The organism is Paenirhizobium naphthalenivorans, from assembly GCF_007992095.1.
Classification (GTDB): Bacteria; Pseudomonadota; Alphaproteobacteria; order Rhizobiales; family Rhizobiaceae; genus Allorhizobium; species Allorhizobium naphthalenivorans.
On record NZ_BJZP01000001.1, the window covers coordinates 55475 to 170817 of the forward strand.

Below are 115343 nucleotides of genomic sequence, written 5' to 3' on the forward strand. Positions count from 1 at the left end.
GACGGCGGACACCTCATTCTCGACGCATCATTTGGCCGCATTCCTGATGCAGAGGCCTTGGCGATCGCACTGAACACCATTCCGGGTGTGGTGGAGCACGGACTATTCATCAACTTGGCTTCGCTCGCCATCATCGCCGGTCCGGCCGGTGCGCGGGTCATGAACGCTAGGAACTAGACAGGAGCAATGGATTTCATGATCAGATTTTCGGGTTTTGGACGTTTCGCGTCTGTCACCGTCATTGCCGGTAGCCTTTTTATGGGCGTTACCGCACACGCACAGGAAGTTCCGGCCGAGCATGTGCAGGCAGCTCGCGCGGCTATTGCCGCGCTCGGCGTGACCGATCGCTTCGACGCTATTTTGCCGGCGGTCTCCGATCGGTTGAGGACGCAGCTCATCCAGGCCTATCCGAACCTGGAAGACAAGATTTCCGAAACCGTTGACGCCGAGGCGCTCAAGCTTGCGGAACGCCGCGGCGATCTCGAGCGGGAAGCCGCACTGGTCTATGCCAAGGCTTTCTCGGTCGAGGAACTCAACGCCATCGCCGCATTTTATAGCAGCGATGCCGGTAAGAAGCTGTTGAAGGATGGCCCGATCGCGATGCGCGAACTCATGAAGGCCGCCGACATCTGGACCGCCGGTATCAGCCGCGACCTCGAGAAGCAGGCAAACGACGCCATGCTGAAAGAGGTCGGCGCGACACCGGCCGCAAAGCCCTGAGGTCACGGCATATTCGATAAGGCTGAGCCCGGACCTGGTCCGGGCTTTTCTTTTGGGTGCCCTGCATCCTATATCAGGACCAACGTTCGTATCGCTGATTTGCCAGGAGATTTGCCATGACCGGTTTTGACTATGATCTGTTCGTCATCGGTGGCGGCTCTGGGGGAGTGCGCAGCGCCCGGCTTGCCGCCTCGCTTGGCAAAAAGGTGGCAATCGCCGAAGAATACCGGTTCGGCGGCACTTGTGTGATCCGCGGTTGCGTGCCGAAAAAGCTCTTTGTTTATGCCTCGCAATTCCACGAGCACTTCGAGGATGCGGCCGGTTATGGTTGGACGGTCGGCGAGACAAGCTTCGACTGGTCAGCGCTGGTCGCCGCGAAGGACAAGGAGATCGCGCGTCTCGAGGGGCTTTATCGCAAGGGACTGGACAATGCAGGCGCCGAGATTATCGAGACGCGTGCAGAGCTTGCCGGGCCGAACAGCATTCGGCTCCTGAAGAGTGGTAAGGTCGTCACTGCGGAAAAGATCGTCATCGCGGTCGGAGGCGCTCCCAATCCGCATGCGGCGCTTCCTGGCCATGAGCTATGCATCTCGTCCAACGAGGCTTTCGACCTCAAGGAGTTGCCGCGCGCGATCGTCATCGCCGGCGGTGGCTATATCGCCGTTGAATTCGCCAATATTTTCCGTGGTCTCGGGGTGGAGACAACCTTGATCTACCGCGGCGCCGAAATCCTTAGCCGCTTCGACCACGACATGCGCCGCGGCTTGCATGAGGCTATGGAGGCCAAAGGCATCCGAATCCTCTGCCACGATGTCATTGAAGAGGTGAGCAAGGACTCCGATGGCCGACTGGTCGCGCGCACCAAGAGCGGCGGTGAGCTTGTCGCCGATCAGGTGATGCTGGCGCTCGGACGCGATCCTTATACCAAGGGTCTGGGTCTTGAGGCGGCCGGTGTCGAGACCAACGAGCGTGGCGCCATCATTGTGGACCGCTATTCGCGCACCAATGTGCCGGGAATCTTCGCGTTCGGTGATGTGACGGATCGGGTCCAGCTGACGCCGGTGGCGATCCATGAGGCGATGTGCTTCATCGAAACCGAATACAAGAACAACCCCACTTCACCGGATCACGACCTGATCGCGACGGCCGTCTTTTCCCAGCCGGAAATCGGGACGGTCGGCCTGTCGGAGGACGATGCCGCAAAGCGGTTTACCGATCTCGAGGTCTATCGAGCCCAGTTCCGGCCGATGAAGGCGACGCTGTCCGGCCGAGCCGAGAAGACGATCATGAAACTTATCGTCAACGCTGAAGACCGCAAGGTTCTTGGCGCGCATATTCTCGGCCATGATGCCGGCGAGATGGCCCAGATCCTCGGAATTACGCTGAAAGCCGGCTGCACCAAAGACGATTTTGACCGGACGATGGCGGTGCACCCAACGGCGGCGGAAGAGCTGGTGACTATGTACAGCCCGAGCTACCGCATCAAGAACGGTGAACGGATCTAATCGACCGCAGCGGCTGGAACACTGCCCTTGTTGCGAGAAGAAGCCCCGTCCGACGGACGGGGCAATTTAGGGCGGAGGAGCATCGGATGTGGGCTTGGGCCGGACATCCGGCTGCTTCAACGGTGGGGCGCCGTTCAGGTGTCGCCAGTGGAACGAATGAATTCAGGTGAAAGCCAGAACCGGTGCCGCAAGCACCAGAAGCCCGAGACAGGACGCGGCGAGAAACTTCAACCGACGGATACGTCTCGTCCGAACACCACTCCAATCATACGCCATAGTACTGGTCCTCATGATCTTTACTGATACGCGCGAGAACAGCCTTGCACCGTTCCCGAGCGACGGGAACTTATTTCTCGTCGGTTCCGCAGTAGCGGCCGGGACTGGAGCGAAGCTGATGCACGGATTGCGCGAGAGCCTATGGTCGCACTGGAGCCTGCGCATGGCCGCTTTCAGATCGCTGAAAGCCGCCCGTCTGGCGCCCACGGGTCGGGAACGCCTGGCCGTGCGAAGTGGTCTTGTTCAGCTGAGCTAAAAGGCAGTGAGCCAGTCAATTGCCGGTTGCCACAGGCTATCGCGGAAGGCGGGGCGAAAGAAACCGAGATGGCCGATCGGCCGGCCCGTAATTGCTGGTGAAACGCTTATCCGCTCGACCGGTGCGTTGACATAGGCCTTGAGTATCGCCTCCTGCGCCTTCGGCGTACCCCAAGCGTCATCCTCGACGCCGATCGACAGAATAGGGGTGCGCACTTCCGCGAAGCGGCGCGCGGCGTCCATTTTTCTGTCGGCGAAAAAATAGTCGGGGCTCCGGCCCCATCGGGCCCATTGCCGGAAGACCGTGCCAGGCAGCGTCTGGCCAAGGCCGGTCCAGCCCGGCACGCGGCCGGTCAACAGCGCAAGCGGCACGCCGATGAGGTTCATTGAGGCAAAGACCTTGTAGGGTTCGTTGGTGTAGGCCCAGTGGCCGGACATGACGGCGACCATGAGATAGCGCTCAAAGCGATCGGCGCGGCCGCACAACCCAAGTGCCTGTCCGCCGAAGGATTGGCCGACGCCGACCATGCGGTGCCCCGGCGCTTCGCTCGCGAGCCGGTCAATCGCCGCAGGCATGTCCCTCTCGGCCCAGTCGGCCATACGTGGCTTCTCCTTGAAGTCGCGTGGAATGCGCGACTCCGCGACGCCGCGGTAGTCATAGGTGAGGGCGGCGCGGAAGCCGCGCTCGGCGACCAGATGTTCGGCGAACCGGGCGTAGATGCCGCGCGGAACAGCGGCGGCGGAGGAAATGAGGGCGAGTGGACCTCGGCCCGTGCCCTGGAAGAGGGTGCCGGCCAAGGGAAAGCCATCCTTGGCGACAAACGTCACATCCTCGCGCGCTACACCAACCCGATCCTGCATGGTTAATGTCCCCCTCACTCTCCCTGTGAAGGAGGATTCTTACGTTTACGTACATGTAAATGCAAGTCGCGCCTGTTGCGTGATAAAGTTGCGTGCTGCGGTGTTTTCGGGACGGAAAGGTGCGATAAATTCTGTCGTGCCGATGGAAAGCCGGTTCGCGGGTCTTCAACTCTGGCTAGGCAAGGCAAATATAAGCGTTTATAAGCCCCCGGACCAAAGCGGCCGGAGGAGGCTCGCTGGAACTGAAGAGCAGGTGACGACCATGGCACAGAATTGGACCCCGAGCAGCTGGCGCGATAAACCGATCAAACAGGTTCCTGCCTATCCGGATCAGGCAGCCCTTGCAGATGCGGAAGCCCGTCTGGCGAAATTTCCGCCGCTGGTCTTTGCCGGTGAGGCCCGCCGCCTGACCAAGGCGCTCGGTAATGTCGCAGAAGGCAACGGCTTCCTGTTGCAGGGTGGCGACTGCGCCGAGAGTTTCGCCGAGCATGGCGCCGACACGATCCGCGACTTCTTCCGCGCCTTCCTTCAGATGGCTGTTGTCCTGACCTTTGGCGCGCAGTTGCCGGTGGTCAAGGTCGGACGCATCGCCGGCCAGTTCGCCAAGCCGCGCTCGTCCGACTTCGAGAAGCAGGGCAATGTCGAGCTGCCAAGCTATCGCGGCGATATCATCAACGGCATCGAGTTCACGCCGGAATCCCGTATCCCCAATCCGGATCGCCAGATCATGGCCTATCGCCAGTCTGCGGCGACGCTGAACCTGCTGCGCGCCTTTGCTATGGGTGGCTATGCCAACCTCGACAACGTGCACCAGTGGATGCTCGGTTTCGTCAAGGACAGCCCGCAGGCCGAGCGCTATCGCAAGCTCGCCGACCGGATTTCCGAGACTATGGATTTCATGAAGGCGATCGGCATCAGCTCGGAGACCAATTCGAGCCTGCGCGAAACCGATTTCTTCACCAGCCACGAGGCCCTGCTGCTGGGCTACGAGGAGGCGTTGACTCGCGTCGACTCGACGTCGGGTGATTGGTATGCGACCTCGGGCCACATGATCTGGATCGGCGACCGTACCCGCCAGGCCGACCACGCCCATGTCGAATACTGTCGTGGCATCAAGAATCCGCTCGGTCTGAAGTGTGGGCCGTCGTTGCAGGCGGACGATCTGTTGAACCTGATCGACATCCTGAATCCGAACAACGAGGCCGGTCGCCTGACGCTGATCTGCCGCTTTGGCCATGACAAGGTTGCGGAGCACCTGCCGCGCCTGATCCGCGCCGTAGAGCGGGAGGGCCGCAAGGTCGTCTGGTCGTGCGATCCGATGCACGGCAACACGATCACGCTCAACAACTACAAGACCCGTCCGTTCGAGCGCGTCCTGTCGGAAGTCGAGAGCTTCTTCCAGATCCATCGTGCGGAAGGCTCGCATCCGGGTGGCATCCACATCGAGATGACCGGCAATGACGTGACGGAATGCACCGGCGGCGCTCGTGCCGTCACCGCCGAGGCACTTCAGGACCGTTATCACACCCATTGCGATCCGCGTCTAAACGCCGACCAGGCTCTGGAACTTGCGTTCCTGCTCGCCGAGCGGATGAAGGGCGGCCGTGATGAAAAGCGTATGATGGTGGCGAACGGCTAACGTTTTCGCTTCAACCGAAAAAAACGATTGACCGGGTCGGCTTGCTCAAGTCGACCCGGTTCCGTTTTGGCGCTCAGGCGGGGTGTCTGGAGCCGGTCAGCAAAAATTGCTGCGGTTCGGTGCCCGCCGGCACGAGGTTCAGTTCGCTGAGCGCGTAATGGAATGCTTCCTCGAGTGCGGCGAATTTCGCCGACTGCCAGCTGAAATAGTCCTCGACGAACCGGCGCGACAACCACATTGCACCGCGCCGGCGTGGCAGTTGCCAGCCAAGCAGGCCTTCTGTTTCGGCCTTCTTGAACATGCGTTTCAGGTTGGTTGCCGAGATCATGTAGGCGTGGCTGAGTTCGGGCAGCGAGAGCGGTCCGACCTCGATGCGGTCCTCGTCCGTGAGGCTGCCGGGAATGCGCGCTATGAGGTCGTGCAGCACCATGCCGCCCAGATCCGACCAGAGGAAATGGCCGATGCTCTCGACCGGGTCGCGCCACAGCGGGTCCTCTACGAGATGTCGGGCGGCATAAGGTTGGGCGATACGGAAGATCCGCTGGTCGGCGCTGGCCATGGCTTCGCGACTCCCGCCGTCCAGCCGGTCGAGGCAGGCCATGTGGCCCATGAACCATGACGCCATGGCATCGTAGGCGGTCTCAGTCGTTTCCAGCACCCGCACGCGTCGGTCCGGCACATCGGGTATGTCACGAAGGAATTTGTAGGCGACCAGTTCGGCTAGGAACGCGGTCGCCGTGTTCCGGCTTGCCGCGCCAAGTTTCATGACGATCTCGACGAAGCGGGTTGCGGTCAGCCCCGACAACGGGTCATCGTCGCGGCGTTGCAGTGACAGGGCGAACAGAGAGTGGGTCATTAGCCATTTGCGATGCGAAGCCTTCAGCCGGGACAGGCGAGGCGTGCGCAAATGTATGCCGATCAGATGCTCGGCGATCTGTCTCTCGATCGCCGGAAACTGCGGATGGGCGACGATTTCGGCGCGGGTCAATGGCCGCATGGCTCGTTACGCTCTGCTTGAATGCTTGAACAAAAGATATTGTATACAGTGGATCCGGTAGTCCGGCGAGCCGGACGGCCGCAAGAAGAATGTCTTGCTTCGGGCTAGACAATTTCCATATCCGTTTTGTGTCAATGCCGCGTTTACGGCACTAATGCAAGATGAAGACTCTGGCGGCGGCCGGCGAAGGTTGGCCCGTGATGCTTCGGGGTCTTTCAGCTTGCGGGCGTGTCGACCCGCTCCAACTGTTCCGGGAAGAAGCGCTGGGTGCCGAATCCTTCGCCGAACATCTGATCGTGCTGGAGGTAGCGGTAATCTTGGATCAGGGGATCGATCGGTGCGCCGGAGGTTGCCCAGTCGGGCGACGGACGATCGTTGCGCCCGATTAGCTGGTGACGGTCTATGATGGCGTAGCGCTCGTTCAGTCGACCGAGAACGCCCGTGTAGAAGGGGTGGCGGTAGCCGGCAAGCCGGACGATATAATAGGGCAGTTGCGAAGGGCTGACCGAGCCAAGATCCTTCTGCACACCGCGCTTTGATGACCAGACAACGAGGGGCGTTTCGTGCTCCTGCTTCATGACGCTGACTGAAGCTTTGCGAGTGGCGACCACGTCCGGCATGTAGCCGGCCTCTGTGTAAACCGTTCCGAGCGGCGGCAGATGGTCACCGAAGAGCACGATGATCGTTTCGCGGCGGCGTTTCTTCGCCCAGTCCATCAGCGACTTCAGACTGTCGTCGGCTTCACGTACACCTTGGGCATAGGTAGCCAAGCTATCCCGGCTTTGGGACTTCAACGCGGCTGACCGCACGTCGATCGTGTTCTTGGCGTAGCGGTTCCTTTCATAGGGGCCATGGCCCTGCAGGGTGACGGCGAAGAAGAAGAAGGGCTCCTTGGTGCTATCGGCGTTCCGGATGATTTCCTTTGTCAGCGCCTCGTCCGAGGCGAATATGCCGCGCTTGTCCATCACCGGCATGTTCTCCTCCGACTTGAAGGACTGGAAGCCGAGGGACTGATAGACGTTCGCGCGGTTCCAGAACCAGCTCTGGAACGGATGGAAGGCGCGCGTCACGTAACCCTTGGAGGCAAAAAAGGTTGCCAGCGAAGGGAGTGGGCGGCGGACATACTGCTGATAGGGAATGCTGCCATAGGGCAGGAAAGCGTTGGAAAAGCCGGTCAAAGCCTCGAATTCGACATTGGCGGTCATGCCGCCGAATTCCGGTGAGAACATATTGCCCGAGGCATTCTTGCGTATGGTAGGCATCGGATCGGGCGAGAGCGTCGTATTGCCAAGACGTGTCGGGTCCCACAGCGATTCGCTCATGACCATGATGACATCGGCATCGCGGCCGGCAAAGAAGTTTGCCGGCAGCCGTTCGGGGGCGATGTCGGCGATGGCGTCGGCGCCGTAGCCGTGCGGTGCCTGCACATTGGCCATGGGCACGTTAAAGGCAAACGCCAGGAGAAAGCCGTTGTGGCGGTAGTTTTCCTGCTGATCCCACATCATGGGCACAATGTTCAGGCGGTCTCGGATGTAGGAGAACGAATTCGGATCCATCAGCGACAGGAAGCCGCCGATCAGTGGCAGGGCGACGACCAGGCGGACGAGCTTCGACAGCGGAGAAAGGGCCGGAAGGTGGCGACGGCCGAGCACCAAAAGGTAACCGAGCAGGACAAGGAGAGCCAGGACGCCCGCAACCAGTCCGATCGAGGCGAAAGGGCGGGCGGCGAACATGACGGGTACGAGTTCGCCGATCTGGCGGCCGAACAGCATGTCGCTCGGATAGAGGGGATCGGAAAGATACTGTTGCTTCTGCATCGACAGAAATGCCGGCAGGAGCGCCACCGGAACGAGGATCAAGGCCGACTGGTGCGCCCGGCCGAAGAGCGAGTCGGCCGCGATGAACAGCAGAAAGAGCACCAGCACGGCAACCATGCCCGGGCGCGTTGGTGAAAGAAGGTACTCGGCGATGCCGGACAGCGTGCCGCGGGCCAGCCATTCGGTGAGTATGACTGTCACAAGGGCAAGAACCAGCGTGTTGAACATCCGGCCGGCCGCGCGTAATGCTGCGGTGCGCTCCCGGGGCGCCGCCCCCTCTTGTGAAAGTACGGAATTTGCGACGGGCATTCCCGGCTCGGAGACGATCTCGGCCAATGCACTCTCCAGAAACGAACAAGAAGCTTAATAAAAGTTTCGCATAGCTGTCACATAGTCGTCATGAACGCTAGATGAACTATGCCTTGGGAACGTTTGTGCCGCTCATTTTGCTGCCGTATGTTGCGCTGCATCATCTCGTGCCAGTGCCGTCGACGTTGCGAAGGTGCGCGGCACGCGCTAAGTCAAGACCATGAGCGATAATCAGAACCGACCCGATACTCTCCGCATTGCAATTGCACAGCTCGACCCGACTGTCGGCGATGTCGCCGGCAATCTTGCCAAGGCCCGGGAGGCGCGTGCCGAAGCCGCCGCCCAAGGTGCCGATCTGCTCCTGTTGACGGAACTCTTCATCTCCGGTTATCCGCCGGAGGATCTGGTTGTTAAATCGGCCTTCCTCCGATCGTGTCTTGTGGCTGTGGAGCAACTGGCCGCCGACACGGCCGACGGCGGGCCTGGTGTCATTGTCGGTTTTCCACGCAGTGACGCGAAAGGGCGTTACAATTCCGTCGCTGTTCTCGACGGTGGCAAGATTATCGCGACCCGCGACAAGGTCGATTTGCCGAACTATGGCGAGTTTGACGAGAAGCGCGTCTTTATCGCCGGCGACATGCCGGGGCCGGTGAATTTCCGCGGCGTCCGTATCGGTGTCCCAGTCTGCGAGGATATATGGGGCGATCTCGGTGTGTGCGAGACGCTTGCTGAATCCGGTGCGGAAATCCTGCTGGTGCCGAACGGTTCGCCGTATTTCCGCGAGAAGGTTGATATTCGCCATCAGGTGGTGCTTCGTCAGGTGATCGAGACCGGACTGCCGCTGATTTATGCGAACCAGTTGGGCGGCCAGGATGAATTGGTGTTCGACGGCGCGAGCTTCGCCTTCAATGCGGATAAGACGCTCGCATTCCAGATGAGCCAGTTCGAAGCTGCGCTCTCGGTAACCATGTGGAAGCGCTCCGCCGACGGTTGGCGCTGTAGCGAGGGGCCGATGTCGCGGATTCCGGGTAAGGAAGAGGCTGACTACCGCGCCTGCATGCTGGGCTTTCGCGACTATGTGAACAAGAATGGCTTCAAGAGCGTTGTGCTGGGGCTGTCCGGCGGGATCGACTCCGCCATCTGTGCGGCAATCGCCGTCGATGCGCTGGGTGAGGAGCGGGTGCGCGCGATCATGCTGCCCTACCGATACACCTCGCAGGAATCGCTGAGCGATGCCGCGGCCTGTGCCAAGGCCCTCGGCTGCCATTACGATACCGTGCCGATTGCCGAGCCGGTCGAGGGCTTTCTCTCGGCGCTTTCGGATATGTTCGAGGGCACCGAGAGCGGCATTACGGAAGAGAACCTGCAAAGCCGTACGCGCGGCACGATCCTGATGGCTATCTCCAACAAGTTCGGCTCGATGGTGGTCACTACGGGCAATAAGTCGGAAATGTCGGTTGGTTATGCGACGCTCTACGGCGACATGAACGGTGGCTTTAATCCGATCAAGGATCTGTACAAGATGCAGGTCTATGCGCTCTCCGCTTGGCGTAACAAGAACGTGCCGCCAGGTGCGCTCGGCCCTTCGGGCGAGGTGATCCCCGCCAATATTCTTTCCAAGGCACCGTCGGCTGAGCTGCGGCCCAACCAGACCGACCAAGACTCGCTGCCGCCCTATCCGGTGCTGGACGACATTCTTGAATGTCTGGTCGAGAAGGAGATGTCGGTCGAGGAGATCGTCGCGCGCGGTCATGAGATCGCGATCGTCCATCGCGTCGAGCATCTGCTTTACCTTGCCGAATACAAGCGGCGGCAATCGGCACCGGGAGTGAAAATCACCCGCAAGAATTTCGGCCGCGACCGGCGCTATCCGATCACCAACCGTTTCAGGGACCGCTGACGGCCTTCGACCATCTCCGCAAGTCAGATGTTTGACCGCCACTGATGGGGGCGGTGTGTTTGCCTATGTCCGCTATTTTTCATTTGGGCGACCTGACAGGCCGCGAAATGCCCGCTTGCCTTGCTTGTCGCAAACTGTAGAGATCTTCAGGTCAGGTGCCTGCCCTCGCGGGTAGGAGAATCGGGAATCCGGTGCGGCGCAGTGCCCAATCCGGAACGTGCCCAACGCTGTGACGGGGACGGTCGCGTCCAGAAAGGATCGAGAATCCTTTCAGTGATTTGCCACTGGTTGTTCAACCGGGAAGGCAGGGGTGATCGGATGAACCGGAGTCAGAAGACCGGCCTGACCAGATAGGCTTTGCCCGCGCGGACGGCGGGCGGTCGGACGCATTGTTGGGGATATGACGATGCACGACGAACCGAACGACCACTTCGTCCGGGCTGGCGCCTTTTCGATTGAAGAGCGTGAAGCCGTTTATAGGGCGATCCACACCCGCCGGGACGTGCGGGACCAGTTCCTACCTGATCCATTACCGGAGGACGTCATCGCTCGAATGCTGGCGGCGGCACATGCGGCTCCGTCCGTCGGCTTCATGCAGCCATGGAATTTTCTCCTCATACGCGATGCTGCGCGCCGTGAGGCCGCCTGGCGGATATTCTCCAAGGCAAATGACGAGGCCGCCGAGATGTTCTCCAACGAACGCCGCGACAGCTATCGAAAGCTCAAGCTCGAGGGCATCCGCAAGGCGCCGCTTGGCATCTGCGTCACTTGTGATCCAACGCGGGGCGGCGCCGTGGTGCTGGGGCGGACTCACAATCTGCGGATGGACAGTTACTCGACGGTCTGCGCCATTCAGAATTTCTGGCTTGCCGCCCGAGTTGAGGGTGTGGGGGTCGGCTGGGTCAGCATTTTCCACCAGCACGACATGCGGGCGCTGCTGGGTATTCCCGAGCATGTGGAAGTGATGGGCTGGTTCTGCGTTGGTTATGTTGACCGACTTTATGATCAGCCGGAACTTGCCCTGAAGGGCTGGCTGCAAAGGCTACCGCTCGAGCAACTCATTTTTGAGGAGGTGTGGGGTAAGGTTTCTGGGGATCCTGACATCTGACCGTCGGCTACGATGCCAATTAGTTCCGTAGGCGACTGCTATATTTAATGTTCGTTAAATGTCAGGTATTAAACGTGTTTTTGCTTGGGAGTTTTCTCCACCCTTTGCATGATGCGAGTTTTGCGCGCCGGATGTCTTGGCGGGGCGATTTCAATATTTCGTCGTTCATCGGGGTTTCAATGAGTCTCCTTCATATTCGCCTAGGTAAGGCTGTTCCGGCAGCGATCGGAGCGCTTGTCTTCGTAAGCGTCTCAGTGCTCGCCATATCCGATCTCGTCGGTCAGCGGCAGCTCGAGGCTGTCATTGGCCTCTATGAAAGGGAACGTAACGCCGACGTGCTCGTACGTGAGTTGATCGCAAGCCAAAAAGAGGTGGAGCTGGCAATTGTCAGCACGCAGGAGGCTTTGACCGATATTTCCGCTACGCAGGCCAAGGACGGGCTGAATGATGGCTTTGCACTCGCCGAGCAGGAGGCCGAACGCCTGGGCAAACTTGTCGCGCGCATTGGGGAGCTTGCTGGTGCCTTGGATGCGCCCGACCTAGTGCCCGCGATGAGGCTTCTTGCCGACCGTTTTGCCGAGTTCCACACGGCGGGTATAGCGATGGCCAATGCCTATATTGCCGGCGGTCCGACGGAAGGCAACAAGCAGATGGCAGGTTTTGATGGTTTCTCCGATGCCCTGCAAAAAGAAATCGAGGCGACCAACGCCATCGTAAATGCGGTGGTCGCTCGTGAGACCAACGCGGCGATATCGGACATCACAGAGGCCCGGCGGGATTCGCATGATCTGGCTCTTGTGCTCGTCGCGCTCGGCGTAATCATGCTCGCCAGTGGAGGCAGCCTTGCGATCTTCGTCATGCGGCGTTTGCTGAACCCGCTCAACCGCGCAACCGCAGCGATGAACAGGCTCGCGGAAGGGCAGGTGGACGTTCAGCTCGCCGGCATTGAGCGCTCCGATGAAATCGGCGACCTTGCCCGCGCGTTCCAGAATTTCCGTGAGAACCTGATTGCCCGCCGCGAGGCCGAGGCCGACGAAAAGCGCAATCGTGACCGGCTGGCGGAGATCCAGTCGATGAATGATGCCGAGCGCATCGCGGAGCTTAACCGCACCAAGATGACGGTGGATGTCCTCGCTGATGCCCTCAACCGTCTTGCGCAGGGCGACCTTGCGTCGCGCATCGACACACGCTTTGAGGGCGAGTACGATCGCTTGCGGTTGAATTTCAACCAGTCTGCGGAGCGGCTGCAGGCCGCCATGTCCGGCATTACCGGCGTGTCGCATGAGATCCGCTCCAGTTCAGCCGAACTGCGCGCGGCTTCCGACGATCTTGCCCGCCGGACCGAGCAGCAGGCGGCCGCCCTGGAAGAGACTGCGGCCGCCCTCAATCAAATCACCACGACGGTTGGGAATTCGGCGGCAATTGCCGACAGCGCCAGCCATAAGGTCGGCGAAGCCAACCACCGTGCCCAGCAATCGGATGAGATTGTGCGTAATGCGATCACCGCGATGGATAATATCGAGGAAAGCTCGTCGCAGATCGGCAAGATTATCGGCGTGATCGACGAGATCGCCTTCCAGACCAATCTTCTGGCTCTTAATGCCGGTGTCGAGGCGGCGCGGGCTGGGGAGGCTGGCAAGGGCTTCGCGGTAGTCGCCCAGGAAGTGCGCGAACTGGCTCAACGCTCGGCCAATGCGGCCAAGGAGATTACCGTTCTGGTCGGACGGGCGAGCGAGGCGGTCAGTTCCGGGGTCTCTCTGGTCAATCAGTCAGGCGAGATTCTCAGTCTGATTCAGGCCAATGTCATGGAAATCAACGCGGACATTCGCGCCATCGTCAAGGGCGCGCATGAGCAGGCTATCGGGCTTCAGGAAATCAATGGTGCGATCACGCAGATGGACCAGGTGACTCAGCAGAACGCTGCCATGGTCGAGCAGAGTACCGCATCGGCCCACAAGCTTGCGCAGGAGGCCGAGGAGCTGTTTGCTCAGCTGGGACAGTTTGAGATTGGCAGCGTACGGACCTTGCCGACGCCGAGTTGGACGCGTGCTGCCTGAGGGCGGTTCGTTTCATGACCGATATAAACAATGGCCGGGCGAAAGCCCGGCCATTGTCTTGCCATAGGCTGGCAAGTCTGTGCCGTGGCAAAGTGGCAGCAAGTCGCGCAGGCCGTTCGTGGGAGCCGCCTATGAGGCGTTTGAGGTAAGCGCTTTCCCGGCCTATTGCTGCTGGAGCGGTTGGAGGCCCGGTACGGCGGGATTGCGCAGATCAATGCTGCCTGTCCCGGTGGGCAGGAAGGTCGGGCCTACCTGGCGGATCGTGCTTGCCGGATCGTAGGTGCGCTCTGCCGGCGTTGCTGGTTCGGCCGCACCGGTTTCCCGGCTGGCCGTTCCGCTGGTCGTGCCGCCGACGTGAATGACGGCTTTGTCGTTTTGGCCATCGATACCGTGCGGTGTATTCTGCCCTTGCAAGCGGCGGTAATAGCCGGCGAAATCGCAGCTGCAGGCGGGTTGTTCGCCGCTTGCACGGTTCAGATAGGCAAAAGCGGTTGGCAGCGAACGGTAGGGCCGGCCGGTCTCGGCGGAGACCATGTCGGCACTCTCGGCGGTGCGGATCGAATGGTAATAGAGCTCGGTCTCCGTGTCAGGGCACATCTGTTGGCATATAAGCGTATCTCGACGGAAGTTGAGCGGCGAGGTATTGGATGAAATCGGGAAGAAAGCCCCGTCGCAGGTTCGGACGCAAAGGGTTCGCAGGCTGCCGTGCCCGGTCGGGGCCTGAAACTGGGGCGACAAGCCGACCTGCGTGTCGGGCTCGGGCGCGGCAGGGCGTATGACACGGTCGGCGGCGGCCGAGGACGGCTCCGCAGGCTGTTCCGCATTGCAGCCATTGCTCTCGAGGGCGGCCAGTAGGTGCTGGCGGCGCGGGTTGCTGTCGCTGCCGGTATCACGCAAACCATCGCGCTTGGCCGCGAGTGCCAGCTTGTTGGCCTGCATGCGGGCGAGCGTGTTCGATAGTTCGTCGCATTGGTTCCGTCCGTCGGAGCCATAGACGACAATCGATCCGCCGCAGCCCAGGCGCCGCAGGTCGTGCTGGACTTTGCGGATTTCCATGTTTTGCCGCGCGATCGCGCTAGAATAGCGGCGCATCTCGCCCGTGTCGGCAATCACTTCCGGTTCGGAGGCCAGTTGAATGCGCAGGTTCTCGCAGACCACAGAGGCCCGTGCAGCGATAGGCTGACAGGACAAGAAGACGGCAAGCGTCAACAGCAAGCGATTTCTGCGATATTGCAAGTCGCGTCCCCGGTTGGCATCGTTCCGCGTCCGGATTGGTTCGGAGGCCCATAGGCGTTTTTACTCTAGTTTGCGAGGGCGCAAGCGGCAAACAGGAACACGATTTTGTGTTAACGCCGAAGCGCCGCGGCGAGCGCGGCGCTTCGTTCAAGAAACCAGGCGGTCAGGCTGCACGGGGCTGGTCGAGAGCAATGGGTTCGGCGAGTACCGGACCATTGATTTCGGCGACCGCCTTCATGCGCTGCAGAAGGTCTGGCGTGACTTCCCACGCGACGGCGACGGCATAGACAGAGCCGATCTTGTGCGGTTCGCCGATCCGCTCACCCGGGCACCCCATGCGTCGGAACATACGTTCGAGGAAGACGTCGGTGACCGTGACGATATGACTGAGGCCAGAGGTGAGGCCTAGCTCGCCGACGCCGCACATGAGCTCGGCTGCGGCAATGGTCACCTGATTGGAGGCCCGATCTTGCGAAATTTCCGGTTCGATGCAGAATCGGCTCGATTCCCAGATCGAGGCACTGCGAATCTCGGCGCGGTCCCCGAGCAGGATCGGGAAAGTATCGTCGAGCATGTTGGGCCCGAGCGTCGGCAGGAGACGCAGCGACCCGCGCAATTTGCCTTCCGGCGAATAGGAGAGGACATAGATGGGATTGGCGTCGTCATAGTGGTCGATCTCCATGTCGCCCTCCACCTTCACCTCCCATTTGAGCAGGTCGTGGAAGACCCGCTTGCGCAGGCGGTGCATGGCGGCGAGTTCCTCAGAATGGTCATTGCGGTTGGCCCCGTTGATGATCCGGATCATTCCAGTCTCCATTTGTTGTGTGGTAGCCGGAGAATGGCGAAGCGGGCTGAAAATGAAACTGTCGGTAGCGACAGGTCGCGAAATTGCAATTGAGGATTATGATCGCCCGCCGCGAATGTCGAACCGCGTCAATGCGTGTCCGGTTCTGAAATCAGGCCGCGCCAAGCGGCTTCGGCGACCGCTTGGGTGTTGGAAACGACGTTCAGCTTGCGACGGGCATTGGCCATGAAATAGCGGACGGTGCGTTCAGTGATGCCGAGGATTACGGCGATTTCCCAGTAACTCTTGCCGGCTGCTGACCAGTACAGGGCCTGGCGCTCTCGTTGCGTCAGTCGCAATGCCGTCTCGTTGTCGTTCCTGCCGGCGCGGTTGTGCTTCAGCAGTGCTGCATGGAACTCGATGGCGAGCGCCTGCAGATCACGGTCGTGGAGCCGACGGAACCGCCGCCAGTCGCAGGCGTCAACCCGTCGATGAACGGCCAGCAGGGCTTGGCGTCCCTCATAGGAGATCAGTGGATAGGCAACCCCGCAGGATGTGATGGCGAGTACGTCGGCGATGCGGTCGAGGCCGGCCCTGGCCGGCGAGCCGGGCTCCAGTTCGTTCCAGTCGAGGGGTTCGATCGCCGCCAAGGCTTGGCGCAGCGGAGGCTCGAAGACGCGGGGGCCGAGCGCATTGACCCGTTGAGCGGCAGACGGGCCGAAGGTGTGGTGCAGGCGGTGCGGCTTGATGCCAGCCGGAGTGCAAAGGGTGTCGATGTAAAACACATGGGCGACGTTGAAGGTGGTCTGCAGGTGCCTGAAGAACCGGAGCGGTCGCACGACCTTCTGGCCTCTCAGCCAGTCCAGCAGGTCGAAATAACCGCCCTGGTCCGTCATTCTTGAAACCCTACAAACATACGGGTCAAGAGTGTTCGCCGCAGGGCGTTAAGTCCAGCCGGTATTTTAGGCGTGCGGTCTTCGCCCACAGCCGCCTGTCCTCGGGCGAGAGGACAGGGCGACTGCGCACTCTTCTCCGCAGCCGCGTCGATGACGTGCTAGCCGGGTTGCGATGCTTCGACGACGGCCAGCGCCGCCATGTTGACGACGCCGCGTGAGGTGACTGAGGTCGACAGAACGTGCGCGGGCAGGGCGCCGCCGAGCAGAATTGGGCCAACATGAAGCGCGTCCATCATCGTGCGGACAATGCCGAGCGATATATTGGCGGCGTCGAGATTGGGGAAAACCAGGAGATTGGCCTCGCCGGTCAACGTACTGATCGGCATGGCGCGTTTACGCAAACTTTCCGAAAGCGCCGAACCGCCCTGCATTTCGCCGTCAGCCTCAAGCGTGGGCGCTTGCTCCCGGATCAGTTGCAGGGCCTCCCGCATCTTGCGAGCGCTTTCGGAATCGCGTGAGCCGAAGTTCGAGTGCGACACCAGCGCCGCGCGTGGCGTGATCCCGAAGCGGCGGATTTCCTGAGCAGCTAGGATCGTCATTTCGGCGATCTCTGCGGCGGAGGGGTTGTGAGTCACGAACGTATCGGTGAAGAAGATCGCGCCGCGCTGTGAAATCAACAGGCTGAGGCCGGAGAAGGAGTGCACTCCGGCCTTCTTGCCGATGATCTGCCCGACGTCGCGTAGGTGCCGGTCATAGCGACCTTCGACACCACAAATCAAAGCGTCTGCGTCGCCGCGCTTCACAGCCAGCGCTCCGATGACCGTATTATTGGTACGTACGATCGTGCGGGCGGCCTCCGGATTGATGCCGACACGACCGACGAGGCTGAAATATTCGTCGACATAGTCGCGATAGCGCGGATCGGCCTCGGGATTGACGAGTTCAAAGTCGACGCCCGGACGGATGCGCAGTCCGAAGCGTTCCAGCCGGCTCTCGATGATGTTCGGACGGCCGATCAGGATTGGCTTGCCGGTGCCTTCCTCAAGCAGGACCTGGGCGGCGCGCAACACGCGTTCGTCCTCGCCTTCGGCGAAGATCACGCGCTTGTCGGAGGCCTTCTTCGCTGCGGCGAAGATCGGCTTCATGACGAAGCCGGAGCGGAAAACAAAGCGGTTTAGTTGATCGAGATAGATGTCGTAGTCGGTGATCGGCCGGCTTGCTACGCCGCTTTCTTCGGCGGCCTTGGCGACGGCCGGAGCGATGCGCAGGATGAGGCGCGGGTCGAAGGGCGAGGGTATCAGGTAGTTCGGGCCGAAAACTGGGGTTTCTCCGGAATAGGCGCGTGCGGCGACTTCGGAGACTTCTTCACGGGCAAGAGCGGCGATGGCGCGCACTGCGGCCATCTTCATGTCCTCGTTGATCGTGGTTGCGCCGCAATCGAGCGCGCCGCGGAAGATATAGGGGAAGCAGAGGACGTTGTTGACCTGATTGGGGAAGTCCGAGCGACCAGTGCAGATCATCGCATCCGGACGTGCGGCACGGGCGAGGTCAGGCATGACTTCAGGCGTCGGGTTGGCAAGCGCCATGATCAGCGGCTTGTCGGCCATCTGCGCCAGCAGGTCCGGCTTCAGCACGCCGGCGGCGGACAGGCCGAGGAAGACGTCGGCGCCCTCGATCGAATCGGCCAGTGTGCGTTTGTCACTGTCCTGAGCGTAGATCGATTTCCACTGGTCCATCAGGACTTCGCGTCCGACATAGACCAGTCCTTCAATGTCGTGCACCCAGATATTCTCGCGCCGCGCGCCGAGGATTACCAGCAGGTTGAGGCAGGCGAGCGCCGCCGCACCGGCGCCGGAGGCGACGATCTTGACCTCCTCGATCTTTTTGCCGGACAGTTCAAGGCCGTTGAGGATGGCGGCGGCGACGATGATCGCCGTGCCATGCTGATCGTCATGAAAGACCGGGATATTCATCTTGTCGCGCAACTGACGTTCGACTTCGAAGCATTCCGGCGCCTTGATGTCTTCGAGATTGATACCGCCGAAGGTCGGCTCAAGTGCCGAGACTGTCGAAACCATCGAATCGACGGTCATGGCATCGATCTCTATGTCGAAGACATCGATGCCGGCGAATTTCTTGAACAGGACCGCCTTGCCTTCCATGACGGGCTTGGAGGCAAGCGGGCCGATATTGCCGAGGCCGAGAACGGCAGTTCCATTGGAAATGACCGCGACGAGATTGGCCCGCGCCGTATAGTCGGCTGCGGTTTCAGGTTCGTCCCTGATAGCAAGGCAAGGGGCGGCGACGCCAGGTGAATAGGCAAGTGCAAGGTCACGCTGGTTGCCGAGCGGCTTGGTCGCCTGGATCTCCAGCTTTCCCGGTCGCGGATAGCGATGATAGAAAAGTGCCTGCTCATCGAGGTCAGCCGTGGCGGCTGCCGGCTTGTTTTTGTCAGTGGTGTCCATGCTTTTCAGTGTCCGGTCCATTCTCTGGTATGCGTTCCTGCATACACGAAATGAACCGGGTTGGGAGTACCCTCCCACATTCCTCAGCGATTTTGTGAGGAGCAGGATGGGAAGGGGGCGTAGGCCCCCTTTACGAGATAATGAGGGCTCGCGGCGTCGGGCGTGGCCTGACCGGGAGCCAGTCCGTCAGGTCGAGGGCGAGACGACCGGCGGCAGCGAGGTTGCGTGCAGGCCGTATTTCGACTTGGCGCATTCCTCGGCCGAAAGACCAGCCTTGGCGCAGGCCACAGCCTTTTCATCCGCCGGCTTGGTCGTCTGCGAGCAGCCGGCAAGGGCGCCGAGCATCAGCGATGCAATGAGCAACTTCTTCATCGTGGTCTCCAAGGTTTGGGCATATCGGCCCGAGGGACAATCTGAATCTACATGGCATTAAATGAACAAAACTGTTCAAATGTCAACATTGTCGTTTTTCCTGTTTGCTGCTATCGATATGGGGACCGCTTTCGGCAAGCGGCGTGCGCTGTGCTGTACGCCGAGTGCCAAAGAGTGGAAGTTCAGAAAGGGAAATTGCACCGTGAAGTCTGGTGTTCAGTGTCGCATCCACGAGGCGGCGATGCGACTGTTCGCACGGGTGGGCGCGGGCCGGGTGAACGTCAGCGATCTTGCCGCGGAGGCGGGGGTGGCGCGGGGCACGATCTACAATGCCGTCCCCAATCCGGACAGTTTGTTCGAAGACGTCGCAGGAGATCTCGCAGCGGAGATGCAGGAGCGTGTACGCGTCAGCATCGCTGCGCTTGACGAGCCCGCCTATCGGATCGCCTGCGGCATCCGTCTCTTCATTCGTCGAGCCCATGAGGAGCCGGAATGGGGGCGCTTTATCGTGCATTTCGGCTTCAGCAACAAGACGTTGCGAGGTCTACTTACGGCCTCCGTCGCGGATGAGATGGCGCAGGCAATCGAAAGCGGCCGCTATGCGATTGGTGCGGACCAGGTCACCGCCATGGTCGCGGTAATCGGCGGCGCGACCTTGTCGGGAATGATGTTGGTGCAGGAAGGCTACAAGAGCTGGCGGGACGCGGGCAGCGAGGTGGCACAGTTCATTCTCGTGGCCTTGGGCGTCGAGCGCACGGAGGCGGCCGAGATCGCTCGGCGAGAATTGCCACAACTGATACAGCCCTAGAAGGGTGTCTTGGGGAGCCCGGTTCCTCTGGTCTGTCATGTTCCTGAAACAAGAGTCTGATTTGGAAAAAAGGGCAAAGGCTCGTCAAACGAGAGGCCCAAGACCGTGAATTCAGAACCGGAAATCCGTCACTTCAGAACTCTGTTCATTTCCGACGTCCACCTTGGATCCAAGGCGGCCAAGGTGGACTTTCTGCTCGATTTCCTGCGTACCCATGAGGCAGAGACCATCTTTCTTGTCGGCGACATCGTCGATGGCTGGCGCCTGAAGCGCAGCTGGTACTGGCCGCAAGATTGCAATGACGTGGTTCAGAAGTTGTTGCGCAAGGCGCGCAAGGGGACCCGCATCGTCTACATTCCCGGCAATCATGACGAATTCCTCCGTGGCTTTCCCGGCACTCATTTCGGAGGCATCGAGGTTGCCGAGCGAATGATCCATGTGACGGCGGACGGCAGGAAATACCTTGTTCTGCATGGCGACGAGTTCGACGTGGTGGTTCGCAATGCCCGGCTCGTCGCCTACCTGGGTGACTGGGCCTATGATATGGCGATCAATATCAATATCCTTTTGGCGGCGATCCGCCGTCGCCTCGGAATGCCCTATTGGTCATTCTCGGCCTGGGCCAAGCTCCAGGTGAAGCAGGCGGTCAACTTCATCGGAGAATTTCAGCACGTGGTTGCCGAGGAGGCGCGGCGCAACGACGTCGACGGTGTGATCTGCGGTCATATCCACCATGCCGTCATGGAGGACATCGACGGTATTCACTACGTCAACACCGGGGACTGGGTGGAGAGCTGCACGGCAATAGGCGAGCATTTCGACGGAAGCTTCGAGCTGATCTCGTGGGGGCACCGGATCGGTGCGCCGTCAAAGCAGGTCGCTGCTCTCGCGCCGCCTGCGGTTGCGACCGCGCTCGCCAAGGAGAAGGACGTTCAGGCGGCCTAGCTGTCCGTGGGGCGGGGCGGTGGCCATTCTGCGCCGAACTGTCTGTGGTTTCGCGGTGACGGGCGTTGATAAACGTTCCCTTAAGGATTTCATTGCTGGCTCGTCCGGCTATACTGCGACATCGAGTGATTTGCGCCGCCTAACCGAATGGGTGAGGCCCGCGTGGCGCGATGCGTGGAAGTTGTCAGGACCTTGAAGTCGGTACACCCAGAAAGCGCCGCGATTGACGTCGAAGACCTGCATGACGACGGGTATCGCGTCCGGCTGTCCGGCGCATGGCGCAACAACAGTCTCGGTGTGCTGTTGCGTGACAATGGCCAGTTGTTTCCCGCCAATGGCGCGAAGTCGCTGGAGATCGATCTCGCAGCCGTATCGGACATGGATATGGCCGGCGCCTGGCTGGTTCGGCGTTTCGTTACTGTTCGCGAGAAGGAGGGCGGCAAGGTCACATTGACCGGTGGCACGCCCGCGATGCGTGAACTGCTCCGCGTCTTGCCCGAAGATGTCAAGCGCCCCGCGCCTGCGCCGCCAAAAGGGCCACTGCTCCAGCGGCTGTTCTCGCCGATTGGCAAGATCATGGTGGACCTTTGGTTCGACATCGTCGCAATGATGTTCGTGCTGGGATCGGCCGTTCACGGCGCGCAGACCAAGCTCGGCCGCGGTAGCGGCGTCTCGCCGGCCTCGGTCGTCGCTCAGATGGACCACATGGGAGTCCGCGCGGTGCCGATCGTGGCCCTGATGTCCTTCCTCATCGGCGCAATCATTGCCCAGCAAGGCGCTTTCCAGCTGCGTTATTTCGGAGCCGAGATTTTTGTTGTCGACCTGGTTGGTATCCTGCAACTGCGCGAAATTGGCGTGTTGTTGACAGCGATCATGGTCGCCGGACGCTCGGGCAGTGCGATCACGGCCGAAATCGGTTCGATGAAGATGCGCGAGGAAATCGACGCGCTCAAGGTCATCGGGCTCAATCCCATCGGTGTGTTGGTCTTCCCGCGCCTCGTGGCCTTGACCATAGTCCTGCCCTTGCTCACCATCCTCGCCAATTTCGCCGCACTTTACGGTGCGGCACTGGTAGCCTGGAGCTATTCCGGCATCACCTTTGACGTTTTTACCACCCGCTTGCATGAGGCGATCGACTATTCGACGGTTGCGTCGGGCATGATCAAGGCGCCCTTCATGGCGTTGATTGTTGGCATCGTTTCGGCCGTTGAAGGCATGAAGGTGGGCGGGAGTGCTGAATCGCTCGGCCGGCACGTCACAGCGGCCGTTGTAAAATCAATTTTCGTGGTCATTCTCGTGGACGCGCTGTTTGCGATCTTCTATTCGGCGATCGACTTTTGAGGGGCGCGATGGACATGCAGGCGCAGGTGCCGCAGGAAAAGGAGCGCGACAAGGTTCTGTCGGTCCGGGGGCTGACGGTCGGCTTCGGCAACAAGATCGTGCTCGACAATCTTGATCTCGACATTTATCGCGGCGAGATCCTCGGCTTCGTCGGGGCCTCAGGCGCCGGCAAGTCGGTATTGATGCGAACCGTCCTGCGGCTGCTGCCGCGCCGGTCCGGCACGATCGAGATTCTCGGCTCGGACTACGACACCGTCGATGAACGCGAGCGGATGGAGCTCGATACACGGCTTGGCGTTCTTTTCCAGCAGGGAGCCCTGTTCTCGGCGCTGACCGTCAAGGAGAATATCCAACTGCCGATGCGGGAATATCTCGATTTACCGCAATGGCTGATGGACGAACTGGCTTATCTCAAGCTCGATCTGGTCGGGCTCGATGCCGATGCCGGCGACAAGTATCCTTCGGAGCTTTCGGGCGGAATGATCAAGCGCGCCGCCCTTGCGCGCGCTATCGCCCTCGACCCGGATCTGGTGTTCCTTGATGAGCCGACATCGGGCCTCGATCCGATCGGGGCTGCCGAATTCGACGAACTCATCGCCAGATTGCGCGACACGCTCGGCCTGACCGTCTATATGGTGACGCACGACCTCGACAGCCTGTTCTCCGTCTGTGACCGGATCGCGGTACTAGGCCAAAAGCGCGTCTTGGTCGAAGGAAGCTTAGAAGATATGCTGGTATGCGATGATCCTTGGGTCCGATCCTATTTCAGGGGTAAGCGAGCCCGCTCCATTCCACGGCCGGAAAGCCCGGCGACATCCGGTAAAGTGACTGACTGATGGAAACCAAAGCCAATTACGCGATCGTCGGTTTCTTTACGGTGCTGGTCATCGCGGCCGCTTTCGGTTTCGTCTACTGGATGGCGGAATATGGCCGGGGCGGTACGCTCGCTCCGCTGGCTATTCGCATACCGGGCTCGGCAAACGGGTTGAGCATCGGTTCGCCGGTGCGTTTCAACGGTATTGCCGTTGGCTCGGTGCGCAGTCTCTATATCGACAAGGAAGACCCGGAGTTCTCTGTGGCCTTCACAGAGGTGCGCGCGGATGCACCGGTGACGGCGCAAACCAAGGCGGTGCTTGAGATCCAGGGGTTGACGGGTGCTGCCTATATCGAACTCTCCGGCGGCAATGCGAGCGACGAGAATATTCTGGAAAAGGCTATCGCCACCGGCAAGCCGGCCGTTCTGCTCGCTGACCAATCGAGCGTGACCAACCTTCTGGCGACCGCCGACAAGATCCTGAAGCGCGCCGACGACGCTATTGGCCAATTGCAGGGGTTCATCACGGATGCCCGCGCTCCATTGACCAATACGGTGAAGAACGCCGAAACCTTTTCCAAGTCGCTCGCCGACAATGCCTCTGGTATCGACAAGTTCCTGCAAAGCGTGAGCTTGCTGTCCGAATCCATCTCCGGTCTGTCCGGGCGGCTGGATTCGACGCTCGGCGCGGCTGAGAGCCTTTTCAAGGCACTCAACTCTGACAAGATCGATGAGATCCTCGCGAATACTGCGGAATTCACCGGAAATTTCGCCGAGGCCTCGGACAAGATAGGCCCCGCGATCGAAAACTTCCGGGACACGGCGGCGACCTTCCAGAAGTTTGGCGAGAATGCGGACAAGACGCTTGCGCGGGTTGACGAGGTCGTCGCAGCGATCGATGCGCAGAAGATCTCCACGGTGATGAACGATGTTTCCGCCGCCTCGGCCGACGCGCGCGAGGCGGTTGCTGGCTTCAAGGACCTGAGCCAGAGTATGAACGCCCGGACCCAGGACATCGATCAGGCGATCACCGATTTCACCCAACTCGCCAACAAGCTGAACAATGCCTCGGATCAGATCGACGGTATCCTGACAAAGGTCGATTCCTTCCTTGGTTCGGGCGAGGCGAATTCGCTGAGTGTTGAGGCGCGCAAGACGCTGCAATCGATCCGCGGCGCCGCCGACAACCTCAATTCCAAGATCGGGCCGATCGCCGACAACCTGACGCGCTTTTCCAATACGGGGCTCAGGGATATTCAGTCGCTGGTCACCGACACGCGCCAGACGGTGCGTGGGCTCAACGACGCTATTACCAATTTCGATCAGAATCCGCAGCGCCTGCTGTTCGGCGGGGAAAACGTCAAGCAATACGATGGGCGGATGCGCCGATGAACGCAAGGACGGCAAAGGTTAGGGTTCACATGGAGGCAAGCGCGATAACGACACGTCGCAAGACGGGATGGAGGTCGGTGCTGGTTCTACCCCTGCTGCTCGCGGGACTTGCGGCGTGCGGATCTAAGGCCCCGAACGACACTTTCGACATTACGGCGGCTCCGGCGGTCAAGACGAACACGCCGGCGCGCAGCCGGCAGCTTCTGGTCGCCGACCCGACCGCGCTCAAGGCGCTCGACAGCGAAATGGTGCTGGTACGGGTCACGCCCTCGGAGGTTCGCTATCTGTCGAAATCGCAGTGGAGCGATAAACTGACCCGCATGGTGCAGGCAAAGCTCGTCGAGACCTTCGAGAACACTGGAAAGCTGGACGGTGTCGGCAAGCCGGGTCAGGGGCTGGCGATCGACTTTCAGTTGATCAGCGACATCCGGGCCTTCGAGGTCGACACGGTTGGCGCCGATCGCGGGGTGGTCGAGATTTCCGTCAAACTACTCAACGACCGCAATGGTTCGGTCAAGGCGCAAAAGGTTTTCAGCGCCAGTGAGCTGGCTTCCGGTACATCGAACGAGGCCTATATTCGGGCTATGGACCGGGCCTTTGCTCGGGTGAGTGCCGAGATCGTCGCCTGGACGCTGGCGCAGCTCTAGGCGCAGGGATGGGCCGCTAAGGGGCGCTACGTGTCGGTCCGCTTTGCTCCCGCCAATGAGAAACAGAGAAGCCCCGGGCCAATTCAGGCGCCGGGGCTTTTCTTTGTGTGCATGCTCGTTAGGGTCGGCGGTCGCTCGCCGGCGTCGCTTGATCAGCTGAAGCGGCCTGCCGCATGGGCCAGCATGGTATAGACCTTGCCGGTATCCGAGGTCAGGTAAGACTGGGTCACCGTCTTGTCGCGGTCGGTGCGGGCGACGTCACCCAGCAGCTTTTCGAAATCGGCGATATAACGGTCGACGGCGACGCGGAATTCCGGCTCGCGGTCATACTTGCGCTTGATTTCGTCGAAGGTCTGCTGGCCCTTCAGCGTGTAGAGGCGACGGGTGAAGACGTCGCGCTCGCCGCGCTGATAGCGCCGCCACAGATCGACCGAGGCATCGTGGTCGATGGCGCGGGCGATATCGACCGACAGTGAGTTCAGCGATTCGACCATATGACGCGGATTGCGGTTGTCGGTCTGGCGCGGCGCCGGCTGTGTCTCTGCGGCCGGACGCTGTGCCGCAGCACGCGGTGCCGGCGCGGTTGTCCGCTCTTCCTGCTCATCTCGCGAGGCGCCACGGAGAAGATCGCTGATCCAGCCACCGGATGGGGCGCCAGTTGCAGGCGCGGCGGTCGGCGTCGGGTTCAAGCTGCCGCGCAGACCGAGCGTTTCGATCGGACGTGCCGGAGCTGGAACAGGTGCGGCGACAGGGGCGGGCGCAGACGCAGGTGCCCGCGCCGGAGCCGGTGCGGGCTGTTGGGCGACCGGTGCCGCCGGTGCCTTTCTCGGTGTTTCGACGGGCTTTGCCTCTGCGAGCTTGCGAGCGACCGGCTCGGAGATTTCCAGTGCCTGGGTCGAGCGGCCGACGAGCTGCGAAATGTCCTGCAAAGCCTTGATCTGCTCGGACACGGCCCGGCGCATGGCGGACGCACTTTCCTTCGCCTCTTCCGGAAGATCGAACGCGCCGCGCTTCAGTTCGCTGCGCGTCATGTCCAGTTCCTTGCGGATGTCCTGGGCCGAGCGGCGAATCTCGTCGGTGGCGCCGGCAAAGCGGCTGACGGATTCCTCGACCGCCTGGCGCATGGCTTCGCGCAGGTGTGTCGCCGCGCCATCGGACTTGCGGCCGGCCTCGCCGAGCAGCTTGTCAACGTCGGACAGGGATGCGGTCAGGCCGCCACGCAGGCGATCGGCAAGATCGGCGGAGCGCTTCTCGGCTTCGGACAGGGTTTTCTCGATCGAGCGGTTGGCGTCTTCTCCAGCCGACATGAGCGCACCGCGCATGTTGCCGGCGGTCGAGAGCGCCTGCTTCTCGGTTTCTGACAGGATCTTGCCGATATCGGCAAACGACGTCTGGATGCTCTGGCGCAGGTTGCCGGCGACTTGTCCCGACCGCTGTTCGGCGCGCTCGAAGGCGCTGTCGACCATGTTGCCGAGGTTCTGCATCGTCGTCTCGATTTCTTCCGAGCGTTTGACCAAGCCAACAGCGAGATCGCGCAGCGCCTGTTGACGCTCTTCAAGCGTGCCGACGAGGTTCGACTGGGCGGCGGACAGAAGCTCCGAGGCCTGGCTTAGCACCTTTGAATGGTCGCCGAAACGGCCGACGATCGAGGTGACCTGTGACAGGGTTTCGCCAGACACGGCGGACAGCCGCTCGAGCTTTCCATCAAGCAGACGACCGGAGGTCTGCAAGAGGTCGGCAGCCTTCGACGTGGTTTCAGCAAAGCGTTCGGTGGTCTGGTTGAGCTGACCGTCGGCGGCGGCAATATTGGCGGCGACCTGTTCGATCATTGAGCCGAGGCCCGAATTGCTTTCGCCCAGTCGCTCAATCAGGCGGCCTGCGCTTTCGGTCAAGCTGACCTCGGCGGCACTGATCGTCTCGGCCGCCCTGTCGGCTCGGCTGCCGATCGCGTCGACGATGGCATTGTTTTCCGCACGCAGGCGTTCAGCGCTCAGTGCTGCTGCCTCGGCGATCCGCTCGGCGGCGGCGCGACCCGTTTCGGCATAGTCGGCGATGAGTGGCGCAGCCTTCTCGTCGATCAGGCGCGACAGTTCCGACGAACGCGAGGCGAGCATCGAGTTGAGTTCGCGGGTCCGCTCGTCGAGCACCGTGCGGATCGTGTTGCCGCGTGCCTCGAGAGCTTTTTCCACCGCATCCATGGTGGCGGCGATTTCTTCCGTATTGCCGGAGAGTTGCTGACGGATCGCTGCGGCCCGGGCTTCGAGCGTCGTACCGGCGTCCGACAGCGTGCCGGACAGGGCCGAGATCTGGCTACCCACCAGAGATTCGGCCTCGGCGACCTTGTTGGCGATGACCTCACCGGCTTGGGAGAATGTCTGCGCGACAGCGGCCGCCTGACCGGCGAGGCGGTTCTGGGTTTCGGAAATACGGTTGGCGAGATCTTCTGACTTTTCCTCGACCGTGCGGCTCAGTTCGGCGCTACGCTCGCCGATCCGTTCGGCAAATTGCGCGCTGGTCTGGCTGAGGAGCTCAACGGAACGCTGCGCTTCGCCGTCCAGTTCGCGGGTGGCATCCGCCACAGCGCCGCGCAGGGCGTTGGCGAGACCCGCGGCCTTGCCCTCGATCGTGCGGTTGACATTGTCGAGGCCGAGATTGAGAGCGCGGTCCATGGTCGACAGGCGTTCATCGATCTGCGCGGTGCGGCTGTCGAAGGTCTCGGACACCTTGGCTGTGCCGTCTTCGAGCACGCGGGATACCCTCTCGGCGGCCTCGCCGCCAACCCGCTCCAGATCGGTGACCTTCTCCGAAAGGCGGTTGGCGAATTTTTCACCGGCATCGCCGATACGGGTGTCGACGCCGTCGAGCCCGTTCTTGATCCGCTCCTCCAGGGTTTCGAGACTGGTTTCGATGCGGCTGCTGGTATCGTCAAGCCGAGCGGACATGCCGCCGACCGAATGTTCGATCCGACCAGAGAAGTCTTCGGCGGTCAGGGTGATCTCGTTCGCTGCTTCCCCGAGTTGGCCGGCCAGTGCGCCGGCTGTGCCGCGCAGGCGCTCATCGAGTGCCCTGCCACTTTCGTCAATGGCGCGGCGAAGCGCTTCCTCGCGCTCCTCCAGGGTCATTTCCAGCATGCCTGTGCTGGCGGCGATCGAGGCACCGACTGCTGCGGCCTGTTCGGCGAGTGTGGTGTCGAGCTGGCTGTGAGCGGCGCGCAGCGTTAGGTCGATCGCATTGCTGCGTTCTTCAAGCGTCGCGCGGATCCGTTCATGCGTGTCGGAGAGTTTGCCGTCGATGTCGGTCAGCCCGGAGGCGAGGGTCGAGCCGATACGTCCGGAACCGTCCCCAAGGGTCTTCTCCAGCTGTTCTCCAGCCTGTTCCAGCGTCGAAGCCAGATAGCTGGCGTGCCCTGCCAGCGACAGATCGAGCCGGTCCTGATTTTCGTTGTAGGCGCTGCGGATTGCCTCCGCCTTGTCGGCAAAGGTGGCCTCGATGCGTTTGTCAGCGTCGGCAACCGTGTCGATGATCGTCGCGGCGCGCCGGTCGAGGGCCTCGGCGAGGCGGCGTTCGGTGCCGCCGATGGTTTCGACAATCGTCGACGCGCGGTTCTCAAGCGTTTCGTCGAGACGCTGCTGACCTTCGGCGAGCGTCGAAGCGATGGCCTGGTTTCTGCTGTCGAGAACATCGGCGAGGCGGTTTTCGGTGCCCGATACGGCTTCGATGATGGAGGATGCTCGGCTCTCAAGCGTCTCGTCGATGCGCTTCTGACCCTCGCCGAGCGTCGAAGCGATGGCCCGGTTTCTGCTGTCGAGAACATCGGCGAGGCGGTTTTCCGTCCCCGACACGGCCTCGATGATGGACGATGCGCGGTTATCGAGCGTCTCGCTGATGCGCTTCTGGCCTTCGGCGAGTGTCGATGCAATGGCTTGGTTGCGCCCGTCGAGAACATCGGCAAGGCGGTTCTCTGTACCCGATACGGATTCGATGATGGATGAAGCACGGCCTTCGAGCGTCTCGTCGATGCGCTTCTGCCCCTCGGCGAGCGTCGAAGCGATGGCCTGGTTTCTGCTGTCGAGAATATCGGCGAGGCGGTTCTCTGTACCCGATACAGATTCGATGATGGACGAGGCTCGGCCTTCGAGCGCCTCGTCGAGGCGCCTCTGGCCATCGGCCAGAGTATCAGCGATCTCGCGGCTTTTGGTGTCTAGGGCTTCGGCAAAGCGCTCCTGATTGCCCGACAGCGCGCTGACGATGGTTTCAGCGCGTGCCGCCAGCGTTTCGTCGAAGCGCGACTGGTTGTCAGTCAGCGCCGAATAGAGCGCGCCGCCGCGCTCTTCCATGACCGCGTCGATACGCTTATGGGCGTCTTCGAGGCTCTTGCTGAGCGACTCGGCGCGTGCCGCCATCGCGTCGGCGATCTCTTGGGCACGGGTGGACAGGGAATCGTCGATCAGCTCCTGGCCCGTGCCGACCGCGGTGGCCAGGGCGAAGGTCTGGTCGGTCAGGGTCGAGCCGAGGCGCTCGATGCTGGAATTGAGGATGCCGTCGATCGCTTCCGAACCGCCGGTGACGGTCTCATTGATGCGGGAGAGGCTCTCCATGAGCTTGCTGTCGAGGGAACCGGCACGTTGGTCAAACGCGCTGGCGAACTCTGCAACGCGTTCGTCGAAGGCGGCGTTGACCTGGCCAATCGTCGCCTGCAGGCGATCCTCGAACAGACCAGAGCGCAAGTCGAGATCAACGATCGCATCGTCGGCGCTCGATTGCAGGCTCTGGCGGAAGGCCGCGCCCTTGTCATCAAGCGTGGTGTTGAGCTTGGCAAGCACGCTGTCGAGCGAGCTGGTGATGCCCTGTTCGCCGCTCGTCAGGCGATCCGCCAATTCGCGGGTGCGCTCGGCCAGCGTCTCGTTGAGCTGGCGGGCGCGTTCGCTGAGCGCGTTGTTGAGCTTTTCCGTATTGGCGTCGAGCGTCGAGGCGCGGGTCTCGAACTCGCCGAGCAGTTCTCGGCCGCGCTGCTGCATGGTACCGGTCAGTTGCTGCAGGCGCGTGTCGAACTCGCTGGCAAGCGAGATGCCGGACGCGCTCAGCGTCTGGATGAGGTTTTCGGTCTTACTCGAAAGCAGACTGCCGATTGATGTGGCGGCGGCATCCGACTTTTCCATCAGGGCGGCGGCGCGGGTGTCGATCAGCGAGGCGAAGGCTTCGCCCGACGTTGCAAGGCGAACCGCGATTTCCTCGGTCGCCAGAGACAATTCTTCCTTGAGTTGTTCATGCGCGCCAACGATGGAGCTGCGTATGCGCTCTGCATGATTGACGATCGCGTCGCGCTCCGAGCCCAGTTCATGGACGAGGCCGCGCACACGCAGTTCGTTGTCGGAATAGCTGCGCTCGAGCGCGGTCACTTCGGAATGGACCAGGGTCTCGAGTTCGGTGGCGCGTGCAATGGTGCGCTCGATGCCTTCGTTCATCGCCGAGACTTCGCGGCGCACAGCCTGGCCCACGGTCATGATGCGCTCAGAGGCGATCGTCTCTGGTTCCGCCAGCCGCAGTGCCACTTCCGCCATCGAGCGTGCCGCATTACGCAGGTCATGGGCGCGGGCCATCATGATGGCGAAGGCGAAAAACAGCATGACGGGGATGATCGTGCCGACAAAGATAGCCACGACGCCAGGCATGGCGACCACATCGGCGACACTTGGTGCCTGCCAGATCGCCGTGCCATAGAGGACCTGGCTGAGGCCCAGGGCTCCGAAGACCCAGAGCGCCGAGACGATGGCGGCGTTGCGCATGGCGCCGCGCATGGAGGCGCCTTCAAGCGTGCGCATGATCGCGGCCGGGCTGCGGCGAGAGGTGTCGTTGGCCGGGGCAAAGGCGGGAGCCTTGGGCGCCATTTCCGGTGCTAGCTCGGCGCCGCGAGCGGCGCGGCGTTCAGGCGCCTTCTTGGGCGTGGCGGGGCGCTGGTTGCTTGACTCGGACACTTTAGCCTCCGCTGCGTCTGACGCCTGCCGGCCTTTGCCGACCGGCGTCTCCTCTTCGTCGAAATCGATCCTCAGCGCCGCTTCGAGCGCCTGGAACGCGCTGTCGTCAATCGACTCGACCGTCTTGTTGTTCGCCATAGGGTTACGCCTCGTTACCAAGTCTGTTGGGCCGCCTTGACCGTTAGCCCGGTCGCTGACGACGGGGCACGCGGCAAAACAGTTTCACGGGGGAGCCATCCTGCCGCCACGCCAGATGAATCCCTTCGGGATCATAGCCGGACATGCTCCCTATAAAGAGCGCGATGAGTGTTTCCTATCATCATCCGGCCTAAGGGCAAAGGTCTCCACCCTTCACCCATATCGTCGTATCGTAGTGACACATTCAGAAAGCCTAGACAATTAAGCGGGGGCGCCATTCCTAACGCCATGCCGTGATTGTTAACAGCATTTAAACTAAATTAGCGGCTGAAAAACCATATGGTTCGGCCTTTTAGGTGGCGTTAACCATGAAGTAATATTTTGCCGGCTGGCGGCTGCGGATTTAACCGCATATCGACCTTGTTCAGCCGAAAGTGCCGGGACCAAGAAAACTCATAAGAAGGAAATCGGCCCATGGCAGCACTCAATATCGCATTCGAAGCGCCTGAAAACAACGTCGGACGTTGCCCCTCGCAGGCGCGTCCGATCGATCTGGTCCATCTGGCGACCAAGACCAAGGGTGACAAGGCTGTGGAGCTGGAGATCCTGCAGATATTCGCACGGCAGGCCCGCAATTGCCTCCAAGCTCTGGCCAGTGAGAACGATAGTGCGGCGCGGATCGTGATCGCCGGGCGTCTGAAGAATGCCGCCGATGCGGTCGGCGCCCATACGGTGCAAGCCGCTGCCGAAGCGGTCGAGCGTGAGGGGCCGGATGCCGGTCGGATCGCCATGGTGGCCGCGCGGGTAATCGAGGTCGAGAACTTCATTCTCAAGCTCTGCCGCTGATGCTCCTCGTCGCGGCGCCTTGCCGTTCAAAGGCGCTTTACGGCGGGCAATTCGGCCAATGCAATGTTGACTGCCCAGCCGTTTTGAGTGATGACTTCGCCGTTTTTGCAATCGGCGAAGTCTGGACAATACATCATGGCACAACTCACCATTATAGCTTTCGACGGCACGCATTTCGACATCGCCGCCCAAGAAGGATCCACGGTCATGGAAAATGCCGTGCGCAATTCCGTTCCGGGCATCGAAGCCGAATGCGGCGGTGCCTGTGCCTGTGCCACCTGTCATGTCTATGTCGACGAGGCTTGGACCGAGAAGGTGGGAGCGCCTGCGGCGATGGAAGAGGACATGCTCGACTTCGCCGTCGATGTGCAGCCAAATTCCCGGCTTTCCTGCCAGATCAAGATGACCGCGGCGCTCGACGGTTTGGTTGTGCGCGTTCCTGAACGCCAAGGCTGAAAGCCCTCCACGACAAAAAAAAGCCTCGCTCTTCGACGGGCGAGGAGCGAGGCAGGAGGGCGCATCGCCATAATCAGGCGAGGGAGGGAACACCTGTGGCACCTGTATGCGCCAGGGAGAACTCGGGAACCCGGTAAACTTGAACGATTGAAACTGATGAGATTCGTATTTCAGAATTCAATCAAGTACAACACCCAGAAATAGATGGTTATTCGCAAGCTTGCGCACAAGTTTTGTGCAAGTTTCGCGACATTTCTACCTCACGGCGGGGCGGAATTACGTCAATTTTTAGGGGTGTTGCGCTTAGCGCGGTATTCGAGAATGCGAATCATCCGGTTCTCGAAATTGACGGCTTCGACTCGGTCGAAATCCATCTGGGCCTTGTCGTGGGTTTCGATAACCTTTGCCGTCGCATCGGCGACTTTTGCCTGCATGGTCTCGCAGTTTTTCTGCGGCCGCAGCGCCTTCAAGGCGCTCTCGAGCTTCTTGGCATACTGGCGTGAGATTTCCGCATGCCGTTCCTCATGGCGCTTGATGTCGCCCGACAGGGCGTCCCAGATGAGTGCCAGGTCGCCTTTGGCCCTCTTGCGGTTCTTCCATGAGGGCAGGATGATCCGGGTGTTGAGCGTCACCTTGATTTCGCCGACGCGGCAACGCCCGCCGGATCGCACATAGGACAATTCCCCGCCGAACTTGATCTGGGTGGCGCCCGGGTGTCGGGACCCGGTCGCCTGGGTCGACGGTCCGCGCCGCGCGAGTTCTCGATCAAGATCCTCTGCGGTAGTGCCGCCGATCTGGAAGTAGGAAATGGATTTCCGAACGATCGTTTCAGCGCCGCCCAGACCAGGTTGGGTCAGGAAAAAAGCCGCGGTGGCTGCAAGAATGCCCAGCCGGCGTCCAGTCGTCATTCTCGGTATCCGCAATGTTGAATTCGCCGCGACCTTGGGGCATAGGCTCTGGGAGTGCAATATCAGCACTGCTAATTTTTCGCCAGAAAGGAATGCGCGGTGACCACCGAGACGAGCGGATACTGGCGCGCGGCCCACGGGCGCGGCATTGCCCTGGCGGAAAAGGGGCGGTTGATGGCGATCGTCAATGTCACGCCCGATTCCTTTTCCGACGGCGGGCAGCATTTTAGCGTCGACAAGGCGGTGGAGCATGCGCTCTCCTGTCTCGCCGAGGGGGCTGACATCCTCGATATAGGCGGTGAATCGACGCGGCCGGGTGCTCTGCCGATCAGCGCCGGCGAGGAACAGGATCGCGTCCTACCGGTGATCGAAAGGCTGGCGCGTGAGACCGATGCGCTGATGTCGATCGACACCTACCGCGCCGAAACGGCCCGAGCGGCAATCGCCGCCGGTGCCCACATCGTCAATGATGTCTACGGATTGCAGAGGGAGCCGGAGATCGCGGAGATCGCGGCAAAGACTGATGCGGGGCTGTGTGTCATGCATACAGGGCGGGAACGCGACCGATTGGCCGACGTCGTCGCGGATCAGTTCGATTACCTTGGGCGGTCGCTGGCGATCGCCACCGAGGCGCATGTGGCGCGCGAGGCGATCATGTTGGACCCGGGCTTCGGGTTTGCCAAGGAAACGGTCGGGGAGAATATGGCGCTTATGGCCCGCTTTGACGAGCTGCTGGCGCTCGGTTATCCGCTGTTGGTCGGCACGTCGCGCAAGCGCTTCCTTGGTACGTTGACCGGAAAGGCTGCCAGTGAACGGGATGCCGCCACGGCGGCCACGACCGTTCTGTTGCGAATGAAGGGCGCTTCGGTTTTTCGGGTGCACAATGTCGCGATCAACCGCGATGCGCTGGCGATCGCCGATGCTATGATGGCGGCTGAACGAGAAGCGGGCAAAGGACAGCCACGATGACTGAGGTCTACACGATCACCCTGAAGAACTGCGCGTTCTTCGCCCGGCATGGAGTCTATCCCGAGGAGGAGTTTCTCGGCCAGCGCTTTTTCATCGATGCCGAATTCGATGTGCTGGCCGGTGATACGCTCGACAACGATGACCTCGACGGCACCGTCGATTACGGCATCGCCTTCAAGGTGATCGAGGATGTGGTGACGAACAGCCGGCGTCTGCTGATCGAGGCGCTGGCCCTGGCGATCGCCAGGGAGCTTTGCCAGCGCTTCGCCCAGATCCGCCGGGCCAAGATCACCGTGCGCAAGCCGAGCGCGCCGGTTCCGGGTATCCTCGATTATGTGCAGGTGAGTGTTGAACATTTCAACTGATTGGCGTGCAGCGACCCTCGGCCTCGGTGGCAATATTGGCGATCCTGTTGCGGCGATGGCTCTCGCCTTGCGCCGGCTCGATGCGCGCGACGATTGCCGCGTGACAGCCGTATCGGCCCTCTATCGTACGCCCCCTTGGGGCAAGACCGATCAGGCCGATTTCTACAATGCCTGCGCCCTGATTGAGACAAGGCTTCAGCCGGTGCGGCTTCTGGAGACCTGCCTCGACATCGAGCGCGATATGAAGAGGGTGAGGAACGAGCGTTGGGGGCCGCGGACGATTGACATCGATGTCTTGACCTTCGACGGCTTGTCGATCGACGCAGAGACCTTGACGGTTCCGCATCCGCGCATGACAGAGCGAGCCTTCGTGCTGATGCCGCTTGCCGATATTGCCCCCGACATGAAGGTCAAGGGCAGGGCGGTCGTGGACTGGCTCGCCGAGGTCGATGCCGGCGGTATCGTCGTGGCAAACGAAAACCGCGCCTGGTGGCGCGGTTGAAGACTGTGTTGTCTGGTCTTGGGCGGGGTAGTCTGTATACGCCTGATCAGTCTTTGACGGTGGTGGCGTAGGCGTCGGCCTGGCGGTTCAGCTTCAGCCCGATCACCGGGATCAGGCGGTCTTCAACCTTGACCGAGATCGTGATGTTCATAGCGCTGTCGTTTTGCAGGCGGGCGACCATGGCGCCGTTCAGCTTGTTGCGGTTGATGCCCATCACGACGCGGTCGCCGGTTACTGCGCCGGAAACGATGTCCATACCCTTGCCGTCGGCGCCGTCGAGGAACTGCCCTTGGTATTTGCCATCGACCTCGGCGATCGTTGCCTTCATCGGCTGAGAAAAGACGCCGACGCGACAGGTGCCGTCGAGCGTCAGCCCCGCCAGCTTTCCATCGGCGGGTAGGCCCGTCAGGCTACAGCTGAACTTTGTGCCCTTGTATTTGCCAGCGACAATCTCGCCGGGGCCCTTCCAGACACCGGCGACGGATTCGAAAAAACGTTTATCACGAGACGCGGCATCGGCAACCGGTGCCAAGGCAATGATTGCGGCAACGGACAAGACGGCAGTGCGGCCGATTGACGAGAAAAAACGAGGCGACATCGACATACCTTGGTACGAGCAACCAATAAACCCACAGTCAGACTAACCCGAGAATGGTTAATGTATCCTTGCCCTAGCCGCAAACGGGGGCGCGGGCAACGGGAAATCGGCAAAGGAGCCAGACTTGGCCTTGTGTCCGGTTCAGGCGGATTTCCCGGTGATGCTCGGCGTAAGGTCGGAGACGAAATCGCCGATGCCTGGGCGCTTCACGGCCCGGAACGGCAGCGGCCGGCATAGGTCCATGGCAGCTATGCCAATGCGTGCCGTCATCAGGCCGTTGATCACGCCTTCACCCAGTCGTGCCGAGAGCCGCGAGGCCAGTCCATGTCCGAGGATCTGCTGCGCCAGGCCGTCACCGACAGCTATAGACCCAGTGACGGCGAGATGGGTGATGACGTCGCGCATCAGCCGCAGCATGCCGACCGTGCCGGGGCGGCCGCCATAAAGTTCGGCCATGCCGCGCACCAGACGGAAGACCTCAAAGAGAACGTAGGCGAGATCGACAATGGCGCGCGGGCTGACGGCCGTGACCACCGAGACGCGCTTCGATGCGCCGATGATGAGGGCGCGCGCCCTGATATCGAGAGGGGCCAGAAGTTCGCGCTCCGCCAGTTCGATCAACTGCGGCGCATCGATGATGTCCTCCTGGCTCGCCTCGAGCGTCGCCCGACCTCGGGTCGTTTCCGGACGTGCCGATACAAGCCGCGCGAGCTGTCTCACGACCGCCCGAGCTTCGGGCTTGCGGCCTTCGGCGGCTGCCTTTTCTGCTTCCGCCTTGAGGGTCTGCACAGCCTCCAGCCGGTACAGGCCGATCATTTCGCGCGCGAGCAGCGAGAACAGCGCAAGAAGGCCGACGGCAAGCAGGGTCACTGCCGTGTAGCCGAGCCAGTCAGCGCGGGTGAACAGATCGCGGATCAGCCCGTCGAGCCACAGCCCGATCGCCAGGGAGACCAGAAGGCTGAAGGCCCCAGCGGCGATCTTGCCCAGCGACAGGCCGCGACGGCGGGGTTTTGCCACGGCGACGGGGTCGAGTGACTGGAGATCCTCGCCAAGGAAGGGATCGGCCGCGTCCGGCACGATCTCGACACCGTCGTCGAAGCTCTGCGGCGCGCGCGGAGCTGCGGTCTTCTGGCGCATTGGTTCGTCGGGCTCGACGGCGAAGGCAGCGGGGCGGCGGCCCGGGGTCTGAGGTGAAAGAGGTGGTCGTTTCATGCGAGGCGGTCTCCGAACAGGAACTGCATGACCCGGTCGAGGCGGATATGCGGTACGGATAGCGTGACCCCGTCCGCTGTCTCCTCGATCAGCGGAGGCCGGAAGCGGACGATGTCGAGATCGGGAAGGTCGAGATGGTCCGAACGTTCGTCGATCGAGCGGAAGAAAGCGGCCGGGTCTTCCGGCAAGTCTCCGGGGAAGACAGCGGTCTTCCGCTTGCCATCGAACCGCTCGGCTGCGACCTTTTCTCCCTCCATCGGGGTGCCGACGATCACCGGCAGGTCGTGGCCGTCGCGCCTGACTGTCGCCTCGCGGGTCGCCCGGACGGAGGCGATGGCCATCACGTCTATGCCGGCCCCTGACATGCCGATCGTGTGGATGGCGCGATCAACCAGCCGCCGGGTGATTGCCTGCAGTCGGTCGTGGCTTTCGTGGTGCAGGTGATCGGCTTTGGTGGCGGCGACCAGGACACGATCGATGCGCCGGCGCACGAGCGACGAGAGCATGTTGCTGGAGCCGGCGCGAAAGCAGGCGAGAACGTCGGCGAGCGCCCGTTCCAGGTCCTGCACAGCCTCTGGCCCACGATTGATCGCCTGGAGTGTGTCGACCAGAACGATCTGCCGATCCAGCCGGGCGAAGTGTTCGCGGAAAAAGGGCTTCACCACGACCGTTTTGTACGCCTCGTAGCGACGCTCCATCATGGCACGCAGTGAGCCCTTGGGCGCGCGCGTCGGCGGCAGACCGACGAGCGGCGCAAAGGTCAACGCCGGCGAACCTTCGAGATCGCCGGGCATCAGGAACCGGCCGGGCGGCAGCGTTGAAAGCGAGCGTTCGTCGGCCTTGCAGGCGCGCAGATAGGTGGTAAAGGCGTTGGCCAATTGCCGCGCCACCATTTCGTCGGCCGGCGCGTTCATGTCGATTGCAGCGCAAAGATCAAGCCAGTCGGACGCGAGTTCGGCCCGGATGCCGGTCCGGGCCAGTTCGCTCGTCGCCTCGCTGAACTGGCGGAAATCCTGGCCGAGTAGGGGCAGGTCGAGCAGCCACTCGCCGGGATAGTCGACGATGTCGATTGACAGGCGACCGGGCGAGAACATGCGGTTCCAGCCGCTGGCGCTCCTGTATTCGATGGTGAGCCGTAGTTCCGAGATGGCGCGGGTCGAATCCGGCCAGACCCGCTCGCGCACGAGCGCACGGATGTGGTCTTCGTACTGGAAGCGCGGCACGGCATCGTCCGGCTGTTCCTCAAGGCGCGTGGCGGTGATGCGGCCCGAGCGCATCGGCTCGAACAGCGGCAGTCGACCGCCATGCAGGAGGTTGTGAACCAGCGAGGAGATGAACACCGTCTTGCCGGCGCGCGACAGGCCGGTGACGCCGAGGCGGATCGTCGGATTGACGAGGTTCGCAGCGCGGTCGGCGAGATTGTCGAGGGCGATTGCGGCCTCGTCGGTCAAGCTGGTCAAGGATGGCGGCAATTCATTCGTCCCTGCGTGATGTACGTCCCGACATATAGGAAATGGATGGGCAAGGAAAAAGAACCGCAAGGCTGTCGGATCGTCGCGGGTGCGCGAAAGGTGCCGCTGAGGGGGCTCAGCCGACGAGGAAGTCGCGCAGCACCCAGCCTTCGCCGTTGCCGTCCTGGTCCAGCACAGCAAGGCCGGAGGTCGGATAGCCTTCGGGAATGGTTCGATTGACGACGTCCATGCCGACGAGCGTGGTGAAAAGTTCCTCGATGGCTGGATTGTGGCCGACCAGCATGACAGAGGCGACATCTCCCGATCGTTCGAGCAGGTCGATATAGCTGTCGGCTGGTGTGTTGTAGAGTTCGTCGACGAAGCGGAACTCGGTCGCGCCATCGATCGCGCGCTTCATCGCCTCTGCCGTTTGCCGGCACCGCACGGCCGAGGATGAGAGCACGCGAGTCGGGCGGTAGCCTCGTGCGGCGGCCTCCGCGGCAACTTGATCGGCTTCGATAAGGCCGGCCTCATCCAATGTTCTGTCAAAATCACGTGCGCCGGGCGTGGCCCAGCCGGATCTGGCGTGCCTCAGGAGGTATAGACGTTCGGGAGACGAGGCGAGCTGGATCATTCGAGAAAATTCCGCAGGTGGGCTTTTCACGGTCTGAACTAGCTTTTGTCGGGGATGCCCGTCAACTACCGTTCAAACCGATTAGACCACAGTCGCATTCGATCATGAGCGGGCCGCGCTGCAATCGCACCGCAACTTTGAAAAATAGTGATGAATTTGTATGCCCTTAGCCTAAAAATATGACAGATTTAAAAATGCCTTAAAAGGCATCGAATAGGCTTGAACGCGGGTAATTGAAAGGATATACAGCCGGCCATTGAGATGTTCTTCAGGAGAATCGCGTTGAGTGAGAAGATCAATCTTAGCAATTATGTTCTCTCGGAAGACGAAGAGTTCATGAACGCGAGCCAGAAGGCTTACTTTCGCGCCAAGCTTATCGCATGGAAGAACGACATCCTCCGGGAAGCGCGTGAAACCCTTGGGCACCTCGCCGAAGAGAGTGCGAACCATCCCGATCTCGCAGACCGGGCTTCCTCCGAAACCGACCGTGCCATCGAGCTTCGTGCCCGTGACCGTCAGCGTAAGTTGATCTCCAAGATCGACGCGGCGCTGCAGCGCATTGATGAAGGTACCTACGGCTATTGCGAGGAAACCGGTGAGCCGATTGGCCTGAAACGTCTGGATGCACGTCCAATCGCGACACTGTCTATCGAGGCCCAGGAAAGGCATGAGCGGCGCGAGAAGGTCTATCGCGACGAATAGGGGTTTGTCTTCCTATTGATTTTGGCCTTGTTGCGACAAAGCCATGAGTGCCCGCTTACGCCGGCATTTTCGTCAGTGCCTGTTTAGGTCCTATTGATAATGTGGATGTCTACGTCGGCCGCGGTCTGATTCGATGTTGCACCTTGCAGGAAACAGCCGTGGGATGGTGTCCTTTGACGGACGCGGGATAGACGCGGCCGTGAAGGGTAGGGCCCCACGCGTTACATTATCTGTTGCGCGGTGCAGCCATTAGCAACTCGTCGGATGCCTTGCCATCACCGCGCTATCAGCGCGAACACGCCCCAGCCTAGGTATTCGCGTGTGTACGCGGCGTAGCGTTCGGGTTCCGATGTCAGTTGATCTCTAACCTCTTTCGCGAAATCGTCGTCGGGATTGGCATCGAGCCACCGGCGCATTGTGAGCCACTTGGCCGCCTCGTACCTGTCCCACCCGTCTTGGTTCGCCAGTACCATTTCCACAACGTCGTAGCCGAGGGTGCCGAAAGACGCGAGAAGTTCTGGAAGCAGGAGGAAGTCGGAGATCGAACCGGCAAGGCATCCCTTGGCAACGTCTTCCGTGGACGGTAAGCGCAGCCAATACGGCTCGCCGATAAGGATAATCCCCCCGGTATGAAGGCTTTGTTTTAAAAGCTCGATGGTTCCGGCGACTCCCCCGCCGATCCATGTGGCGCCGAGACAGGCTGCCACACCGACCTTTTCGCCGGCCACATAGCCGGCCGCGTCGCCGTGGATGAACTCGACTCGATCGGTCACCCCGAGTTCTTCAGCGCGTAGCTTCGCCTGCTCGGTGAATAACGGGCTCAGGTCGATACCGGTGCCGTTAATCTGGTAATCGCGTGCCCAAGTACACAACATTTCGCCTGAACCGCTGCCGAGGTCCAGCACGCGGGTTTCTGATTCCAGGCGCAAGGCTGTGCCGAGAGTGGCGAGTTTCTCGGGTGTGAACGGGTTATGGATGCGGTGAGCGCTTTCGCTGACGTTGAATATCCGGGGGATGTCCACTGCAGAAATGCCTTTCGTAGGGGAAATGGCTTCGGTGAAGTACCAATAGCATATAAAATTTACCGGCTTGGGGAGCGGTATGCAGCCGCCGTGAAATTCATGAACTGGAACAAGGGAATCTCGGACGCCATAAGCGGGCGGACTTTTCCGATAGGGTTTTCGGAGGAGGACGGGTCTGATTCCATGGATCAGCAGTTCCGCGCGAAGCAAGCGGCCGGCATACACCTTGTCGGCAAAAAGCAGTCTGGCTTGGCCGCCGGAATGGCGAGCCGAGACTGAACGGGATTGTTATTCTCGCCTCAATCGTCCTTTCGCCGGTTTGCGAACCGACTTTGTCGGCAGGGCCTAGTTCCGTTCGGCTGACATCTCGCCAAAGATCCGGGCAATCTCGTCCTGCAAATCGGGGTCTTCGCTGGAGGCGCGCGACGGACGTGCCGTGTCGCTACGGGCCGGCGCATTGATCGGCGGCACGACCGGACGGGTGGCACGGGTTTCGGGCAAAATCGGCTGGAATTGCGGTGGTGCCTTCGGCTCGGCGTCGCTCGCGGCAAGATGCAGCGCCATTTCCTCCTCCAGCACGCGCTCGAAAGCACTCAGTTCGCGCGGGGGCGCGGGCAAAGGCGATGGTGGCGAGGCCGGCTGGTCGTCGATGCGTGCAGCAGGCTGTGAGGTCGACGGCAGAACGCGCTGGCGGGCTGCTTCGAGAATGTCGGCGGCATCGCCGGAAAGCGAGTCTGGCTCGAAGGCGGGCTTGGCCGGGCCATCAATCCCTGGGTTGGTGGTGGAGGACGGTGGAATCGGTGGGGTGACTGCCGCCGAGGCGGCGACACGGGCGGAAGGCTCGATTTGGCGCTGCGTTGGCGTGGTGGGTGCCGGAGGTGGGACGACCGGAGCCTGGGTAAGCTTCATGTCTGGTGCGGCAGCAAGGGGTACGGCAACCGACGGCTGACTTGGTCGAGCGGGCTCTGCAACCGGCCTGACGGCTGCGGGCCGAAGCATGGCCTCGTAGGCAGGCTGCGATACAGGTGTTGCGACCGTGACGGTTTCACCCTTGCGCGGCTCAGCCTTGGCGGTCTCGCTCATGACGCTCTCGGTCCGGGCTGCCTCGGACGGGGCGACCGGCGCCGGTCCTGCTGCGGCCGGCGCCGCCACTTCCAGTTTGGGCGCCTCGGTTTTGCGTGGCTCCGGGCTGGCGGCTGGCTGTGACTGAGGAGCGTGGCGCGGGGCAGTTGTTGCTGCCACGGCAGCCGGCTGGATCGGCGCGGCGGTCGCCAGCGGTGTATTCGCCGCTGCCGTGACCGCTATGGCCGCGGCCGGGGAAACGACAGAGGCTGTGAGCGGCGGCTGAGGCAGAGACGTGGCCGGCACCGGGCTTTCCTCATGGCCGACCGACGTCGCTGACAGATAGGTGCGCTCGTCGCCGATGCCGCTTTCGATGACGATGTCGGTCGGTCCGCCGATCATCACCAGATGCTCCACATTGTCACGCCGGATAAGCACCAGCCGCCGGCGTGCATCGACGGCCGCCGCATCGAGAACCTGAAGGCGCGGCTGGCGATTGCGGCCGCCGCGGACAAAGGGCGACGGCGCGCGATTGCGCAGCAGCCACAGAACGATGAACAGGCACAGCAGCGCAAGGCTGACGCCGAGCGCAGCAACCAGAAAACGGTTCCCGTATGCGGCCGCCAGTTCGTCAATCATGTCGCGCTCTCCCTTTTCCTGCTTTCTCGCAGAAGACGGCCTGTTTCGCAATCCGGCAAGGCCCGCTATGCCGGTTTCGCCCGGCGCTTCGCATAAAAGACACATGATCCTTGTCGAATGCGGCAATCCTGTGGGGATAGCCGTGGGTTGCGGCGCGCTATATGGAGTGACGGAGCTTTTTGCCGGTGCTGCAAATTGCTAAAGAGGTTGAACACGCCCGATTCCCTTCCTTATGCAGGCGGCGACGCGGCATCCGGGCTTGAGCACGAGGCATACATGACAAAAGAGCCGAAGGGCGGAGACAACGAGGGTCCATTGGTGGATCGCGCGACACGTTCGGGAACGGCGTTACGCGTCATTTTGCTGGCCTTCGTGCTACTGGCCGCCTCCGTCGCCTTTGTTGTCTTCAAGAGCCAGCTCGACAACGAGATTGTGCTCGGCATCCTCGGGATACTGGCGATGATGGGGATATTTTTCATCGTCGCTGCGGCGATCGGCTTCGTGGCGGTGATGCCGCAAGCCCACCCCGATACGCTGGCGCGCGGTTTTCTCGCCAGTCAGCCGGACGGCATCCTGATTACAGACAAGGACGGCAGGGTCGTCTATGCGAACGCCGCCTACGGCCGCATGACCGGCGCCAGGAAGGCTACCGAGGTGCAGACGCTGGAGGCGCTGCTGTCACGCTATCGCGAATCGAGTGAGGCGCTTTACCGGCTGACCAATGGTTTGCGAGAGGAGCGGGAGGGCTATGAGGAGTTCCGGCTGCTGAAGCCGCTCGGCGTGCATACGGCGAGCGGCTCGGGCGCCCATTGGTACAGGCTCAAGGCCCGCCTGCTGACCGGCGAGCGCGCCGGGGGCAAGACGCTGCATGTCTGGCAGATCAGCGACATCACCTCCGAGCGCGACGATCAGGAGCGCTTCTTCAAGGAGTTGCAGCACGCCATCGACTATCTCGACCATGCGCCGGCTGGGTTCTTCTCGGCCGGTCGCAAGGGTGAAATCTATTATATCAATGCCACGCTGGCCGAGTGGCTCGGCGTCGATCTGACCCAGTTCACGCCGGGCTCGATGATGATCGCCGATTTCGTCGCGGGCGAGGGTATGGCGCTGATCGATTCCGTCCAGGCCGAGCCCGGCCAGTCGAAGACCGAAACGCTCGACCTCGATTTGAGGCGCGTCAACGGGCAGATCCTGCCGGTCAGGCTGGTGCATCGGGTCCGCTCCGCGCGCGACGGTGCTCCGGGCGAAAGCCGCTCGATTGTTCTCGCCCGCCAGGAGGGCGGCAGCGACCAGTCTGCTTCGGTCGCCTCGATGCGCTTTACCCGCTTCTTCAACAATACACCGATGGCGATCGCCTCGGTGGACGGCGAAGGACGGATCCTGCGTACCAATGCGCCGTTCGTGAAGCTGTTCTCGGACATCGTCAGCCGCGATGATGTCGATCAAGGCGGCAGGCTGGAAGCTGTAATTCACGAGAGCGAGCGTGAAAGCTTCCATCAGGCGCTTGCCGCGGCCAAGGATCGTCAGGTCGATATCGCCCCGATTGACAGCCGCCACCCGGTCGATGAGGCGCGCTATTTTCGGTTCTACGTCAATGCGGTGATCGACCAGAGCGACGAGGCGCCGGAAGAGGCGGCAATCGTCTATGCGGTAGACGTGACGGATCAGAAGGCGCTCGAGGCGCAGATGGCGCAGACCCAGAAGATGAATGCCGTGGGCACGCTCGCCGGTGGTATCGCGCACGATTTCAACAACGTTCTGACCGCGATCCTGCTTTCGTCCGATCACCTGCTCTTGCAGGCAAGGCCCTCGGATTCGAGCTTTGCCGACCTCATGGAAATCAAGCGCAATGCCAATCGGGCGGCGGTGCTGGTTCGCCAGTTGCTGGCCTTTTCGCGCAAGCAGACAATGCGTCCAAGCGTGCTCAATTTGACGGATGTGATCGGTGATCTTCGGATGCTGGTCGACCGGCTGATTTCGGGTAGCAACGTCAAGCTGAAGGTTGAGTATGGCCGTGATCTGTGGGCCGTCAAAACTGACCTGTCGCAGTTCGAGCAGGTGTTGATCAATCTCTGCGTCAATGCTCGCGACGCCATGCCTGAAGGGGGCACGATCACCGTTACGACGCGCAATATTACGCCGGACGAAGCCACCGCCTACCATTACCGAGGTCTGCCGGCGGAAGAACTTGTGCTGGTGGAAGTGGCAGATACCGGGACCGGTATTGCGCCGGAGATCATGGACAAGATCTTCGAACCTTTCTTCACCACCAAGGACGTGGGCAAGGGAACGGGCCTCGGGCTGGCCATGGTCTACGGTATCGTCAAACAGTCCGGCGGCTATATCTATCCGGAATCCGAGGTCGGGCGGGGGACGACGTTCCGCATCTTCCTGCCACGCCATATTCCGGAAGTTGTCCAGGTGAGCGCCGGCGGGGTGCAGGCCGGGGTAACGCAAGGTGGCGATGGTGGGCGAGCCCGCTTGCCAGAGGCGGGGCCTGGCGGGTCTGCGGCCGAGCCGGCGGACCTGACTGGCAAGTCGGCCGTCGTTCTCTTGGTCGAGGATGAGGAAGCGGTTCGCCGTGGCGGAAAGCGAATGCTCGAAACGCGCGGCTATACCGTGCACGAGGCGGGTTCCGGCGTCGAGGCGCTCGACATAATGGACGAGCTTAACGGCAAGATCGACATCGTTGTCTCGGATGTAGTCATGCCGGAAATGGACGGTCCGACGCTGCTTACCGAGCTGCGCAAGAAGTATCCGGATCTCAAGTTCATCTTCGTTTCGGGTTATGCCGAGGATGCCTTCGCCCGCAATCTTCCCGCCGACGCGAAATTCGGCTTTCTGCCGAAGCCGTTTTCGCTCAAGCAGCTTGCCGTCGCGGTGCGCGAAATGCTCGATGGGTCAAATTGACATTTGCCATGAACGTTGGCCTACTCGCCATGCTGTCCCTCGATCTGCCGCAATGGCAGGCTGATGAATGAGCCGGTGGGGCGACTGACGTTTCCGCGCAGCAACGACGGCGGATAGGCGAGGGGCGATGGACTGGGACAGTTTGTCGAGTAGCGGGGAGAAGGATATTCTCGTCGGCATCCATGCGGCGGAAAATCTCAGCGAGATCGGGGCGGTCATCACCCTTCTTCTGCGGCGCTTTGACTTCCGCTTTTTCAAGCTCTTCTCGTCGAGGGGGGGCGGTGACTCGTCCCTGCGCGGGCAGTTGCTGCTCTATAGCGTGCCGGAAGCCTTCCTGGACGATTTCGATGCCATTGGCGGACTTCCGCCCGCGCCACTCGGCATCATGGGGGCAGAGGAGCGGTTCGCCTATCAATGGCATGTCGACGTTCTTGCGGATGCTGCGCTCCATGATCCGGCGAAACGCCGGCTGATGGAGGTCTTGGCTGCGCACGGCATGGAGCGTGGTGCCTATGCCGTGCTGCCGACGGTCGACGGTCGCAAGCATATCTTCGGCGTTTACGGTCGCGCCGAGTCGTTGTCGCCGGCGCAAATGGACGAATTCAGCTTGCTGGCGATCCGCATGCTCGACCGCATGGAGGGGCTGGAGAAAAGCCGTGGCTGGCCGCAGAACGGCCTGTCTGGCCTAGAGTTCACATGCCTGGAACTCGCGGCGGAGGGTATGGATTCCTCCGCTATCGCCCGGCGGCTGTCGTTGTCGATTCGGACGGTTAACTATCTCACCTGTTCGCTTTGCCGCAAGCTCGGCACCGACCGCCTCGAACAGGCGCTGATCGAGGCGGTGAGGCTGGGCTATATCGACTGACGCGAGTCGGGCGCCTTTAAGGCATCAGGCGTTCATCGCCACAGCAATCTCGGCGGCGAGACGGGCGTTGTTCTCGACGAGCGCGATATTGGTTTTCAGGCTGCGTCCACCGGTCATGTGGAAGATCGTGTCGAGCAGGAAGGGCGTGACCGCCTTGCCGGTGATCTCCTCGCGTTCGGCGCTGGCGAGGGCGCGGCCAATGTAGATCTCCATTTCTTCGCGCGCGATCTCGTCCTCGAGCGGCACGGGATTGGCAATCAGCATGCCCCCATCGATGCCAAGCTGCTCGCGCATGCGCTGGAAATTGGCGATGGCTGCCGGGCTTGGCAAGGTGAGAGGGCTCTTCAGGCCGGATATGCGCGACCAGAAGGCGGGAAATTCCTCACTGTCGTAGGTAACGACCGGGACGCCGCGCGTCTCCAGCATTTCGAGTGTTTTCGGAATGTCGAGGATTGCCTTGGGGCCGGCCGAAACCACGATGACCGCCGTGCGCGCCAGTTCCTCGATGTCGGCGGAAATGTCGAAGCTCTCCTCGGCGCCGCGATGCACGCCGCCGATGCCACCGGTGGCGAAAACGGAAATACCGGCGCGGGCGGCGGCGATCATGGTTGCGGCGACCGTTGTGGCCCCGCTGCGGCGCTCAGCAAGCGCGAAGGCGATGTCGGCGCGCGACAGTTTCATTACGTCCTTCATCTGCGCCAGCGCCGCGATCTGCTCCGGCTCAAGACCGATGTGCAGCACACCTTCGATCACCGCGATGGTGGCCGGAACCGCACCTTCTAGGCGCACGATTTGCTCGACGCTGCGGGCCATTTCAAGATTGCCGGGGAAGGGCATGCCATGGGTGATGATTGTCGATTCCAGGGCAACCAGGGGAGCGCCACGGGCCTTGGCGGCGGTGACCTCGCTGGAATAGACGATCGGCAGGAGGGGCGAAATGGATTTGCTCATCGTTGGGTCCGGGACTTTCGTGCGGTTGTCATGACAAGATAGCGGGCGTCGGCACAAGGGCCAGCCCCGACTTTAGGCGATCGGTCGAAAGGTCTTGCGACACGGCGTGCGGCGAGGTGAGGGTGATTGCCGCGCAGGCCGTGCCATAGCGCACGGCTTCAGCGAGAGGCTCGCCGCCGATGCGGGCTGAAAGGAAGCCCGCGGCAAAGGCGTCGCCCGCGCCGGTCACATCGGCGATGGTGTCAAGGCGGGGGGGCACCAACAACACGGTGCCGGTCTCATCGAAGGCGACCGTCGGTCCGGCCCCCGTGGTGACTGTCCCGGCCCGGAGGCCGGCCTGTCGCAGCAGGGCAGGCCAGTCGGCCGGGGTTTCAGCTTGGGTGCCGCTGAGCACCAACGCCTCGGCCGCATTCATGAAAACATGGTCAAGCAGAGGAAGTGCGGCCTTGAGCCGAACCACCTTGGCCGGGGAAATGGCGATCGCCGCGACCGGCTTGCCGAGCCGATTTGCATCGGCCGCCAGCTGTGCGATCGTCTCGGCCGGCAGGTTCGCATCGCACAGCACATGGTTCGCCGCGGTGAGGCTCTCCCTCAGCAAGCGACTCTTCAGGCGGCGCGGGGTGAACAGCTCGTAGAGCGCCATGTCGGCAAGCGCGACGATCAGGTTGCCGTCGTTTTCCAGAATGGCGGTATAGCTCGGTGTGGCGCGGTCGAGAAAAACGACCGGGCAGTCCTCAATACCGGCTTGCTCGGCCGCTTTCGCCACCCGCTCGCCATGAATGTCCCCACCTCTCGGCGCGACCATCCGCACGGTACGACCAAGCCTGGTGAGGTTGCGGGCGGCGTTGAAGGCGCCGCCGCCTGCCTCCTCCAGCCATGTGCCCGGATTGCTGGCGCCAAGGCGCGTCGCCCCGTCCAGTCGGCCACGACGGTCGATATGGGCTCCGCCGATCACCAGCAGGTCGAGGGTCACAGGAGCGCTCCTTTGTCCGCAAGCTTACACGAATCGACCTCGGAAAAATGACCGCGGCCGCGTTTGATGGAGCGCGCAGCCAACAGTTCGGAAAAAAACTGGACAAAAGCGGAACATATGCGGAAAAAAGCCGTAAATACAGATATTTGGATGGGGGTTGTCAAAATGGAACAAAACATGTACATATTCGCCATCGGCGGCTTCATTGCCTATGCGGCTTCAATAACCTAAAGGTGGGACAGATGGCACAAAATTCTTTGCGGCTCGTAGAGGACAAATCGGTGGATAAAAGCAAGGCATTGGAAGCGGCGCTCTCGCAGATCGAACGGTCGTTCGGCAAGGGCTCGATCATGAAGCTCGGGGCAAACGAGAGTGTGGTCGAAATCGAGACGGTCTCGACGGGTTCGCTCAGCCTCGACATCGCGCTTGGCATTGGCGGTCTGCCCAAGGGACGTATCGTTGAAATTTACGGCCCGGAAAGCTCGGGCAAGACAACGCTGGCGCTGCAGACTATCGCAGAGGCACAGAAAAAGGGCGGTATCTGCGCTTTTGTCGACGCCGAACACGCGCTTGATCCGGTCTATGCCCGCAAGCTCGGTGTTGACCTGCAGAACCTGCTGATCTCCCAGCCGGATACCGGCGAGCAGGCACTTGAGATTACCGATACTCTGGTGCGTTCTGGTGCCGTCGACGTTCTGGTCGTCGATTCGGTTGCCGCACTTACACCGCGCGCCGAAATCGAAGGCGAGATGGGCGACAGCCTGCCGGGTCTCCAGGCCCGTCTGATGAGCCAAGCGTTGCGCAAGCTGACGGCGTCGATCTCCAAGTCGCACACCATGGTGATCTTCATCAACCAGATCCGCATGAAGATCGGCGTTATGTTCGGTTCGCCGGAAACCACGACCGGCGGCAATGCGCTGAAGTTCTACGCTTCGGTCCGTCTCGACATTCGCCGCATCGGCGCAGTCAAGGATCGGGAAGAGGTCGTTGGCAACCAGACCCGCGTAAAGGTCGTGAAGAACAAGATGGCGCCGCCCTTCAAGCAGGTCGAGTTCGACATCATGTATGGTGAGGGTGTGTCGAAGACCGGTGAGTTGGTCGACCTGGGGGTCAAGGCGGGTATTGTCGAGAAGGCGGGAGCCTGGTTCTCTTACAACAGCCAGCGTCTCGGCCAGGGGCGCGAGAATGCCAAGACGTTCCTGCGCGACAACCCGGAATTGGCCCAGGAAATCGAACTGGCGCTCAGGCAGAATGCCGGACTGATCGCCGAGCGATTCCTGCAAAACGGCGGGCCCGACAGTGAAGATTCGGGCAGCGGTGACGAATAGGGCATCGTCCCCTTCATCTTTTCCTGCGATCGGCCGGCCACATATCGAAAGAGGTGTGGCTGGTTTTGCGTTGTGCGGCTGGACAGGGGGAATGCCGGGCGATAAAAGCCATTGATTTTCGCGGACTGGCCGGTTTCCGGCCTGAATGAAGGGCATGACATGAGCGGCGTGAACGACATCCGGTCGACTTTTCTCGATTATTACAAGGCGAACGGCCATGAGGTCGTGTCATCGAGCCCGCTCGTGCCTCGCAACGACCCGACGCTGATGTTCACCAATGCCGGCATGGTGCAGTTCAAGAACGTCTTCACCGGGCTCGAGCAGCGTCCCTATACGACGGCAGCGACCGCGCAGAAATGCGTGCGCGCCGGCGGTAAGCACAACGACCTCGACAATGTCGGCTATACCGCGCGTCACCACACCTTCTTCGAAATGCTCGGTAATTTCTCCTTCGGCGACTATTTCAAGGAACGGGCGATCGAACTCGCCTGGAATCTGATCACCAAGGAATTCGGTCTTGATCGCAAGCGCTTGCTGGTGACCGTCTACCATACCGACGATGAGGCTTATGACCTGTGGAGGAAGATCGCGGGCCTCACCGACGATCGCATCATCCGCATTCCGACCAGCGACAATTTCTGGGCCATGGGCGATACCGGTCCGTGCGGTCCGTGCTCGGAAATCTTCTACGATCACGGCGACCATATCTGGGGCGGCCCTCCCGGTTCGCCGGAGGAGGATGGCGACCGATTCATCGAGATCTGGAATCTCGTCTTCATGCAGTACGAGCAGTTGACCAAGGAGGAGCGAGTCGATCTGCCGCGTCCGTCGATCGACACCGGCATGGGGCTTGAGCGGGTCGCGGCCGTGTTGCAGGGTCATCATGACAATTACGACATCGACCTGTTCCGCGCTCTGATCGAGGCTTCGGTCGATCTGACCGGGGTGCCTGCCGAAGGCGAGCGACGCGCAAGCCATCGCGTCATAGCAGACCACCTGCGCTCCTCGGCCTTCCTGATCGCCGATGGCGTGCTGCCCTCGAACGAAGGTCGCGGTTATGTGCTTCGTCGCATCATGCGCCGCGCCATGCGCCATGCGGAATTGCTCGGCGCGCGCGAGCCAGTCATCTACAAGCTGCTGCCGGTGTTGGTACAGCAGATGGGCCGCGCCTATCCGGAACTGGTGCGCGCAGAGGCGCTGATCGCCGAAACGCTGAAGCTCGAGGAAACGCGTTTCCGCAAGACCTTGGAGCGCGGCCTTTCGCTGCTGTCCGATGCCACCACTGAGCTTGGCAAGGGCGACACACTGGACGGAGAGACCGTGTTCAAGCTCTATGACACCTATGGTTTCCCGCTCGACCTGACGCAGGACGCACTACGCGCCCGCGGCATCGGCGTCGACATTACCGGATTCAACGACGCCATGCAGCGGCAAAAGACTGAGGCGCGGGCCCATTGGGCCGGTTCGGGAGACAAGGCGACCGAGACCATCTGGTTTGAGCTTAAGGAAAAGCACGGCGCAACCGAATTCCTCGGTTACTCCTCTGAAACGGCGGAAGGTCAGGTCCAGGCGATCGTGCGGGACGGCGTGGCGGTTGAGAGCGCGTCTGCGGGCGAGAGCGTGCAGATCGTCGTCAACCAGACACCGTTCTACGCCGAATCGGGCGGTCAGATGGGCGATGCGGGGATAATCGCCGGTGATGGTGCGCGCGTGGTGGTCAGCGATGTGCAGAAGAAGGGCGAGGGACTTTTCGTCCACATTGCAGCGGTTACCGATGGCACGATCAAAGTCGGCGATGCTGTTGCCCTGACGGTTGATCATGCCCGTCGTTCCAGGCTGCGCGCCAACCATTCGGCCACCCATCTCATCCATGAGGCGCTACGCGAGGTGCTTGGTACCCATGTGGCGCAGAAAGGTTCTCTGGTCGCTCCGGAGCGGCTGCGTTTCGATGTGTCGCATCCCAAGCCGATGTCGGCTGAGGAACTCAAGGTCGTCGAGGACATGGCCAATGACATCATCGTGCAGAACGCCCCGGTCACGACGCGCCTGATGAGCGTCGACGATGCCATTGCCGAGGGGGCGATGGCGCTGTTCGGCGAAAAATACGGTGACGAGGTACGTGTCGTGTCGATGGGCACGGCCATTCATGGGCCAAAGTCCGGCAAGCCCTATTCGGTGGAGCTTTGCGGCGGTACCCATGTTGGCGCGACCGGTGATATCGGTCTGGTGCGAATTCTTGGCGAGAGCGCGGTCGGCGCCGGCGTCAGGCGCATAGAAGCGCTGACGGGCGAGTCGGCGCGCGCCTATCTGGCTGATCAGGACGAGCGGGTGAAGCAGCTCGCCGCGACGCTCAAGGTTCAGCCGGCCGATGTGCTGCCCCGCGTCGAGGCGCTGATTGACGAACGGCGCAAGCTTGAGCGCGAATTGGCCGATGCCAAGCGCAAGCTTGCCATGGGCGGCGGCCAGGCCGCTGCGGAAGAGGCTGTCCGCGAGGTAAACGGCATCCGCTTCATCGGCAAGGTATTGAACGGTGTGGATCCCAAGGATCTCAAGGGGCTGGCGGACGACGGCAAAGCATCACTCGGCTCCGGCGTTGTCGCGCTGATCGGCGTGTCCGAGGACGGTAAGGCAAGTGCAGTCGTCGCTGTGACCGCCGATTTGGTGGGCAAGGTGAGCGCGGTCGACCTGGTGCGGATCGCCTCGTCGGCGCTCGGTGGCAAGGGCGGTGGCGGCCGTCCGGACATGGCGCAGGCGGGTGGACCGGACGGTGACAAGGCGGAGGCTGCCGTCGAAGCCGTCGCTGCGGCCTTGGCGGCCTGACGACCTTCAACTCCCCCAGTCGCTCTGTTCGCCGGGCGGCTTGGGGACGTTTCACGTCATGCTTGCATGTTTAAGACGGGCGCGGGCTTTAAACCGCGCCCGTTCGGCATTCTTGGGCGCCCGCGTCGGCCTGTGTTTCACCGAGCGAATTGAGCCGCCTTTTGCCTGTGCGTTTCCGTGTGGATGCCTTGATGTCGCACTCAAGGCGGTGTGCTCTTCCCGGCGATCATGGCGCGGGCCTCCGTGACCGAGCGAAGGTAGACGACATTTGGGCCGTGCACCTCATGCGTTTCCAGCGTCCGCCGCACGTCGGGTTCTGCTCCGGTGATATAGACCGTGACGCCGGCGCGGCGCGCCTTGCGTAGCGTGCCGGCTATGACATTCGCCCCGGTCGAGTCGATGAAGTGCAGGCCGGAGCAGTCGAGCACGAAGTGATGGTACTGGTCGGCAATCCGGTCGAGAACCGAACCGACAGTCGCTGCTGCGCCGAAGAAGAAGGCCCCGCCCAGGCGATAGACCACGGTATTGCTGTCGGAATTGTCGAGTGGTCGTTCCTTGTCCTCGGTCTGTGGCGCGACAGTGACGCTCTTGCTCATCCGGCCGATGAACAACATCGCGCCGAGGGCGAAGCCGACGATGATCCCCTCTGTCAAGTCGCGGAAGACCACCAGCAGCAAGGTCACAAGCAGCACCACCGCATCTCCGCGTGAGGTGCGGATCAGGGCCGCGAAAGCCGGGCGCTCGATCATGTTCCACGAGACGATAGACAGAACACCCGCGAGCGACGCCAGCGGAATATAGCTGGCGAGCGGCGCGGCGGCTGCCATGAACAATAGCAGGAAGAGTGCGTGCAGCATGCCGGCGACGGGGCTGGTGCCGCCGGCGCGGACATTGGTCGCAGTGCGGGCGATCGTGCCAGTGACACAGAATCCGCCAAACAGGCCCGAGCCGATGTTGGCGATGCCTTGGCCGATCAGTTCGACATTTGAGCGATGGCGCCGACCGGTCATGCCGTCGGCCACCACGGCGGAAAGCAGTGATTCGATCGCACCGAGGAGTGCGAAGGCCATCGCATTCGGCAGAACGGCCTGGAAAAGTTGCAGTGAGAAGTCAGGCATTCGCGGTAGTGGCAGGCTACGGGGAATGCCGCCGAACCGCGTGCCGATCGTGCCGACGTCGAGCGCGAGAAAGGCGGTTGCGAGCGAGGCCAGGGCAACGGCGATGAGCATGCCGGGCCAGGTCGGGCGCAGGCGCCGCAACAGGAGGATGGTAGCGACCGTCAGCGCCGCAATACCGGCCGCGGCGGGGTTGACGGTTGGTAGGGCCTTGAACAGGGCAGGCAGTTTCTCGACCAGCGGACCGGGTTCCTTGCCCACAAGCGTCAGGCCGAGCAGTTCGCTGATCTGGCTGGCGAAGATGATTACGGCAATGCCTGCGGTGAAACCGACCGTCACGGGATAAGGAATGAACTTGACGTAGTCGCCGAGCCTGAGCAGGCCCGCGAGCATCAGGAAAAGGCCCGAGATCATGGTGGCAAGGATCAGCCCCTCCACGCCGTGGGTGGCGACCGTGCTGGCGACCAGCACGATGAAGGCGCCTGCCGGGCCGCCGATCTGGTGCCGGCTGCCTCCGAGTAGCGAAACTAGGAAACCGCCGACTATTGCTGTGTAGAGGCCACGGTCTGGCGTCACACCGGACGCGATGGCGATTGCCATGGAAAGGGGCAGGGCAACAATGGCAACGGTCAGGCCGGCCAGGGCATCGGCCTTCAGGCGATGAAGATCATAGCCCTCGCGGAATACCGCAATGGTCTTCGGTACGAAGGCTTCGGTCATGCAGCCCCTCCCGTTTGCAACGAGCCGTAGATTATTTCATCTTATGCTGGTCGTTTCCTCCAGCGCTAGTGCGAATAGGCTTTCCCCGCCTAAATTCGGCCACGGCCTGCCAGCTAGCGCTCCTCCTGCATAGCTTCGTCGTCTTTTTTCTTCGCCTGCCGGTAGGCTGGGCGGTCGGTGACGCGCTCCAGATAGTCGACGAAAGCCGGCCGTTTGTCGATTGAGCCGAATTGAAGGCCCCAGCCGATATGCGAGCCGACATAGACGTCGGCGGCGGTGAAGGCCTGACCGGCGACGAAGGGATTGGTGGTTACAGCGATCTCCAGTGTGTCCATGACATCCTCGAAGCTGCCGTAGCCGATCATTCTCCGTCGCTCGTCCGGCACCTCGAAGCCAAGGCTACGGTTGCTCACAGCTGCCTCCAGCGGCCCGGCCGCGAAGAAAAGCCAGCGATAATAGTTGCCACGAGCATTGTTCGGCGGCGCCAGTCGCGCCTCGGGAAACGTGTCGGCGAGATAGGCGCAGATCGCCGCGCATTCGGTGATGACGACGTCGCCGTGGCGCACGGCCGGCACCTTACCCATCGGGTTAAGCGCCCGGTACTCGACCGCCTTCATTGCCGGGCCGAATGGAAGGATAACCGCCTCATAAGGCTGGCCGGTCTCCTCGACCATCCAGCGAGCGATGCGGCCGCGCGACATGGGATTGGTGTAGAGCGTCAGATCGGCCATGTGTTTCGCCCCTTAAGTGTTCCCCTTATGTTCTAATCGTTAACAGTCTTCTTCTTTCTTCGCAAGATCGTAGGGACAAAAAGAAAACCCGGCGCGAGGCCGGGTTTCGGTATTTCGTGAAGCGGATGGCTTAGGCCGCCATAGCCTTCTGCAGGTTCTCATCGACCTTGTCGAGGAAGGCGGTTGTCGAAAGCCACGGTTGGTCGGGACCGATCAGCAGGGCGAGGTCCTTGGTCATAAAGCCAGACTCGACAGTGTCGATGCAGACCTTTTCCAGCGTGGCGGCGAAACGAGCCAGCTCGGCATTGTCGTCGAGTTTGGCGCGGTGCGCGAGGCCACGGGTCCAGGCGAAGATCGACGCGATCGAGTTCGTCGAGGTTTCCTGGCCCTTCTGGTGCTGGCGGTAGTGGCGGGTCACCGTGCCGTGCGCTGCTTCGGCCTCGACCGTCTTGCCATCCGGGGTGAGAAGAACCGAGGTCATCAGCCCGAGCGAGCCAAAGCCCTGAGCGACCGTGTCGGACTGGACGTCGCCGTCGTAGTTCTTGCAGGCCCAGACATAGCCACCGGACCACTTGAGGGCCGATGCCACCATGTCGTCGATGAGGCGGTGTTCGTAGGTGATGCCGGCCGCTTCGAACTGGGTCTTGAATTCGGCCTGGTAAATTTCCTCGAAGATGTCCTTGAACCGGCCATCATAGGCCTTGAGGATGGTGTTCTTCGTGGAGAGATAGACCGGCCACTTGCGCATCAGGCCGTACATCATCGACGCACGGGCGAAGTCGCGGATCGATTCGTCAAGGTTGTACATCGCCATGGCAACGCCGGCGCCCGGAGCCTTGTAGACTTCCTTTTCGATCACTTCGCCGTCTTCGCCGACGAACTTGATGGTCAGCGTGCCCTTGCCGGGGAATTTGAAGTCGGTTGCCTTGTACTGGTCGCCGAAGGCGTGACGGCCGACGACGATCGGCTTGGTCCAGCCGGGAACGAGGCGCGGAACGTTCTTGCAGATGATCGGCTCGCGGAAGATGACCCCGCCAAGGATGTTGCGGATGGTGCCGTTCGGGCTCTTCCACATTTCCTTGAGGTTGAATTCCTTGACGCGGGCTTCGTCGGGGGTGATCGTCGCGCACTTGATGCCGACGCCATGCTTCTTGATGGCGTTGGCGGAATCGATCGTTACCTGGTCGTTGGTGGCGTCGCGGTTTTCGACCGAGAGGTCATAATATTCAATCTGCAGATCAAGGTAGGGCAGGATCAGCTTTTCCTTGATGAACTGCCAGATGATGCGCGTCATCTCATCGCCGTCGAGATCGACGACGGGGTTTGCAACCTTGATCTTTTTCATGAGTATCCTCGCGGCTAGGGGGAGGGACGAGGGTCCCTGTTGTATGTCTGGCTGGGCCTATAGCATTCCACATCGGGAACTGAAAGCGCCGAGCCCCGGCTCTAGGGCCTTTTCGTTGATAAAACCATACCAAATTTGGTCTTGCCAGCGCTCCCACGGCACTCTTGTGGTTCGGTGTGTGTCGGATAGATTATCGCGGAGCATTGCCGCTCCTATTCAGGAAACTGTCATGAAGTCTGCCGTCACCGCCATCGCCGTGCTTTTCCTCGCAGTCGGAGCTTGCCAGGCGGCCGACCCCACAGATCCGGTCCGGGAAGTGATCAAGGTGGCCGCCGGCAACTGGGCCGCCGAGAACCCGACGAGCGAAGAAGTTTTTGGTGAAAGCCGCCTCGACCGACTGTTCAGTGCCGATTTCGCCAAGGCATACCGCGAGGCTTCCAAGCATCCGGCGTATGATCCTCCTGAAGGAGAAACCACGGGGTATCCCTTCGACTATGATCCGATCGCCGGCGGCCAGGACGGCTGCCCGTTCGAGAATATCCGCATCGAGAACGATGGCGATGGGCAGGTGACCGCGCTGTTCAATAACCATAAGTGCTTCGGCGATGGTGCCGAATACCAGGCCGATACGGTGCTGATCTTCCACGTTCGGGAAGAGGGAGGGCGCGCGCTGATCGATGACATCTATCCGGTCGTCAACGGCAATTCCGGTCAATCGATCAAGGACGAGTTGAAGGCGATCGCCGCCCAGTAAGGCCTGTCCGCGAGAGGGTAACAACGGCGCGACGGAAGGCTATCGTCGGTTTCAAGCGCAGCTGGTGCTTCGATGGCGAATACGAAGCAAAGGACGTGGTCTCCGAGGTGATTTTCCGGCGGGGCGAGGATGAGGTTGAGGTTGGCGAGCATCGCCAAGTGGTCGAGGATATTCGATCGGGCGGCGACCTGGCGCTGAGGGCTGTGCTGAAGGAGCTGGCAAGGTGAAGAGACTGGTCGTCGTTATGGCGATGTGGACGCTTTCGGCATGGTCAACGGCTCTCGCTGCGGATCCTGCGGATCCGGTCAAGGCGTTGATGGCGGTCGCTGACGGGGTTGAGGGCAACAGTCCGGCAAGCGATTATTACGATGAGGTGCTGTTGAAGTCGATCTACAGCAAGAGCTTTGTCCAGGTCTATCGGATGGCCGCCTTGGGCGACGAGCTTCTCGACCTGCAGGGCGTTATGACCGGGCAAGACGAGGTCGTCGTCAGCCAGGATCCCTGCGAGATGAAGGATCTCAAGATCGTGACGGGGCCGGGCAGGGATGGCTTCATTCCGGTCAAGGTCTATTTCGACATTTCGTCCTGCTGGGGCCACAAGCCGAACCTGCGGGAGCCCTCGTTGTGGTTCCATGTCGTGACGGAGGACGATCGTTATGTGATCGACAACTTCTGGAACAGCGACTACCAAAACGGGCGGTTGGAGACATCGGTCAAGGCGCGCTATGCCGATCTGGTCAAGACGGACATCGACATGATGCTGAAGGGTGTAGACGGTCTGGAATAGGCGCTCGGCTCTTTGCCTGTTCGCGTTTTTATGCCAATGGGGGCCCGCAATTCCTTTTGAGGGCAGGTCATGTCAGGCACCAATAGCGAACGCGAACTTCTGGCCGAGGGGCCGGCGATCATTCTGGTCGAGCCGCAACTCGGCGAGAACATCGGCATGGTGGCGCGTGCCATGGCCAATTTCGGCCTGTCGGAACTGCGGCTCGTTAATCCGCGCGATGGATGGCCGAGCGAGAAGGCGCGCGCCGCCGCTTCCAAGGCCGATCATGTCATCGATGGCACCCGTGTATTCGAAACGCTCGATGAGGCGATCGCCGATCTCAACTTTGTCTACGCGACCACGGCGCGCGAACGTTATGGCTTCAAGCCGGTCCGTTCGCCGGTGGTCGCGGCCGAGACGCTGCGAACCAGGTTCAGAGGTGGCGAGGCGACGGGCATCCTGTTCGGTCGCGAGCGCTGGGGCCTGACCAATGAGGAGATCGCGCTCGCCGACGAGATCGTGACCTTCCCGGTCAATCCCGCCTTCGCCTCGTTGAACATCGCCCAGGCGGTGCTGCTCATGTCCTACGAGTGGATGAAATCGGGCGTCGACGATCTGGCCGAGACCTCGTTCCAGCCGCTCGAGCAGAAGCCGGCAACCAAGGAACAGTTTTTCGGCATGGTCGAATATGTAGAGGAGGCGCTTGATTCGCGTGGCTATTTCCGGCCTGCGGCCAAGAAGCCGAAGATGATCGACAATCTCCGCGCAGTGTTGACGCGTCGCGCCTATTCGGAGCAGGAAATCAGTATCCTACGCGGCGTTTTCGCCACATTCGATCGATACAGCCGCAAGAGCCCACGTGGCAAGGCGGGACCTTGGCAGGATCTGGGGCAAGATCTAGTGCAGGAGCCGGACAGGGCGGACGATGGCGCAGATGGGGAATGACCTGAAGCCGGTTTTGGTGTTCGACAGCGGAATCGGCGGGCTGACGGTGTTGCGCGAGGCGCGGGTGTTGATGCCGGAACGCGGCTTCATCTATGTCGCCGACGATGCCGGTTTCCCCTATGGCGGCTGGGAGGAGGCGCCGCTTCGCCAGCGAATTCTCGATCTCTTCGCTGATCTCTTCAGGGCCTATGATCCCGAAGTGGTGATCGTCGCCTGCAATACCGCTTTTACGCTCGCCGGTGCCGACTTGCGCCGTGCCTTCCCCGACATGCGGTTCATCGGTACGGTGCCGGCGATCAAGCCGGCAGCCGAGCGCACCCGGTCCGGCCTCGTCTCGGTTCTCGCCACGCCCGGTACGGTCAAGCGCGCCTATACGCGCGACCTCATTCAGTCCTTCGCCGGCAAGTGCCATGTTCGGCTTGTCGGTTCCGAGAACCTGGCACGCATGGCGGAAGCCTATATCCGCGGCGAACCGGTGTCGGATGAGACGGTCGCGGCGGAAATAGCTCCCTGCTTCGTCGAGCATGACGGTGCGCGCACCGATATCGTCGTGCTCGCCTGTACCCACTATCCCTTCCTCGTCAATGTCTTTCGCCGCCTCGCTCCGTGGCCGGTTGACTGGCTCGATCCGGCCGAGGCGATCGCCCGACAGGCCCGCCGGCTGGTGCCGCTGGTCGAAGGTGCCGAGCATCCCGCCGGCTTCGACTTTGCCGTCTTCACCTCCGGCAATCCCGATTTCTCCACCCGCCGGCTGATGCAGGGCTTCGGGCTCGGCACTGGGCCGTGCGCACGTTCGGTCTGACGCTCGTTATTTGGATATGCGTGCGCGGCCGTGGTAATGGTTCTGGCCGATTGCGACGTTCACACCGGTTCACTGGAGCTTTGAGCTTGTTTTGCTGACAGAAACTCTGATTGTTGCCTTTCTCACCCTTCTAAATGGTGTTCTCGCCATGTCCGAAATGGCGGTCGTGTCGTCACGTCCGGCGCGTCTCAAGGTACTTGCCGAACAGGGCAATCACGGTGCAGAGCTCGCCATGCGGCTTGCCGAGGAACCGGGCCGATTCCTGTCCACCGTACAGATCGGCATCACGCTGGTCGGAGTCCTCTCCGGTGCCTTTTCCGGCGCGACGCTCGGTGCGCGATTGGCGAGCTGGCTCTCGCTACAGGGGGTTTCCGACGGCCTTGCCAATGCGCTCGGTGTCGGTTCCGTCGTCGTGATCATCACTTATCTGTCGCTGATCGTTGGCGAACTGGTCCCGAAACAGATCGCCTTGCGCAACCCGGAGGCTGTTGCTGCCAAGATCGCCGGGCCGATGCAGCTGCTTTCCAAGGTCGCTGCGCCGCTGGTCTGGCTGCTCGACAATTCAGGACAAATGCTTCTCGCCGTGCTTGGCCAGGGTGGTGGCGCGACCGGAACCGTGACCGACGAGGAAATCAAGTCGGTACTCGCCGAGGCGCATAGCGCGGGCGTTATCGAGACTGAGGAATCGGCGATGATTTCCGGCGTCATGCGGCTTGCCGACCGCACCGCACGCGGCCTGATGACGCCGCGCCGCGACGTCGAACTCGTCAATGTCGATGATACGCCCGACCAGGTGCGCGAGAAGATCCGCAATGCCAGCCATTCACGCCTGCCGGTGCGCTCAGGTGACTCCGATGAAATCGTCGGCGTGCTGTTTACTCGTCGCGTCTATGATACCATCGCGCTGGGCGCCGACTTCGACGTCCGATCACTGATGAGCGAGGTGCCGATCGTTTCCGATCTCGCCAGCGCGATGGACGTGATCCGGGCGATCCGCAAGACGCCGGTGCATATGGTTCTCGTCTATGATGAATACGGCCATTTCGAAGGCATCATCACCTCGGGCGACATTCTCGAGGCCATCACCGGCGCTTTCCAGGATTTTGACGATGATGAGCCTTCGCTGGTGCAGCGTGAGGACGGTTCCTATCTAGTGGCCGGCTGGACGCCGATCGACGAATTCTCCGAGCGCATTAGGATTCCGCTCGAGGACGACCCGGACTATACGACGGTTGCCGGTTTCGTCATTGCTCAGCTCAAGCGTATTCCCGCTCTTGGCGAAAGCTTCCAGACCAATGGCTGGCGCTTCGAGGTGATCGACCTTGATGGTCGGCGCATCGACAAACTGCTGGTCTCGCCGGTGAGGTCGGCGGACTGACGTTTGACGGCGCCCCTGTTCCTCCCGTTTTGTCTATCTCCCGCAGCCTCTCGCGGCGGTTCCCTGAATGCGACCTGTTGCCGTTTTGCAACTTTGATCTGGCGATAGCTGCAATCCAAAATTGCGGACTTGCCGGTCGCTTTTTCTTGTGCGAACTTATGCTCGTCCGCAATTCAAGCAACAGGAGGCGTCGATGTCACAACATTTTGCATTCATGCGCCTCGCTGGCGGATTGGTGTTCCTTTTCTGGGTGCTTTGCTCTTCGGGACTGCGAACCACCGCCTGAACGGTTACTCCGTCCGGGATCTTCAGCGCTTAGCGCCATTTTCAACAAAACTGATGTGATCGGCTGCCGAGACGCATAGCTGCGTTTCTCAGCTCGTCTCACGCCTTTGTTTTCCATCGAGAGGACCTGGCTGCATCGCTGCGCCGGGACGGAAAAACTATGTATGAAGAGCAATCCATAATTGCAGACAATCCAATGGCGGCGGTTGATGACCTGTGCCAGAAATTCGGCGTCTGGGCATCGGCGCGGGCCTTGCTCTATGTCGCCTGGAGGCGGCGCCGGAGGTCCAATTCGGTCAGGGATCTGTCCGACCGCATGCGGCGGGACATTGGTCTCCCACCAGAGCGGGACTGGCGTTATCCGTCGCGCTTCAGTGCCTGGGACATCCGGTTGTGACAAGGCGCGAAGAGACTTCGGCTGAACTGGCGGCGGGAACCTTGGGGATGGGCGATGCTTGCTTTGGCAAGCGGCTCGTGAACGGTAGCCTTTTCGACACGGGGATGGCGAGAAAGGCCGGCCTCGAAGTCTGTCTTCCTCATGGGTGTAATTGCCTGTTGATGGCCGGGTCTTTCGCGACGCCGATTCGGAGTTTATTTGCTAAAGCATCTGTGGGTCGCCCGGCGAGTTGTTCGCCCGGTGAGCGCGTGGCTATATGAGGTGGTATTGGTGCAGGTCGGAATTGATATGGGAACGGTGTCGGGCGGGGAGCCGGCCAAGCTCGATATCGAGGAGCTGCTGGCCACCCGTCTTCTCGTGCAGGGCAATTCCGGCTCGGGCAAGTCGCATCTCTTGCGCCGGCTGCTCGAACAGTCGGCGCCATGGGTGCAGCAGGTCATCATCGATCCGGAAGGTGATTTTGTCACGCTGTCCGACAAGTTCGGCCATCTGGTGGTCGACGGCGAGCGTACGGAGGCGGAGCTTGCCGGCATTGCCGATCGCATCCGCCGCCACCGGGTTTCCTGCGTGCTGACGCTCGAGGGGCTTGAGATCGAGCAGCAGATGCGCGCCGCCGCCGCATTCCTCAACGGCATGTTTGATGCCGATCGCGAGTTCTGGTATCCGGTCCTTGTGGTCGTCGACGAGGCGCAGATGTTTGCCCCATCGATGGGGGGAGACGTGTCGGAAGACGCGCGCCGCATGTCGCTCGGTGCCATGACCAACCTGATGTGCCGTGGCCGCAAGCGCGGACTGGCGGGCGTCATCGCCACCCAACGCCTGGCGAAACTTGCCAAGAACGTCGCGGCGGAAGCCTCGAACTTCCTCATGGGCCGCACCTTTCTTGACATCGACATGGCCCGCGCCGCGGACCTGCTCGGCATGGATCGTCGTCAGGCGGAAATGTTCCGCGACCTCAAGCGCGGCAATTTTGTCGCTCTGGGACCGGCCCTGTCGCGCCGTCCGCTGCCTATCACCATCGGCACGGTCGAAACCTCGGCGCGGTCGTCGAGTCCCAAGTTGATGCCGCTGCCGGATGCACCGCAGGATGTCGAGGAGCTGATCTTCACGCCGGACCCGGAAGAGTTCAACCGGCCGCTCATGCGTCGCGCGCCGCCGGCGCCGCGTCCGACCACCGACATTCTCGCCGAGCTTTCCAGGGCCACGCCGGCCGCGACCGGCCCGTCGGCGCCGAGCGAGGGCCGCTCGTCCACACCTGAAATGTCGGGTGAGGAGCGAGAGGAACGGCTTGCCGCAGTATTGGCCGAAATTCTCGCCGATCCGCAGGCCGCCTATCGCACCGATTCGGTTCTCTATCAGGAGTTTCTGGTGCGCGCCCGTATGCGCCGTGTCACCGGCCCGCCGATGGCCATGAGCGAGTTTCGGCGTCGGGTGGCGATCACCCGGTCCGGCGTCGATGAGGAGACGGCCGCTGGCGAGGCCTGGGCGATGGCTCTCGACCTGTCGCAGCGCGTCTCCGACGATCTTCAGGGCGTCTTCCTGCTGATGGCGCGGGCTGCGATCCGCGCCGAGGCATGTCCCTCGGACCTGCGCATCGCCAAGGCCTATGGCACGCATTCGGCACGCCGCGCGCGGCGTCTGTTGGGCTACTTCGAGGAGCACAATCTGATCGTCGTCCACACTGATTTCTCCGGCAAGCGCATCGTCGCCTTCCCGGACCTGCAGGCGGAGACGGCACCCGGAGATCCGAACACGGCGGATGATTGCGCCGACGTTCCCTCGGCGGCCGAGTGAGGACGCCCTAATCGATCCGGGCCAGCGTCGCCGGATCCGGCTCGCTGTTATAATATTTGGCCAGAACCTGCGTGAAAATGTTCTCGCCGCCCGCTGCCCGGTCGAACAGTGTCAGCGACGAACGCAGTTTCAGGACATCGGGATAGCCAAAGATCCGCTCGGCGCTGAGGCCCTCTAGGCCGAGAAGGATTGCACAGCATTCCTTAAGACGTGGCCCGAGCACAGGATGGGCGAGATAGGCGCGGGCTTCGGCCTGTGACGTGATCGCGTAGCGTTGTGCCGTCGGACTGCCGCCAAGCCCCTCGATCTGCGGAAAGACGAACCACATCCAGTGGCTCGCCTTCTGGCCGCGCCGCAGTTCTGCGACTACGTCCATGTAAACGGGCGCTTGAGCGTCGACGAAACGGTGCAGACCAAACGGATCGCTCATCCCGGCGTGCGCTCCTCCCAGACCTTCACCAGTTCGACAATTGTTTCGACCGATTTTTCCATGTCTTGGCGGCTCACCCATTCGAGCGGTGAATGATAGGCATGGCCGCCGGTATAGATATTGGGGCAGGGCAGCCCCATGAAGGAGAGCCGGGAGCCGTCAGTGCCGCCGCGAATGCTGTGCCGGACCGGCGAGAGGCCGACGCGCTTCACGGCCTCGATCAGGTTGTCGACCACCTGCGGGTGGCGATCGAGCACCGCTTTCATATTCCGGTATTGCTCCTTGACCTTGAAGCTATAGGTCGAACCGGGATAATCCTTCATCACGGCTTTGGTGATCTCTTCGAGCATTGCCTCCTTGACCGCCAGGCCCTTGTCGTCGAAGTCGCGGATAATGAAGCTCAGTTGCGCTCCCTCCATCGCCCCGCTGATGTCTGTCGGGTGGATGAAACCTTCACGGCGTTCAGTGGTCTCCGGCGCCTGATCCCTCGGCAGACGGGCGACGATGGCGGCGGCGATCTTGATGGCGTTCTCCATCTTTCCCTTGGCTGTGCCGGGATGCATGGAAACACCGGTGATGGCGATGTCAATGCCGTCGGCGGAGAAGGTCTCGTCCTCGATTTCGCCGATCGTGCTGCCGTCGAGCGTATAGCCGAATTCGGCGCCGAGCTTGACGATGTCCACCTTGTCTGCACCTCGGCCGATCTCCTCGTCAGTGGTGAAGAGCACCTTTATGGTCCCGTGCGGGATACCCGGGTTGGCAACAAAGAACTGGACGGCCGTCATGATCTCGGCGATCCCGGCCTTGTCGTCTGCACCCAGCAGCGTCGTGCCGTCGGTGACGACGATATCGTGTCCGATCTGGTCGGCAAGTTCTGGATGGTCGGCGATGCGGATGATCTGGCTGGTGTCACCGGTCAGGCGGATATCGCCGCCGGCATAGTTCCTGACGACGCGCGGCTTGACGTTTGTACCGGTGAAATCCGGTGCCGTGTCCATGTGCGAGCAGAAGCAGATCACTGGGACCGGCTTTTCGGTATTGGCCGGCAGCGTGGCGTAGATATTGCCGTGCACATCGAGATGGGCGTCGCTGAGCCCGATCGTCAACAGTTCAGCGACCAACAGCTGGCCGAGGTCCTTCTGCTTTTCCGTCGATGGCTGGGCGCTGGATTCTGGATCGGATTGGGTGTCGATCACGACATAGCGAAGCAGGCGGTCAAGAACGGTGTCTGTCATGGTGTCATCCGATGTCCGGTTTTGGGGGATCATTGTCCGGCGGAGGTGCCGAGGTATTTCTCCATGAGCGCAATCATTTCGTCGTCGCGCGCGCTGGCGCTATCGCCGCCGAGGACGACGCCGACGAGGCGCCTGTCGCCGTTGCTGGCCGAAGTCACCAGATTATAGCCAGAAGCCTTGGTGTAGCCGGTCTTGATGCCATCGGCGCCGGGATAGGCCGCGAGCAGCTGGTTGTGACCATGGAATTTCATGCCGCGGAAGGTGAAGGTGCGGGTGGAAAACAGCTTGAACTCTTCCGGGTAGTCGCGCAGAAGCGCGCGCCCCAGTCTGGCCATGTCGGCGGCGGTCGTCACTTGTTCGGGATCCGGCAGGCCGGCGGGATTGGTGAAGACGGTGCTGGTCATGCCCAGCGCACGGGCCTTGGCCGTCATCACCCGTCCGAACGCTTTTTCCGATCCGGCGAGCGTTTCGGCGATACCGACGGCGGCATCATTGGTCGACAGCACGATCATGCCGAGCACGGCTTCACGCACCGTGATCGTCCTGCCAGCTCCGATCGCGAACTTATAGGGTTCTTTGCTCTCGGCGTTTTCCGAAAGCACGATCCGGTCCTCCCAGCCGAACCGGCCCTGATGCAGCGCCTCGAAGGTGAGATACAGGGTCATCATCTTCGTCAGCGATGCGGGGTAGTTCAGTTCGTCGGCATTCTGGGCCTCGAGCACCTCGCCAGTGGTCGCGTCGAGAACGAAGTGGGCGCGCCCGGCATTGGCCGGCGTCGCGCCAAGGCCGACGGTGAGGGTGAGCAGCGGTCCGAATATCAGCGGGAGAATGCGGGAGGTCATGAGCGTCCTGGACTTGGGTGCGGGTTCGCGTTGGTTCACATCGAATAGCCCAGTTTGCCTTGACTGTCAGCTTTGGGGATGGTGCAGCGCTGTGTTATTAACCGCCGGTTCGATGCTCGGGCAGGGCAGGCATCCGGGTCAGAGAGGCGACGGGCGTCTCACCGGCTAAGGTCAAGGACCTTCAGAGCTCGCGTCACGGCGGTTGACATTTGTGTGACGCGCGTCTAATGAGCCCACCAACGCCGGGCCGGACGCCCGGTGTTTTTATGACATGTCCCGTGGTTTTCTCCATACGCTTTATGTGAGGAGCCTGTCAGAGCTTCCAAAACGGAGTTCAGAGGAGGGCGTGTTTCCTTGATCCGGTTTGGCAACAAGCCGGTGTAACCTGTTGAAAAGGAAATGCGATGAGCAAGCGCGCTGCATCCAAGTACAAAATCGATCGCCGCATGGGCGAAAATATCTGGGGTCGTCCGAAGTCCCCGGTAAACCGCCGCGAATACGGCCCCGGCCAGCACGGTCAGCGCCGCAAGGGCAAGCTGTCCGACTTCGGTGTTCAGCTCCGCGCCAAGCAGAAGCTCAAGGGCTACTATGGCGACCTGCGCGAGAAGCAGTTCCGCGCCACCTATGACGAAGCCAACCGCCGCAAGGGTGACACCTCCGAGAACCTGATCGGTCTGCTCGAATCGCGTCTTGACGCGATCGTCTACCGCGCCAAGTTCGTACCGACGGTCTTTGCTGCCCGTCAGTTCGTCAACCACGGCCATGTCACCGTCAACGGCGTCAAGGTCAACATCGGTTCGTACCGCTGCAAGGCTGGCGACGTTATCGAAGTTCGCCAGAAGTCGAAGCAGCTGGTGACGGTTCTCGAATCGGTCCAGCTCGCCGAGCGTGACGTTCCGGACTACATCGAAGTCGACCACAACAAGATGGTTGCGGCCTTCGTTCGCGTTCCTGGTCTGTCGGACGTTCCCTACGCTGTCGTTATGGAACCGCAGCTGGTCGTCGAATTCTACTCGCGCTAATCGCTGCGAGACCGGATTGTGGAAAGCCGCCCTTCGGGGCGGCTTTTTCTGTTTGCACCGCAGCGTGCCGCGGTGAATATGACGAGCAGGTTTTGCCGCGAGAGGAAGCACATGGACCTTCAGGCGATCATCGACGACATCGCATTGACGCTTGCCGAACGGCGCGGCGAGGGCAAAGTGGCGGATTATATTCCCGAGCTCGCCAAGGTCGATCCCCACCAGTTCGGCATTGCGGTGACCACGGTCGACGGTCAGGTCTTTACCGTCGGTGATGCCGCCACGCCTTTCTCCATCCAGAGTGTCTCCAAGGTCTTCATGCTGACGCTGGCGCTCGGCAAGGCCGGTGAGGGGATCTGGAAACGCGTCGGGCGCGAGCCCTCGGGCACAGCCTTCAACTCGATCGTCCAGCTCGAGCACGAGCACGGCATCCCGCGCAATCCCTTCGTTAATGCCGGGGCGATCGTTGTTTGCGACATGGTGCTGGCCGGCCACAAGCCCAAGGAGGCGATCGGCGAGGTTTTGCGGTTCGTCCGTTATCTGGCCGACGATGAGACGATCACCATCGACAGGGCGGTGGCCAAGTCGGAAACCGAGACGGGTTTTCGCAACTACGCGCTCGCCAATTTCATGCGCTCTTTCGACAACCTTCATCACGATGTCGACCATGTGCTTGGCGTCTATTTCCATCAATGCGCGCTGTCGATGACCTGTCGGCAGTTGTCGCGCGCCGGCCTTTTCCTTGCGGCGCAGGGCGCCGATCCAATCAGCGGTTACTCGGTCGTCTCGCCGAAGCGGGCACGGCGTATCAATGCGCTGATGCTGACCTGTGGCCATTATGACGGTTCCGGTGATTTCGCCTATCATGTCGGCTTGCCGGGCAAGAGCGGCGTCGGCGGCGGCATTTTGGCGATCGCGCCGGGCAAGGCGTCGATCGCAGTGTGGTCGCCTGGTCTCAACAAGGTCGGTAATTCGGCGCTCGGCTCCGCGGCGCTCGAAATGCTCGCCACGCGCACCGGTTGGTCGGTTTTCGGGGCTTGATCTTGCCAGCTCGACCGGGCATTGCCTCAAAGGCGCGCCGTCCGGCCCCAATGGCGCGCGTGGAGCCTGAACCATGACTGTGTCACCCGTTGCGCCTGTCACCGGCATTTTTGCTGAAGACGAGGATTCGTCCGTCGATGCCGCTGTGCATCCGATCTTTGCCAATGCGCCACGCTCGGTCGGCTTCAACAAGCTGCGCAAGCGGTTGATTCGCCAAGTCCGTCAGGCGATCACCGACTTCGACATGCTAAAGGGGCAGAAGCGTTGGCTTGTCGGTCTCTCGGGCGGCAAGGACAGTTACGGGCTGCTCGCTATCCTGCTTGATCTGCAATGGCGCGGGCTTCTTCCGGTGGAACTGATCGCCTGCAATCTCGACCAGGGTCAGCCGAATTTTCCCAAGCATGTGTTGCCGGACTATCTCGCCTCGATCGGTGTCAAGCACCGGATCGAATACCGAGACACCTATTCCGTGGTGAAAGAGAAAGTGCCGAGCGGTGGAACCTATTGTTCGCTGTGCTCGCGGCTGCGTCGCGGCAATCTCTATCGCGTGGCGCGCGAGGAAGGCTGCGACGCGCTGGTGCTCGGCCATCACCGCGAGGACATTCTCGAAACCTTCTTCATGAACTTCTTCCATGGCGGCCGCCTGTCGACCATGCCGGCCAAGCTCATGAACGACGATGGCGACCTGATGTTGCTCAGGCCGCTCGCCTATGCGGCGGAGGACGATCTGGCGCGCTTTGCCGCCGCCATGGAGTTCCCCATCATTCCTTGCGATCTGTGCGGCTCGCAGGACGGCCTGCAGCGCAATGCGATGAAGGACATGCTGGCTGGTATCGAAGCGAAGATGCCGGGCCGCAAGGACGCCATGCTGCGGGCGCTTGGCCACGTTGATCCTTCGCATCTGCTCGATCCGAAGCTTTTCGACTTTTCCGGGCTCGCTGTCACGACATCGTCACAAGACGCAGGCAACGAGGCGCCTTCGATCCAATCCAATTGAAAAGGCGCGGCCCCAGTGTTCAACGACCATGATATCGAGGCCGCCCTTCATATTGTCAAAGAGGTGGCTGCCACCGAAATCATGCCGCGCTTCCGGCGCCTTGGCACTTCGGACATTGCCGAGAAGAAATCCTCGATCGATCTGGTCACCGATGCTGACATCAAGGCCGAGCGTGCCATCACCGACGCCTTGCTGCGCCGTTGGCCGGGCGCTCTGATCGTCGGCGAAGAGGCCTGCGAGACGAATCCGGAAGCCATCGGCGGATTGAAAGATGCGGAACTCGCCTTCGTCATCGATCCGGTCGACGGCACGTTCAATTTTGCCGCGGGCCTGCCGATCTTCGGCACCAATCTTGCCGTCACCAGCCGCGGCGAAACGGTCGCGGGACTGATCCACGAACCGATGATCGGTGACACGCTGGTAGCGGTAAAGGGAGCGGGCGCAAAAATGGTGCGGGCCGACAGGGATGTCGAGGCAATCGAGGTCGCGTCAGTCGTTTCCCTGTCCGAGATGGTCGGGACGATCTCCGTCAACAATCTGCCATTCCAGGAGCGCAGCCGGATCAGCGGCAACCTCGCCGCCACCCGCATGGCCTTCGCCTATAACTGCTCGGCCTACGAATACTGGATGGTCGCGACCGGAAAGGTGCATTTCATCGGCCATCATGCGCTGATGCCGTGGGACCATCTGGCTGGCGTGCTCATTCATCAGGAGGCGGGCGGGGTTACGGCGCGGTTTGACGGAAGCCCCTATCTGCCGGGAAACACCACCGGCGGTATTCTGTCGGCGCCCGACCGCGAGAGCTGGCAAATGATCCTCGACCACGTGATCGCGCCGAGCCGCGCTCTCTAGCCGATAAACCAGGACGATCGAAAGGACTTGCAATATGGCCGAACTCGACATCGCGGCACTCGCCAACGCACTTCAGGAGGCGGCGGCGACGGAAATTCTGCCGCGCTTCCGCAAGCTCGGTGAAGGCGACATACGAATGAAATCGGAGGCGATCGATCTGGTCACCGAAGCCGATGAGGCGGCGGAGCAGCTGATTCGCGAACGTGTCGCCGAAACCATGCCGGACGCCGTGTTCATCGGCGAGGAGGCTGTCGCTGCCGATCCGGCCCTGCTCGACAAGATAGCCGACGCTGATCTCGCCGTAATCGTCGATCCAATCGACGGCACCTTCAACTACGCGGCCGGCCTTCCGCTGTTCGGTGTGATGCTGAGTGTGGTGGCCAGGGGCGAGACCGTTGCCGGCATCATCTACGATCCGATGGGCAATGACTGGCTGATCGCCGAAAAGGGGGCGGGCGCCTGGATGTGCGGCGCGGACGGGTCGCAGGCGCAGGTGGCGGTCGCCCCGGCGGTGCCACTCAACCAGATGGTCGGCATTGCCGCAATGACCTACATGGAAACCGAGACCAAGCGGAAGATTCTTGGCAATCTCGCCGATGTCCGGCTGTTCACCAGCTACCGCTGCTCGGCGCATGAGTACCGTACCTTTGCCGCCGGCCACCTGCATTTCCTGATGTACAAGAAGCTGATGCCTTGGGACCACCTGGCGGGCACGCTGATTTCACAGGAGGCCGGGGCCCATGTCGCTCGTCTTGATGGTTCGCCCTACCTGCCGCACAATTTTGACGGCGGGCTCCTCATCGCTCCAGACCGCGAAAGCTGGCAGGAACTGCGGGACAAGGTGTTCACCGTCTGAGGTGGAATCCCGGAAATGAAAACCCACGCGGTGGAGGCCGCGCGGGTTTTTCTTTGTTTTGCTGATCGCGCAAATATCGATAATCAGGCCCATATCAACGCATGAGCGCAGGAAAGCGGACGGGGCGGGCCGAAGGACGGTCGTCCGGCGTTGCTTGCAGAAGTCAGAGCCACCGTCCCGCAGTCGCCGGACGATGTGAAGTCCCGCGATCAGACCGGCTTGTTCTGCTGCCGGAATAATATGCCACCCTCGCCAATCAGCACGAAGACCAGGCCGATGAGCGATACGGTGAAATAGCCGGCCACCATCGGCAATGCTGTGCCGTCATAAGCCTGGCCGATCATCGCGCCGATCAGCGAGCCGCCGACGGTTCCCATGAAGCCGAGCACGGATGAAGCCGTGCCGGCGACGTGGCCAAGCGGTTCCATGGCGAGAGAGTTGAAGTTCGAGCCTATCCAGCCGAATTGGAACATGGCGAGCGAGAAGAACGTCATGAACAATGGGAACGGCATGGGTTGGGGACCTAGCACCTGGGCCACCAGCCAGAAGAAGGTGATGGCGATGAAGCCAAGGAGCGAGGCGTGTGACAGGCGGCGCATGCCGAACCGGCCGACGAGTCGCGCGTTGACGAAGGACGACAGCGCCATGAACAGGGCCACGCCGGCAAAGGCGGCGGCAAACCAGACGCCGAGATCGTAGATCCCGACATAGACCTGCTGAGCCGAGTTGATGAAGCCGAACAGGGCACCGAAGATGAAGGTGCTGGCGATCGTGTAGCAAAGCGCGATGCGGTTGGTCAGAACAATGCGAAAGCCCTGGAAGATCGAGGCGGCTGTAAATGGCCGGACATCCTTCGGTGTCAGGGTCTCCGGCAGCCGAACATACATCCACAAGCCGACTACCAGTGCCGATGCCGCCATGAAGACGAAGATCCAGTGCCAATGGCCCATGAACATGATGACCTGGCCGGTGCCGGGTGCAATGACGGGGATGACCATGAACACCATCATGATCAGCGACATCACTTCCGCCATCTGCCGGCCGCCATAGACGTCGCGGACGATCGAGACGGTGACGACGCGGGTCGCCGCAGAGCCGATGCCCTGAATGACACGCAGCACGAGCAGGCTGGCGAAGGAAGGGACGAAAACCACGGCAAGCGAGGACAGCACATAGATACCGAGGCCGAACAGCATCGGGCGGCGGCGGCCAAACCGATCCGCGATCGGGCCATAGAACAGCTGAGCGACACCGAAGCCAATCAGGTAGGCGGATACGACGTACTGGCGGTGGTTTGCATTCTCGACGTTCAGGGCGCTGCCGATCTGTTGCAGGCCGGGGAGCATGATGTCGATCGCCAGCGCGTTGAGCGACATCAAGAAAGCCATCATTGCGATGAATTCTGCCCGGCCCATTCCGCGCAGATTGGCGGGTGCCAACTGTAACGTTGTCGTCATAGTCCAATATCCTAAACAGAGATAAGGCGTTGCTTGTGGCAACGCCTTTAAAAAGATGATCGAATTACCAAACCCGCAAAATACGCGGGTGACGGATCAGGCCGCGCCGCGAACAGCGATGCCCTGGTCTTCGAAGTGCTTCTGCAACTCGCCGGCCTGGAACATTTCGCGGATAATGTCGCAGCCGCCGACAAACTCGCCCTTGATGTAGAGCTGCGGAATGGTTGGCCAGTTGGAAAACTCCTTAATGCCCTGGCGAATCTCGTCGTCGGCCAGCACGTTGATGCCTTTGAAGTCGACGCCGACGTAGTCGAGGATCTGCACGACCTGACCGGAGAAGCCACACTGCGGGAATTGCGGCGTGCCCTTCATGAAGAGCACCACATCGTTGGTCTTAACTTCGTTGGCGATGAAATCCTGAACGCTCATGGGGGTATCCTTTCACACGCGGTTTCAAGGGCCGCTGTCTCTGATGTGCAATCTAAATAGCAAGCAGTCGCTGTCTTTTCCAGAGCGTAAAAACGCAAGGCGACCAGAACGCGGGCTCAGCTGCTGCGTTGCCGGCTGCGCTTCGCGGCCGTACGCCGACGACTTGTCTGTTTCTTGGCCGGCTTGCGGGGCTGGCTCGTCTTCTTGACGAACCGGCCGGTGGTCGCCGATCTGGTCTGGCGCTTGCGTCGGCGCGTCGTGGCCTTTCCGGTTGTCTTCTTCAAGATCTCCTTGAGAACGCCTGAAATGACGTTCTCCACGACGTCCTTGATCAGATCGGCCATGCTGATGCCTCCCTAAGCGCTCAGTCCGGGATCGAGGTCTGGAGGGCAAGGGCGTGCAGCACACCGCCCATGTTGCCCTTCAGGGCGTCATAGACCATCTGGTGCTGCTGCACGCGCGACTTGCCACGGAATGCCTCGGCCACGACCTCGGCGGCGTAGTGATCACCGTCACCGGCGAGATCGCGAATCGCCACCTTCGCGCCGGGGATGCCGGCCTTGATCAGGTCTTCGATGTCACCGGGTTTCATAGCCATGTCTGTCTCCTGCGTATGCAACGCATCGCCTCAGGCGATACTGCCGTCCATGTAGCGAGGGAACCATGATTCATGTGCCGAACGCAATTCCTCGATTGCAATCGAACGGGCATCGCCCAGCACGACATTGTTACCACCTGTGCGCCCGATCCAGGGGCAGAAGACGCCGGCGGCCTCGGCACGCAGGAGCACGGTGTCGACATCGTCCTGACGAACGGTCAGCACGTAGCGGCCCTGATCCTCGCCATAAAAGACCGGGATCGGATCCGTGCCTTCAAGGGCGTTGATCGTCGCGCCGATTCCGGAGGCCATCGCCATTTCCGCAACGGCAAGCCCAAGGCCACCCGACGAGCAGTCGTGCACCGCAGTTGCCAGTCCTTCCTCGATCAGGCCGCGGACGAAGTCTCCGGTCTTCTTTTCGTGCACCAGGTCGACATGCGGTGCCGGACCGTCGGTGCGGCCGTGGATGTCACGCAGATAGACAGATTGGCCAAGATGGGTGCCCCAGCCCGATGGTGCGCCAGCGAGCAGAATGGCTTCACCCTGGGCGGCAAAACGGATGCGCGCCATCTTGGCCCAATCCTTGAGAAGGCCGACGCCGGCAATTGTCGGGGTCGGCAGGATGGCCTGACCATTGGTCTCGTTATAGAGCGACACATTGCCCGAGACGATGGGAAAGTCGAGCGCCTTGCAGGCTTCGCCGATACCCTTGATGGCAAAGACCAACTGGCCCATGATCTCCGGCTTTTCAGGGTTGCCGAAGTTCAGATTGTCGGTGGAGGCGAGCGGTAGTGCGCCGGTTGCCGTGATGTTGCGCCAGCATTCGGCAACTGCCTGTTTGCCGCCTTCGAACGGATCGGCCTCGACATAGCGCGGGGTGACGTCGGAGGAGAAGGCAAGCGCCTTCTTCGGATGGGTGTCGACGCGCACGACGCCGGCGTCGCCGCCGGGCAATTGCAGCGAGTTTCCCTGGATCAGGGTGTCATACTGTTCATAGACCCAGCGCCGCGACGAGTTGTTCGGCGAGCCGACCAGCTTGACGAGCGCGTCGGCGACATCGGCCTGCGGCACGTCGCCTTCGGCAAGTGGTGCGGGGGCTTTCGGCTCGACCCACGGGCGGTCGTATTCCGGAGCCTCGTCTCCCAGTTCCTTGATCGGCAGGTTGGCGACTTCCTCGCCCTGGTGCAGGACACGGAACCGCAGGTCGTCGGTGGTGTGGCCGACGATGGCGAAATCGAGGCCCCATTTGACGAAAATCGCCTTGGCGACCTCTTCCTTGGACGGCTCGAGAACCATGAGCATGCGCTCCTGGCTTTCCGACAGCATCATTTCGTAAGCGGTCATGCGCTCTTCGCGCACCGGCACCTTGTCGAGGTCAAGTTCGATGCCAAGGTCACCCTTGGCGCCCATTTCGACGGCCGAACAGGTAAGGCCTGCCGCACCCATGTCCTGAATAGCGATGACCGCGCCGGTCTGCATCAGCTCGAGGCAGGCCTCCAGCAGGCACTTCTCGGTGAAGGGGTCGCCGACCTGGACGGTCGGGCGCTTTTCCTCAATCGATTCGTCGAACTCGGCCGATGCCATCGTCGCGCCGCCGACGCCGTCACGGCCGGTCTTGGCGCCGAGGTAGACGACCGGCAAGCCGACGCCCTTGGCCTCTGACAGAAAGATGGCGTTCGACTTGGCGAGGCCGGCGGCAAAGGCGTTGACGAGAATATTGCCATTGTAGCGGGCGTCGAACTCGACTTCGCCGCCGACAGTCGGGACGCCGAAGGAATTGCCGTAGCCGCCGACACCGGCAACGACGCCAGACACGAGGTGCCGGGTCTTCGGGTGATCGGGAGCGCCAAAACGCAGGGCGTTCATGGCTGCGACCGGGCGGGCGCCCATGGTGAAGACGTCGCGGAGAATGCCGCCGACGCCGGTTGCAGCGCCCTGGTAGGGCTCGATGTAGGACGGGTGGTTATGGCTTTCCATCTTGAAGACGACGCAATCGCCGTCATCAATATCCACCACGCCGGCATTCTCACCGGGACCCTGGATGACCCGTTCGCCCGTGGTCGGCAGGGTTTTCAGCCATTTCTTCGAAGACTTGTAGGAGCAGTGCTCATTCCACATGGCCGAGAAGATGCCGAGCTCGGTGAATGTCGGTTCGCGGCCGATCAGTTGCAGGATCCGCTCGTATTCGTCTGGCTTGAGGCCGTGGGCGGCTACGAGTTCGGGGGTGATCTGGATCGTGTTGGGGATCGTCATCGCTGGTCCTGGATAGCCTGCCGGAAATCGGGGTTTGCGCGCTTCTTTAACGCATGTATGTCAATGGCGCGACAGGAAAATGCGGCTGACAACAGCTACGCGCCAAACCTTGGCTCCTGTCTAGCCTGCCGGGCATCTCCTTGTTCAGGCGATGCTGTCGTAACCGGCGCCGCCATTCTCCAGCAGCCGTCGTAGAACGGCGAAGCCCGCTCGCACCTCGTCAAGGTGACGCGGCGACGAGAAGCTTATCCGGACACGATGCAATACCTTCTCCGATCGGCCGGCCTTGAATTCGTCTTCGTCGTCGATCAGCACGCCTTCGGTCAGCGCGGCTTGTTTGAAAGTGCCCGACAGCCAAGGATCGGGCAGCGCCAGCCAGAGAAAGGGCACGGCGGGGTGCGAAACCAAGTCGAAGCCCGAGAGATAGGTGCGCGCCAGCGCCTCGCGCGCCGCGATTTCGGCGGCGCACAGGCCCCGAATGCGCGTCGCGTCGCCCGATAGCACCAGGCGTGCGCAAAGTTCGGCGAGCAGGAAGGGTATGCCGCCGGTCATCATCTTGTGGGCGATACGAACCCGTTGCGCAAAATGCGGCGGACAGGCGACCCAGCCGCCACGCACGCCGGCCGCCACGGATTTCGATAGTCCGCCGACCAGAAACGTTCGTTCCGGTCCCAGTTCGGCTAGCAATGGCAGAGGTTCCGGCGACATCGCGCCATAGAGGTCGTCCTCGATCAGCCAGACGCTATACCGGCGGGCAATGTCGACAATCGCCTTGCGACGTTCGAGCGGCATCGTCGCCAATGTTGGGTTTTGTGCGGACGACATGAAGAAGGCGACCTTCGGATGCTGCTGGGCGCAGAGGCGTTCGAACTCCTCAGGGATGACGCCTTTGGCATCGCTTTCGACGAGAACGGTGCGGCGTCCGGCGAGGCCGGCGGCGCGACTGACCTGCGAGTAGGTGAGATGTTCGAACACCACCTTGTCGCCCGGCGCTGTCACGGCGGTGATGACCGCCATGATCCCGGCATGGGCGCCAAGGGTCGGTACGATGTCCTGCGGCGCCGGAGCCCAGTCCCCCTTGCTCAGCCAGCGTGCGCCGGCCGTGAACCAGTGATCGGGAAAGCTGCGCGTGTAGCTTGCGATGTCGGCCGGGTGATCGCGCAGGATCGCTGCGATATGGCTCTGCAGACAGGCGCCCTGATCCACGTCCGGCGCAGCGGTGCTATCGAAGCGGATCTTGCCCGGTGGGGGGGTAATGGCCCGCGTGCCGACGAGGGAGGCGGTCACCGGATCGAGATTGGCCTCGGGCGGCGCATCACGTGTATCGCGCACGAAGGTGCCCCGCCCCACTTCGCCGCTGACCAGCCCGCGCTCATGCACTAGGGCGTAGCCTCGGCTCACTGTGCCGATGGTGATTCCGAGATCGTAGGCGAGATTGCGCTGCGGCGGCAGCTTGGCGCCAGCCGGCAGGCTGCCCGCAGCGATCGCCGTCTCGATCTGGTCGGCGAGGCGCACATAGATCGGGCCTTTGCCTTGGGATAGGTCTGGAAGCCAATTTGTCATCATGACAATTGCATACATTGCCTCGCTTATTAGGTCAATATAGAGCGATTGTATCGATATGTTCTTGAGATTTGGGTTCAATATGACCGATACAATGAGATATATGAGTTCAATTGATACAATCTATCCCGATGGCTACGCACGTGAGACGATTTTCCGGTCTCCGGGGGACATGCTGACTCCGGCCACGCAGCCCTCGGGGGCGATGGCACGCCTCTGGCAACGGCTGTCTCATTGGCGGATGAAGCGGGCGGGCCGCTTGGCGTTGAGTGAGCTCACCAACGATCAACTGCGGGATATTGGCCTGACTCGCGTCGAGGCTGATCGCGAAGTCCGCAAATCGCGCCTGTTGATGCTGTGATCGTGGATATGGAAGCCGCCGGTCCTTTAACAGAGATAGCGCTGGGGGCTAATCCTGTAACCCGCTGTCGTTTGAGATGATTAGCTCCGCGTCAGAATTTGTAGGCGATTGCCACGCCGGCGTGGCTGATGCCGTCATTCGGCGCGCAGAGATTGGCGTTCGACGAATGATCGATCGAGGCGACGATGTCGAACTTGTCGGTCACGCGGAAGCCAGCTGCCGCGGATTCACGGAACATCAGTGTGCAACCGAGCTTGGGACCATCGCTGCTGTCATCCTTGTTGTCGCCGTTGTGCGCAGTGCCGCCGAAGCTGAGGTCGATATAAAACCGGTCGGTCAGGTCCACTGTCCAGTTGAACCCGCCAAAGATCTGGCTGGCTTCTCCGGCGCTATTGATCGAAGCTCCGAGGTGTACGCGCGGGCGTAGAAGGGTGTCTTGCCATGTGGCGGCGTTGGCGCGATCAAGTGGATCGAAATAGAGCGCTACGGTTGGGAAAAAACCGGGTTCGAACGTGCTACGCGCCTGGATCGAGCCGGTGACGCCAGCCCTGATTTCCTTGATCGACCAGTCTGCTGCGACCGCGCCTTGCTCCAGCAGCGGGCATGCCGCGAACGCGACGAGAGCAAGGGTATGGCAGATTGCTGTGTCGCGAAGATTCATGACCATCCGAACTCGAATTGTGGTGATTCCGAGGCGGACGCTAGCACACGTGTTTGTGATTGACGATAGGTATTCGGCCCTGATCAGCAGGTGAGGGTTGCCGAAGCGCTAACCTTCAGCAGCCCTTGGAGCCCTTCGACCAACGCGAGACATCCGCGGCGATACGCGCTGAAAGCGGCTCATTCATCATCGGTCCGAAGGCCTCGACTCTGGCCGGTCTGCCTTCGGCCTGGACGACGAGCAACGGTCGGATGTCGCTCGATCCCCGGCGCACCAGAAGAATGCGGGGCTTGCCGGAGAAGGAATTGAGTTCGGGCGCCATTGAATAGGCCTTGAAGGCCGGGTCGCCGGATTTGATCCAGCAATTGTTGGCGCCGACGGCCACGCGCTCCATCACGTCGAGCGCCGATTGCCCTTGCGTGGCAGAGGGGCTCGGCTTGGGCTGGCATGCGGCAAGCGCGAGTGGAAGCAGGAGGAGAAGGCAGAGGGCAGGGCGCATGCGAGGTGCTTTCCGTTCGAGACCCTGGCCTTCTACCATTCGGCAGGTTAAGCGGCGATTACGTCGAGGGCGGATGCGAAGATGCCACGACCGTCATTGCCGCCATGGGCCGCTTCAATCAAGTTTTCCGGGTGCGGCATCATGCCGAGCACATTGCCCTTGGCGTTGATGACGCCGGCGATGTCGTTGATTGAGCCGTTCGGATTGGTGCCGTCGGCATAGCGGAAGACCACCTGGCCGTTGCCTTCGATCGCCTTCAGCGTTTCCTGGTCGGCAAAATAGTTGCCATCATGGTGCGCGACCGGGCAGCGGATGATCTGCCCTTTGGCGTAGGCGCGAGTGAAGGCGGTGTCGGCATTGACGACCTCGAGCTTGATTTCCTTGCAGACGAACTTGAGTGAGGCGTTGCGCATCAGCGCGCCCGGTAGCAGGCCGGCCTCAAGCAGGATCTGGAAGCCGTTGCAGACGCCGAGAACCTTGACGCCGCGCTCAGCCGCGGCCTTGACGGCCTGCATGACCGGCATGCGGGCGGCGATCGCGCCGCAACGTAGGTAATCACCGTAGGAGAAGCCGCCTGGGATGACGATCAGGTCGACGTCCGGAAGCGCCGTCTCGGTCTGCCAGACCGTCACGGGCGCCGTGCCGGAAATCTTGGTCAGCGCCGCGATCATGTCGCGGTCGCGGTTGAGGCCGGGGAGTTGCAGAACAGCGGATTTCATCGGTGGGGCTCAAACCTTGCTTGTGCTTCGGCCAGTTCTCGAAGTTCGAGATGGTTTTCGATCCGGTCCAGGCGTTGTTCGTGTCGTTGGAGAACGCCTTGGATAGTGTTTGTGTCTTGCTGCATCGAGACGAGGCTACCGCGCATGGCGCTTAGTCCTGCCCCAATGTCTGGTTGTCCCTATTTCCGACCGCAGCTAGCGGTCCAAATTTTGTCAGAAACAGGCACATCAACCCGCTGGCGACCTCCACGCTCAGCCAAGAGCTATAGTATAATTCTCGATCACCGTGTTGGCGAGCAGCTTTTCGCACATGGCCTTGAGGTCGGCTTCTGCCTTCGCCTTGTCGTTGCCTTCGAGTTCAAGGTCGAAGACTTTGCCTTGGCGGACATGGCCGATGCCGTCGAAACCGAGCGCGCCGAGCGCACCTTTGATAGCCTTGCCCTGGGGGTCGAGAACGCCGTTCTTGAGGGTTACGGTCACGCGTGCCTTGATCACTCTCAGTCTCCGTAGTTACTTCACCAGCACAGGGCCGGTGCCGCGCAGCGGCTCGTTTTCGTTGATGATGCCCAGGCGCTTGGCCACTTCCTGATAGGCTTCGAGAAGGCCGCCGAGATCCTGGCGGAACCGGTCCTTGTCGAGCTTTTCATGCGTCTCGATGTCCCATAGCCGGCAGCTGTCCGGCGAAATCTCGTCGGCCAGGATGATGCGCATCATGTCGCCCTCATAAAGGCGGCCGCATTCGATCTTGAAGTCGACGAGCTGGATCCCGACACCGAGAAACAGGCCCGACAGGAAGTCGTTGATGCGGATGGCAAGCGCCATGATATCATCGAGTTCGGCGGGGTTGGCCCAGCCGAAGGCGGTGATGTGTTCCTCCGAGACCATGGGGTCAGCGAGGGCGTCCGACTTGTAATAGAATTCGATGATCGAGCGCGGCAGCACGACGCCTTCGTCGATGCCCAGCCGTTTGGACAGCGAGCCAGCTGCGACATTGCGCACGACGATCTCAAGCGGAATGATCTCGACTTCCTTGATCAGCTGCTCGCGCATGTTGAGGCGGCGGATGAAATGAGTCGGGATGCCGATCTTGTTCAGATGCGTGAAGAGATATTCGGAAATGCGGTTGTTGAGCACGCCCTTCCCGTCGATGACCTCATGCTTCTTCTTATTGAAAGCAGTGGCATCGTCCTTGAAGAACTGGATCAGCGTGCCGGGCTCGGGACCCTCGTACAGGATCTTGGCCTTGCCTTCGTAAACACGGCGGCGACGGTTCATGGCTGGTTTTTCTCTGTTGTTGGCGTCGCGCTTGGGGACGCAGTGAATTGTTGAAGCGGTCCCTTAGCGGAAATGTCGGGTTTTCACAATGCAACAGTTGTCGCCCTGAGCGAAATCGTCCAAAGCATAAGGGGGCTTGGAGATTCGACCAAGTTTGCATTGCACTTTTTACCGCCTTTTGTTTTATGGGCTGAACGGAACCCGCGCATAGTGGCGGCATATTTTGGGAGACACAGATGAGCGGCATTGGTGATCGCGAAAAAGCTTTTGAAAACAAGTTCGCGCACGATCAGGAACTCCGTTTCAAGGCCGAGGCGCGGCGCAACAAGCTGCTCGGCCTGTGGGCCGGCGGCCTGCTCGGCAAGGCCGATGTCGATGCCTATGCGAAGGAAGTGATCGCTGCCGACTTCGAGGAAGCGGGCGACGAGGATGTGATGCGCAAGCTGCGTGCTGACCTGGCTGCCGGCGGCGTCGCGGTTAGTGACGAGGAAATTCGCGCCAAGATGCAGGAGTTTCTGGCGGCCGCCGTGGAGCAGATCCAGGGTGATTGATCGCCCGGCGGAAAGCCGGCATGGCGAAGCGCTATCGGCGTGCAATCATGCCGGCAGATCGATTCGGCGCCACTCCTGGCGCTGTATGAAGGCGGCTGTGTTTTCGAACGCCATGGGCACGGCAAGGCCGTAGCCCTGCAATATGTCGCAGTCGAGCTCGCGCAGTACGCGCACCTGATCGGCGGTCTCCACACCTTCCGCGACGACCCGGATGCCGAGCGACCGGCCAATGCCGATGATCGATCCGACGAGGTCGCGGCGCGATCGTGATTCCGAAACCTCCTGGATCAGTTCCCTGTCGATCTTGAGTGTCGTTGGATTGAGCCGGAGCAGGCTGACGATCGAGGCGTGGCCTGTGCCGAAGTCATCAATCTCGATCTCGATGCCCAGCTCTCGCAAATGCCTGAGGTTGTTCGTCGCCTGCTTGTCATTTTCGTCGAGGAAGATCGATTCGAGAAGCTCAAAGGACACTGTTCCGGGTTCGAAAGCGAGTGCGTCGAGTTTCTCCTTCAGCGCCGGGTCATGGAGCCGAGGTGAGGAGACATTGACCGAGATCTTCGGTGTTGACAGCCCGTCCTGCGCCCAACGCTTCCGGTCGATCAGCGCCTTTTCGAGGATCAGGCCATCAATGTCGGCAATGACCCCGATTTCCTCGGCGGCCGTCAGGAATACGTCCGGTGTAAGCACGCCGCGCTCCGGATGTCGCCACCGTGCGAGTGCCTCGGCTCCGGCAATGTCCAGCGATCGGGCATCGAACTGGAACTGATAGTAGGGCAGGAATTCGTCCTGTTCGAGCCCCCGCAGGATATCATCGGCGAGCCGGCGGTTGTCCGTCATCCGAGCATGGCGATCAAGGGTGAAATAGGCGTGACGACTGCGACCGCTGTTCTTCGCGTGGTAAAGCGCGATGTCTGCGTTGAGCAGCAATTGGTGTGGATCAACGGCGCCTTTTGCGTCACAGGCAATGCCGATGCTCGCGCTGAAGCGGCATTCCTGCCCGGCATAGGGAACCGGTTTCCGCATATCTTGGATCACCCGGTCGGCAAGTGCCGAGAGGTTCTGTCGATCACCGGTATACCGGGCGAGGAAAACAAATTCGTCGCCACCGATCCGCGCAACGAAATCGCCTTCGCGGACCTGTTTGCGCAGCACGTGTGCGGCGCGGCGGAGCATCGCGTCGCCAGCGCTGTGGCCGAGCGTGTCGTTGATCTGCTTGAAACGATCGAGGTCTATGTGAAGGATCGCCAGTCCTGCGGCGCCGGAGCGCGGCTGCCCGGCGAGCTCTTCAAGCCGTTTGTCTAGGTAGCGTCGGTTGGGCAGTCCTGTCAGGTGATCGTGAAGGGCGATATGCTCGATTCGCGCTTTGGCAATCTCAAGCTCCCGGCTGCGCGCCTCCGCCTGGGTCTTCGCCTTGTCGAGCTCATCGCGCAAGGCGATATCGGCGGTCACGTCCCAATTGGCGCCGACCATTTTGCGATGGCCGTCGGAATCGATAAAAGGCAGGGTGCGTGAGCGGATATAGCTGATCGTCCCGTCTGACCTGATGATCCGGTATTCATCCGAGAAGGGCGCAAGGTTCTCGACGTGCTGTGCGAGGCGCTCAAACACGCCTTTGGCATCCTCAGGGTGCAGCATCTTTTCCCAAACCTCGCCGATGGGGATGTCTTCCTCACCCTCGACGCGAAAGATCTTTCGCATGCCGGCATCCCACTCCGCCAGACCGGTAGTGAAATCGGCCTCGAAGACACCAATCTGCGAGGCTTCGAGCGCGAGTTTGAGTCGGCGCGACATGCGGGTCAGCGCTTCCTCTGATGCCTTGCGCTCGGTGATGTCGGTGTCGATCCCGATGATGCGTGCCGGCTTCCCATCGTCGGTCCATTCGACGCATGCGCCTCGGCATTCGATCCAGATCCAGTGACCGTCCTTGTGGCGTTCGCGATACGAAAAGGTCATGTAGTCCGGGTCGCCGGCATTCTGCCGCTCGATCGATCGCAGCACTCGTTCGCGATCGTCTGGATGAACCAGAAGCAACCACTCCTCGGTGCTGCCGGCAATTGGATCATCTGGCGACAGGCCACGGATCTTGCGCCAAACATCTGAGTAATACATCGAACTCCGGTCGAGCCGTTGGTCCCACACCCCGGACGAAGAGCTGACGAGGGCATAGTTCCAACGGCTTTCCCGTTCCATGAGCTCGTCCTCACGCTGCTTCCAATCCGTCAGGTCGACGAACTGGACAAGCAATGCGGTCTGGCTGCCGGTCATCGCCGGTTGTAAGCGGCAGGCTGAGGCCTGCATCCATCGGCGGCTGGATGTCGGGGAAGCGGATAGTGCAAACTGCATGCTTCTCGGCGTGTCGGCGGAAGCGAATGTCTCTGCAAGCATGGTCCGGAACGCGACGCGATCATCGGGTTCAAGCAAAGCGGCGATCGAACCATGGGGCTGTTGGGCGATCGGTGGAAAAAGCGCTGCGAACAGGCTGTTGAATGCCAGCACCTCGCCACCTGCACCGACGACGGCAGCCGCCAACGGCAAGTGTGTCAGCATCATTGACCACGGCACGCCAGCCGTATCTTCGGGATTTTCGACGGTTCGGCCGTGCTTGCGCAAGAGGTTCTCTTTCGAAACACTGATGTCAAATTATGCGACAGACTAGGCACGTCAAATTAAGGCAGGCTTAATCGCTTGCTTCGGTTCTGCGTCTTACAGGCGGAAGGCTGCTGAGGAATTGGGCGAAGACCATGGTCCCTTCCGGCCACGGCCCGTGACCGGATTCACCGTTGATGTGCCCGGACTCACCCGCGTCGATCAGCAGAGACCCCCAGGCATGGGCAATGTCGTCGGCATGCTCAAAAGCGCCGAACGGGTCATTGCGGCTGGCAATGGTGACCGACGGAAACGGCAGCGGGTCGCGCGGGTAGGGGCCGAAGGTCATCAGGTGCTTGGGACGTATTTTCGGGTTGGCAACGTCCGGCGGGGCGACCAGAAAGGCGCCCGCGACCTTGCCGGCGATTTCCGGTACTGCGTGGATCGCGGTCGGCACGCCGAGCGAATGGGCGACCAGCACCACGGGACGCGTTGCGGCGTTGACCTCTTCGACCAGGCGCGCGACCCAGTCAGCGCGCACCGGCTTCGACCACTCGGCCTGCTCGACTCGTCGCGCGGTCGATAGTTTGGCCTGCCAGCGGCTTTGCCAGTGATCGGGTCCGGAATTGGTATAGCCGGGGATGATGAGTATGTCTGCGTCCGATGCTTTCATATCCTCCTATCTGCGCATGGTCGACCCTTTCGTCAAGGGTAAGCGGGCTGGTCCGTGCAATGCAGCATGGATTTCGCTTGCCAGTTGCAAGGCGCAGCATACACTTTCCCGCAAAAGAACGATGACGGAGGAGGAATCACATGCTCGGTTTGATGCAGGAATGGCCCTTGCTTTGCCACAAGGTCATCGACCATGCGGGGCTTTACCATGGCGAGCGGGAGGTCGTGTCGCGGTCAGTGGAGGGGCCGATCCACCGCACCAACTACCGCATGTTGCGCCAGCGGTCGTTGCAGTTCTCCAAGCGGTTGGAGATAGAGGGCGTCGGCATCGGCGACCGAATCGCGACGATGGCCTGGAACACATGGCGCCATGTGGAGGCCTGGTACGGGATCACCGGCGTGGGTGCCATCTATCACACGCTCAATCCGCGCCTTTTTCCGCAGCAGATCGCCTGGATCATGAATGACGCGGAAGACAGGATGCTGTTTGTCGACCTCACATTCCTGCCGATCGTCGAGGCGATTGCGCCGCTGGTGCCGTCCCTCGAAAAAGTGGTGATCCTTTGCGACGGAAGTGCCATGCCGGAGACAACGCTTGCAAATGCCGTCGCCTATGAGGCCTGGCTGGCCGAGGCCGATAGCGACTATCGCTGGAAGGAGGTCGACGAGCGGACGGCTGCCGGCATGTGTTACACTTCGGGGACGACTGGCGAGCCCAAGGGTGTCGTCTATTCGCATCGGTCGAACGTTCTGCATTCCATGGTGGCGCTGCAGCCGGACATGATGGGGCTCTCGTCGCGTGACAGCATCATGCCTGTCGTGCCGCTTTTCCACGCCAACGGATGGTCGCTGGCATTCGCGGCGCCCATGGCTGGCGCGCGTATGGTGCTGCCTGGGCCGGGCATGGACGGCAAGTCCATATATGAGATGCTCAAGAACGAAAGGGTAACGGTGACAGCGGCGGTGCCGACGATCTGGCTGATGCTGTTGCAACACCTTGAGAAGGACGGCGGTGATCTGCCGGATCTGAAGCGCGTCGTCATCGGCGGGGCCGCCGCACCGCGCTCGATCATCGCGGCCTTCAAGGATCGCTACAACGTCGATGTCCTGCATGCCTGGGGCATGACGGAGATGAGCCCGCTCGGTACGATCTGCTCGCTGAAGCCGGAATATGACGCGCTCGAGGGTGAAGCACGTCTCGATGTTCTCAGCAAACAGGGACATCCGCCGTTTACCGTGGAGATGACCGTGACCGACGACGCCGGAAATGCGCAGCCCTGGGACGGCAAGACCTTCGGGCGGCTTAAAGTGCGCGGCCCCGCTGTCTCATCAAGCTATTACAAGGGGCGCGGAGCCGAACAGTTTCACAACGGCAACTGGTTCGACACCGGCGATGTCGCCCATATGGACGAGCATGGCTACATGCAGATCACCGACCGGTCCAAGGACGTGATCAAATCCGGCGGCGAGTGGATTTCCTCGATCGAGCTGGAAAATCTCGCGGTCGGGCATCCGCATGTGGCGGAGGCAGCTGTGATTGGTGTAAGTCATCCCAAATGGGACGAGCGGCCTTTGCTGATCGTCGTGCCCAAGAGCGAATGCGAGCCATGCAGGGACGACATTTTGGATTTCATGAAAGGCAAGATCGCCAACTGGTGGATGCCCGACGACGTGGTGTTCGTCGACGAGATCCCGCATACGTCAACAGGAAAGATCCTGAAGACAGAGCTTCGTCAGCGAATGAAGGACTATACTCTTCCCGGACTGTGAGTGCGGGGAGATGGAGGCTGACGATGCGCCTCCGCCTGATCAGGCGGAGGCCGCCAGTGTCGCCACCGTGACGGCGGCGAAGACGGCGGCAAGGACCGCGATGAAGCGATAGCGGATCGAACGGCAAAGCGCGTCGTTGCCGGCGTCGAAGTCGAAGCGTTCCATGACAATCCGGTCCAGCGGAACACCGGCGGCGGTGATTAGCGCCACTGCGGTCTGCATCATTGCCGGTGGACCGCAGACAAAAGCCGTTGTCTCACCGGGGTTCAGTCCCTCCAGCAGTCGTGTTATATGCGACGCGTCGCAGCCGCCACTCTCGCAATCCATGCCATCGGCGTTCTGGTCGGCAAGCGTGATCGAGCGAAAATCGCGCCCGACCATAAGCGTTGCGATCTCGGCGCGCACGATATGATCTTCCGGCGACCGTGCGCCGGCAAGTAGCCGGATCGGTCTTGTGTCATTCGTCGCGGCCAGCTCCCGCAGCAGACTGAGAATCGGGGCGATACCGATGCCACCGGCAATCAGCAACAACGGACCGGAACCGGCGTCAGTTAGCGTAAAGCTGCCGTGCGGCCCGTCCACGCCCACAGGTGTGCCTGGCTTCAGCTGCTCGATCGCGCGTGTCATGTCGCCGGCCTTGCGGATGAGAAAACGCAGGCGGGGCAGGTCAGATGGCGCGGAGGCGATCGAAAATGGATTGTCCGTTACGGTGTGGCGATGGCCGATCGTCAGCCAGGCGAACTGCCCGGCGTTGAAGTCGAAGGCGTCGGGCTTGTCGGTCTCAAGTACCAGTTCGCTGACTGTCGGACTGAGCGCGCGAGCCGATGCGACCTTGAAACCCGGGCGGAAGACCTGACGCGGGCGCAGAAGATAGATGAACGCCAGGGAGCCGAACGCCAGGGCGGCAAGGGCGATGACGGCAGCGGAGCCGTATCCGTCGGCCATGAAACGGGCATTGGTGAAGGCATGGTGCAGGCCAAGACCGGCGAGCGCCACCGCCGTTATGCCGTGGCTAAGGCGCCAAAGTGGGTAAGGGAGGCCACGGCCGCGCATATATTTGCCGCTGAGCACGAGAATAACAGCAAGGGCGGCCGCGATCACGCCCGTCAGAAGGCTCGGCATCGTCAGGTAGAGAAGAAGACGATTCCAGATGTCTGAGAGACTGAACGTGCGTCCGCGAAACAGGAAAAGCGCGACGTGAAAGGTGAGCATCACCAGGGCGGCAGACGCGGCGATCCGGTGAAATCCCATGGAGCGGTCGAGGCCGATGCGGCCGGAAATGGTCTCGAAGCGTCCCGATGTGCCGAATTGCATGAGGAACATCGAAAGTGCCGCAACGCCCGCCGCGCGCGCGAGCAGGGGAAATACCGTTGGGGCATGCGCTCCACCGCTAAGCGACGCTAGAAGTACCGGGGCTGCCGTCAGGGTGATGTAGAGGATGGCCAGTGAACCGCTTGAAAGAGCCCATGGGCGCGGTCTCGGCACTTTCTCCATCATGTCCATTCCTTCTGGCCGGCCGTTGTGGCGCAGCATATTGCGCGATTGATATGTCTGGCGATAATGCTGGCCGGACTTGCGCCGAGTCAACGCGGCATGATGGACGGCATGCTGCCGGGCTCATGAATGTCGCGAGACGCGTGCCGCACAGACAAGCTCGACGCTCTCATCTTGCCCCTCAGTGGGGCGAGAAGCATTTCATAAGGGTCGTGAATTGCGGGAAGCATGACCTACTGGTGCTCAAGGAGCTCTTGCCCGAAAGCTGCGGTGGAGCCGCAGAATAATGCGGTGACCGGCGAACAGAGGTCCGCCGGTCATGCTGGCGGCTCTCAGCCGAAGACGCGCTTGAAGATCGTGTCGACGTGTTTGGTGTGGTAGCCGAGGTCGAATTTCTCGCGGATCTCCTCTTCGGAAAGGGCTGCGCGGACTTCCTTGTCGGCCAGCAATTCTTCAAGGAAATCAGCTCCCTGTTCCCAAACTTTCATGGCGTTTCTCTGGACCAGGCGATAGGCGTCCTCGCGGCTGACGCCAGCCTGGGTAAGCGCCAGAAGAACGCGCTGGCTCATCACCAGGCCTTTGAACTTGTTCATGTTCTTCAGCATGTTTTCCGGATAGATCACCAGCTTCTCGATAACGCCCGCCAGACGATTCAGGGCGAAGTCGAGGGTGATCGTGGTATCCGGGCCGATAGCCCTCTCGACGCTCGAATGGCTGATGTCGCGCTCGTGCCAGAGCGCCACGTTTTCCATGGCCGGCACAACCGACATGCGCACCAGACGGGCGAGACCCGTCAGGTTCTCGGTCAGGACCGGATTGCGCTTGTGCGGCATGGCCGACGAGCCCTTCTGGCCCGGCGAGAAAAACTCTTCGGCTTCCAGCACCTCGGTGCGCTGCATGTGGCGGATCTCGATCGCGACGTTTTCGATCGACGAGGCGATGACGCCGAGGGTGGCGAAGAACATGGCGTGACGGTCGCGCGGAATGACCTGGGTCGAGACCGGCTCTGGAACAAGGCCGAGCTTTTCGCAGACATGCTCTTCGACGCGCGGATCGATATTGGCAAACGTGCCGACGGCGCCCGAAATGGCGCCGGTGGCGACCTCGGCGCGAGCCGCGACGAGGCGAGCGCGGTTACGGCTCATCTCGGCGTAGAAGCGGGCGAAGGTCAGGCCCATGGTCGTCGGCTCGGCATGGATGCCGTGGCTGCGACCGATGCGAACCGTATCCTTATGCTCGAAAGCGCGTGCCTTGAGGGCCGCCAGCACTCGGTCCATGTCGGCGAGCAGGAGGTCGGCGGCGCGCACCAGTTGGATATTGAGTGTGGTATCGAGCACGTCGGACGAGGTCATGCCCTGGTGGACGAAACGGCTGTCTGGGCCGATGAACTCGGCAAGATGGGTCAGGAACGCGATGACGTCATGTTTGGTGACGGCTTCGATCTCATCGATGCGGGCGACGTCGAACTTGGCCGCGCCGCCCTTTTCCCAGATGGTACGGGCTGATTCCTTCGGGATGACGCCGAGTTCGGCGAGCGCGTCGCAGGCGTGCGCCTCGATCTCGAACCAGATGCGGAACTTGGTTTCGGGCGACCAGATGGCGACCATGTCGGGCCGGGAATAACGCGGGATCATCGGCTTTCTTTCCTTGCGGCTGGAGTTGGCGTCGCTTTAGCAAAGACGGCGGCTAATCTCAACGGCTGCGGTACGCGTGAAGCACGCTTGCGGCGATCAGGGCGATCAGGCCAAAGGGGAGATAATGACGAATGCCAAGAACAGCGAACTGGTAGACCGCCGAGGCCGAGGTGAAGGCAAACTGGAGAAACCAGATCACCGTGCCGAATGGCGCATGCCATTGTGAATAGAATTGCCGGTATTGAAGGGCGAAAAGCAGGGCCGTGAAGGCCGCTGTTCCACAGCCGAGAAAGAGGAAAGCAGCGGCGAAGCGGGTCTCGGGCGGGCGGCGGTGGCTGGCGAAGCGGATGAGCGGCAAGGCCGCGCTCCACCCGAGCATGGCGCCGAAAAAATAGAGGCCGAGGAGGATCGGCCCGTGCGCTGTCGATAGCGGATGCAGACCATGGGGGGAAGCCACGGCGGAAAGCGCCATCAGGCAGGCCCAAAACAGCGCCCCGCCAAGCCATTCGGTGAGTGGCGGCAGGCTCGCGGCGAGCCGGGCGCGCAGCCCAGGGGCGCCACTTTTGCTGGACGGCCAGTCCTCCGTCACGGGCGGACCGGGACGGCGAGCCATCGGCCGTCATGCCCCTCGAAGCCGACGCTGAGTACGTGGACGAGCGCGATGTGCAGGTTGGAGCCGCTCGGCGGTGTATAGGTGATCGCGCCGCCGAGGCGATAGCCGACGGCGCAACCGCGGCTTGCCGGCACCTTGACGTCCTGGTGGATCAGCTGATCGACGGCCATGCCGTCCTTTTCCGTCAGCCTCAACCTGAAGGCTTTCACGTCGTCGACCACGCCGGCGCAGGCGCCGGAGGGCTCCGTCGAAAATTCCTCGATCTTCAATTCGTAAGGTTCGCCAAACGCCGGGTCGGCGGGGTAGGCGAGGTAGCGCATCTCATGCTTGGCTACGCCAACTTCGCTCACTGGGTTGTAGGCGACAAGACTGCCGGGATAGTCCGCGAGTTTCAGCTCGGAAATCAGCGGACGCGCCTTCTGCATCGCCGCGTCGCGCGCTTGGGAGAGGCCGGAGCTCTCATCGTCGATGCGTACCCGGATCGGTGTGCCGGGCAGATAGGTGTCCTTCACCGTGTCGATCAGATAGATGTTGGAATAGGCGAAGCCCGATCCGTCTTGGACTCCGTATTCCTCGAAGGCATAGACGCCGCCGTCCTTGGAAAAGCCGATGGACTGGAAAGCGGCGATATCGCCGGCCATGGCCGGAGATGCGGTGCAAACAAGCCCCGCTGCCAATCCCATCCATCTCCGGCGAATGTTCAACGACGACCCTCGAGTGCTGCCTTTTTCAAAGTGTCGACCGTTTTGCGATAATCGTCAACGCCTTCGCCCTTGTAAACCGCTGATCCGGCGACGAGGACATTGGCACCAGCGGCGGTCACCAGCGGCGCGGTCGCGGCGGTCACGCCGCCGTCGACTTCGAGATCGATCGGGCGATTGCCGATCAGCATATTGGCCTGGGCAAGTTTTTCGGTGGCCTGAGGGATGAACTTCTGGCCGCCAAAGCCCGGGTTGACGCTCATGATCAGGATCAGGTCGAGCTCATCGAGGACATGTTCGAGGACCGAGACCGGGGTGGCGGGATTGAGCGATACACCGGCCTTCTTGCCGAGCGAGCGGATCTTTTGCAGCGAGCGGTGCAGATGCGGTCCAGCTTCGGCATGCACGGTGATGACGTCGCAGCCGGCATCGGCGAAGGCTTCGAGATACGGATCGGCCGGCGAAATCATTAGGTGGCAGTCGAACACGGCCTTGGTATAGGGGCGCAGCGCCTTGATGACGGCTGGACCGTAGGAAATGTTCGGCACGAAATGCCCGTCCATCACGTCGAGATGGATCCAGTCGGCACCTGCTTCGACGACGTCGGACACTTCCTGGCCGAGCTTGGCGAAATTGGCGGCGAGGATCGATGGGGCGATGAGCAGCGGGCGGGTCATGGTGGATCTCCGGGATTTTTGGGCGGTTTCTGGCGCGTTTGGCGTGCCCATAGCACCGTGCCCGGGCCCCGGCAACACTGCGAAGCTATGTCCACGTTCCATTCCGGCTTGACCGGTCGCAGATCCTTGGTCACTTCTTGTCATCAATGACGGAGGAGGAGGAATGAATGGGGCGGCATGCGATCATCACTGGCGGCAGTAGTGGTATTGGCCGTTATCTCGTGTCGGCTTTCGCCTCAGCGGGCTATAACGTCGCCTTCACCCACGTCGACCAGTCGGCGGCGGCCGATGAGGTGATTGGCGAGGCCGGCGCATCCGGTGGCCACGTTCGCGCCTTTTCCTCGGACGTCGGCGACGGCGAGGCGGTGTCGCGGTTGATGGACGAGGCCTCGGACTGGTTCGGCGATGCGCCCGATGTTCTGGTCAACAATGCCGGCATCCAGACATGGTCGCCGTTGCTCGATCTGTCCGAGGAACGCTGGGATGCGGTGATCCGCACCAATCTCAAGGGCTGCTTTCTCAATACGCGCGAGGCGGGCAAGCGCATGGTGGCGGCGGGCAAGGGCGGGTCGATCATCAACATCGGCTCGGGCTGTAACAAACACGCCTTCCCCGGCCTCGTCGACTACACGGCGTCCAAAGGTGGCGTCGAGCAGTTCACCAAGGTTGCAGCCGTTGAGCTTGGCCCGCATGGCATCCGGGTCAATTGCGTGGCGCCGGGTGCTATCGAGACGGAGCGGACACTTGCGGAGGCTCAAGACTATGGCGAGACTTGGGGTCGGGTGACGCCGCTACGCCGGGTCGGCACACCCGCCGATATAGCTGGCCCTGTGCTCTTTCTGGCGGGCGAGCAAGCGGGTTTCATCACCGGACAGACCCTTTGGGTCGATGGTGGGGTCTTTACCCAAGCCTTCTGGCCCTACCAGCAGTGATCCGACGGCCTTTCAGGCTCTATTGCGCCGGGACCGAAGGTTCAGCGAAACGGCCGTCTCGCCATTCCATCAGCCGGTAGGGATTGTCCGTCAGCTCGTGTTGCGGGTCGAAGGAGATCGGTCCGATCACCGTATCGATATGTGTCTCTCCGATCGCTTGCGCCAGCGGCATGTCCAGCGCAAGGGCCGCACCTGCCGCTTGTGCGACCACGGTGACGGCTGCATGAGCGGGCAGGACGTAGCCTTCCGGTTCGATACCCGAGGCCCTTAATTGCGCAACGACAGCTTGCGCGGCGGGCAGAGCGGCATAGTCCGGCAGCATGATCGCCTGCACGCCGTCGGCAAGCGCAACCGATTGATCGGCGGCATTGAGAGCTTCGCCGCCGAGCAGCGTCAGGGCGATGCTCTCGGAGTGAGCGTCGCGGGCGATGATCGCCACGTCATTGCGGTCGCCGCCGACGAAGACATGGGTCGCACCCGCCTTTTTAAGTCGGCGCACCAGCGCCACCTGCTGCTCCTGGCCGGGACGGAAGGTGTCGGTGAAAACGGGTTTCAGTCCGCGTTCGTCCAGCCTGTCGCGGATCGCCTCGGCAAGCTCGCGCCCGTGGATCGTACCATCATCGACCAGCGCGAAGGCGGCGCTTGACCAGTCGCGCAGGATTACTTCGGTGAGCCTTGTCGCTTCATCGTCGCTCGACGGCGCCATACGGTAGAACGCCCAGCCATTCTTCAGTGCATCCTCCATCACGCGTTTCCAGCGCACCGACAAGCTGAGCGCCGGTATGTCCGCCTCTTTCAGCAGCGGCAGCGCGCCGTCGAGCGATTCGGAGCAGAGGAAACCGATAGCCGCCTTGGCGCCCGATTCGCGGATCTGTCGGGCAATGCCAGAGCCGCTACCGGCCTCGCAGCTTTCGTCGATGACGGCAAGTTCCAGCCCTTGTTCTCTTGCGGCGAAGGCGGCGCCGTCCCGAATCTGGGTGCCGAGAATGGCAAATGGCCCTGATTGCGGCGCAACGAGCGCGATCTTCGGTCGCTCGGCTAGGGCCGGGAAGGCCGGCGTCAAGGCGAGCAGGACGGGCAGAAGCATTCGGCGGAGCATGCGGGCTGTATCTTCCTATTGGTTAGATTGGCGGCATCCTATCCGCAGCCGGCGACTGTCGGCAACGCTAATCGGAAGCGACGAATGGAGCGAAAAAGTCCGCCGCGTAGTGGAAAACGTAAACCTTGGCGGCATATAGTACGGCAGTGTGCCACAAGGCCTTGCAGCGCCCGGAGAAGAGAGTGTTGAATTCGCAGCAGTTGGACCCGGTCGTCTATCGGGAAGCGATGAGCCGCTATGCCGGTCATGTGCAGATCGTCACGACCGAACATGACGGTGCCAGGCGCGGTGTCACCATCACGGCCGCCTGTTCCGTATCGGACCGCCCGCCGAGCTTGCTCGTGTGTCTCAACAACGGCAATCCGAACAACGCGGTCTTTTTCGAGAGCGGCCACTTCGCGCTGAATACCCTTGCCGCGCAGCACCAGGCGCTGGCCAATGCCTTTGCCGGATTCGGCGGACTGCCGGCCGATGACCGTTTCGCGCTCGCCGAATGGCAGACGCTGGTCACTGGTGCACCGGTGCTTTCCGATGCTATCGTTTCCTTCGACTGCCGGGTCACCGACAGTAAGGTGACAGCAAGCCACACGGTGCTCTTTGGCGAGGTCAAGGCCGTGCATTTCGGCCCGCGCGAGCCCGCTCTCATCTATCTGGACCGCGGCTATCACAGCCTGTAAGCTTCCTCTCAAAGAAGGGGAGGAACTATGGCGGAAGCGTCAAGAACTGGTCTGCCGGCCTCGATCGATGCCGTCATCGAACTCCTGGCAGCGCATGATTATCTAGCGGGACGGCCGCTGGCGACCGTGCTCTTTCTGGCGCTCAGGATGCAGCGCCCTCTGTTCCTCGAGGGAGAGGCAGGGGTCGGCAAGACGGAGGTCGCCAAGGTGCTCGCCGAGGCGCTCGATCGCCCGCTGATCCGCCTGCAATGTTATGAAGGCCTCGACGTCGCCTCGGCCGTCTATGAGTGGAATTACCCGGCGCAGATGCTGGAGATCCGCCTTGCGGAAGCGACCGGCATTTCCGACCGCGACCGGCTCGAGCATGATCTCTTCTCCGAGCGACACCTGATCCGCCGGCCCGTGCTGCAGGCGCTTCAATGCGAGCCGGGCCGCGCGCCGGTCTTTCTGATCGATGAACTGGACCGCACCGATGAGGCCTTCGAGGCCTTCCTGCTCGAGGTGCTTTCCGACTTTCAGGTGACCATCCCGGAGTTCGGTACGGTCAAGGCCGCCGAGCCACCGATCGTCATCATCACCAGCAACCGCACCCGCGAGGTGCACGATGCGCTGAAGCGCCGTTGTCTCTATCACTGGGTGGACTATCCGAAGGCGGCCGAGGAGCTGGCGATCATCCGGCGCAAGGTTCCGGGCTGCAACGGCGAGCTGTCACGCCAGATCGTCGCCTATGTGCAGAAGATTCGCTCCATCGATCTCTTCAAGAACCCCGGCATAGCCGAGACGATCGACTGGGCGACCGCGCTCACCGAACTCGACCGGCTGGCGCTCGATCCGGAAACCATCGCCGACACCCTCGGCACGCTCCTTAAGTACCAGGAGGACATTGCCCGGATACAGGGCGGTGAGGGCCACAAGGTGCTCGCCGAGGTCAAGGCCGACTTGCTGGCGGTGGGCTAGATCATGCAGACGCCGGGGAACGCGGAGGGCATTGTCGTCGTGACGCCGCCGATCGGCGACGGGCGGCTGGCCGATAACATTGTCTATTTCGCTCGGGTGTTGCGCCGGGCCGGCCTGAAACTCGGACCCGGAGCGGTCGTTGATGCGATCGCCGCCGTCAATGCGATCGGCATCGGTTCGCGCGAGGAGTTTCATGCGGCCCTGTCGGCGGTTCTGGTCAAGCGGCACGAGGACCAGCCAGTCTTCGATGAGGCGTTTCGCCTGTTCTGGCGGTCGCGCGACCTGGTCAACAAGATGATCGCCATGATGTCGCCGGTGGCGCCCGACAATAGCGAGCGCGAGAAGGCCAAGGCCGGAGCATCGCGCGTCGATGAGGCGCTGTTTGCCGAGCGCGAGCGGAGTCACCGTGAACGCGACGAGCCCGATATCGAAATCGACGCGCGCTTCACCGTCTCCGGCAGTGAGGTTCTGCGCCGAACCGATTTCGCCCAGATGTCGGCGGAGGAGTTGTCCCAGGCGCGTCGGCTGATCGAGCGGATGACGATGCCGTTCGATCAGGTGCCGATACGGCGCTATCGGCCATCCACGCGACCGCGCCATATCGATGCGCGGGCGATGATGCGGGCGGCGATGCGCACCGGCGGGGATCTGATTCTGCCTAAGTACCGGGAACGCCGGCGTCAGCCCCCGCCGCTTGTCATTCTGGCAGATATCTCCGGCTCGATGAGCCAGTACACCCGCATTTTTCTGCACTTCCTCCATGTGCTGACCGAGCGGCGCAGACGGGTTCATACCTTTGTGTTCGGCACACGACTAAGCGATGTCACGCGGCAGATGCGCAACCGTGATCCCGACGAGGCCATCGAACAATGCACCGGAGTGGTGCGCGACTGGTCTGGCGGCACGCGGATCGGCGAAACCCTCAAAGAATTCAATCATCACTGGGCGCGGCGCGTGCTGGGGCAGGGCGCCATCGTGCTGTTGATTACCGACGGGCTGGAGCGGGATGGCGCGGAACTTCTGGCCGTCGAGACGGACCGATTGCACCGCTCATGCCGGCGGCTGATTTGGCTGAACCCGCTCTTGCGCTTCGAGGGCTTCGAGGCGCGGGCGCGCGGTGTCAGGGCCATGCTGCCGCATGTTGACGAGCTGCGCCCCGTGCACAATCTCAATTCTCTGAGCGATCTCGTGGTCGCGCTTTCCACCACGTCCACCGACAATGGCGATCCGCGCCGCCTGATTCGGACCTTAAGGGGGCTCCAATGACGATCGACATGCAGACAAGGGACCCGCTTTTTATCGCGGAACAATGGACCTCGCAGGGACGGGCGGTGGCCGTCGCCACCGTTGTCGAGACCTGGGGATCGGCACCACGCCCGGTCGGCAGCCATCTGGTGATCGATGCCGAGGGCAATTTCGAAGGGTCTGTTTCCGGAGGATGCGTCGAGGGTGCCGTGATCACCGAGGCTCTCGATGTCTTGCAGTCTGGAGAAGCGAAGATGCTCGAATTCGGCGTTGCCGACGAAACGGCCTGGAGAGTTGGGCTTTCCTGCGGCGGCAAGATTCGCGTCTATGTCGAAAGGCTTGGCTGATGGATCTTGTAAACCTCAGAAAGCTCAATGCCGCGCGGTCCGCTCGTCGGGCGGCGATCCTGGTGACAGACCTTGGCGATGGCACAGACCGGCTGGTGGTCGAAGGGGACGTCATCTCCGGTCCGCTCGGCGAAGCGCTTGTCCAGCGTTTCCGCTCAGGCAAGGCGGGGGCCGACGAGATCGATGGGCGACCGCTGTTTTTCAACGTCCACCTGCCGCCGCCGCGCATCGTGGTAATCGGCGCTGTCCACATCAGCCAGGCGCTCTACCCGATGGCGGCGATCGCCGGCTATGACATGACCATCATAGATCCACGCACCGCTTTTGCCACGCCGGAACGCTTTGCCGGCGTCAACCTCGTCGCCGACTGGCCGGAGGATGCGCTGGCCAGCCGCCCGCTCGATCGTTACAGCGCGCTTGTCGCTGTCACCCATGATCCGAAGATCGACGATTTTCCGATCGCCGCGGCGCTCAAGGCCGGTTGTTTCTATGTTGGGGCGCTCGGCAGCCGGAAAACCCATGCGAAACGTATCGAGCGGCTGAGGTCCGATGGTTTTTCCGAGGTGGAGATAGGTCGGATCTCCGCACCGGTTGGCATCGATATCGGCGCCGCTACGCCGGCTGAAATCGCCGTCGCCACCCTGGCGGACATCATATTGGCCTTCCGCCGTCGCTCGCTAGACAATAGCGGGAGCGATCCAGCATGATTTTTGGCGAATTCGCATCGGGCGATGCCGAGGGGCTGATCCTCGCCCATGCGGTCAGGCTGGCGTCCTGCAGGCTGACGAAAGGACATCGCCTTGGTTCGGGCGACGTAGCGCGGCTGAAGGACGCCGGTATCGGCAGTGTAATCGCCTGCCGGATGGAGGAGGGTGATCTTGGTGAAGATGCGGCGGCGGAACGCTGCGCCAGCGCAATCGATGGGAACAATCTGCGGCTCTCGGAAGCGGCAACGGGTCGCGTGAACTTCTACGCCACCTGCAACGGCCTCTTCGTTGCCAACAAGGATGTGGTTGACCGCTTCAACAGGGTCGACCCGGCGATTACGCTTGCTTGTCTCGCCGATCATAGCGACGTGCGTGAAGGCGATCTGGTCGCGACGGTGAAGATCATTCCGCTCGCGGTTGCGGGCGCCAGCGTGGAGGCGGCGCGGGCGATCCTGTGCGAAGGGCTTGCCTTCCAGCTCAAGTACTACCAGTCGCACGCCGTACAGCTGATCGCTACTGAATTACCGTCACTCAAGCCTTCGGTGATGGACAAGACGGCCAGGGTGCTTGAACAGCGCCTTGCTCCGTCGCTGAGTGAACTGGTCGCGGAACAGCGGGTTGAGCATCGCGCCGAAGCCGTAGCCGCGGCGATCGAGAATGCCTTGCGCCGGGCGGATGCCAGGCCGTCGATGATCGTTGTCTTCGGCGCCTCGGCGATGTGCGATGCCGTCGACGTGATCCCGGAATCCATCCGCATGGCCGGTGGCGTGGTCGATCAGGTGGGACTACCCGTCGATCCCGGTAACCTGCTGGTGCTCGGCCATGTAGATGGCGTTCCGGTGATCGGCGCGCCCGGCTGCGCCCGCTCGCCCAAGGAAAACGGTTTTGACTGGGTGCTGAACCGGCTCTTGGCCGGTGAGGTTCCGACGTCGCGCGAACTGACGAGGCTGGGCGTGGGAGGACTGCTGATGGAAATTCCGAGCCGGCCGTTACCGCGCGAACTGGCAGCCGATATCGTGCCCCAGCCGCTCCGGATGGCGGTCGTTCTCCTGGCTGCGGGCAAATCGAGCCGTATGGGCGAGGGCGGGCGGCATAAGCTGCTGGCCGAGTTCGAAGGTGAACCGCTTGTGCGTCGCTCGGCTAGGATCGCGCTTGAGGCTGGCGCGGGTGAGATTATCGTTGTGACCGGCCACCGGGCAGGCGAGATCGCCGCGAGCCTTGAGGGCCTCGGTGTGACCTATGTCCATAACCCCGACTATGGGAGTGGTATGGCCGGTTCGCTGAAGGGCGGTTTCGCCGCCGCCAGTGCCGGTGGTGCCGATGGCGTGCTGGTGCTGCTGGCCGACATGCCGGGCATCTCGGTTAGTGATCTTCAGGCGCTGGTTGCCGCGTTCCGGACTGCGGGGGGGCGATCGATCGTGCGTGCTGTCGCCGCCGGGAAGCGTGGCAATCCGGTCATCCTGCCGCGCTCGACCTTTGAGGCGGTGAAAAGGCTGGAGGGGGACATCGGCGCACGGCCGATCATTGAAACCGCAGGTTTGCCGATCATCGATGTCGAGATCGGCCTGGCGGCGCGACTTGACGTCGATACGCCGGAGGCGGTCGTTGCGGCTGGCGGCGTGCTAAAGGGCTGATAGCCATGGACAATGTCGAAATCGAGGACCTGCTCTCGTCGCTCGGGCCTGTCAGCATCCGGCGGATGTTCAGCGGCAAGGGCATTTACCACCACGGCGTGATTTTCGCCCTCTATCTGTTCGACGAACTCATGCTGAAGGCGGACGATGAGACCGCGCCGTTGTTTCAGGCGGTGGGATCGCGCCAGTGGGTCTATCAGCGCGAGGGCAGGAACCCGGTCGCCATGCCCTATTGGGCGATCCCCGACGACGCCTATGACGACCCGGATGAAATGGCGAAATGGGTGAGGCTTGCCTATGAGGCGGGGCTCAGGGCAGAGGCGACCAAATCAAAGCCGACGCGGAAGCCCCGCGCTTCAGCGAAGATACGGTAGCAGCGCGCGGGTAAAGACGGAGAGTGGTTCCGGCAGGTTTTCGAGGTCGAACCAGGTGAGTTCAGCCAGCTTGTCTGGTTCGGTCAACTGCGGTTCGCCGGTAAAATCCGAGGTTCGGTACAGCAACGAAATCCAGTGCTGACGGTCAGCCTCGATGATCTGTTCGCTAGCGGTGACAAACTCGATCGCACCGATCGAAAGGCCGGTTTCCTCTTCGGCCTCGCGGCGCGCGGCAATCTCGGTCGGTTCAAGATGATCGACCTTGCCGCCAACGATGTTCCAATATCCGGCCTCGGGCGCTTTCAGGCGACGGCAAAGCAGCAACTTGCCATCGCGAACGATCGCGAGACCGACGCCGACGCCGGGGAAATCGATGCCGGGCTTGGTCATTCAGGACTTGGCGTTTGCGACGATCAGCATGAAGGCCGGGATTTCATCACCGAAGCCGACCGGCGTCGGGCCGTCATCATGGTCACGGTAGTGGTTGCGGCGGCGCTCGCGCTGATCGTCGTTGGCCGGGTTGGGCCGCGCATTGCGATTGCCCGGGCTGGGCCGCCTGTCTACTTTGCGCTCGCTTGCCACTGGTTCCATCCTTGCCACTTCGATCTCTTCCGCCTCTACGGGGTTGGTATGCTCGGTCTTTGCTTCCGATTTATGACCGGCGCGGCGCTCGCGACCCTTGCCGCGGTCGCCTCTCTCGCGATCGCCCTTCTCACGCGTGCCGCGACGGCCGCGACCTTCGTCCTCGCCTTCGGTCGGTGCCGGCAGGGCAGAGAGATCGCCGTCGAGCCATTCGATCTTCTGGTCGATAAGCTTTTCAATCGCGTCGAGATATTTGGCGTCCGATTTCGCCACCAGTGTGAAGGCGGCACCCGAACGGCCGGCACGGCCGGTACGGCCGATACGATGGACATAGTCCTCGGCATGGATCGGAATGTCGAAGTTGAAGACGTGGCTGACGTCCGGAATGTCGAGACCGCGTGCGGCGACGTCCGAGGCGACCAGCAGGGTGATCTGATTGTCCTTGAAACCGGCCAGCATGTTGGTGCGCGAGCGCTGGTCCATATCGCCATGCAGCGCGCCGACGGAGAAGCCATGCCGCTCCAGCGAGCGGAACAGGTCGGCGACATCCTTTTTGCGGTTGCAGAAAATGATGCCGTTTTTCAGGTCGCCCTGGGCGCGGATCAGGTCGCGCAGGCGCGAACGCTTCTCGTAGTCCTTGTTCGGCACAGCGACCAGTCGCTGCGTCACGGTCTTGGCAGTCGACGACGGCGGCGCCACTTCGATGCGTTCCGGATTCTGCAGGAAACGGTCTGCGAGCTTCTGGATCTCCGGCGGCATGGTGGCCGAGAAGAACAGCGTCTGGCGGGTAAAGGGGATCATCTTGGCGATTCGCTCGATGTCCGGGATGAAGCCCATGTCGAGCATGCGGTCGGCTTCATCGATGACAAGGATCTCGACGCCGGTCATCAGGAGCTTGCCGCGCTCGCAATGGTCGAGCAGGCGGCCAGGGGTGCAGATCAGCACATCGGCGCCACGTTCGAGCTTGCGATTCTGTTCTTCGAAGGAGACGCCGCCGATCAGCAGCGCGACGTTCAGCTTGTGGTTCTTACCGTACTTTTCGAAGTTCTCGGCGACCTGGGCGGCCAGTTCGCGGGTCGGCTCAAGGATCAGCGTGCGCGGCATGCGCGCGCGGGCCCGGCCGTTTTCGAGAAGGGTCAGCATGGGGAGTACGAAGGATGCAGTCTTGCCCGTGCCGGTCTGCGCGATGCCGCAGATGTCGCGGCGCTGCAGGGCAAACGGAATCGCGCCAGCCTGGATCGGCGTCGGCACGGTGTAGCCGGCGTCTGTGACGGCTGAAAGTACTTTTTGGCTCAGGCCAAGGTCAGAAAATGTGGTCAAAGGGAAATCTATTCCGTTCCGGTTCTTGCGAACGCAATTGAAACGCCCGGACGCGAGCGTTAACGTCAGCGCGGGATAGTGCCAAAATGCTTGAAAGTCAAGGAAACTGCCGGATTTGCAGTAACAAAGGGTGAATAGCGGGATCAACTGCTGCGGTGTGTGGCAATAACCGCGATCCCGGCCCCGGCGAGTACCGTTCCTGCTCCACGGTTGACTGCCGTGATGATGCGCGGGGTACGCAGCAGCCGACGGGCGCGGCCTGCGATCCACACATGGCCTGTTACCACCACCATTTCCACGCTGACGATCACCGCGGCCAGCGACAGGTAGGCGCCAGCCGAAAAGTCAGCGCCGACGAAGTTGGGTAAGAGGGCCAGATAGAAGAGCGGCATCTTGGGATTGCCGAGATTGAGCGCGATGGCGGTCAGGCACACCGTAAAGAGGTCGCGGCGACGCTGCGGTTCGGCAATCTCGGCGATGACCGGCTTAACCGTCCACAGGCGGATGCCCACGTATATGAGATAGGCGGCACCGCCGTAGCGCAGTGCTGTCATGGCGAAGCCCATTTCGCTGGCGATGAGGGAAAGGCCGAGTGCGGCGAGCGCCAGATAGATCAGGATGCCGATCACCGTGCCGACACCGTAAGCGATGCCTGATGGCGCGCCGTGTGACACGGTGCGCGCCATGATGGTCATATTGTCGGGGCCGGGACTTGCGGCGAAGACGAAGAAAGCAAGGGCGAATGCGAGAAGGGCCTGCGCTTCCATGGTGGCTCCTGCGCGTTGCGACTAAGGCGCAGTCTACGCTCAGGCCGCCCGCGGTCAATCGATCAGCGTTGTGAGCTTCATGCCGGCATTGAGGAAGCGCATGGGGTCGATCGCTTCGCCATTGCGACGAACCTCATAATGCAGGTGTGGACCGGTCGAGCGGCCGGTGCTGCCGGACAGGCCGATCACGTCGCCGCTGGCCACCTCGTCTCCGACCTTGACCAGGACGCGCGACATATGGCCGTAACGGGTCGTCAGGCCGAAACCGTGGTCGATCTCGACCATGTTGCCATACCCTCCGGCCGGACCGGCGGCTATGACCTTGCCGGCGCCGGTGCTTTTGATGTCTCCGCCGACCGGGGAGCGGAAGTCGATCCCCGCATGCATGGCCAGACGGCCGAGGAAGGGGTCTGGTCGGTTACCGAAGCGGCTGGTGATGTCCTTGCCGGGTGCCGGATTGGCGAAGGGGAGGCGCTTTGCTGTGTCGCGCATGGTCTCGAGTCGGGACAGCGCCGCGTCGAGCTCGTTGAGCGAGGTGTTGAATGGCTCGGAGGAACGCGGCGCAACATAGGGACCGCCGATTCCCTCGCTTGAGCCGACAGACGTGGCGTCGTCAAGCGGAATGCCATTGCGCATAAGGATGCCGGAAATCTTTTCGGCAGTCTCGCTTGCGCCGCTGGTCAGTCGTTCGATGCGGTCGATCTGATCCTGTTCGATATCCTTCAACGACAGCGTCATGTGGGAAAACAGCCGATCGGCGCGGTCGGCGACGGTGCCGCTGGTGGGATCGGTCAACGGCACATAACCCAATGCCGCCGTCTTCGCGCCCGAGGTGGCGGATTTTGCGCCGCCAAGCAGGTTTTCGATCGCCTTGAACCCGCCTCCAAGACTTGCCTGCTTGTCTTCCGTTCCCGGTTTGATGGTCGGGACCGGCCCCGATTCTGGCAGTTGGCCTGCCGCCGCCGCCCGGTCGAGCAGCGCATCGAGGCGACCGTGACGGGAGGCGAGCGCCATCTGCTGTTCCAGCAGTTGGTCGACCTTTTCCTCAACCACCTGCTGGTCAAGCAGCTGGCGGGAGGTCACTCGGTCGACCTGAGCGCGCAAGGCGGCGATTCGGTCTTCGTATTCGTGCTGCATACGCGCTTGCCGGGCCATGGAGGCGCCGATCAGATTGTCACGAAAGACCAGATAGGTGGTGGCGCCGAGGTAGCCGAGGGACATCACGCCGACGAAGCAGACGGCAATAGCTGCCATCCACGGGCGCACGGTCATGTGACGCACCTTGTCTCCGCTCGCCAGGATGACGATATGCTCCTGCCGCCGCTTGCCGAAGACCTGATTTGCCGTCTTTTCCGCCACCGGTCACTCCCATCCTGCTCTTGCCGTATCCGGCCGAAAGCTCGCGATGATTACACACGGTTAAGGTTAATAATGGTTGAACCGGTGCGGGATCTGGGCCCTTGTGTCAGCTGCTGGTCGCGGTGAGCGAGCGGTAGAAGGAGGGCGTCAGTCCGGCCTCAGCGCGTGCAACATCGTTGAACGGAGCTTTCAGCGCGCCGCGGAAGTTGGAGCGAACAAGCTCTTTGAAAGTGGCAGCCGGGTCCTTCCGTTCCCTGGCGCAGAGAAAACGGAACCACTTGGCGCCCACCGCCACATGGCCCTTTTCGTCCTCGTAGATCACTTTCAGTACCTCTGCACTGTCGACGTCCCCGGTTTCCCGCATTTTTTCCTGCAATGAAGGGGTCACGTCGAGGCCTCGCGCCTCAAGAATGAGCGGCACGACGGCAAGCCTGGCGGTCAGGTTGTTGCGGGTCGAATGGGCGGCCTGCCAAAGGCCATCGTGGGCCGGCATGTCGCCATAGTCGGCGCCGAGGGCCCGTAGCCGTTCGCGCACCAGCCGAAAATGCTTGGCTTCCTCGAAGGCGACCCGCATCCAGCCGTCGAAGAAAGAGTGCGGCACCGGCTCGGAAGCAAAACGTGCAACGATGTCGAGGGCGAGGTCCACCGCGTTGAGCTCGATGTGCGCCAGCGCATGCAGCATGGCAATCCGTCCCGGCAACGTGTGCAATGAACGTTTCCCCGTCGCCTTCGGCGGCACCAGAACGGGCTTTTCCGGCCGGCCTGGCCGTTCGGGCAGTTCGGGATCGAGCGGCGAGCGCAGCGATAGACGCCGCTCATGCCAACGCCGCGCGGTCTCCTGCGCCAGCTCCGTCTTCTCATCGAGGTCTCCGCTGCGGATCGCCATGGCAGCGCCGCCCCTCAGTGAAGAGATCGGTAGCCGGCTATTGATGTCGCAAGTTGACATCAAAGGGCCTGTACCGCTTGCAGCACGGCTTCGGCATGGCCGGCGACCTTGACCTTGCGCCAGATCTTGACGATTCGGCCTTGGCTGTCGATCAGGAACGTGGTGCGCTCCACCCCCATATAGCTCCTGCCGTACATACTTTTCTCCTTCCATACGCCATAGGCGGAAAGCGTTGCCTTCTCTTCATCGGAGGCGAGGACGACCGAAAGGTCGTGCTTGGCGATAAACTTGTCGTGTTTCTTGACGGGGTCGGGAGACAGGCCAACCACCTTGGCGCCGGCCTTGGCAAAGGCGTCGGCCAGTGCCGTGAAGGCCAGGGCCTCGGTTGTGCAGCCGCTGGTATCGTCCTTTGGGTAGAAGTAGAGAACCACGGGCGAACCTCTCATCTCGATGAGCGAGATGGTGCCTTCGCCGTCGCGCGGCAGGGTGAAATCGGGAGCCACGTCGCCTTCAACTAAATCTGCCATGGGAAAACCTTTCTTTTGCCCGCTTTATGGATGATTGTGCGTACACTCGATATATAGTCCGCGACGCAGTCGTCCACGCGCGACTTTGATAACGGCATCGATCGACGGAGACAATCGCCGGCACATGGGAGAGATCCGGGGCGAAAAGGTGCGGTTTCGCAAGCAGGACATCGTGCGCTTGCACGAACTTCCGTCGTCGCGAATCGAAGATCCGTTGATTGTCCACTGCCCGCCGAGGCCAGCTTTCGGGCAGCGCTTCCTGCGATATTTTTTCGCTATTCTCGGATTGTTCATTGTCGCTGCCGGCGGCGTATTCGCCGTTGTGGAAACCGGAACGCTGGACCGAGCCCTGTCGGATGGTGCCCGTGCCATGCTGAGCGCCGCGGTCGGGCCAGCTTTTCGTGCAGAGATTGGCGAAACGGCGATCCGTTTTTCCGACGATTTCCGGCTGACGGTCGAGGCGCGCAATGTCACGATCGTGCCTGAGGGCGGCGAGAGCCCGCTGGCGCTCACCAAGTCTGTCGGCATGATCCTCGACCCGCTTGCGCTCCTTGGTGGAAAATTCAAGGTCAATGAGATCGTCACCGAGGGGATTGCACTCGACGCGCGTCTCCTGCCGGCCGGCCCGCCGCTCGATCTTTCGGCGTTGCGCGTTGATGGTATACCGGCAATTCTCGACCGCGCCTTTCTTGAACTCGACCAAATCCAGACCTTTATTTCCCGTGCCGGCCTTGACCGGATGCGCATCGGGGGGCTGGAGATCTCCACCACCAGCATCAGTGGTCGCCCGCTGTCGATCGCTGTCGACGACCTTGCCATGGAGCGCGGCCCGGACGATTCGCTCTCCTTCTTTGGCGCGGTCTCGATCAACGGATACCAGACCGAGATCTCGGCGCTTTCGGCCAATTCCGGTAACAAGGCACAGTCGTTTACGCTTAGGCTCGCTGACGTGCGACTGACACCTTTTCTGCTGAGGCGCGGTGCTGCCGGAGATCCACGCCAGGGCCTCGACGGGTCGGCCGAAGTGTACATTTCGGCCAAAAGGGCTGTCGATGGCCATGCCCCGGCGATGAACATGATTGTCGAGAGCAGTGGTGGGACGATCTATTCGGACGGGCAGTCCCAGGAGCTGACGCACGCACGTCTCAACCTGGGCTATGACTTTAAGAAAGATACGCTGGAACTGTCGGCGTCCAAGGTCGAATTTGGTCCCATGATCATGCCGCTTTCTGGTGGGGTAATCGATCTCGACCGACTGCCCGGCAATACCGAGCAGGGCGCAGGCGTCGGGATTGATCTCGTTGTGAACGAGGGACGGGCGGACGTTCCGGCCGCCGGTGAGGCTGCTTTTCCGTTTTCGCTAAAGCTCTTCGGGCGTTATGTCAAAGACAGGCACGAGCTCAAGTTCGACCGGTTCACCGTTTCGACGCCGGGCGGCTCAATGGATGCTTCGCTCGGGATCCGCTTCGTCGGCACAGGTCCTGAGGTGCGTTTCGATGCGCTGGTTCGGGATATGAAAACTTCTGTGGTGAAACAGCTCTGGCCTTATTGGATTGCTGAAAAGGCGCGCCACTGGGTGCTGGCCAATATCTTCGGCGGAACGATCATTAACGGCCAGATTTCGGTTTTCATTCCACAAGACCGTCTGTCGATCGAGCCGAGGCCAGTGCATCTCGATGAGAACGAGCTTAACCTCAGCTTCGACATCGTCGATGCGCGCATGAACCTTACCGGTGAAATCCCGCCGCTCAGAGATGCGTCGGCCCATTTCGATATGTCGGGCCAGAGGATCGAGACGACCATCCATGCGGCGACCTCCTATTTCCCGTCGGGACGGTCAGTGAAGGTCGAGCGAGGGGAACTGACACTTGGAGATGTCTATAGCAAGCCGTTGATGGCCGACATCGATGTTTCGGTATCCGGTGCGGCAGACGCCGTGGCCGAACTCGTGTCGTTCAAGCCTATCCGGGCGCTGGAGCGGGCCGGTTTCGCGGCCCAGGATTTCACCGGCAATGTGAAGGGGAATGCCCAGATACGACTCGGTCTCATTGCCGATCAGAATCCGCCGGAACCGGTGTGGAAGGCGCACCTCGATCTTTCCGGAGTCGATATCGCCAAGCCCTACACCGGACGCATCGTTAGCGATCTTGACGGTAAGCTCGACGTTGAGCCGAAATCGGCGCGGCTGGAGGGTAATGCCAAGATCGACGGCGTGCCGATGGAACTTCGGCTGACGGAGCCGGTTGACAGGAATGATCCGGTTGCGCGGGAACGGGTGGTCAAGCTGAAACTCGATAACGAGCAGCGCGCGCATTTCGTGCCGGGGCTCAATGAGCTTATCAATGGTCCGATCACCGTAGAGCTTTCGCGCATCGACGACCGGCGTCAAGCCGCCACGATCGACCTTTCGTCGGCAACCTTGAGTGTGCCATGGATCGGTTGGTCGAAGGGGCAGGGAATCGGGGCCAAGGCGAGCTTCGAGGTCAACGAGGGACCGGCGCAGACGCAGATCGACAAATTCGTGCTCGACGGCCAGGGCTTCGGGGCGGCTGGGACGTTAGTGGTAGGGAAGCAGGGGCTGATTTCCGCTGATCTCAACCGTGTGCGCCTAGCGCCAACCGACGACTATTCCCTTGCTATTCGCCAGGCCAAGGGCGGCTATGATGTCTCCGTGTCCGGCAAGTCGGCTGACGTACGCGCTCTGATCACCGAGCTTAGAAATTCTGGTGCGGGCGGAGGCGATGGTGCCGCGGAAAAACCACTGAACTTGCAGGTCAAGGGCCAACTCGACCAAGTGGTGGGCTTTGGCGACGAGGTGCTTTCCGGCGCCTCCATCGTCTATGGTGCGCGCAATGGCCAGACCACGGCGCTTGATATTTCCGCTGTGACCGACAGTCGCCAGGCCGTTGTGGCGAAGATGCGCCGGCCGGGAGAGTTGAGTGAGCTCTCGGTGACCACCAGCGATGCGGGCGCGCTGGCGCGCTTCATCAATCTCTACAACCGTATGATCGGCGGGCTGATGAATCTAAAGCTGTCCCAATCCGCCAGTGGCAGTTGGAGCGGATCGCTGGATGTTCGTGACTTTCGTGTCGAGAACGAGCAGCGGCTGCAATCGATCGTCACCACGCCCGCAGGTGCCGATGGTCGCAGTCTCAATACTGCGGTCAAGAAGAATATCGACGTGAGTTCCGCGCGGTTTCAGCGCGCCTTCGCCCGTCTTGTCTTTGCCGACGGGGCTCTGCGCGTCGACAATGGGGTTGTGCGCGGCGAGCAAGTCGGTGCGACTTTCCAGGGGCTGGTTCGGGACGCGCGCGGCCGGATCGACCTGACTGGCACCTTCATGCCGGCCTATGGCCTGAACCGCCTGTTCGGCGAGCTTCCGATCATCGGACTTTTGCTCGGCAATGGCCGCGATCGCGGTCTGCTCGGCATTACTTTCAAGCTGACCGGAGCTTCGGAGCAGCCGAAACTCGTGGTCAACCCGCTGTCGATCATCGCGCCGGGCGTATTCAGGCAGATCTTCGAGTTCCGGTGAGAGGTGGCGGGCAGCGCGTCCGACAAGATGAATCAGAGGAACTCGGTCAACGCTTCACGTGACTGCAGTGTGAGGAATTCGATCGCGACGCCTTCAACGAAGTGGCGGACGATGCGCCCGCGCATGTTGCCGAGCTGCACGGCCGTGCCGATCGGCGGGCGGATGTCGATGTCGACCGCGGCGCCGGATAGCGAAAGGTCCATCAGGCGGCAGGGGTAACGACGGCCGTCCTCCAGCTTCAGCTCCGTACGGGTCACGCGCGGGGTGAGGCGATCGTGGCGGCGGTCTTCGGGCAGGCCGAGCTCATGTTTGTTGGCGATCCAGGTCAACTGGGCCGCCAGCTTCTCGCGCTTGCGGCCGGTCGCGTTGATCGACATGACAAAACCGCCCTCGACCAGTTTGATGACTGTGCCTTCGACGCGGCCGAGATGGTCGATATAGGCGATCACACGTTCGTTGGGGGCAGGGCACCCGGCGCAGGCGAAACGCACGTCGCCCGGCGACATGTCCACGACCTTGCAAACATATTCCTCGTAATTGGCCAGCATCAGTCGGCCCTGCAGGTCCACGGCAACGCGCTGGAATGCCCGCCGTTGAGCGGGAGAAACAAGGCCGCCGTTCTGAGTTGCCTGAGTGGAATACATTGTGCTGATCTAAAATATTTCGCTATTGGTAAATAAGTACTGGGAAGCCGTTAACATAACGTTTTTCCGAAGGCTTGGATCTGTTGTATTTTAGCGCCAAGGTTGTGAAGTTAAGGTTAATTCTTTCTTGCTGTTGCGAAATCCGACTTGCCGTGGCAAATGACATTTATCACTTCGCGAAGGTCACACTTCGGCACCACTTTTCGGATTAGGGGCGGGGGCTCTGGGGATCCGATCGCCGCCCGGTTTGTCCGGGCGGCTTTTTTTTATGCCTTCGGTCGGCTATGGAGCTGGGATGGCTTCACGAAGGATCTCGCCGAATGGATGAACTGCCCCCTCGATCGCCCTACGACAAGGCTGATGGTCCAGGCGAAGAAGCGTCCGCTCCGGCGTTCAATCTGCCGCCGGTCATCGTCGCTGCGCTCATAGGTCTTGGTGCCGTTTACGCCGTTCAGTCTCTTTTCTTGTCCGCGTCGACAGCCGAGTGGCTTGCTGTCACCTTCGGCTTTTCTCCGCTACGCTATGTCTATCCGCTCTCGGAGCAGGGCTATGAGTGGTTGTGGACGCCGGTCACCTATTCCTTTCTCCACGGCAGCCTTGAGCATCTCGGCTTCAACGGACTGTGGCTTGCAGCGTTCGGCACGCCGGTTGCCCGTCGGATCGGTACGGCGCGGTTCGTGCTCTTCTGGATCGTCTCGGCCGCGGCCGGCGCGGCACTGCATGCTGCCGTCAACTGGGGGCAGCCGAGCATCATGATCGGCGCGTCGGGCGTCGTCTCGGCTTTGATGGGGTCGGCTTGCCGGTTCGCCTTCGGCAGTTCGGGGCGTGCTGTCTCGCACCACATCGGCGTCCAGCCGCCACGTCTTTCGATCGCAGAGGCGCTCGGTATCCGCACCGTGCGCGTCTTCATCCTCGCGTGGTTCTTCGGTAATCTGGCGGTTGCGGTCGGCCTGCCGCTGTTCGGGGACCTCGCGGGCGCGATCGCTTGGGACGCGCATATCGGCGGCTTTCTGTTCGGCTTTCTGCTCTTCGGTCTTTTCGACCCGGCGCCGGAACGCGACCGATCCTTTTAGCTGCCTTGCGGCTATATTGCTTTCCTCTGAGATAACGGGCACCATTTGAGCCGTCGCAGCGGCGTGGAGGAACCGTGGCTGCGGCCTTTCGGCAATGAATGCGAAGGAGGAGTGCATGTCTGCATCAGTGAGGAGTATACTGGAAGCCAAGGGCCGTGAGGTGGTGACCATTGGTCCCAACGTCACGCTGGCTGAAGCTGCCCGGACACTCGATGAGCACAGGATCGGTGCGGTGGTCGTTGTCGGCATGGAGAACCGGATCGTCGGCATCTTCACCGAGCGCGATCTGGTCCGCTCGATCAGTGGTTTCGGCACCGGCGCCCTCGAACAACCGGTCTCCGCGATGATGACCGCCAGCGTCTATCGCTGCAACGAGGGAACCACAGTCAACGAGCTGATGGAAGTCATGTCGAGCCGGCGCTTCCGTCACGTGCCGGTTGAGGAAAACGGCAAGCTCTGTGGCATCGTCTCGATCGGTGACGTGGTGAAGTCGCGCATGCGTGAGGTCGAGGCCGAGGCCGAACATATCAAGGCCTATATTGCCGGTTGAGTGCAGGCCGGCGCCCGGTTTGTCAATAATTGTCCGCTGACGGGCCGGAGGGGCAGGGTCAGCGGGCAAAGGCCTCCTGCATGCGCTTCAGTTCGCCGATCCGAGACATGGCTTCCTCGTAGCCGCGATCAATCGCCTCGCCGGCCTTGTGGAATTCGGAAAGACCGATCTCGTTGACGCGTGGATGTAGCGCAAGGTCTGGGGGGTCTCCTGCGAGGCGCGCCCGCGAAATGCGGTCCTGAATGATGTTGAAAGCCTGCACCATGACGCCGGTCAGTCCGACCTTGTGATGGTCCTTCGGCGCTTCGTCCGGGCCGTCGGGCAATTTACTGGCGCGGTGCTTGACGACCGCAGAGCGGCCGAAGACGTCGTATTGCAGATTGACTGCCATGACCAGCGGTTGCTCATAAGCTCGGCAGACGGAGACTGGCACGGGATTCACCAGCGCGCCGTCGATCAGTGTGCGATTGTTGCATTTTACCGGTTCGAAAATACCGGGCAGGGCATAGGATGCGCGTAGCGCTGTAATGAGATTGCCGCCGTCGATCCACACCTCGTGGCCGCTGTTGAGTTCGGTGGCGACGGCGACGAAGGGTTTCGGGAGGTCCTCGACCATCAGCCCTTCGAGGTGTTCCTGCATCCTCTTGGTCAACCGCATACCACCAAGCAGGCCGCCGCCGCCGATTGTCAGGTCGAGCAAGGACGCGATACGGCGCATGGTGAGCGAGCGGGCAAAGGCTTCCAGCTCGTCGAGCTTTCCGGCGAGATAGCAGCCGCCCACAAGGGCGCCGATCGATGTCCCGGCGATCATGCCGACCTCGATCCCCGCCTCGTCCAGCGCGCGCAGCACGCCGATATGGGCCCAGCCGCGCGCCGCCCCGCCCCCGAGTGCGACGGCAATCTTCGTCTTTTTCGGTTTTTCCATTTCGGTCACCGGCGGAACACCGCTCGTCGGATCACCACCTGCCGGCTGCACTGAACGCGCTGCCGTACCGTTCTTCAGACTCCAGTTCAGCATCTCCGCACACCCTTATGGCTGAACAACTCCCGAGCACCATTAGCGCACCGGATGTTTACCAATTCGTTTAGTCGCGGGACCGAACTGTCCTCCTGCGGTCCGTCAGGCCTTGTCCGGTCCGCCGTAGACGGTATCAGGGTCGAAGTGACGATGATTGTCGGTTATTTCAAGGCGCGCCTCGCCCCCGGCCAGCGCGACGGTTCGATAGAAGCATGAGCGCCGGCCGGTGTGGCAGGTCGCGTCGTGACCGGCGACCTCGACCTTCAGCCAGACGGCGTCCTGGTCGCAATCGGTGCGAAATTCCCGCACCGTCTGGAGATTGCCGGAGCTTTCCCCCTTCTTCCAGATCCGGTCACGCGAGCGGCTGTAGTAATGGGCAATACCGGTTTCCAGCGTGAGAGCGATCGCCTCGGCATTCATATGGGCCACCATCAGCAACTCACCGTCACGCGCATCGGTGACAACGGCCGTAACCAACCCGTTGGCATCGAATTTCGGCGTAAAAGAGGATTCGCCCTCAAGGGCGTGCTTGTCTGTGGGCGGCGGGGCGAAGGCGATGGCCATCGGCAAAATCCATGAGGTCGAGAGGGATCAGCGGCCACGCACCATGGACATAAAGCGCGCCTGTTCGACGGCATTGTCCTTGAAGCGGCCGGTAAAGGTCGTGGTGAGTGTGGTTGAACCGGACTTTTGCACGCCGCGCATCGCCATACACATGTGCTCTGCCTCGATGAACACGGCGACGCCCTGCGGGCGCAAGGTCTCATCGATGGCCGTAGCGATCTGCGCAGTCATCGCTTCCTGTGTCTGCAAACGACGGCCGAAGACCTCGACGACGCGAGCGATCTTCGACAGGCCGAGCACCCGACTGTCGGGCAGATAGGCGACATGGGCCTTGCCGATCACAGGCAAAACGTGGTGTTCGCAATGGGAGAAGAATGGGATGTCGCGCACCAGCACGATGTCGTCATATCCGGCGACTTCCTCGAAGGTTGTGCCCAGCACATCCTCTATGTCAGCGTCATAGCCGGAAAAAAGCTCGCGATAAGCGTTGGCGACGCGCTTCGGCGTGTCGATCAGACCTTCACGGGCCGGATCGTCTCCCGCCCAGCGCAGCAGGACGCGCACGGCCTCCTCCGCCTCTTCACGGCTCGGACGCTTGTCGAGGGGGGCCAGTTTGTTGACGATGGCATCCATGCCCATGGTCTCCCGATCCTTCGGTTTCCGGACCGTCTGTTGCGATTTTGCCGCCTGTAAATGCGTAACTCGGCTCATCTTGGCAAGTCCGTTCTTATAATTCCCGCTCCGCAACAGGCATTTGCGCTTGTTTTATTTGGACCGGGTCCTCATCTCTCATATAATAACAAATAGGCCAGTGTGAAGGAACGCGCGGGGCACAGTGTGTCGCAAAACCGGAAACGATCCATTTCCGTTGGCCAACGTATCGTTCTCAGAAAGCCCTTCGCCTGCCATGGACGACATCTACAATTCACGAATTCTTGAATTCGCCGGAAATATTCAGCGCAGCGGCAAGCTTGCGGATGCCGACGCGAGTGCGGAGAAGCATTCCAAGCTTTGCGGCTCCAAGGTCAAGGTTTACCTCAAGATGTCGGGCGACGTGGTCGGTGACTTTGCCCACGAGGTCAAGGCCTGCGCGTTGGGCCAGGCTTCGTCCTCGATCATGGCTCGCCATGTGATCGGCGCGACACCGGCCGAGATTCGCCAGGCGCGTGAAGACATGCTCGCCATGTTGAAGGATGGTGGTGAGGGGCCATCCGGTCGTTTCGAGGACATGCGATTCCTCAAACCCGTCAAGGATTACAAGGCGCGTCACGCCTCCACCATGCTGACCTTCGACGCTGTGGTTGACTGTCTCGACCAAGTCGAGGCGCTGGATGCGGCGGTCGTGGCGGACATCTGAGATGTGCAATTCTCCCGGTTGCGGGCCTTCTGAAGGAAAGCCGGGCGGTAGCGCCCGTTCGCGCAATTACGCTGGACCGTTCCGCAAGACACCCGACCGCCTACTTGGCATGGCACTGATCCGCCTTTACCAGCTGACGCTTTCGAGCCTTATCGGCAGTTCCTGCCGGCACGCTCCGACCTGCTCCGAATATGGTTACGAGGCAATTGCGCGGCATGGCCTGTGGTCGGGCGGCTGGCTGACCCTATTTCGCGTCGGCCGCTGTGGGCCAGGGGGAACTTGGGGTTATGATCCTGTTCCGGAAAAGCTTGAAGATCGGTATCGCTGGTGGGCGCCTTGGCGCTATTGGCAGGCGGGCCGCAAGCCATCGGGGTCGGGGGAATAAGCTTTGCCCATGCCTATGGAATACCGGCAGGCTCAAGAGGAGTTTGATGGCTTCATGGTGGAACTCCGCGACCTGTCTGGTCTTTCGACGACCCATCAGACCTATACTATGCTGCAGGCCGTCTTGCAGGTCTTCCGGGCACGGTTGACCTTTGCCCAGGCGATCGCCTTCGTCGCCGTTCTGCCGCCGGTCCTGCGTGCTATCTTCGTCAGCGACTGGGATGTGGATGCGCCGCGTCGCGATTTTGCCTCGCGCGAGGCGATGACAGCAGAGGTGAGGGCGCTTCGTCCAGATCACAATTTCTCCACAGCAAGTGCGATCCTCGATGTCGCGACCGTACTTCGGCGGCACGTCGATCGCGAGGCTTTCGAGCGCGCGATAGTCTGCCTTCCTGATGGTGCCCGCGCATTCTGGGATGCGTGAACCGTTCACAATCTTTACTCTCGCCCGCTTTGGCAGTATCACGCGTCGCGTTGATCGCCGGCCGAGCCGGCCTTTTTTGACCACCCGCATTGGTTGGCGGGACTGGATAAGGAGCAGACCATGTCAGATACCGTTTCCCTCACTTTCCCCGATGGTTCCGTACGCGCCTATCCGACCGGCACGACCGGCCGCGAGGTTGCCGAACAGATTTCCAAGTCGCTCGCCAAGAAGGCGCTTGCGATTGCGCTCGATGGCACGCTGCGCGATCTCTCCGATCCCGTCATGACTGGTGCGATCGAGATCGTCACTCGCCAGGACCCGCGCGCGCTGGAACTGATCCGTCACGACACGGCCCACGTCATGGCCGAGGCGGTGCAGGAACTGTGGCCCGGTACCCAGGTGACCATCGGTCCGGTGATCGAGAACGGTTTTTACTACGACTTCAAGCGCGTCCATCCAGACAGCCGCGAGGACTGGCCCTTCACGCCCGAGGATCTGCCGACGATCGAAAAGCGGATGAAGGAGATCATCCAGCGTAACAAGCCGTTCACCAAGGAAATCTGGTCTCGCGACAAGGCCCGTGATGTCTTCGCCGACAAGGGCGAGGCCTACAAGGTCGAGCTGGTCGATGCGATTCCGGCCGACCAGGACCTGAAGATCTATTTCCAGGGCGATTGGTTTGACCTTTGCCGTGGGCCGCATATGGCCTCCACCGGTCAGATCGGCACAGCCTTCAAGCTGATGAAGGTGGCTGGGGCCTATTGGCGTGGTGATTCCACCAAGCCCATGCTGACGCGCATCTACGGCACCGCCTGGGCCGACCAGGAGCAGTTGGACAATTACCTGCACATTCTGGCGGAAGCGGAAAAGCGCGATCACCGCAAGCTCGGTCGCGAGATGGACCTCTTTCACTTCCAGGAAGAGGGCCCCGGCGTTGTCTTTTGGCACGGCAAGGGCTGGAGCATGTTCCAGACGCTGGTCGCCTATATGCGTCGCCGGCTGGCGGGGACCTATCAGGAGGTCAACGCGCCGCAGGTGCTCGACAAGTCGCTGTGGGAAACTTCGGGCCACTGGGGCTGGTATCGCGACAACAT

The 115343-nt window shown here is 61.6% G+C and carries 106 protein-coding genes, 2 pseudogenes and 1 riboswitch (2 of these 109 running past the window's edge); of the genes and pseudogenes, 55 read left to right on the top strand and 53 right to left on the bottom strand.

From position 1 onward, the window contains the following. The 3 genes from rpiA to gor all read left to right on the top strand — a co-directional run. Positions 1-177: the 3' portion of a ribose-5-phosphate isomerase RpiA gene (gene rpiA / locus RNA01_RS00280; protein WP_147177773.1), read on the top strand. It extends 522 nt beyond the left edge of the window; the window shows 177 of its 699 coding nt (coding positions 523-699); the start codon falls outside the window, past its left edge; it ends in the stop codon at positions 175-177. Between the two features lie 18 nt (positions 178-195). Then, positions 196-720, top strand: a complete 525-nt coding sequence (locus RNA01_RS00285; protein WP_147177775.1) for a DUF2059 domain-containing protein — start codon at positions 196-198, stop codon at positions 718-720. A 116-nt stretch (positions 721-836) separates the two neighbouring features. Continuing rightward, positions 837-2225, top strand: a complete 1389-nt coding sequence (gene gor / locus RNA01_RS00290; RefSeq protein ID WP_147177777.1) for a glutathione-disulfide reductase — start codon at positions 837-839, stop codon at positions 2223-2225. 528 nt (positions 2226-2753) lie between these two features. On the opposite strand, the gene RNA01_RS00295 is transcribed toward gor, so the two are convergent. After that, a complete protein-coding gene (locus tag RNA01_RS00295) occupies positions 2754-3617 on the bottom strand; it encodes an alpha/beta hydrolase family protein (protein WP_147177779.1) in 864 nt (287 codons plus the stop codon). Positions 3618-3879: 262 nt separating this feature from the next. Between RNA01_RS00295 and RNA01_RS00300 the strand changes: the two genes are divergently transcribed. Then, entirely contained in the window at positions 3880-5256 is a 1377-nt protein-coding gene (locus RNA01_RS00300) for a class II 3-deoxy-7-phosphoheptulonate synthase (RefSeq protein ID WP_147177781.1), read from the top strand. Between the two features lie 73 nt (positions 5257-5329). On the opposite strand, the gene RNA01_RS00305 is transcribed toward RNA01_RS00300, so the two are convergent. Then, positions 5330-6253 (bottom strand): hypothetical protein, encoded by a 924-nt coding sequence (locus RNA01_RS00305; RefSeq protein WP_147177783.1) that lies wholly within the window; start codon positions 6251-6253, stop codon positions 5330-5332. A gap of 215 nt (positions 6254-6468) precedes the next feature. Continuing rightward, positions 6469-8379, bottom strand: coding sequence for an LTA synthase family protein (locus RNA01_RS00310; RefSeq protein ID WP_147178233.1), 1911 nt, complete (start codon positions 8377-8379; stop codon positions 6469-6471). A gap of 220 nt (positions 8380-8599) precedes the next feature. Between RNA01_RS00310 and RNA01_RS00315 the strand changes: the two genes are divergently transcribed. The 3 genes from RNA01_RS00315 to RNA01_RS00325 all read left to right on the top strand — a co-directional run bounded on the left by RNA01_RS00315 (position 8600) and on the right by RNA01_RS00325 (position 13444). Further along, the gene (locus RNA01_RS00315; RefSeq protein WP_147177785.1) at positions 8600-10279 is read left to right on the top strand and encodes an NAD+ synthase; all 1680 of its coding nucleotides are present in this window, start codon (positions 8600-8602) and stop codon (positions 10277-10279) included. A gap of 136 nt (positions 10280-10415) precedes the next feature. Next, positions 10416-10639, top strand: a riboswitch (cobalamin riboswitch). A gap of 46 nt (positions 10640-10685) precedes the next feature. Continuing rightward, on the top strand, positions 10686-11387 hold the full coding sequence (gene bluB, locus RNA01_RS00320; RefSeq protein WP_147177787.1) for a 5,6-dimethylbenzimidazole synthase: 702 nt from the start codon (positions 10686-10688) through the stop codon (positions 11385-11387). 179 nt (positions 11388-11566) lie between these two features. Beyond that, the gene (locus tag RNA01_RS00325) at positions 11567-13444 is read left to right on the top strand and encodes a methyl-accepting chemotaxis protein (protein ID WP_170253311.1); all 1878 of its coding nucleotides are present in this window, start codon (positions 11567-11569) and stop codon (positions 13442-13444) included. 162 nt (positions 13445-13606) lie between these two features. On the opposite strand, the gene RNA01_RS00330 is transcribed toward RNA01_RS00325, so the two are convergent. The 5 genes from RNA01_RS00330 to RNA01_RS00350 form a co-directional block, all read right to left on the bottom strand. After that, a complete protein-coding gene (locus RNA01_RS00330) occupies positions 13607-14680 on the bottom strand; it encodes a DUF2865 domain-containing protein (RefSeq protein ID WP_147177791.1) in 1074 nt (357 codons plus the stop codon). A gap of 163 nt (positions 14681-14843) precedes the next feature. Then, entirely contained in the window at positions 14844-15485 is a 642-nt protein-coding gene (locus RNA01_RS00335) for an acyl-homoserine-lactone synthase (RefSeq protein ID WP_147177793.1), read from the bottom strand. A 128-nt stretch (positions 15486-15613) separates the two neighbouring features. Beyond that, positions 15614-16360 carry a helix-turn-helix transcriptional regulator gene (locus tag RNA01_RS00340; RefSeq protein ID WP_147177795.1) on the bottom strand — a complete coding sequence of 249 codons (747 nt, stop codon included), beginning with the start codon at positions 16358-16360 and terminating at the stop codon, positions 15614-15616. Positions 16361-16518: 158 nt separating this feature from the next. Next, entirely contained in the window at positions 16519-18825 is a 2307-nt protein-coding gene (locus tag RNA01_RS00345; protein WP_147177797.1) for an NADP-dependent malic enzyme, read from the bottom strand. Positions 18826-19011: 186 nt separating this feature from the next. Continuing rightward, positions 19012-19197 (bottom strand): hypothetical protein, encoded by a 186-nt coding sequence (locus RNA01_RS00350; RefSeq protein WP_147177799.1) that lies wholly within the window; start codon positions 19195-19197, stop codon positions 19012-19014. Positions 19198-19399: 202 nt separating this feature from the next. Between RNA01_RS00350 and RNA01_RS00355 the strand changes: the two genes are divergently transcribed. The 6 genes from RNA01_RS00355 to RNA01_RS00380 all read left to right on the top strand — a co-directional run bounded on the left by RNA01_RS00355 (position 19400) and on the right by RNA01_RS00380 (position 25144). Next, positions 19400-20005, top strand: a complete 606-nt coding sequence (locus RNA01_RS00355) for a TetR/AcrR family transcriptional regulator (protein ID WP_210245718.1) — start codon at positions 19400-19402, stop codon at positions 20003-20005. Between the two features lie 105 nt (positions 20006-20110). Then, entirely contained in the window at positions 20111-20950 is an 840-nt protein-coding gene (locus tag RNA01_RS00360; RefSeq protein ID WP_147177801.1) for a UDP-2,3-diacylglucosamine diphosphatase, read from the top strand. A gap of 192 nt (positions 20951-21142) precedes the next feature. Next, positions 21143-22291, top strand: a complete 1149-nt coding sequence (locus tag RNA01_RS00365) for an ABC transporter permease (RefSeq protein ID WP_284727762.1) — start codon at positions 21143-21145, stop codon at positions 22289-22291. An 8-nt stretch (positions 22292-22299) separates the two neighbouring features. Then, a complete protein-coding gene (locus RNA01_RS00370; protein ID WP_147177805.1) occupies positions 22300-23127 on the top strand; it encodes an ABC transporter ATP-binding protein in 828 nt (275 codons plus the stop codon). After that, a complete protein-coding gene (locus RNA01_RS00375) occupies positions 23127-24497 on the top strand; it encodes an MlaD family protein (protein ID WP_147177807.1) in 1371 nt (456 codons plus the stop codon). The genes RNA01_RS00370 and RNA01_RS00375 overlap by 1 nt, the downstream gene beginning before the upstream one ends. A 29-nt stretch (positions 24498-24526) precedes the next feature. Next, a complete protein-coding gene (locus tag RNA01_RS00380) occupies positions 24527-25144 on the top strand; it encodes an ABC-type transport auxiliary lipoprotein family protein (RefSeq protein ID WP_147178235.1) in 618 nt (205 codons plus the stop codon). 152 nt (positions 25145-25296) lie between these two features. Here the strand turns inward: RNA01_RS00380 and RNA01_RS00385 are convergent, their stop codons facing one another. Continuing rightward, positions 25297-31257 carry an apolipoprotein A-IV repeat region-like domain-containing protein gene (locus RNA01_RS00385; RefSeq protein ID WP_147177809.1) on the bottom strand — a complete coding sequence of 1987 codons (5961 nt, stop codon included), beginning with the start codon at positions 31255-31257 and terminating at the stop codon, positions 25297-25299. A gap of 474 nt (positions 31258-31731) precedes the next feature. Between RNA01_RS00385 and RNA01_RS00390 the strand changes: the two genes are divergently transcribed. Both RNA01_RS00390 and RNA01_RS00395 read left to right on the top strand, forming a co-directional pair. Continuing rightward, positions 31732-32103, top strand: a complete 372-nt coding sequence (locus RNA01_RS00390; protein WP_147177811.1) for an Hpt domain-containing protein — start codon at positions 31732-31734, stop codon at positions 32101-32103. 135 nt (positions 32104-32238) lie between these two features. After that, positions 32239-32559 carry a 2Fe-2S iron-sulfur cluster-binding protein gene (locus tag RNA01_RS00395; RefSeq protein WP_147177813.1) on the top strand — a complete coding sequence of 107 codons (321 nt, stop codon included), beginning with the start codon at positions 32239-32241 and terminating at the stop codon, positions 32557-32559. Between the two features lie 281 nt (positions 32560-32840). On the opposite strand, the gene RNA01_RS00400 is transcribed toward RNA01_RS00395, so the two are convergent. Beyond that, positions 32841-33467, bottom strand: coding sequence for a DUF922 domain-containing Zn-dependent protease (locus RNA01_RS00400; protein ID WP_147177815.1), 627 nt, complete (start codon positions 33465-33467; stop codon positions 32841-32843). A gap of 99 nt (positions 33468-33566) precedes the next feature. Between RNA01_RS00400 and folP the strand changes: the two genes are divergently transcribed. Genes folP through folK form a run of 3 tightly spaced genes read left to right on the top strand, consistent with a single transcriptional unit; the run spans position 33567 to position 35303 of the window. Continuing rightward, positions 33567-34436, top strand: a complete 870-nt coding sequence (gene folP / locus RNA01_RS00405; protein WP_235916324.1) for a dihydropteroate synthase — start codon at positions 33567-33569, stop codon at positions 34434-34436. After that, positions 34433-34801, top strand: a complete 369-nt coding sequence (gene folB / locus RNA01_RS00410; RefSeq protein WP_147177817.1) for a dihydroneopterin aldolase — start codon at positions 34433-34435, stop codon at positions 34799-34801. The genes folP and folB overlap by 4 nt, the downstream gene beginning before the upstream one ends. Then, complete coding sequence (gene folK / locus RNA01_RS00415) at positions 34785-35303, top strand: 2-amino-4-hydroxy-6-hydroxymethyldihydropteridine diphosphokinase (RefSeq protein ID WP_147177819.1); 519 nt, start codon at positions 34785-34787, stop codon at positions 35301-35303. Before folB ends, folK begins: the two co-directional genes overlap by 17 nt. Positions 35304-35349: 46 nt before the next feature. Here the strand turns inward: folK and RNA01_RS00420 are convergent, their stop codons facing one another. The 4 genes from RNA01_RS00420 to RNA01_RS00435 form a co-directional block, all read right to left on the bottom strand. After that, on the bottom strand, positions 35350-35901 hold the full coding sequence (locus tag RNA01_RS00420) for a hypothetical protein (protein WP_147177821.1): 552 nt from the start codon (positions 35899-35901) through the stop codon (positions 35350-35352). Positions 35902-36042: 141 nt separating this feature from the next. Then, entirely contained in the window at positions 36043-37113 is a 1071-nt protein-coding gene (locus tag RNA01_RS00425; protein ID WP_147177823.1) for a YcjF family protein, read from the bottom strand. After that, positions 37110-38585 (bottom strand): YcjX family GTP-binding protein, encoded by a 1476-nt coding sequence (locus RNA01_RS00430; RefSeq protein WP_147177825.1) that lies wholly within the window; start codon positions 38583-38585, stop codon positions 37110-37112. The genes RNA01_RS00425 and RNA01_RS00430 overlap by 4 nt, the downstream gene beginning before the upstream one ends. A gap of 115 nt (positions 38586-38700) precedes the next feature. Beyond that, entirely contained in the window at positions 38701-39198 is a 498-nt protein-coding gene (locus RNA01_RS00435; protein WP_147177827.1) for a SixA phosphatase family protein, read from the bottom strand. 282 nt (positions 39199-39480) lie between these two features. Here RNA01_RS00435 and dksA point away from each other — a divergent pair, with 282 nt between their 5' ends. After that, positions 39481-39900, top strand: coding sequence for an RNA polymerase-binding protein DksA (gene dksA, locus RNA01_RS00440; protein ID WP_147177829.1), 420 nt, complete (start codon positions 39481-39483; stop codon positions 39898-39900). A gap of 275 nt (positions 39901-40175) precedes the next feature. Here the strand turns inward: dksA and RNA01_RS00445 are convergent, their stop codons facing one another. Continuing rightward, positions 40176-40922: an SAM-dependent methyltransferase gene (locus RNA01_RS00445; RefSeq protein ID WP_147177831.1), complete on the bottom strand. Its 747-nt coding sequence runs from the start codon at positions 40920-40922 to the stop codon at positions 40176-40178. Positions 40923-41267: 345 nt separating this feature from the next. Continuing rightward, positions 41268-42623: a flagellar biosynthetic protein FliO gene (locus RNA01_RS23980; RefSeq protein WP_235916326.1), complete on the bottom strand. Its 1356-nt coding sequence runs from the start codon at positions 42621-42623 to the stop codon at positions 41268-41270. Between the two features lie 276 nt (positions 42624-42899). Between RNA01_RS23980 and cckA the strand changes: the two genes are divergently transcribed. Both cckA and RNA01_RS00460 read left to right on the top strand, forming a co-directional pair. Further along, a complete protein-coding gene (gene cckA / locus RNA01_RS00455) occupies positions 42900-45533 on the top strand; it encodes a cell cycle histidine kinase CckA (protein ID WP_147177833.1) in 2634 nt (877 codons plus the stop codon). Between the two features lie 127 nt (positions 45534-45660). Then, positions 45661-46398 carry a helix-turn-helix transcriptional regulator gene (locus RNA01_RS00460; RefSeq protein ID WP_147177835.1) on the top strand — a complete coding sequence of 246 codons (738 nt, stop codon included), beginning with the start codon at positions 45661-45663 and terminating at the stop codon, positions 46396-46398. A gap of 24 nt (positions 46399-46422) precedes the next feature. Here RNA01_RS00460 and RNA01_RS00465 read toward each other — a convergent pair whose 3' ends face one another. Then, a complete protein-coding gene (locus tag RNA01_RS00465) occupies positions 46423-47349 on the bottom strand; it encodes a pseudouridine-5'-phosphate glycosidase (protein ID WP_147177837.1) in 927 nt (308 codons plus the stop codon). A gap of 28 nt (positions 47350-47377) precedes the next feature. After that, complete coding sequence (locus RNA01_RS00470; protein WP_147177839.1) at positions 47378-48322, bottom strand: carbohydrate kinase family protein; 945 nt, start codon at positions 48320-48322, stop codon at positions 47378-47380. Positions 48323-48564: 242 nt separating this feature from the next. Here RNA01_RS00470 and recA point away from each other — a divergent pair, with 242 nt between their 5' ends. Continuing rightward, positions 48565-49650: a recombinase RecA gene (gene recA, locus RNA01_RS00475; RefSeq protein ID WP_147177841.1), complete on the top strand. Its 1086-nt coding sequence runs from the start codon at positions 48565-48567 to the stop codon at positions 49648-49650. A gap of 159 nt (positions 49651-49809) precedes the next feature. After that, entirely contained in the window at positions 49810-52470 is a 2661-nt protein-coding gene (gene alaS / locus RNA01_RS00480) for an alanine--tRNA ligase (protein WP_147177844.1), read from the top strand. Between the two features lie 200 nt (positions 52471-52670). On the opposite strand, the gene RNA01_RS00485 is transcribed toward alaS, so the two are convergent. The 3 genes from RNA01_RS00485 to RNA01_RS00495 form a co-directional block, all read right to left on the bottom strand. After that, the gene (locus RNA01_RS00485) at positions 52671-54305 is read right to left on the bottom strand and encodes a SulP family inorganic anion transporter (protein WP_147177846.1); all 1635 of its coding nucleotides are present in this window, start codon (positions 54303-54305) and stop codon (positions 52671-52673) included. Between the two features lie 113 nt (positions 54306-54418). Next, on the bottom strand, positions 54419-55036 hold the full coding sequence (locus RNA01_RS00490; protein WP_147177849.1) for a glutathione S-transferase family protein: 618 nt from the start codon (positions 55034-55036) through the stop codon (positions 54419-54421). Positions 55037-55166: 130 nt separating this feature from the next. After that, positions 55167-56381 (bottom strand): NADP-dependent isocitrate dehydrogenase, encoded by a 1215-nt coding sequence (locus tag RNA01_RS00495; protein WP_147177851.1) that lies wholly within the window; start codon positions 56379-56381, stop codon positions 55167-55169. A gap of 229 nt (positions 56382-56610) precedes the next feature. On the opposite strand from RNA01_RS00495, the gene RNA01_RS00500 reads away from it, so the two are divergent. The 8 genes from RNA01_RS00500 (at position 56611) to RNA01_RS00530 (ending at position 63502) form a co-directional block, all read left to right on the top strand. Next, positions 56611-57135, top strand: coding sequence for a hypothetical protein (locus RNA01_RS00500; protein WP_147177852.1), 525 nt, complete (start codon positions 56611-56613; stop codon positions 57133-57135). A 95-nt stretch (positions 57136-57230) separates the two neighbouring features. Then, positions 57231-57362 carry a hypothetical protein gene (locus RNA01_RS24295; RefSeq protein WP_268906675.1) on the top strand — a complete coding sequence of 44 codons (132 nt, stop codon included), beginning with the start codon at positions 57231-57233 and terminating at the stop codon, positions 57360-57362. Further along, positions 57359-57922 carry a hypothetical protein gene (locus tag RNA01_RS00505; protein ID WP_147177854.1) on the top strand — a complete coding sequence of 188 codons (564 nt, stop codon included), beginning with the start codon at positions 57359-57361 and terminating at the stop codon, positions 57920-57922. The genes RNA01_RS24295 and RNA01_RS00505 overlap by 4 nt, the downstream gene beginning before the upstream one ends. Before the next feature lie 69 nt (positions 57923-57991). Further along, a complete protein-coding gene (locus RNA01_RS00510; RefSeq protein ID WP_147177856.1) occupies positions 57992-58846 on the top strand; it encodes an RNA methyltransferase in 855 nt (284 codons plus the stop codon). Further along, positions 58827-59648: a glutamate racemase gene (murI, locus tag RNA01_RS00515; RefSeq protein WP_147177857.1), complete on the top strand. Its 822-nt coding sequence runs from the start codon at positions 58827-58829 to the stop codon at positions 59646-59648. The genes RNA01_RS00510 and murI overlap by 20 nt, the downstream gene beginning before the upstream one ends. Positions 59649-59754: 106 nt before the next feature. Further along, positions 59755-61026, top strand: a complete 1272-nt coding sequence (locus RNA01_RS00520; RefSeq protein ID WP_170253325.1) for a hemolysin family protein — start codon at positions 59755-59757, stop codon at positions 61024-61026. 445 nt (positions 61027-61471) lie between these two features. Beyond that, positions 61472-61708 carry a DUF1127 domain-containing protein gene (locus RNA01_RS24390; protein WP_147177861.1) on the top strand — a complete coding sequence of 79 codons (237 nt, stop codon included), beginning with the start codon at positions 61472-61474 and terminating at the stop codon, positions 61706-61708. Positions 61709-61978: 270 nt separating this feature from the next. Next, positions 61979-63502 carry a helicase HerA domain-containing protein gene (locus RNA01_RS00530; RefSeq protein ID WP_147177863.1) on the top strand — a complete coding sequence of 508 codons (1524 nt, stop codon included), beginning with the start codon at positions 61979-61981 and terminating at the stop codon, positions 63500-63502. 7 nt (positions 63503-63509) lie between these two features. Here the strand turns inward: RNA01_RS00530 and RNA01_RS00535 are convergent, their stop codons facing one another. The 3 genes from RNA01_RS00535 to RNA01_RS00545 are packed head-to-tail and all read right to left on the bottom strand — an operon-like array spanning position 63510 to position 66009. After that, positions 63510-63932 (bottom strand): DUF1810 domain-containing protein, encoded by a 423-nt coding sequence (locus RNA01_RS00535; protein ID WP_147177865.1) that lies wholly within the window; start codon positions 63930-63932, stop codon positions 63510-63512. After that, positions 63929-65167, bottom strand: coding sequence for a peptidase T (gene pepT, locus RNA01_RS00540; RefSeq protein WP_147177868.1), 1239 nt, complete (start codon positions 65165-65167; stop codon positions 63929-63931). The genes RNA01_RS00535 and pepT overlap by 4 nt, the downstream gene beginning before the upstream one ends. A 29-nt stretch (positions 65168-65196) precedes the next feature. Beyond that, complete coding sequence (locus RNA01_RS00545; protein WP_147177870.1) at positions 65197-66009, bottom strand: D-alanyl-D-alanine carboxypeptidase family protein; 813 nt, start codon at positions 66007-66009, stop codon at positions 65197-65199. A gap of 404 nt (positions 66010-66413) precedes the next feature. Between RNA01_RS00545 and rpsD the strand changes: the two genes are divergently transcribed. The 5 genes from rpsD (at position 66414) to RNA01_RS00570 (ending at position 70774) form a co-directional block, all read left to right on the top strand. Beyond that, positions 66414-67031: a 30S ribosomal protein S4 gene (gene rpsD, locus RNA01_RS00550; protein WP_147177872.1), complete on the top strand. Its 618-nt coding sequence runs from the start codon at positions 66414-66416 to the stop codon at positions 67029-67031. Between the two features lie 111 nt (positions 67032-67142). Beyond that, positions 67143-68069: a glutaminase gene (locus RNA01_RS00555; RefSeq protein WP_147177874.1), complete on the top strand. Its 927-nt coding sequence runs from the start codon at positions 67143-67145 to the stop codon at positions 68067-68069. Between the two features lie 73 nt (positions 68070-68142). Then, positions 68143-69066: a tRNA 2-thiocytidine(32) synthetase TtcA gene (ttcA, locus tag RNA01_RS00560; RefSeq protein WP_147177877.1), complete on the top strand. Its 924-nt coding sequence runs from the start codon at positions 68143-68145 to the stop codon at positions 69064-69066. 15 nt (positions 69067-69081) lie between these two features. Continuing rightward, on the top strand, positions 69082-69918 hold the full coding sequence (locus RNA01_RS00565; protein ID WP_147177878.1) for an inositol monophosphatase family protein: 837 nt from the start codon (positions 69082-69084) through the stop codon (positions 69916-69918). Between the two features lie 34 nt (positions 69919-69952). Next, positions 69953-70774 (top strand): inositol monophosphatase family protein, encoded by an 822-nt coding sequence (locus tag RNA01_RS00570; RefSeq protein ID WP_147177881.1) that lies wholly within the window; start codon positions 69953-69955, stop codon positions 70772-70774. 209 nt (positions 70775-70983) lie between these two features. Here RNA01_RS00570 and RNA01_RS00575 read toward each other — a convergent pair whose 3' ends face one another. From RNA01_RS00575 to RNA01_RS00600, 6 genes are all read right to left on the bottom strand, one after another. Further along, positions 70984-72189, bottom strand: a complete 1206-nt coding sequence (locus RNA01_RS00575; protein ID WP_147178237.1) for a multidrug effflux MFS transporter — start codon at positions 72187-72189, stop codon at positions 70984-70986. 138 nt (positions 72190-72327) lie between these two features. Beyond that, complete coding sequence (grxD, locus tag RNA01_RS00580; RefSeq protein ID WP_147177883.1) at positions 72328-72660, bottom strand: Grx4 family monothiol glutaredoxin; 333 nt, start codon at positions 72658-72660, stop codon at positions 72328-72330. A 116-nt stretch (positions 72661-72776) separates the two neighbouring features. After that, positions 72777-73004, bottom strand: a complete 228-nt coding sequence (locus RNA01_RS00585) for a hypothetical protein (RefSeq protein WP_147177885.1) — start codon at positions 73002-73004, stop codon at positions 72777-72779. Between the two features lie 20 nt (positions 73005-73024). Further along, positions 73025-73258, bottom strand: a complete 234-nt coding sequence (locus tag RNA01_RS00590) for a BolA/IbaG family iron-sulfur metabolism protein (RefSeq protein WP_147177887.1) — start codon at positions 73256-73258, stop codon at positions 73025-73027. A 30-nt stretch (positions 73259-73288) separates the two neighbouring features. After that, positions 73289-75511, bottom strand: a complete 2223-nt coding sequence (purL, locus tag RNA01_RS00595; RefSeq protein ID WP_147177889.1) for a phosphoribosylformylglycinamidine synthase subunit PurL — start codon at positions 75509-75511, stop codon at positions 73289-73291. 144 nt (positions 75512-75655) lie between these two features. After that, positions 75656-77074, bottom strand: coding sequence for an aminotransferase-like domain-containing protein (locus RNA01_RS00600; protein WP_147178238.1), 1419 nt, complete (start codon positions 77072-77074; stop codon positions 75656-75658). 82 nt (positions 77075-77156) lie between these two features. Here RNA01_RS00600 and RNA01_RS00605 point away from each other — a divergent pair, with 82 nt between their 5' ends. Continuing rightward, the gene (locus tag RNA01_RS00605) at positions 77157-77435 is read left to right on the top strand and encodes a DUF1127 domain-containing protein (RefSeq protein ID WP_147177891.1); all 279 of its coding nucleotides are present in this window, start codon (positions 77157-77159) and stop codon (positions 77433-77435) included. Between the two features lie 91 nt (positions 77436-77526). Here the strand turns inward: RNA01_RS00605 and RNA01_RS00610 are convergent, their stop codons facing one another. The 5 genes from RNA01_RS00610 to purC all read right to left on the bottom strand — a co-directional run bounded on the left by RNA01_RS00610 (position 77527) and on the right by purC (position 80589). Then, positions 77527-78096, bottom strand: coding sequence for an acyloxyacyl hydrolase (locus tag RNA01_RS00610; protein WP_170253312.1), 570 nt, complete (start codon positions 78094-78096; stop codon positions 77527-77529). 115 nt (positions 78097-78211) lie between these two features. Beyond that, positions 78212-78595 carry a hypothetical protein gene (locus RNA01_RS00615; protein ID WP_147177896.1) on the bottom strand — a complete coding sequence of 128 codons (384 nt, stop codon included), beginning with the start codon at positions 78593-78595 and terminating at the stop codon, positions 78212-78214. Positions 78596-78642: 47 nt separating this feature from the next. After that, positions 78643-79314: a phosphoribosylformylglycinamidine synthase subunit PurQ gene (purQ, locus tag RNA01_RS00620; protein ID WP_147177898.1), complete on the bottom strand. Its 672-nt coding sequence runs from the start codon at positions 79312-79314 to the stop codon at positions 78643-78645. A 252-nt stretch (positions 79315-79566) separates the two neighbouring features. Further along, entirely contained in the window at positions 79567-79809 is a 243-nt protein-coding gene (gene purS / locus RNA01_RS00625; protein WP_147177900.1) for a phosphoribosylformylglycinamidine synthase subunit PurS, read from the bottom strand. Between the two features lie 15 nt (positions 79810-79824). Further along, positions 79825-80589, bottom strand: coding sequence for a phosphoribosylaminoimidazolesuccinocarboxamide synthase (purC, locus tag RNA01_RS00630; RefSeq protein ID WP_147177902.1), 765 nt, complete (start codon positions 80587-80589; stop codon positions 79825-79827). A gap of 236 nt (positions 80590-80825) precedes the next feature. Between purC and RNA01_RS00635 the strand changes: the two genes are divergently transcribed. Next, positions 80826-81140, top strand: coding sequence for a DUF1476 domain-containing protein (locus RNA01_RS00635; protein ID WP_147177904.1), 315 nt, complete (start codon positions 80826-80828; stop codon positions 81138-81140). A 45-nt stretch (positions 81141-81185) separates the two neighbouring features. On the opposite strand, the gene RNA01_RS00640 is transcribed toward RNA01_RS00635, so the two are convergent. Next, on the bottom strand, positions 81186-83750 hold the full coding sequence (locus RNA01_RS00640; RefSeq protein ID WP_235916328.1) for a sensor domain-containing protein: 2565 nt from the start codon (positions 83748-83750) through the stop codon (positions 81186-81188). Positions 83751-83817: 67 nt separating this feature from the next. After that, entirely contained in the window at positions 83818-84399 is a 582-nt protein-coding gene (locus RNA01_RS00645) for an RBBP9/YdeN family alpha/beta hydrolase (protein WP_147177906.1), read from the bottom strand. A gap of 140 nt (positions 84400-84539) precedes the next feature. Between RNA01_RS00645 and RNA01_RS00650 the strand changes: the two genes are divergently transcribed. Then, positions 84540-86168 (top strand): long-chain-fatty-acid--CoA ligase, encoded by a 1629-nt coding sequence (locus RNA01_RS00650; protein ID WP_147177908.1) that lies wholly within the window; start codon positions 84540-84542, stop codon positions 86166-86168. 39 nt (positions 86169-86207) lie between these two features. Here RNA01_RS00650 and RNA01_RS00655 read toward each other — a convergent pair whose 3' ends face one another. The 5 genes from RNA01_RS00655 to rpe all read right to left on the bottom strand — a co-directional run bounded on the left by RNA01_RS00655 (position 86208) and on the right by rpe (position 91287). Then, complete coding sequence (locus tag RNA01_RS00655) at positions 86208-87665, bottom strand: ferredoxin reductase family protein (protein ID WP_170253313.1); 1458 nt, start codon at positions 87663-87665, stop codon at positions 86208-86210. Positions 87666-87994: 329 nt separating this feature from the next. Then, positions 87995-89296 (bottom strand): adenylosuccinate lyase, encoded by a 1302-nt coding sequence (gene purB / locus RNA01_RS00660; RefSeq protein WP_147177912.1) that lies wholly within the window; start codon positions 89294-89296, stop codon positions 87995-87997. A 58-nt stretch (positions 89297-89354) separates the two neighbouring features. Then, a complete protein-coding gene (locus RNA01_RS00665; RefSeq protein ID WP_235916330.1) occupies positions 89355-89909 on the bottom strand; it encodes a hypothetical protein in 555 nt (184 codons plus the stop codon). Next, positions 89882-90592, bottom strand: a complete 711-nt coding sequence (locus RNA01_RS00670; protein WP_147177914.1) for a DUF2259 domain-containing protein — start codon at positions 90590-90592, stop codon at positions 89882-89884. Before RNA01_RS00670 ends, RNA01_RS00665 begins: the two co-directional genes overlap by 28 nt. A 17-nt stretch (positions 90593-90609) precedes the next feature. Further along, positions 90610-91287: a ribulose-phosphate 3-epimerase gene (gene rpe, locus RNA01_RS00675; protein WP_147177916.1), complete on the bottom strand. Its 678-nt coding sequence runs from the start codon at positions 91285-91287 to the stop codon at positions 90610-90612. A 167-nt stretch (positions 91288-91454) separates the two neighbouring features. Here rpe and RNA01_RS24395 point away from each other — a divergent pair. Next, positions 91455-91551: pseudogene (locus tag RNA01_RS24395) on the top strand (SDR family NAD(P)-dependent oxidoreductase); the annotation flags it as partial. Further along, a pseudogene (locus RNA01_RS00680) lies at positions 91524-92219 on the top strand (SDR family NAD(P)-dependent oxidoreductase); the annotation flags it as partial. The pseudogenes RNA01_RS24395 and RNA01_RS00680, both read left to right, overlap by 28 nt. 19 nt (positions 92220-92238) lie before the next feature. Here the strand turns inward: RNA01_RS00680 and RNA01_RS00685 are convergent. Beyond that, positions 92239-93318 (bottom strand): branched-chain amino acid ABC transporter substrate-binding protein, encoded by a 1080-nt coding sequence (locus tag RNA01_RS00685; protein ID WP_147177920.1) that lies wholly within the window; start codon positions 93316-93318, stop codon positions 92239-92241. A gap of 182 nt (positions 93319-93500) precedes the next feature. On the opposite strand from RNA01_RS00685, the gene RNA01_RS00690 reads away from it, so the two are divergent. The 7 genes from RNA01_RS00690 to RNA01_RS00720 are packed head-to-tail and all read left to right on the top strand — an operon-like array spanning position 93501 to position 99259. Continuing rightward, positions 93501-93995 (top strand): flavin reductase, encoded by a 495-nt coding sequence (locus RNA01_RS00690; RefSeq protein WP_147177922.1) that lies wholly within the window; start codon positions 93501-93503, stop codon positions 93993-93995. A gap of 27 nt (positions 93996-94022) precedes the next feature. Then, positions 94023-94952, top strand: coding sequence for an AAA family ATPase (locus RNA01_RS00695; RefSeq protein WP_147177924.1), 930 nt, complete (start codon positions 94023-94025; stop codon positions 94950-94952). 3 nt (positions 94953-94955) lie between these two features. After that, positions 94956-96218, top strand: coding sequence for a vWA domain-containing protein (locus RNA01_RS00700; RefSeq protein ID WP_147177926.1), 1263 nt, complete (start codon positions 94956-94958; stop codon positions 96216-96218). Next, positions 96215-96544 (top strand): XdhC family protein, encoded by a 330-nt coding sequence (locus RNA01_RS00705; protein ID WP_147177928.1) that lies wholly within the window; start codon positions 96215-96217, stop codon positions 96542-96544. The genes RNA01_RS00700 and RNA01_RS00705 overlap by 4 nt, the downstream gene beginning before the upstream one ends. Beyond that, positions 96544-97251, top strand: coding sequence for an XdhC family protein (locus RNA01_RS00710; RefSeq protein WP_147177930.1), 708 nt, complete (start codon positions 96544-96546; stop codon positions 97249-97251). The genes RNA01_RS00705 and RNA01_RS00710 overlap by 1 nt, the downstream gene beginning before the upstream one ends. Then, positions 97248-98885 carry an NTP transferase domain-containing protein gene (locus RNA01_RS00715; protein ID WP_147177932.1) on the top strand — a complete coding sequence of 546 codons (1638 nt, stop codon included), beginning with the start codon at positions 97248-97250 and terminating at the stop codon, positions 98883-98885. Before RNA01_RS00710 ends, RNA01_RS00715 begins: the two co-directional genes overlap by 4 nt. Before the next feature lie 5 nt (positions 98886-98890). Beyond that, positions 98891-99259: a TfoX/Sxy family protein gene (locus tag RNA01_RS00720; protein WP_147177934.1), complete on the top strand. Its 369-nt coding sequence runs from the start codon at positions 98891-98893 to the stop codon at positions 99257-99259. Here RNA01_RS00720 and RNA01_RS00725 read toward each other — a convergent pair. From RNA01_RS00725 to RNA01_RS00750, 6 genes are all read right to left on the bottom strand, one after another. After that, positions 99242-99649 carry an NUDIX domain-containing protein gene (locus tag RNA01_RS00725; RefSeq protein ID WP_147177936.1) on the bottom strand — a complete coding sequence of 136 codons (408 nt, stop codon included), beginning with the start codon at positions 99647-99649 and terminating at the stop codon, positions 99242-99244. The genes RNA01_RS00720 and RNA01_RS00725 overlap by 18 nt on opposite strands. Then, entirely contained in the window at positions 99650-101161 is a 1512-nt protein-coding gene (locus RNA01_RS00730) for a DEAD/DEAH box helicase (protein ID WP_147177938.1), read from the bottom strand. A 143-nt stretch (positions 101162-101304) separates the two neighbouring features. Next, positions 101305-101928, bottom strand: a complete 624-nt coding sequence (locus tag RNA01_RS00735) for a LysE family translocator (RefSeq protein ID WP_147177941.1) — start codon at positions 101926-101928, stop codon at positions 101305-101307. 54 nt (positions 101929-101982) lie between these two features. Continuing rightward, a complete protein-coding gene (locus RNA01_RS00740; protein ID WP_235916332.1) occupies positions 101983-103287 on the bottom strand; it encodes a M23 family metallopeptidase in 1305 nt (434 codons plus the stop codon). Positions 103288-103393: 106 nt separating this feature from the next. Continuing rightward, the gene (locus RNA01_RS00745; protein WP_170253314.1) at positions 103394-104173 is read right to left on the bottom strand and encodes a ferritin-like domain-containing protein; all 780 of its coding nucleotides are present in this window, start codon (positions 104171-104173) and stop codon (positions 103394-103396) included. Between the two features lie 59 nt (positions 104174-104232). After that, a complete protein-coding gene (locus tag RNA01_RS00750) occupies positions 104233-104700 on the bottom strand; it encodes a peroxiredoxin (RefSeq protein ID WP_147177945.1) in 468 nt (155 codons plus the stop codon). A gap of 124 nt (positions 104701-104824) precedes the next feature. On the opposite strand from RNA01_RS00750, the gene RNA01_RS00755 reads away from it, so the two are divergent. Then, positions 104825-108235 carry a YhdP family protein gene (locus RNA01_RS00755; RefSeq protein ID WP_147177947.1) on the top strand — a complete coding sequence of 1137 codons (3411 nt, stop codon included), beginning with the start codon at positions 104825-104827 and terminating at the stop codon, positions 108233-108235. A 32-nt stretch (positions 108236-108267) separates the two neighbouring features. Here RNA01_RS00755 and RNA01_RS00760 read toward each other — a convergent pair whose 3' ends face one another. Further along, entirely contained in the window at positions 108268-108879 is a 612-nt protein-coding gene (locus tag RNA01_RS00760) for a PilZ domain-containing protein (protein ID WP_147177949.1), read from the bottom strand. Positions 108880-109199: 320 nt separating this feature from the next. On the opposite strand from RNA01_RS00760, the gene RNA01_RS00765 reads away from it, so the two are divergent. Next, positions 109200-109952, top strand: a complete 753-nt coding sequence (locus RNA01_RS00765; protein WP_147177951.1) for a rhomboid family intramembrane serine protease — start codon at positions 109200-109202, stop codon at positions 109950-109952. 115 nt (positions 109953-110067) lie between these two features. Next, entirely contained in the window at positions 110068-110502 is a 435-nt protein-coding gene (locus RNA01_RS00770; protein WP_147177953.1) for a CBS domain-containing protein, read from the top strand. A 58-nt stretch (positions 110503-110560) separates the two neighbouring features. Here the strand turns inward: RNA01_RS00770 and RNA01_RS00775 are convergent, their stop codons facing one another. The 3 genes from RNA01_RS00775 to folE form a co-directional block, all read right to left on the bottom strand. Then, complete coding sequence (locus RNA01_RS00775; RefSeq protein WP_147177955.1) at positions 110561-111520, bottom strand: patatin-like phospholipase family protein; 960 nt, start codon at positions 111518-111520, stop codon at positions 110561-110563. A 102-nt stretch (positions 111521-111622) separates the two neighbouring features. Then, positions 111623-112084, bottom strand: coding sequence for a phosphoribosyl-AMP cyclohydrolase (gene hisI / locus RNA01_RS00780; protein ID WP_147177957.1), 462 nt, complete (start codon positions 112082-112084; stop codon positions 111623-111625). A 27-nt stretch (positions 112085-112111) separates the two neighbouring features. Beyond that, positions 112112-112717, bottom strand: a complete 606-nt coding sequence (folE, locus tag RNA01_RS00785) for a GTP cyclohydrolase I FolE (RefSeq protein ID WP_147177959.1) — start codon at positions 112715-112717, stop codon at positions 112112-112114. A 274-nt stretch (positions 112718-112991) separates the two neighbouring features. On the opposite strand from folE, the gene RNA01_RS00790 reads away from it, so the two are divergent. The 4 genes from RNA01_RS00790 to thrS form a co-directional block, all read left to right on the top strand. After that, positions 112992-113441, top strand: a complete 450-nt coding sequence (locus RNA01_RS00790) for an iron-sulfur cluster assembly scaffold protein (RefSeq protein WP_147178242.1) — start codon at positions 112992-112994, stop codon at positions 113439-113441. Position 113442: 1 nt separating this feature from the next. Further along, on the top strand, positions 113443-113826 hold the full coding sequence (gene yidD, locus RNA01_RS00795) for a membrane protein insertion efficiency factor YidD (protein ID WP_174824529.1): 384 nt from the start codon (positions 113443-113445) through the stop codon (positions 113824-113826). A gap of 54 nt (positions 113827-113880) precedes the next feature. Beyond that, positions 113881-114249: a DUF2267 domain-containing protein gene (locus RNA01_RS00800; protein ID WP_235916333.1), complete on the top strand. Its 369-nt coding sequence runs from the start codon at positions 113881-113883 to the stop codon at positions 114247-114249. A gap of 120 nt (positions 114250-114369) precedes the next feature. Then, positions 114370-115343, top strand: partial view of a threonine--tRNA ligase gene (gene thrS, locus RNA01_RS00805; protein WP_147177965.1) — the 5' portion only. Its footprint extends 1033 nt past the window's final position; 974 of the gene's 2007 nt are visible here — the first part of the coding sequence; its start codon is at positions 114370-114372; its stop codon lies beyond the right edge, outside the window.

Bases quoted from the DNA above. Each gene is read 5' to 3' on its own strand.
- RNA01_RS00285 (WP_147177775.1), top strand. From the start codon at position 196: ATGATCAGATTTTCGGGTTTTGGACGTTTCGCGTCTGTCACCGTCATT.
- gor (WP_147177777.1), top strand. From the start codon at position 837: ATGACCGGTTTTGACTATGATCTGTTCGTCATCGGTGGCGGCTCTGGG.
- RNA01_RS00295 (WP_147177779.1), bottom strand. From the start codon at position 3,617: ATGCAGGATCGGGTTGGTGTAGCGCGCGAGGATGTGACGTTTGTCGCC.
- RNA01_RS00300 (WP_147177781.1), top strand. From the start codon at position 3,880: ATGGCACAGAATTGGACCCCGAGCAGCTGGCGCGATAAACCGATCAAA.
- RNA01_RS00305 (WP_147177783.1), bottom strand. From the start codon at position 6,253: ATGCGGCCATTGACCCGCGCCGAAATCGTCGCCCATCCGCAGTTTCCG.
- RNA01_RS00310 (WP_147178233.1), bottom strand. From the start codon at position 8,379: ATGCCCGTCGCAAATTCCGTACTTTCACAAGAGGGGGCGGCGCCCCGG.
- RNA01_RS00315 (WP_147177785.1), top strand. From the start codon at position 8,600: ATGAGCGATAATCAGAACCGACCCGATACTCTCCGCATTGCAATTGCA.
- bluB (WP_147177787.1), top strand. From the start codon at position 10,686: ATGCACGACGAACCGAACGACCACTTCGTCCGGGCTGGCGCCTTTTCG.
- RNA01_RS00325 (WP_170253311.1), top strand. From the start codon at position 11,567: ATGAGTCTCCTTCATATTCGCCTAGGTAAGGCTGTTCCGGCAGCGATC.
- RNA01_RS00335 (WP_147177793.1), bottom strand. From the start codon at position 15,485: ATGATCCGGATCATCAACGGGGCCAACCGCAATGACCATTCTGAGGAA.
- RNA01_RS00340 (WP_147177795.1), bottom strand. From the start codon at position 16,360: ATGACGGACCAGGGCGGTTATTTCGACCTGCTGGACTGGCTGAGAGGC.
- RNA01_RS00345 (WP_147177797.1), bottom strand. From the start codon at position 18,825: ATGGACACCACTGACAAAAACAAGCCGGCAGCCGCCACGGCTGACCTC.
- RNA01_RS00350 (WP_147177799.1), bottom strand. From the start codon at position 19,197: ATGAAGAAGTTGCTCATTGCATCGCTGATGCTCGGCGCCCTTGCCGGC.
- RNA01_RS00370 (WP_147177805.1), top strand. From the start codon at position 22,300: ATGGACATGCAGGCGCAGGTGCCGCAGGAAAAGGAGCGCGACAAGGTT.
- RNA01_RS00375 (WP_147177807.1), top strand. From the start codon at position 23,127: ATGGAAACCAAAGCCAATTACGCGATCGTCGGTTTCTTTACGGTGCTG.
- RNA01_RS00380 (WP_147178235.1), top strand. From the start codon at position 24,527: ATGGAGGCAAGCGCGATAACGACACGTCGCAAGACGGGATGGAGGTCG.
- RNA01_RS00385 (WP_147177809.1), bottom strand. From the start codon at position 31,257: ATGGCGAACAACAAGACGGTCGAGTCGATTGACGACAGCGCGTTCCAG.
- RNA01_RS00390 (WP_147177811.1), top strand. From the start codon at position 31,732: ATGGCAGCACTCAATATCGCATTCGAAGCGCCTGAAAACAACGTCGGA.
- RNA01_RS00395 (WP_147177813.1), top strand. From the start codon at position 32,239: ATGGCACAACTCACCATTATAGCTTTCGACGGCACGCATTTCGACATC.
- RNA01_RS00400 (WP_147177815.1), bottom strand. From the start codon at position 33,467: ATGACGACTGGACGCCGGCTGGGCATTCTTGCAGCCACCGCGGCTTTT.
- folB (WP_147177817.1), top strand. From the start codon at position 34,433: ATGACTGAGGTCTACACGATCACCCTGAAGAACTGCGCGTTCTTCGCC.
- RNA01_RS00420 (WP_147177821.1), bottom strand. From the start codon at position 35,901: ATGTCGCCTCGTTTTTTCTCGTCAATCGGCCGCACTGCCGTCTTGTCC.
- RNA01_RS00425 (WP_147177823.1), bottom strand. From the start codon at position 37,113: ATGAAACGACCACCTCTTTCACCTCAGACCCCGGGCCGCCGCCCCGCT.
- RNA01_RS00435 (WP_147177827.1), bottom strand. From the start codon at position 39,198: ATGATCCAGCTCGCCTCGTCTCCCGAACGTCTATACCTCCTGAGGCAC.
- RNA01_RS23980 (WP_235916326.1), bottom strand. From the start codon at position 42,623: ATGATTGACGAACTGGCGGCCGCATACGGGAACCGTTTTCTGGTTGCT.
- cckA (WP_147177833.1), top strand. From the start codon at position 42,900: ATGACAAAAGAGCCGAAGGGCGGAGACAACGAGGGTCCATTGGTGGAT.
- RNA01_RS00460 (WP_147177835.1), top strand. From the start codon at position 45,661: ATGGACTGGGACAGTTTGTCGAGTAGCGGGGAGAAGGATATTCTCGTC.
- RNA01_RS00465 (WP_147177837.1), bottom strand. From the start codon at position 47,349: ATGAGCAAATCCATTTCGCCCCTCCTGCCGATCGTCTATTCCAGCGAG.
- recA (WP_147177841.1), top strand. From the start codon at position 48,565: ATGGCACAAAATTCTTTGCGGCTCGTAGAGGACAAATCGGTGGATAAA.
- alaS (WP_147177844.1), top strand. From the start codon at position 49,810: ATGAGCGGCGTGAACGACATCCGGTCGACTTTTCTCGATTATTACAAG.
- RNA01_RS00485 (WP_147177846.1), bottom strand. From the start codon at position 54,305: ATGACCGAAGCCTTCGTACCGAAGACCATTGCGGTATTCCGCGAGGGC.
- RNA01_RS00490 (WP_147177849.1), bottom strand. From the start codon at position 55,036: ATGGCCGATCTGACGCTCTACACCAATCCCATGTCGCGCGGCCGCATC.
- RNA01_RS00495 (WP_147177851.1), bottom strand. From the start codon at position 56,381: ATGAAAAAGATCAAGGTTGCAAACCCCGTCGTCGATCTCGACGGCGAT.
- RNA01_RS00500 (WP_147177852.1), top strand. From the start codon at position 56,611: ATGAAGTCTGCCGTCACCGCCATCGCCGTGCTTTTCCTCGCAGTCGGA.
- RNA01_RS00510 (WP_147177856.1), top strand. From the start codon at position 57,992: ATGTCAGGCACCAATAGCGAACGCGAACTTCTGGCCGAGGGGCCGGCG.
- murI (WP_147177857.1), top strand. From the start codon at position 58,827: ATGGCGCAGATGGGGAATGACCTGAAGCCGGTTTTGGTGTTCGACAGC.
- RNA01_RS24390 (WP_147177861.1), top strand. From the start codon at position 61,472: ATGTATGAAGAGCAATCCATAATTGCAGACAATCCAATGGCGGCGGTT.
- RNA01_RS00535 (WP_147177865.1), bottom strand. From the start codon at position 63,932: ATGAGCGATCCGTTTGGTCTGCACCGTTTCGTCGACGCTCAAGCGCCC.
- pepT (WP_147177868.1), bottom strand. From the start codon at position 65,167: ATGACAGACACCGTTCTTGACCGCCTGCTTCGCTATGTCGTGATCGAC.
- RNA01_RS00545 (WP_147177870.1), bottom strand. From the start codon at position 66,009: ATGACCTCCCGCATTCTCCCGCTGATATTCGGACCGCTGCTCACCCTC.
- rpsD (WP_147177872.1), top strand. From the start codon at position 66,414: ATGAGCAAGCGCGCTGCATCCAAGTACAAAATCGATCGCCGCATGGGC.
- RNA01_RS00555 (WP_147177874.1), top strand. From the start codon at position 67,143: ATGGACCTTCAGGCGATCATCGACGACATCGCATTGACGCTTGCCGAA.
- ttcA (WP_147177877.1), top strand. From the start codon at position 68,143: ATGACTGTGTCACCCGTTGCGCCTGTCACCGGCATTTTTGCTGAAGAC.
- RNA01_RS00570 (WP_147177881.1), top strand. From the start codon at position 69,953: ATGGCCGAACTCGACATCGCGGCACTCGCCAACGCACTTCAGGAGGCG.
- RNA01_RS00575 (WP_147178237.1), bottom strand. From the start codon at position 72,189: ATGGGCCGGGCAGAATTCATCGCAATGATGGCTTTCTTGATGTCGCTC.
- grxD (WP_147177883.1), bottom strand. From the start codon at position 72,660: ATGAGCGTTCAGGATTTCATCGCCAACGAAGTTAAGACCAACGATGTG.
- RNA01_RS00585 (WP_147177885.1), bottom strand. From the start codon at position 73,004: ATGGCCGATCTGATCAAGGACGTCGTGGAGAACGTCATTTCAGGCGTT.
- RNA01_RS00590 (WP_147177887.1), bottom strand. From the start codon at position 73,258: ATGGCTATGAAACCCGGTGACATCGAAGACCTGATCAAGGCCGGCATC.
- purL (WP_147177889.1), bottom strand. From the start codon at position 75,511: ATGACGATCCCCAACACGATCCAGATCACCCCCGAACTCGTAGCCGCC.
- RNA01_RS00600 (WP_147178238.1), bottom strand. From the start codon at position 77,074: ATGACAAATTGGCTTCCAGACCTATCCCAAGGCAAAGGCCCGATCTAT.
- RNA01_RS00605 (WP_147177891.1), top strand. From the start codon at position 77,157: ATGACCGATACAATGAGATATATGAGTTCAATTGATACAATCTATCCC.
- RNA01_RS00610 (WP_170253312.1), bottom strand. From the start codon at position 78,096: ATGAATCTTCGCGACACAGCAATCTGCCATACCCTTGCTCTCGTCGCG.
- RNA01_RS00615 (WP_147177896.1), bottom strand. From the start codon at position 78,595: ATGCGCCCTGCCCTCTGCCTTCTCCTCCTGCTTCCACTCGCGCTTGCC.
- purQ (WP_147177898.1), bottom strand. From the start codon at position 79,314: ATGAAATCCGCTGTTCTGCAACTCCCCGGCCTCAACCGCGACCGCGAC.
- purC (WP_147177902.1), bottom strand. From the start codon at position 80,589: ATGAACCGTCGCCGCCGTGTTTACGAAGGCAAGGCCAAGATCCTGTAC.
- RNA01_RS00635 (WP_147177904.1), top strand. From the start codon at position 80,826: ATGAGCGGCATTGGTGATCGCGAAAAAGCTTTTGAAAACAAGTTCGCG.
- RNA01_RS00645 (WP_147177906.1), bottom strand. From the start codon at position 84,399: ATGAAAGCATCGGACGCAGACATACTCATCATCCCCGGCTATACCAAT.
- RNA01_RS00650 (WP_147177908.1), top strand. From the start codon at position 84,540: ATGCTCGGTTTGATGCAGGAATGGCCCTTGCTTTGCCACAAGGTCATC.
- RNA01_RS00655 (WP_170253313.1), bottom strand. From the start codon at position 87,665: ATGATGGAGAAAGTGCCGAGACCGCGCCCATGGGCTCTTTCAAGCGGT.
- purB (WP_147177912.1), bottom strand. From the start codon at position 89,296: ATGATCCCGCGTTATTCCCGGCCCGACATGGTCGCCATCTGGTCGCCC.
- RNA01_RS00665 (WP_235916330.1), bottom strand. From the start codon at position 89,909: ATGGCTCGCCGTCCCGGTCCGCCCGTGACGGAGGACTGGCCGTCCAGC.
- RNA01_RS00670 (WP_147177914.1), bottom strand. From the start codon at position 90,592: ATGGGATTGGCAGCGGGGCTTGTTTGCACCGCATCTCCGGCCATGGCC.
- rpe (WP_147177916.1), bottom strand. From the start codon at position 91,287: ATGACCCGCCCGCTGCTCATCGCCCCATCGATCCTCGCCGCCAATTTC.
- RNA01_RS00685 (WP_147177920.1), bottom strand. From the start codon at position 93,318: ATGCTCCGCCGAATGCTTCTGCCCGTCCTGCTCGCCTTGACGCCGGCC.
- RNA01_RS00695 (WP_147177924.1), top strand. From the start codon at position 94,023: ATGGCGGAAGCGTCAAGAACTGGTCTGCCGGCCTCGATCGATGCCGTC.
- RNA01_RS00700 (WP_147177926.1), top strand. From the start codon at position 94,956: ATGCAGACGCCGGGGAACGCGGAGGGCATTGTCGTCGTGACGCCGCCG.
- RNA01_RS00705 (WP_147177928.1), top strand. From the start codon at position 96,215: ATGACGATCGACATGCAGACAAGGGACCCGCTTTTTATCGCGGAACAA.
- RNA01_RS00710 (WP_147177930.1), top strand. From the start codon at position 96,544: ATGGATCTTGTAAACCTCAGAAAGCTCAATGCCGCGCGGTCCGCTCGT.
- RNA01_RS00715 (WP_147177932.1), top strand. From the start codon at position 97,248: ATGATTTTTGGCGAATTCGCATCGGGCGATGCCGAGGGGCTGATCCTC.
- RNA01_RS00720 (WP_147177934.1), top strand. From the start codon at position 98,891: ATGGACAATGTCGAAATCGAGGACCTGCTCTCGTCGCTCGGGCCTGTC.
- RNA01_RS00725 (WP_147177936.1), bottom strand. From the start codon at position 99,649: ATGACCAAGCCCGGCATCGATTTCCCCGGCGTCGGCGTCGGTCTCGCG.
- RNA01_RS00735 (WP_147177941.1), bottom strand. From the start codon at position 101,928: ATGGAAGCGCAGGCCCTTCTCGCATTCGCCCTTGCTTTCTTCGTCTTC.
- RNA01_RS00745 (WP_170253314.1), bottom strand. From the start codon at position 104,173: ATGGCGATCCGCAGCGGAGACCTCGATGAGAAGACGGAGCTGGCGCAG.
- RNA01_RS00750 (WP_147177945.1), bottom strand. From the start codon at position 104,700: ATGGCAGATTTAGTTGAAGGCGACGTGGCTCCCGATTTCACCCTGCCG.
- RNA01_RS00755 (WP_147177947.1), top strand. From the start codon at position 104,825: ATGGGAGAGATCCGGGGCGAAAAGGTGCGGTTTCGCAAGCAGGACATC.
- RNA01_RS00760 (WP_147177949.1), bottom strand. From the start codon at position 108,879: ATGTATTCCACTCAGGCAACTCAGAACGGCGGCCTTGTTTCTCCCGCT.
- RNA01_RS00765 (WP_147177951.1), top strand. From the start codon at position 109,200: ATGGATGAACTGCCCCCTCGATCGCCCTACGACAAGGCTGATGGTCCA.
- RNA01_RS00770 (WP_147177953.1), top strand. From the start codon at position 110,068: ATGTCTGCATCAGTGAGGAGTATACTGGAAGCCAAGGGCCGTGAGGTG.
- RNA01_RS00775 (WP_147177955.1), bottom strand. From the start codon at position 111,520: ATGCTGAACTGGAGTCTGAAGAACGGTACGGCAGCGCGTTCAGTGCAG.
- hisI (WP_147177957.1), bottom strand. From the start codon at position 112,084: ATGGCCATCGCCTTCGCCCCGCCGCCCACAGACAAGCACGCCCTTGAG.
- folE (WP_147177959.1), bottom strand. From the start codon at position 112,717: ATGGATGCCATCGTCAACAAACTGGCCCCCCTCGACAAGCGTCCGAGC.
- RNA01_RS00790 (WP_147178242.1), top strand. From the start codon at position 112,992: ATGGACGACATCTACAATTCACGAATTCTTGAATTCGCCGGAAATATT.
- yidD (WP_174824529.1), top strand. From the start codon at position 113,443: ATGTGCAATTCTCCCGGTTGCGGGCCTTCTGAAGGAAAGCCGGGCGGT.
- RNA01_RS00800 (WP_235916333.1), top strand. From the start codon at position 113,881: ATGGTGGAACTCCGCGACCTGTCTGGTCTTTCGACGACCCATCAGACC.